This is a genomic window from Kitasatospora sp. NPDC088861 (assembly GCF_044750105.1).
Lineage (GTDB): Bacteria > Actinomycetota > Actinomycetes > Streptomycetales > Streptomycetaceae > Kitasatospora.
In genome coordinates this window covers 1-91,126 of record NZ_JBIVJF010000028.1, presented here as the reverse complement: position 1 = coordinate 91,126, position 91,126 = coordinate 1, and the positions used below count along the sequence as shown (strand labels likewise).

77 protein-coding genes and 1 pseudogene are annotated in these 91,126 nt (G+C 74.4%); 38 read left to right on the top strand and 40 right to left on the bottom strand.

The annotated features are described in order from the left end of the window. Positions 1 to 103: 103 nt before the first annotated feature. From ACIP37_RS31545 to ACIP37_RS31535, 3 genes are all read right to left on the bottom strand, one after another. Entirely contained in the window at positions 104 to 1,363 is a 1,260-nt protein-coding gene (locus tag ACIP37_RS31545) for a hypothetical protein (protein ID WP_363588763.1), read from the bottom strand. 205 nt (positions 1,364 to 1,568) lie between these two features. After that, entirely contained in the window at positions 1,569 to 2,339 is a 771-nt protein-coding gene (locus ACIP37_RS31540; RefSeq protein ID WP_350887852.1) for a lysophospholipid acyltransferase family protein, read from the bottom strand. A gap of 266 nt (positions 2,340 to 2,605) precedes the next feature. Then, positions 2,606 to 3,031 carry a DUF4395 domain-containing protein gene (locus ACIP37_RS31535; RefSeq protein ID WP_363633758.1) on the bottom strand — a complete coding sequence of 142 codons (426 nt, stop codon included), beginning with the start codon at positions 3,029 to 3,031 and terminating at the stop codon, positions 2,606 to 2,608. 214 nt (positions 3,032 to 3,245) lie between these two features. Here ACIP37_RS31535 and ACIP37_RS31530 point away from each other — a divergent pair, with 214 nt between their 5' ends. The 5 genes from ACIP37_RS31530 (at position 3,246) to ACIP37_RS31510 (ending at position 8,541) form a co-directional block, all read left to right on the top strand. Then, on the top strand, positions 3,246 to 3,647 hold the full coding sequence (locus tag ACIP37_RS31530) for a thioredoxin family protein (protein WP_363588758.1): 402 nt from the start codon (positions 3,246 to 3,248) through the stop codon (positions 3,645 to 3,647). A gap of 264 nt (positions 3,648 to 3,911) precedes the next feature. Beyond that, a complete protein-coding gene (locus tag ACIP37_RS31525; protein ID WP_363585624.1) occupies positions 3,912 to 4,697 on the top strand; it encodes an electron transfer flavoprotein subunit beta/FixA family protein in 786 nt (261 codons plus the stop codon). 44 nt (positions 4,698 to 4,741) lie between these two features. Next, positions 4,742 to 5,704 carry an electron transfer flavoprotein subunit alpha/FixB family protein gene (locus ACIP37_RS31520; protein ID WP_400811708.1) on the top strand — a complete coding sequence of 321 codons (963 nt, stop codon included), beginning with the start codon at positions 4,742 to 4,744 and terminating at the stop codon, positions 5,702 to 5,704. A gap of 180 nt (positions 5,705 to 5,884) precedes the next feature. Further along, positions 5,885 to 7,303: an acyl-CoA synthetase gene (locus ACIP37_RS31515; RefSeq protein ID WP_363631565.1), complete on the top strand. Its 1,419-nt coding sequence runs from the start codon at positions 5,885 to 5,887 to the stop codon at positions 7,301 to 7,303. Between the two features lie 311 nt (positions 7,304 to 7,614). Continuing rightward, positions 7,615 to 8,541, top strand: coding sequence for a C40 family peptidase (locus tag ACIP37_RS31510; protein ID WP_363631563.1), 927 nt, complete (start codon positions 7,615 to 7,617; stop codon positions 8,539 to 8,541). A gap of 105 nt (positions 8,542 to 8,646) precedes the next feature. On the opposite strand, the gene ACIP37_RS31505 is transcribed toward ACIP37_RS31510, so the two are convergent. Further along, positions 8,647 to 9,549, bottom strand: coding sequence for a PfkB family carbohydrate kinase (locus ACIP37_RS31505; RefSeq protein WP_363588748.1), 903 nt, complete (start codon positions 9,547 to 9,549; stop codon positions 8,647 to 8,649). 465 nt (positions 9,550 to 10,014) lie between these two features. Here ACIP37_RS31505 and ACIP37_RS31500 point away from each other — a divergent pair, with 465 nt between their 5' ends. Further along, the gene (locus tag ACIP37_RS31500) at positions 10,015 to 11,082 is read left to right on the top strand and encodes an NUDIX domain-containing protein (protein ID WP_363588746.1); all 1,068 of its coding nucleotides are present in this window, start codon (positions 10,015 to 10,017) and stop codon (positions 11,080 to 11,082) included. Between the two features lie 164 nt (positions 11,083 to 11,246). Beyond that, the gene (locus ACIP37_RS31495; protein ID WP_363624770.1) at positions 11,247 to 12,086 is read left to right on the top strand and encodes a DUF4184 family protein; all 840 of its coding nucleotides are present in this window, start codon (positions 11,247 to 11,249) and stop codon (positions 12,084 to 12,086) included. Here the strand turns inward: ACIP37_RS31495 and ACIP37_RS31490 are convergent. After that, positions 12,062 to 13,426 carry a dipeptidase gene (locus tag ACIP37_RS31490; RefSeq protein ID WP_363588742.1) on the bottom strand — a complete coding sequence of 455 codons (1,365 nt, stop codon included), beginning with the start codon at positions 13,424 to 13,426 and terminating at the stop codon, positions 12,062 to 12,064. The two genes, ACIP37_RS31495 and ACIP37_RS31490, sit on opposite strands and share 25 nt — an antisense overlap. 421 nt (positions 13,427 to 13,847) lie before the next feature. On the opposite strand from ACIP37_RS31490, the gene ACIP37_RS31485 reads away from it, so the two are divergent. Next, entirely contained in the window at positions 13,848 to 15,143 is a 1,296-nt protein-coding gene (locus ACIP37_RS31485) for a geranylgeranyl reductase family protein (RefSeq protein WP_400811701.1), read from the top strand. A 181-nt stretch (positions 15,144 to 15,324) separates the two neighbouring features. Here ACIP37_RS31485 and ACIP37_RS31480 read toward each other — a convergent pair whose 3' ends face one another. From ACIP37_RS31480 to ACIP37_RS31470, 3 genes and pseudogenes are all read right to left on the bottom strand, one after another. After that, positions 15,325 to 17,628: a glycosyl hydrolase family 18 protein gene (locus ACIP37_RS31480; protein ID WP_400811698.1), complete on the bottom strand. Its 2,304-nt coding sequence runs from the start codon at positions 17,626 to 17,628 to the stop codon at positions 15,325 to 15,327. Positions 17,629 to 17,924: 296 nt separating this feature from the next. Next, positions 17,925 to 18,098 (bottom strand): annotated as a pseudogene (locus tag ACIP37_RS31475) (winged helix-turn-helix domain-containing protein); the annotation flags it as partial. A gap of 838 nt (positions 18,099 to 18,936) precedes the next feature. Continuing rightward, positions 18,937 to 19,074, bottom strand: coding sequence for a hypothetical protein (locus tag ACIP37_RS31470; RefSeq protein ID WP_400844894.1), 138 nt, complete (start codon positions 19,072 to 19,074; stop codon positions 18,937 to 18,939). A gap of 100 nt (positions 19,075 to 19,174) precedes the next feature. Between ACIP37_RS31470 and ACIP37_RS31465 the strand changes: the two genes are divergently transcribed. Both ACIP37_RS31465 and ACIP37_RS31460 read left to right on the top strand, forming a co-directional pair. Continuing rightward, positions 19,175 to 20,422, top strand: a complete 1,248-nt coding sequence (locus ACIP37_RS31465) for an MFS transporter (protein WP_400811692.1) — start codon at positions 19,175 to 19,177, stop codon at positions 20,420 to 20,422. Between the two features lie 170 nt (positions 20,423 to 20,592). Further along, positions 20,593 to 21,366 carry an enoyl-CoA hydratase family protein gene (locus ACIP37_RS31460; protein WP_400811689.1) on the top strand — a complete coding sequence of 258 codons (774 nt, stop codon included), beginning with the start codon at positions 20,593 to 20,595 and terminating at the stop codon, positions 21,364 to 21,366. A gap of 82 nt (positions 21,367 to 21,448) precedes the next feature. Here ACIP37_RS31460 and ACIP37_RS31455 read toward each other — a convergent pair whose 3' ends face one another. Beyond that, a complete protein-coding gene (locus ACIP37_RS31455; RefSeq protein ID WP_400811687.1) occupies positions 21,449 to 22,210 on the bottom strand; it encodes a maleylpyruvate isomerase family mycothiol-dependent enzyme in 762 nt (253 codons plus the stop codon). A gap of 168 nt (positions 22,211 to 22,378) precedes the next feature. On the opposite strand from ACIP37_RS31455, the gene ACIP37_RS31450 reads away from it, so the two are divergent. Continuing rightward, a complete protein-coding gene (locus tag ACIP37_RS31450) occupies positions 22,379 to 23,134 on the top strand; it encodes a DapH/DapD/GlmU-related protein (RefSeq protein ID WP_363588732.1) in 756 nt (251 codons plus the stop codon). A gap of 51 nt (positions 23,135 to 23,185) precedes the next feature. Here the strand turns inward: ACIP37_RS31450 and ACIP37_RS31445 are convergent, their stop codons facing one another. Continuing rightward, positions 23,186 to 24,616, bottom strand: coding sequence for a PucR family transcriptional regulator (locus ACIP37_RS31445; protein WP_400811685.1), 1,431 nt, complete (start codon positions 24,614 to 24,616; stop codon positions 23,186 to 23,188). Positions 24,617 to 24,730: 114 nt separating this feature from the next. On the opposite strand from ACIP37_RS31445, the gene ACIP37_RS31440 reads away from it, so the two are divergent. Next, on the top strand, positions 24,731 to 25,717 hold the full coding sequence (locus ACIP37_RS31440; RefSeq protein WP_400811681.1) for an esterase/lipase family protein: 987 nt from the start codon (positions 24,731 to 24,733) through the stop codon (positions 25,715 to 25,717). A 94-nt stretch (positions 25,718 to 25,811) separates the two neighbouring features. Here ACIP37_RS31440 and ACIP37_RS31435 read toward each other — a convergent pair whose 3' ends face one another. Continuing rightward, on the bottom strand, positions 25,812 to 26,393 hold the full coding sequence (locus ACIP37_RS31435; RefSeq protein WP_400811678.1) for a HutD family protein: 582 nt from the start codon (positions 26,391 to 26,393) through the stop codon (positions 25,812 to 25,814). A 108-nt stretch (positions 26,394 to 26,501) separates the two neighbouring features. Beyond that, positions 26,502 to 27,773 (bottom strand): MFS transporter, encoded by a 1,272-nt coding sequence (locus ACIP37_RS31430; protein ID WP_400811675.1) that lies wholly within the window; start codon positions 27,771 to 27,773, stop codon positions 26,502 to 26,504. A gap of 116 nt (positions 27,774 to 27,889) precedes the next feature. On the opposite strand from ACIP37_RS31430, the gene ACIP37_RS31425 reads away from it, so the two are divergent. Continuing rightward, positions 27,890 to 29,068 carry an ROK family protein gene (locus ACIP37_RS31425; RefSeq protein ID WP_400844899.1) on the top strand — a complete coding sequence of 393 codons (1,179 nt, stop codon included), beginning with the start codon at positions 27,890 to 27,892 and terminating at the stop codon, positions 29,066 to 29,068. Between the two features lie 141 nt (positions 29,069 to 29,209). Next, on the top strand, positions 29,210 to 30,409 hold the full coding sequence (locus ACIP37_RS31420) for a PLP-dependent cysteine synthase family protein (RefSeq protein WP_400811672.1): 1,200 nt from the start codon (positions 29,210 to 29,212) through the stop codon (positions 30,407 to 30,409). A 74-nt stretch (positions 30,410 to 30,483) separates the two neighbouring features. Here ACIP37_RS31420 and ACIP37_RS31415 read toward each other — a convergent pair whose 3' ends face one another. The 5 genes from ACIP37_RS31415 to ACIP37_RS31395 form a co-directional block, all read right to left on the bottom strand. Further along, complete coding sequence (locus ACIP37_RS31415) at positions 30,484 to 32,937, bottom strand: right-handed parallel beta-helix repeat-containing protein (RefSeq protein WP_400811669.1); 2,454 nt, start codon at positions 32,935 to 32,937, stop codon at positions 30,484 to 30,486. Positions 32,938 to 33,180: 243 nt separating this feature from the next. Then, positions 33,181 to 34,059, bottom strand: coding sequence for an MOSC N-terminal beta barrel domain-containing protein (locus ACIP37_RS31410; RefSeq protein WP_363631550.1), 879 nt, complete (start codon positions 34,057 to 34,059; stop codon positions 33,181 to 33,183). Between the two features lie 199 nt (positions 34,060 to 34,258). Continuing rightward, positions 34,259 to 35,068 (bottom strand): DUF6643 family protein, encoded by an 810-nt coding sequence (locus tag ACIP37_RS31405; RefSeq protein WP_400811665.1) that lies wholly within the window; start codon positions 35,066 to 35,068, stop codon positions 34,259 to 34,261. A gap of 345 nt (positions 35,069 to 35,413) precedes the next feature. Further along, complete coding sequence (mscL, locus tag ACIP37_RS31400; protein ID WP_363586878.1) at positions 35,414 to 35,863, bottom strand: large conductance mechanosensitive channel protein MscL; 450 nt, start codon at positions 35,861 to 35,863, stop codon at positions 35,414 to 35,416. A gap of 206 nt (positions 35,864 to 36,069) precedes the next feature. Then, positions 36,070 to 37,200 carry a glycosyltransferase family 4 protein gene (locus tag ACIP37_RS31395; protein ID WP_400811661.1) on the bottom strand — a complete coding sequence of 377 codons (1,131 nt, stop codon included), beginning with the start codon at positions 37,198 to 37,200 and terminating at the stop codon, positions 36,070 to 36,072. Between the two features lie 323 nt (positions 37,201 to 37,523). Here ACIP37_RS31395 and ACIP37_RS31390 point away from each other — a divergent pair, with 323 nt between their 5' ends. Together ACIP37_RS31390 and ACIP37_RS31385 are read left to right on the top strand one after the other, a co-directional pair. Next, positions 37,524 to 38,774 carry a glycosyltransferase family 4 protein gene (locus ACIP37_RS31390; protein ID WP_363586876.1) on the top strand — a complete coding sequence of 417 codons (1,251 nt, stop codon included), beginning with the start codon at positions 37,524 to 37,526 and terminating at the stop codon, positions 38,772 to 38,774. Between the two features lie 139 nt (positions 38,775 to 38,913). Continuing rightward, complete coding sequence (locus ACIP37_RS31385) at positions 38,914 to 39,588, top strand: thiol:disulfide interchange protein DsbA/DsbL (protein WP_363586875.1); 675 nt, start codon at positions 38,914 to 38,916, stop codon at positions 39,586 to 39,588. A gap of 54 nt (positions 39,589 to 39,642) precedes the next feature. Here ACIP37_RS31385 and ACIP37_RS31380 read toward each other — a convergent pair whose 3' ends face one another. Then, entirely contained in the window at positions 39,643 to 40,389 is a 747-nt protein-coding gene (locus ACIP37_RS31380; RefSeq protein ID WP_400811656.1) for an SAM-dependent methyltransferase, read from the bottom strand. Between the two features lie 57 nt (positions 40,390 to 40,446). Then, entirely contained in the window at positions 40,447 to 41,595 is a 1,149-nt protein-coding gene (locus ACIP37_RS31375; RefSeq protein WP_400811653.1) for a glycosyltransferase, read from the bottom strand. 57 nt (positions 41,596 to 41,652) lie between these two features. Between ACIP37_RS31375 and ACIP37_RS31370 the strand changes: the two genes are divergently transcribed. Next, positions 41,653 to 42,438 carry a glutamate racemase gene (locus tag ACIP37_RS31370; RefSeq protein ID WP_400811650.1) on the top strand — a complete coding sequence of 262 codons (786 nt, stop codon included), beginning with the start codon at positions 41,653 to 41,655 and terminating at the stop codon, positions 42,436 to 42,438. 411 nt (positions 42,439 to 42,849) lie between these two features. On the opposite strand, the gene ACIP37_RS31365 is transcribed toward ACIP37_RS31370, so the two are convergent. Further along, positions 42,850 to 43,875: a polysaccharide deacetylase family protein gene (locus ACIP37_RS31365; RefSeq protein WP_363624803.1), complete on the bottom strand. Its 1,026-nt coding sequence runs from the start codon at positions 43,873 to 43,875 to the stop codon at positions 42,850 to 42,852. Between the two features lie 372 nt (positions 43,876 to 44,247). Here ACIP37_RS31365 and ACIP37_RS31360 point away from each other — a divergent pair, with 372 nt between their 5' ends. From ACIP37_RS31360 to ACIP37_RS31350, 3 genes are all read left to right on the top strand, one after another. Further along, positions 44,248 to 44,520: a hypothetical protein gene (locus tag ACIP37_RS31360; protein WP_350884215.1), complete on the top strand. Its 273-nt coding sequence runs from the start codon at positions 44,248 to 44,250 to the stop codon at positions 44,518 to 44,520. A 323-nt stretch (positions 44,521 to 44,843) separates the two neighbouring features. Then, complete coding sequence (locus tag ACIP37_RS31355; RefSeq protein ID WP_400811645.1) at positions 44,844 to 45,353, top strand: sugar transferase; 510 nt, start codon at positions 44,844 to 44,846, stop codon at positions 45,351 to 45,353. 73 nt (positions 45,354 to 45,426) lie between these two features. Next, positions 45,427 to 45,915: an NUDIX domain-containing protein gene (locus ACIP37_RS31350; RefSeq protein WP_363586869.1), complete on the top strand. Its 489-nt coding sequence runs from the start codon at positions 45,427 to 45,429 to the stop codon at positions 45,913 to 45,915. A 119-nt stretch (positions 45,916 to 46,034) separates the two neighbouring features. On the opposite strand, the gene ACIP37_RS31345 is transcribed toward ACIP37_RS31350, so the two are convergent. Further along, on the bottom strand, positions 46,035 to 46,442 hold the full coding sequence (locus ACIP37_RS31345; protein ID WP_363586889.1) for a PTS fructose transporter subunit IIA: 408 nt from the start codon (positions 46,440 to 46,442) through the stop codon (positions 46,035 to 46,037). 443 nt (positions 46,443 to 46,885) lie between these two features. Between ACIP37_RS31345 and ACIP37_RS31340 the strand changes: the two genes are divergently transcribed. The 3 genes from ACIP37_RS31340 (at position 46,886) to ACIP37_RS31330 (ending at position 49,965) form a co-directional block, all read left to right on the top strand. Continuing rightward, positions 46,886 to 47,149: a DUF397 domain-containing protein gene (locus tag ACIP37_RS31340; RefSeq protein WP_400811641.1), complete on the top strand. Its 264-nt coding sequence runs from the start codon at positions 46,886 to 46,888 to the stop codon at positions 47,147 to 47,149. 718 nt (positions 47,150 to 47,867) lie between these two features. Then, positions 47,868 to 48,362 carry a hypothetical protein gene (locus ACIP37_RS31335; protein WP_063350170.1) on the top strand — a complete coding sequence of 165 codons (495 nt, stop codon included), beginning with the start codon at positions 47,868 to 47,870 and terminating at the stop codon, positions 48,360 to 48,362. Between the two features lie 319 nt (positions 48,363 to 48,681). After that, positions 48,682 to 49,965: an acyl-CoA dehydrogenase family protein gene (locus ACIP37_RS31330; protein WP_363631544.1), complete on the top strand. Its 1,284-nt coding sequence runs from the start codon at positions 48,682 to 48,684 to the stop codon at positions 49,963 to 49,965. Positions 49,966 to 50,005: 40 nt separating this feature from the next. On the opposite strand, the gene ACIP37_RS31325 is transcribed toward ACIP37_RS31330, so the two are convergent. Beyond that, entirely contained in the window at positions 50,006 to 51,223 is a 1,218-nt protein-coding gene (locus ACIP37_RS31325) for a phosphotransferase (protein WP_363586867.1), read from the bottom strand. Positions 51,224 to 51,697: 474 nt separating this feature from the next. On the opposite strand from ACIP37_RS31325, the gene ACIP37_RS31320 reads away from it, so the two are divergent. Beyond that, positions 51,698 to 53,179: a hypothetical protein gene (locus tag ACIP37_RS31320; protein WP_363586866.1), complete on the top strand. Its 1,482-nt coding sequence runs from the start codon at positions 51,698 to 51,700 to the stop codon at positions 53,177 to 53,179. A gap of 89 nt (positions 53,180 to 53,268) precedes the next feature. Here ACIP37_RS31320 and ACIP37_RS31315 read toward each other — a convergent pair whose 3' ends face one another. Further along, on the bottom strand, positions 53,269 to 53,799 hold the full coding sequence (locus ACIP37_RS31315; protein ID WP_363586865.1) for a hypothetical protein: 531 nt from the start codon (positions 53,797 to 53,799) through the stop codon (positions 53,269 to 53,271). Positions 53,800 to 54,085: 286 nt separating this feature from the next. On the opposite strand from ACIP37_RS31315, the gene ACIP37_RS31310 reads away from it, so the two are divergent. Then, positions 54,086 to 55,597 (top strand): HEAT repeat domain-containing protein, encoded by a 1,512-nt coding sequence (locus ACIP37_RS31310; RefSeq protein WP_363631543.1) that lies wholly within the window; start codon positions 54,086 to 54,088, stop codon positions 55,595 to 55,597. Positions 55,598 to 55,722: 125 nt separating this feature from the next. Here the strand turns inward: ACIP37_RS31310 and ACIP37_RS31305 are convergent, their stop codons facing one another. The 3 genes from ACIP37_RS31305 to ACIP37_RS31295 form a co-directional block, all read right to left on the bottom strand. Next, positions 55,723 to 56,565, bottom strand: a complete 843-nt coding sequence (locus tag ACIP37_RS31305) for an undecaprenyl-diphosphate phosphatase (protein WP_400811720.1) — start codon at positions 56,563 to 56,565, stop codon at positions 55,723 to 55,725. Positions 56,566 to 56,827: 262 nt separating this feature from the next. Further along, positions 56,828 to 57,541, bottom strand: a complete 714-nt coding sequence (locus ACIP37_RS31300; protein ID WP_363631541.1) for a class I SAM-dependent methyltransferase — start codon at positions 57,539 to 57,541, stop codon at positions 56,828 to 56,830. 138 nt (positions 57,542 to 57,679) lie between these two features. Beyond that, positions 57,680 to 58,216 carry a PadR family transcriptional regulator gene (locus ACIP37_RS31295; protein ID WP_363586861.1) on the bottom strand — a complete coding sequence of 179 codons (537 nt, stop codon included), beginning with the start codon at positions 58,214 to 58,216 and terminating at the stop codon, positions 57,680 to 57,682. 145 nt (positions 58,217 to 58,361) lie between these two features. Between ACIP37_RS31295 and ACIP37_RS31290 the strand changes: the two genes are divergently transcribed. From ACIP37_RS31290 to rox, 3 genes are all read left to right on the top strand, one after another. Further along, the gene (locus ACIP37_RS31290) at positions 58,362 to 59,126 is read left to right on the top strand and encodes an alpha/beta fold hydrolase (protein WP_400811717.1); all 765 of its coding nucleotides are present in this window, start codon (positions 58,362 to 58,364) and stop codon (positions 59,124 to 59,126) included. A gap of 29 nt (positions 59,127 to 59,155) precedes the next feature. Continuing rightward, positions 59,156 to 60,097, top strand: coding sequence for an aminoglycoside phosphotransferase family protein (locus tag ACIP37_RS31285; protein WP_363631540.1), 942 nt, complete (start codon positions 59,156 to 59,158; stop codon positions 60,095 to 60,097). Positions 60,098 to 60,302: 205 nt separating this feature from the next. Beyond that, a complete protein-coding gene (rox, locus tag ACIP37_RS31280; RefSeq protein WP_400811633.1) occupies positions 60,303 to 61,730 on the top strand; it encodes a rifampin monooxygenase in 1,428 nt (475 codons plus the stop codon). 146 nt (positions 61,731 to 61,876) lie between these two features. Here the strand turns inward: rox and ACIP37_RS31275 are convergent, their stop codons facing one another. The 5 genes from ACIP37_RS31275 to ACIP37_RS31255 all read right to left on the bottom strand — a co-directional run bounded on the left by ACIP37_RS31275 (position 61,877) and on the right by ACIP37_RS31255 (position 66,169). After that, positions 61,877 to 62,740, bottom strand: coding sequence for a biotin-dependent carboxyltransferase family protein (locus ACIP37_RS31275; RefSeq protein ID WP_400811630.1), 864 nt, complete (start codon positions 62,738 to 62,740; stop codon positions 61,877 to 61,879). Positions 62,741 to 62,813: 73 nt separating this feature from the next. Beyond that, complete coding sequence (gene pxpB / locus ACIP37_RS31270) at positions 62,814 to 63,440, bottom strand: 5-oxoprolinase subunit PxpB (protein WP_363586857.1); 627 nt, start codon at positions 63,438 to 63,440, stop codon at positions 62,814 to 62,816. Next, complete coding sequence (locus tag ACIP37_RS31265; protein WP_363586856.1) at positions 63,437 to 64,213, bottom strand: 5-oxoprolinase subunit PxpA; 777 nt, start codon at positions 64,211 to 64,213, stop codon at positions 63,437 to 63,439. Before ACIP37_RS31265 ends, pxpB begins: the two co-directional genes overlap by 4 nt. A gap of 140 nt (positions 64,214 to 64,353) precedes the next feature. Further along, positions 64,354 to 64,890, bottom strand: a complete 537-nt coding sequence (locus ACIP37_RS31260; RefSeq protein WP_400811626.1) for a hypothetical protein — start codon at positions 64,888 to 64,890, stop codon at positions 64,354 to 64,356. 238 nt (positions 64,891 to 65,128) lie between these two features. Further along, a complete protein-coding gene (locus tag ACIP37_RS31255) occupies positions 65,129 to 66,169 on the bottom strand; it encodes an IPT/TIG domain-containing protein (RefSeq protein WP_400811623.1) in 1,041 nt (346 codons plus the stop codon). A gap of 194 nt (positions 66,170 to 66,363) precedes the next feature. On the opposite strand from ACIP37_RS31255, the gene ACIP37_RS31250 reads away from it, so the two are divergent. From ACIP37_RS31250 to ACIP37_RS31235, 4 genes are all read left to right on the top strand, one after another. Next, positions 66,364 to 67,908, top strand: coding sequence for a hypothetical protein (locus ACIP37_RS31250; protein ID WP_400811714.1), 1,545 nt, complete (start codon positions 66,364 to 66,366; stop codon positions 67,906 to 67,908). 66 nt (positions 67,909 to 67,974) lie between these two features. Further along, on the top strand, positions 67,975 to 68,850 hold the full coding sequence (locus tag ACIP37_RS31245) for a hypothetical protein (protein WP_363631532.1): 876 nt from the start codon (positions 67,975 to 67,977) through the stop codon (positions 68,848 to 68,850). Between the two features lie 43 nt (positions 68,851 to 68,893). Further along, positions 68,894 to 73,486 carry a hypothetical protein gene (locus ACIP37_RS31240; RefSeq protein ID WP_400844889.1) on the top strand — a complete coding sequence of 1,531 codons (4,593 nt, stop codon included), beginning with the start codon at positions 68,894 to 68,896 and terminating at the stop codon, positions 73,484 to 73,486. A gap of 10 nt (positions 73,487 to 73,496) precedes the next feature. Beyond that, entirely contained in the window at positions 73,497 to 74,261 is a 765-nt protein-coding gene (locus tag ACIP37_RS31235) for a metallophosphoesterase (RefSeq protein ID WP_363586851.1), read from the top strand. Between the two features lie 24 nt (positions 74,262 to 74,285). Here ACIP37_RS31235 and ACIP37_RS31230 read toward each other — a convergent pair whose 3' ends face one another. Together ACIP37_RS31230 and ACIP37_RS31225 are read right to left on the bottom strand one after the other, a co-directional pair. Beyond that, positions 74,286 to 74,636, bottom strand: a complete 351-nt coding sequence (locus ACIP37_RS31230) for a hypothetical protein (RefSeq protein WP_350884255.1) — start codon at positions 74,634 to 74,636, stop codon at positions 74,286 to 74,288. A 174-nt stretch (positions 74,637 to 74,810) separates the two neighbouring features. Next, positions 74,811 to 75,506, bottom strand: coding sequence for a FadR/GntR family transcriptional regulator (locus tag ACIP37_RS31225; protein ID WP_063350185.1), 696 nt, complete (start codon positions 75,504 to 75,506; stop codon positions 74,811 to 74,813). A 166-nt stretch (positions 75,507 to 75,672) separates the two neighbouring features. Between ACIP37_RS31225 and ACIP37_RS31220 the strand changes: the two genes are divergently transcribed. The 3 genes from ACIP37_RS31220 (at position 75,673) to ACIP37_RS31210 (ending at position 78,090) form a co-directional block, all read left to right on the top strand. After that, positions 75,673 to 76,227 (top strand): gluconokinase, encoded by a 555-nt coding sequence (locus tag ACIP37_RS31220; protein ID WP_400811613.1) that lies wholly within the window; start codon positions 75,673 to 75,675, stop codon positions 76,225 to 76,227. Between the two features lie 2 nt (positions 76,228 to 76,229). Next, positions 76,230 to 77,618, top strand: coding sequence for a gluconate:H+ symporter (locus ACIP37_RS31215; protein ID WP_363586884.1), 1,389 nt, complete (start codon positions 76,230 to 76,232; stop codon positions 77,616 to 77,618). An 85-nt stretch (positions 77,619 to 77,703) separates the two neighbouring features. Next, positions 77,704 to 78,090 carry a hypothetical protein gene (locus ACIP37_RS31210; RefSeq protein ID WP_363631528.1) on the top strand — a complete coding sequence of 129 codons (387 nt, stop codon included), beginning with the start codon at positions 77,704 to 77,706 and terminating at the stop codon, positions 78,088 to 78,090. 143 nt (positions 78,091 to 78,233) lie between these two features. On the opposite strand, the gene ACIP37_RS31205 is transcribed toward ACIP37_RS31210, so the two are convergent. The 5 genes from ACIP37_RS31205 to mmuM form a co-directional block, all read right to left on the bottom strand. Beyond that, on the bottom strand, positions 78,234 to 79,829 hold the full coding sequence (locus tag ACIP37_RS31205; RefSeq protein WP_363586849.1) for a glycerol-3-phosphate dehydrogenase/oxidase: 1,596 nt from the start codon (positions 79,827 to 79,829) through the stop codon (positions 78,234 to 78,236). A 173-nt stretch (positions 79,830 to 80,002) separates the two neighbouring features. Next, a complete protein-coding gene (gene glpK / locus ACIP37_RS31200) occupies positions 80,003 to 81,523 on the bottom strand; it encodes a glycerol kinase GlpK (protein ID WP_400811609.1) in 1,521 nt (506 codons plus the stop codon). Positions 81,524 to 81,617: 94 nt separating this feature from the next. After that, positions 81,618 to 82,355, bottom strand: coding sequence for an MIP/aquaporin family protein (locus tag ACIP37_RS31195; RefSeq protein ID WP_400335378.1), 738 nt, complete (start codon positions 82,353 to 82,355; stop codon positions 81,618 to 81,620). A 280-nt stretch (positions 82,356 to 82,635) separates the two neighbouring features. Beyond that, positions 82,636 to 83,400 carry an IclR family transcriptional regulator gene (locus ACIP37_RS31190; protein WP_363586846.1) on the bottom strand — a complete coding sequence of 255 codons (765 nt, stop codon included), beginning with the start codon at positions 83,398 to 83,400 and terminating at the stop codon, positions 82,636 to 82,638. A gap of 171 nt (positions 83,401 to 83,571) precedes the next feature. Continuing rightward, entirely contained in the window at positions 83,572 to 84,516 is a 945-nt protein-coding gene (gene mmuM / locus ACIP37_RS31185; RefSeq protein WP_363586845.1) for a homocysteine S-methyltransferase, read from the bottom strand. A gap of 161 nt (positions 84,517 to 84,677) precedes the next feature. On the opposite strand from mmuM, the gene ACIP37_RS31180 reads away from it, so the two are divergent. The 3 genes from ACIP37_RS31180 to ACIP37_RS31170 are packed head-to-tail and all read left to right on the top strand — an operon-like array spanning position 84,678 to position 88,341. Then, positions 84,678 to 85,580: an NUDIX hydrolase gene (locus tag ACIP37_RS31180; RefSeq protein WP_400811605.1), complete on the top strand. Its 903-nt coding sequence runs from the start codon at positions 84,678 to 84,680 to the stop codon at positions 85,578 to 85,580. 33 nt (positions 85,581 to 85,613) lie between these two features. Further along, on the top strand, positions 85,614 to 86,186 hold the full coding sequence (locus tag ACIP37_RS31175) for an NUDIX domain-containing protein (RefSeq protein ID WP_363586843.1): 573 nt from the start codon (positions 85,614 to 85,616) through the stop codon (positions 86,184 to 86,186). 46 nt (positions 86,187 to 86,232) lie between these two features. Further along, on the top strand, positions 86,233 to 88,341 hold the full coding sequence (locus ACIP37_RS31170) for an acetoacetate--CoA ligase (RefSeq protein WP_400811602.1): 2,109 nt from the start codon (positions 86,233 to 86,235) through the stop codon (positions 88,339 to 88,341). A gap of 66 nt (positions 88,342 to 88,407) precedes the next feature. Here the strand turns inward: ACIP37_RS31170 and ptsP are convergent, their stop codons facing one another. After that, a complete protein-coding gene (ptsP, locus tag ACIP37_RS31165) occupies positions 88,408 to 90,078 on the bottom strand; it encodes a phosphoenolpyruvate--protein phosphotransferase (RefSeq protein ID WP_363586841.1) in 1,671 nt (556 codons plus the stop codon). 99 nt (positions 90,079 to 90,177) lie between these two features. Further along, complete coding sequence (locus ACIP37_RS31160) at positions 90,178 to 90,627, bottom strand: PTS glucose transporter subunit IIA (protein ID WP_363586840.1); 450 nt, start codon at positions 90,625 to 90,627, stop codon at positions 90,178 to 90,180. Between the last annotated feature and the right edge of the window lie 499 nt (positions 90,628 to 91,126).

Genomic DNA, 91,126 nt, shown 5'->3' with positions numbered 1-91,126 from the left:
GGTACTGCAGGGGGGACCCTGTGGGAGAGTAGGACGCCGCCGAACAATCATTCACAGAGAACCCCCATCCGGGAAACCGGATGGGGGTTCTCTGCGTTGTGATTCACTCGTCCTGGAGTTCCTCGTCCTCTTCCCACGGCCGCGATTGTGCCTGGGCTGATGCCCGGCCATCGGGTTGAGGTGGTACCGCCGCCGTTCCCCACGCCGGCCGGGTCAGCCAGGCGTCCCTGTCGTTGGTGAGCCGGGCGATGCCCGTCCCGTCCGGCCGCATGGTGTAGAGGTCGGCCTCGGAGCCGGCGGGGGCCTCGGCGAACACGATGGACTTGCCGTCGGGCGCGTAGGACGCGGTGCCGTAGAAGACGTTGGATGGGGCGGGGGTCAGCGCGCCGATGGCGGTGCCGTCGGGGTGGACGGTGTAGATGCCGCCGCCGGGGGCGTCGGTGCGGCCGGCCGGGTAGGTGGTGAAGAGGATCTGGGTGCCGTCGGGGGACCAGTTGGCGCGGTCTCCGGCGCGCAGTTCCCAGGGGGTGAGCTGCCGCAACCCGGTGCCGTCCGCGGCGACGACGTAGATGGCGCGGCTGTTGGCGGGCTGACCGGTGGCACCGGTGCGGTACTCGAAGGTGAGCTGCTTGCCGTCGGGGGACCAACTGGGGTTGCTGACCTGCCCGGAGTACGGCTTGTCGTTGGTGAGGAAGGTGAGCCGCTGGACGTCGGTGCCGTCGGGGCTCATCAGGTAGAGGTCCGAGTACTGGATCTGGTTTCTGTCGGCCGGGTCGAGGGCGCCCCAGGAGCGGCTGAAGGCGAGTTGCTTGCCGTCGGGTGAGTAGGCGGGGGCGCGTTCGTCCTCGTTGGTGCAGTCGGCGGTGCCGGTCTCGCAGAGCTGGTCGATCTGGTGGGCGCCGTCGCCGTTGGTGGAGACCGTCCAGAGGCGGGCGGCGCCGCTTCGTGGGTCGGTCCGGTCGAAGGTGATCGTGCTGCCGTCCGGGGACCAGTCGGGGCGGTCGTCGCGGGTGCGGTCGGGCGGCTGGGTGACCTGGTGCCAACCGGTGCCGTCGGGTGCGAGGGTGACGATGGCGCTGGTGGTGCGGGCGGTGTTGAGGAAGACCCCGCCGACGATCAGACCGTTGTGTGCGGTGGCCGCAGGCGTTCCGGCGGCGGCGCCGACCACGCCGGGGCTCGCGGCGGCGGTCGTCGACTCGGCTGCGGTGGAGGGGGCGTCCGCCTGGATCTCGGACAGGGGGATCTCACCGGGTTCGGCGCCGCACCCGGTCAGCAGGGCGCTCAGCAGCAGAAGGCCCGCACCGGCGCTGGCGCGGGTGCGGGCCTCGGGTGTGGACCTGGGGGACTGCCGTGTGCGGGTCATCCGTGTCATATCCGCTCCGACCTTTCCGACCTCTCCGGCGTTCGCTCCGTCTCCGATGCAGGACGAAGGCCCCTCAAAGGGGCTGTCACTGTGTCAGACGGGGAGCGTCGGCGACCGGGCGACACGCGACGCCTGGCGTTCGGTCGGTCACACGGAGTAGAAGGTCTCGGGAGGGCGGCGCGGGGTGGAACCGGGGCGGGGCTGGTCAGCCCCGGGCGGCGCGGCGCTCGGCCTTGGCGAGGGCCTCCGCCTCGTCCTCGGCCTCGGCGACCTCCAGGGTGGGCGCGGTGCCGTCGAGGTGGGTGGGCAGCCACCAGGTGTCGTCCGGGCCGGAGGGCTTGCCGGGGTACTCGCGCTGGGCCTGGTCGAGCATCTCGCTCATGGCCGCGCGCAGCCGCCTGGTGACCATGACGGGCTTGTCGTTCGGGCCGAGGTGAATCGGTTCGCCGATCATGATGGTGACGGGGACGTGGCGCTTGGTCAGGGTCTTCGGACGGCCCTTGGTCCAGAGCTGCTGGGTGCCCCAGAGGATGACGGGCAGCAGCGGGGTGCCGGAGTCGGCGGCCATCCGGGCGGCGCCGGTCTTGAACTTCTTCAGCATGAACGAGCGGCTGATGGTCGCTTCGGGGAACACCCCGACGACCTCGCCGGCCTTGAGGGCGCGCACGGCGGCCTCGTACGCGGGCTGCCCGTCGGTGCGGTCGACCGGGATGTGCTTCATGCCGCGCATCAGCGGGCCGGAGACCCGGTGCTTGAAGACGTCGTCCTTGGCCATGAAGCGGGTCTTGCGCTTGCCGCCGCGGTAGGCGCCGAGGCCGGCGAAGAGGAAGTCCAGGTAGCTGATGTGATTGCTGACCAGTACGGCTCCGCCCCTGGCGGGGATGTTCTCGGCGCCTACGATCTTGATCCGCACGTCGAGCGCACGGAAGGCGGTGAGTGCGGCGCCGATCACCGGCGGGTACACGAACTCTGCCACGGTCAGTCCTGACTTCCACGGGCCGGAGCCCGGTACGGCGGGTACCCGCGTCGCTGAGCGGGGCCGACCGGAGCGCGGCACGCCGCGGCGGTCACGGGTGATTCACGGAGATGATCCCCCGAACGAGTGCCTGCTGTCACCTGAGCCGTGCGGTCAAGCGGATATTCGCGGTGTGATCTCCGTGATGAGTTCGGGTGGGAACTTTTCCCTCCCCGGCGACCTGGAGGCCCGGTCCGTCCCGGAGGCCCAGGGGGCCCAAGGGGTGGCTAGGCTCCGGCGCCGAGGCGCCCCTGGGCGCGGCGGACGAAGGGGTAGACCTCACGGCCGAGGCAGTAACCGAACGCGGCGTTGAGGAAGGCCGCCGCCAGGGCGAAGGCCGTGGCCAGTAGGCCGAGCCAGGCCACCCCGGTGAGGAAGCCGAGGGCGCCGACGGCGGCGAACACCAGGCCGACTCCCTGCGCGAAGCGGGGTGGCCGCTCGTCCTCGGTCTCGGAGGGCGGGGCCAGTCGGGGGAGGAGGAAGGTCTGGTAGAGCCAGCCGTAGGGGGAGAGCCGCAGGCCGCCGAACGCGCCGAGTGCGAAGACGAGGGCCTGGACGGCCAGCAGCACGTCGCTGCCGGTGATGAGGGCGGCGGCCAGCACGACCGAGGTGAGCGCGGCGGCGAAGCGGGGACCGCGGGGGTCGATCTGCACGAGGGCTCCGGGAGGGTCGCGACGGGCGGCGGCGGGGCGCGTCAGCGACAGCGGGTGGTGGTGGCCCGGCCCAGGTCGACGACGCGGCGGGAGGTCAGCAACGGCGGTGCGGTGCGGTCGGATTCCACCCGGCGATCGTACGCGGGCCCGGCCCGGTGGTCGACCTCCCTTTCGAGGTCCGGGGCCGCTGCCGCAGACTGGGGACGGCCGGTTGGTGGTGTGCGTCGTCGTGTCGGCGCCGGCGACCACCTTCGGGCTGCTACGGGCACGGCACGACGGGAGGCTGAGGGTGCGCACCAACGGCGGGGCGGTACGGCTGTCGGAGGCGGAGCTGGGCGGGGCGCTCGGCGAGCGGGCGACGCTGGTTCAGTTCTCGACGGCGTTCTGTCAGCCGTGCCGGGCCACCCGCCGGGTGCTCGCGGAGGTGGCCGGCATGGTCGACGGGGTGGCGCACGTCGAGGTGGACGCCGAGGAGCGGCTGGAGCTGGCTCGGCGGCTGGAGATCCTGCGGACGCCGACCGTCCTGGTGCTGGACGGGGGCGGCCGGGTGGTGCGCCGGGCGGCCGGACTGCCGCGCAAGGTGGATGTGATCGCGGCGCTCGGCGAGGCGGTGTGAGCCAGGGCCCCGGCGATCCTGCGGCGGATATGCAGTCCGATCAGGTGGTGTCGGGGCTGCCCTGGGGCAGGATGGGCGCAGACGGAAGTGCAGCCGCCCGGCCTAAGCTACTGGCCAGTAGTGACCACTGGACTACTGCCGAGTATGCTGCCAGGAAGTTCCGGACCGGCACGGGAACCCGCTGCCCGGAGCGGGCGCGCACCGTGTTCGCGCCCCGCTTGCACAGCCGCAGCCGCCGGACGAGACCAGTACAGGAGACAGGCCGTGAGCTTGAGGATCGTTGTCTGTGTGAAGTACGTGCCGGACGCGACGGGTGACCGTCGGTTCGCGGACGACCACACCACCGACCGGGAGGGTGTGGACGGCCTTCTGTCGGAGCTCGACGAGTACGGCGTGGAGCAGGCGCTGCGGATCGCGGCGGCGAACGAGGGTGCCGAGGTGACGGTGCTGACGGTCGGGCCGGACGACGCGAAGGACGCGCTGCGCAAGGCGTTGTCGATGGGTGCGGACAAGGCCGTGCACGTGAACGACGAGGACATCCACGGTTCGGATGTGATCGGGACGTCGGCGGTGCTGGCGAAGGCGCTGGAGAAGACCGGGTTCGACCTGGTGATCGGTGGGATGGCGTCGACGGACGGTTCGATGGGTGTGCTGCCGGCGCTGCTGGCGGAGCGCCTCGGTGTGGCGCAGGTGACGCTGCTGTCGGAGGTGTCGGTCGAGGGCGGTGTGGTGCGGGGTCGTCGTGACGGTGACGCGGCGACGGAGCTGGTGGAGGCGGCGCTGCCGGCGGTGGTGTCGGTGACGGACCAGTCGGGTGAGGCCCGGTACCCGTCGTTCAAGGGGATCATGGCGGCGAAGAAGAAGCCGGTCCAGTCGCTGGATCTGGACGATCTGGGCATCGAGGCGGACGAGGTCGGTCTGGCGGGTGCGTGGACGGCGGTGGAGTCGGTGGCGGCGCGTCCGGCGCGGACCGCGGGCACGGTCGTCAAGGACGAGGGCGAGGGCGGCAGGCAGCTCGCCGGCTTCCTCGCCGACCAGAAGTTCATCTAGTCCCCCCGTTCGCGCATCCAACGATCGATCAGGAGCAACGAATCATGGCTGAGATCCTGGTTCTGGTGGACCACGCCGACGGTGCGGTCCGCAAGCCGGCCCTCGAACTGCTGACCCTGGCCCGCCGGATCGGCGAGCCGTCCGCGGTCGTGCTGGGCGCCGGTGCCGCCGCCGCCGACCTCGCGGCCAAGGCCGCCGAGTACGGCGCGGCCAAGGTGTACGTCGCCGACGGCGCGGAGTTCACCGACCAGCTGGTCGTCCCGAAGGTGGACGCCCTCACCCAGATCGCCAAGGCCAACGACGCCGCCGCCGTCCTGGTCACCTCCTCCGGCGAGGGCAAGGAGATCGCCGCCCGCGTCGCACTGCGGCTGGGCTCCGGCATCATCACCGACGCCATCGACCTGGAGGCCGGTGAGGGTGGCCCGGTCGCCACCCAGTCGGTGTTCGCCGCGTCCTTCCAGGTGAAGTCGAAGGTGACGAAGGGCGTGCCGGTCATCACCGTCAAGCCGAACGCGGTGGCCCCCGAGGCCGTTGCGGGCGCGGGCGCGGTGGAGAACGTGGCGGTGGAGTTCACCGGCAACGCGGCCAAGGTCACCTCGCGCACCCCGCGGGTCTCGACCGGCCGTCCGGAGCTGACCGAGGCCGCGATCGTGGTCTCGGGCGGCCGTGGCGTCGGCGAGGCGGCCGGCTTCGGCGTCGTCGAGGAACTCGCTGACGCGCTGGGCGCGGCCGTCGGCGCCTCGCGTGCCGCCGTCGACGCGGGCTGGTACCCGCACAGCAACCAGGTCGGCCAGACCGGCAAGCAGGTCTCGCCGCAGCTGTACATCGCGGCTGGCATCTCCGGTGCCATCCAGCACCGGGCGGGCATGCAGACCTCGAAGACCATCGTGGCCGTCAACAAGGACCCGGAGGCCCCGATCTTCGAGCTGGTCGACTACGGCGTGGTCGGCGACCTGTTCGCCGTGCTGCCGCAGCTGACCGCCGAGGTGAAGGCCCGCAAGGGCTGATCCCCGCACACGGCAGTGGGAGGGCGTGGCACCGGGTACCCGGTGCCACGCCCTCCGGCGTTTCCGGCACAGGTCGGTACAAGCCAGGTGGGCGGCGGCTGGTGACCGCTGCCCACGGACGGTCCGGGTGCGGCCCGTAGAGTCGGCGCGACAGCGTGAGACGAGGGCGAGGACGGAAGCATGGCACTGCTGACCGCACTTCAGGGCGACTACGGGGACGCGGCGGACGCGCTGCGGATCGACGGGCGGGCGCTGTCCCGCGAGGAACTGCTGGGCGCGGCGACCGCCGTCGCCGACCGGGTGGCCGGTGCGCCCGCGCTCGCCGTGCTCGCCCGGCCCGCCGTCGAGACGGTCGTCGCCGTGGTCGGCGGCTTGCTGGCGGGCGTGCCCGTGGTGCCGCTGCCGCCCGACTCCGGGCCCAAGGAGCGCGAGCACATCCTGCGCGACTCGGGTGCGGTGCTGCTCGCGCACGCCGTGGGCGACGCGGTGCCGGGTGAGGTGGAGGGGGTGCCGGTCGACCCGGCGGACCGCGCCGCCACCACGTTCGCCGAGCCCGCGCCGGACGCCACCGGCTTCGTCCTCTACACCTCCGGCACCACCGGGGCGCCCAAGGGAGCCGTGATCCGGCGCCAGGCGATCGCCGCCGACCTGGACGCGCTCGCCGCGGCCTGGCAGTGGACCGCCGAGGACACCCTCGTCCACGGCCTGCCGCTGTTCCACGTCCACGGACTGATCCTCGGCGTCCTCGGCGCCCTGCGGACCGGCAGCCGGCTCGTGCACACCGGGCGGCCCACCCCGGAGGGGTACGCGGCCGCGAGCGGCAGCCTGTACTTCGGGGTGCCGACCGTCTGGTCCCGGGTGGCGGCCGACCCCGGGGCGGCGGGTCGGCTGGCCTCGGCCCGGCTGCTGGTCTCCGGCAGCGCGCCGCTGCCGGTACCGGTGTTCGAGAAGCTGGCCGCGCTCACCGGGCACGCCCCGATCGAGCGCTACGGGATGACCGAGTCGCTGATCACCGTCAGCACCCGGGCGGACGGCGAGCGCCGGCCCGGCAGCGTCGGCCTGCCGCTGGACGGGGTGCGCACCCGGCTGGTCGGCGAGGACGGCGCTCCGGTGCCCTCCGACGGGGAGAGCGTCGGAGAGTTGCAGGTCGCCGGGCCGACCCTGTTCAGCGGGTACCTCAACCGGCCCGACGCGGATGCCGAGGCCTGGACGGCTGACGGCTGGTTCCGCACCGGGGACGTCGCCGTGATCGGTGAGGACGGCTTCCACCGGATCGTCGGTCGCGCCTCCGTCGACCTGATCAAGAGCGGCGGCTACCGGATCGGCGCCGGTGAGGTGGAGGCCGCGCTGCGCGACCACCCCGCGGTCGCCGACGCGGCGGTGGTCGGTGCGCCGGATGAGGACCTCGGGCAGGCCGTCGTCGCGTACGTCATCCCGGACGGCGCCGTGACGGGGGAACAGCTGACGGCCTTCGTGGCGGAGCGGCTGTCCGCGCACAAGCGGCCGCGCCGGGTCGTGCTGGTGCCCGAACTGCCCAGGAACGCGCTGGGAAAGGTGCTGAAGAAGCAGCTGCTGGCGGAGTCGGACCAGCAGGGGTGAGGGGGCGTCGGGCAAGCAGCCCGATGACTGGCCTTCACCCTGATACCCCGTCGGTGCTCACCGGCCGTGAACCCTTCCATTGGCTCACTCCACTGCGCGCCGTGAGCGGACGCGTGCCTACCGTGACACGCAGGCAGAACTGAATCCCCGCCCGGCATGCCGCGGCTCCCGGTCGCACGACCGGAGGCCGTGGCATGCCGGGCGGGGTCTGCCGAGCCGTGCGTGCCGTCTCACCGGGACGTGCGTGTCCGTAGCCGATTCCGCAGCCGCCCCCGTGGCGGCAGTTCGCAGCAGTGAGGGAAGACAGCAGGATGACCACCGTCAACACCGGCGCGCCGGGTGCCGCCGACGAACCGACCGGGCAGCACGCTGCCACCACCGTCGACCAGCGGGCGGCCACCGTCAGCCCCGTCAGCCCCGTCCGTCCCTCGCGGGCCGCGCGGGTGCGTCGGGGGATAGGCATGGTGGCCGTGATCGTGGCCGGTGCGGGTGTGATCGGCGTCGGCCCCGGCGTCAGCCCCGCCGCCGCCGCCGAGTCGGCACCGGCGCACGCTGGGTGGGACGGCTCGCGGTACTGGTTCAAGAACAGTCAGGGGCAGTGGCGCTGGACCACGCACTACGACGTGTACGTGGCGCGGACGGGGGGCGGATCCTCCTCCGCAGCGAAGGCCCCGTCGACGGGCGCGAAGTCGAGCGGGGGGATCAAGCAGGGCTGGGACGGGTCGCGGTACTGGTTCAAGAACAGCAAGGGGGAGTGGCGCTGGACCACGCACTACGACGTGTACGTGGCGCGGACGGGGGACGGGTCCCCGTCGTCGTCCGGGTCGTCCGGATCGTCCTCGTCGGGCTCGGCCGCCGGCGCGGTGGCGGGGGACCAGGGCGTCGAGTCCGCCGTGCAGTTCGCGCTGAGCCAACTGGGCAAGCCGTTCCGGACCGCGGGCAACGGGCCGGACGGGTACGACTGCTCGGGCCTCGTGCAGCAGGCCTTCCGACGCGGCGGGGTGAACCTGCCGCGGGTGGCCAACGACCAGTACGCGGCGACCACGCCCATCAGCGCCGGCCAGCTGCGCCGGGGCGACCTGCTGTTCTGGTCCCCCAACGGCACCAAACGGGGCATCCAGCACGTGGCGATCTACCTGGGCAACAACCAGTACGTCGAGGCGGCGCGGCCGGGCACGCTGATCCGGATCTCGGGGATCAGCAGCGGCTACTACCCGTCGTACATGGGGCGGCCGTAGACCGAGTGCTGCTAGGCACGTGAGCCGGGGCGTTCGGGAGTTGTGGCCCGGGCGCCCCCACCGGGGGTGAGCCCGGCCCGCCCAGGCCCGTCGGGAAGCGGCTGGTCAGAGGTCGGTCGGGCGGGGGAGGGCGCCACGCGCGCCCAGGGCGGTGACGGCGAAGGCGCCGGCGGCCACGGCGGTGGCGGCCGCGGCGGGGAGGGAGGCGCCGCGGGCGAGTCCGGCGGCGAGGGCGCCGCAGAAGACGTCGCCGGCACCGGTGGTGTCGACGACCTGGACGGCGGGGGCGGGCAGTCGGGCCGACCGTCCCTCGGTGGCGACCAGCGCGCCCTCGCCGCCGAGGGTGAGTACGACGCCGTCGGCGCGGCGGGCGAGGGCCCGGGCGGCCTCCTCGACGGTGGGGGCACCGGTCAGCTGGCGGGCCTCGACGGCGTTGGCGACGACCAGGGGGTGGCGCCCGGTCGGACCGGTGTCGGGGAGCGAGCCGGCCGGGGCGGCGTTGTGCACCCAGTGGGTGCCGTCGGCCGGCAGGGCGGCGGCGGTCGCTCGGATGCACTCCTCGGGGACCTCGCCGCTGGTGAGGAGCACGTCGACGGGGAGCAGGTGCAGGCGGGCGAGTGCGGCGGTGACCTCGGCGGCGGTCAGGTGGGCGTTGGCACCGGGGACGACGACGATGCTGTTCTCGCCGGCGGGGTCGACCATGACGATCGCCTGCCCGGTCGGCGCGTCGGGGTGGGTGAGCACGGAGGCCGTCTCGACTTCCGCGCCGCGCAGGTCGGTGACCGCGGCTGCGCCGTCGGCGTCGTGCCCGACCTTCGCGACCAGGTGGACGGCGGCGCCCATGCGCGCCGCCGCCACCGCCTGGTTCGCGCCCTTGCCGCCGAACCCCTGGGTGGCGGCGGTGGCGAGGACGGTCTCGCCGGGGGCGGGGAGGACGGGGCAGCGGAGGATGCGGTCGGCGTTGATCGAGCCGATGACGATGACGCGGCCGGCTGGGAGCAGCTTCATCGTTCCTCTGTACGTGCTGGGGTGCGCGCGGCGCAAGCGGGCGCCGGGGGGCGCGCGAGGGGCGCGGGGAAGAATATGTCGACCGGTCTACTGAATTATGCAGACCGGTCTAGATATTGCCGGGAGAAATCTGTCGGTCGGTCTACATAGTCGGGTGGAGGGGGTGATGCGAGGTGATCTGGGGTGATGATGGCGCACAGGAAGTCGGACGGGCCGACTTCCTGTGCGCGCAGGGTGTGAGCAGGGTGCAACTTTGATGTAGACCGGTCTACATATTTCTCCCGGAAGGCGGCTGGCCTGGGCACATGCCCCTGTCAAGGGGCGGAGTGGGGCGCAACGGCGGGCGCGGTGGGGAGGTATGGGGAGCGGCGTGGCGCGGGTACCACCACGGGTGGCGCTGGTTCGGCCGACGGGGGCGCTGCCCGGTGCGAACGGCATCGGGGCAAGTCGAGGGCAGGGGACGTTGTGATCGTCTGGGTCAATGGCACATTCGGGGCGGGCAAGACGAGTGCCTGCCGCGAGCTGGTGGAACTGCTGCCCGGGAGCGTGCTCTTCGATCCCGAGCTGGTGGGCTTCGGCCTGCGCCGGATGCTCCCGGCCGACCGGCTGGCGACGGTGTCCGACTTCCAGGACCTGGCGGCCTGGCGCCGGCTCGTCCCCGAGACGGCGGCCGCGCTGCTCAGTGAGGTCGCGGGCCCGCTGGTGGTCCCGATGACCCTGCTCAGGGAGGACTACCGGGACGAGATCTTCGGCGACCTCGCCTCCCACGGCATAGCGGTGCACCACTTCGTCCTGGACCCAGAAGAAACGATCCTGCGTCACCGCATCGCCCACCGCGACGAGTGCCCGGGAGATCCGGAGGCCAGCGAGCGGGTCCGCACGTGGTGCTTCGAGCACGTGGCCCGCTACCGGGCCGCCCGGCGCTGGCTGGTCGAGGACGCCCGGATGCTCGACACCAGCGAGCTCACCCCCCGCGAGACCGCCCACCGGATCGCCGAACTGGTCCGCGTCGGCGCCGCCCGCTGCCCGATCGTCCAGACCCCCGACCCGACCGGGGACACCGTGGCCTCCGCCGTCCTGTTCTTCGACGAACAGGACCGCGTCCTGCTGGTCGACCCCGTCTACAAACCCGACTGGGACTTCCCCGGAGGCGTGGTCGAACGCGGCGAGGCCCCCACCGACGCGGCCCTGCGCGAGACCGCCGAGGAACTGGGCCTGCGGCTCGACCCGACCGGGCTGCGCCTGCTCGCCGTCGACTGGGAGCCGCGCACCGGCCCGCGCCGCGGCGGCCTGCGCCTGATGTACGACGGCGGCCAACTGGACGCCGCCTCCCGCCAGAACCTGCTGCTCCAGGCCGAGGAACTGCGCGACTGGCGCTTCGTCACCCTGGACGAGGCCGCCGACCTGCTGCCCCCGAGCCGCTACCGCCGCCTCGCCGCCGCCCTGGACGCCCGCCGCAGCGGCGAGTTGCGCTACCTGGAGGCGGGCCGCCGGGTCGCGCTCGGCCTGGCCAGCACGGCGGACGCGGCGTAGCCGCCTGGGGTGCCTGACGAGCCCGGGTGCCGGGCCGTCCAGAGGCGGTGGCCGCTGTCCAGAGGCGCTGGCCGTTGGCCCAGGTCGTTGGCTGTTGGCCCAGGTCGTTGGCCGTTGGCCCAGGCCGTTGGCCGATGGCTCGGCAGGGGCGGGAGGATGGGGGCATGCCGTTCACACTGAGCCACCCCGCCGCCGTCCTGCCCCTGCTGCGCGCCGCCGGGGAGCGCGGGCCGCTGGTCGCCTCGGCGCTGGTCGCCGGATCGATGGCGCCCGACGTCCCGTTCTTCGCCGAGTCGCTGCTGCCCGGGGTGTACGGCCACGGCGGTCTGACGCACCGCTGGTGGGCCGTGCCGACGCTGGACGTGGCGATCGCGGGCGCGCTGGTGGCCGGCTGGCACGGCCTGCTGCGCGCGCCGCTGGTGGCGCTGCTGCCCGACCGGTGGGCGGGCGCGGCCGAGGCACTGACGGTCCGGCGGCCCGCCGGAGCCGGGGCGGGTGCGGGGGCGGCGTGGTTCGCGGCGTCGGCGGCGATCGGTGCGGCCACCCACGTCGGCTGGGACGCGTTCACCCACGAAGGCCGGCTGGGTGTCCGGCTGCTGCCGGTGCTGGACCGGGAGGTGGCCGCGGTTCCGCTCTACTCGGCGCTGCAGTACGGCAGTTCGGCGCTGGCCCTGGCCGCGATGGCGGGCTGGGCGGTGCGGGCGGCGCGGGGCGTGGAGCCGGTCCGCCCGGCCGTGGCACTCGCTCCCCGGGCGCGCCGCGCCGCCGTCGCGGCCCTGGGCGCGGCGACGGCGGTCGGAGTGCTGCACCGGCTGGTCCCGCTGCGGCGGAACCTGATCCCGGAGTTCTGCTTCGGCGCCGGGGCCGGGCTCGCGGTGGGGGCGGTCGGTTACGCGGTGGTGGCGGGTGCCGCCCGCAGGTTCCGGGGCGGGCGGCCGGTGCCGGAGACCGCCGACGGCGGCCCCCGGACCAACGTGCGTCAGACCGAGCGCAGTTCGGCGTAGCGGCGGAGGAACAGGGCCTCGGAGAGGGCCATCCGCTCCAGCTCCTGCGGGTCGACGCTCTCGTTGACCGCGTGGATCTGGGTGGTCGGCTCCTCGACGCCGATCAGCACGATCTCGGCCTTCGGGTAGAGCGAGCGCAGCGTGTTGCAGAGCGGGATCGAGCCGCCCTCGCCGGAGGCGACCATCTCGGTGCCGAAGGCCTCGGCCATGGCCTCGCCCATCGCCTCGTACGCCGGGCCGGTGGTGTCGGCGTTGAACGGGGCACCGGTGCCCTGGCGTTCGACGGTCAGACGGGCGCCGAGCGGGACCTGCGCCTCCAGGTGGGCGACCAGCGCGTCCTGGGCGGCGGTCGGGTCGCTGCCCGGCGGGACGCGCAGGCTGACCAGGGCCTTGGCGGCGGCCTGGACGGAGGAGGTGGCGCCGATCACCGGCGGGGCGTCGATGCCGAGGACGGTGATCGCGGGGCGGGCCCACAGGCGGTCGGCGATGGTGCCGGTGCCGGTCAGGGCGACGCCGTCGAGCACCTTGGCGTCGGAGCGGAACTGCGCCTCCGAGTACTGGACACCGCTCCAGGTCTGGCCGCCGGTCAGTCCGGCCACCGCGACGTCGCCGTGCTCGTCGTGCAGCGAGGCGAGCATCCGGACCAGCGACTGCAGCGCGTCCGGGGCGGCGCCGCCGAAGGCGCCGGAGTGCAGGTTGCCGGCCAGGGTGGTGACCGCGACCTCGACGACCGTCATGCCGCGCAGCGAGGCGGTCACGGTGGGCAGGCCGGGGGCGAAGTTGCCGGTGTCGCCGATGATGATGGCGTCGGCGGCGAGCAGTTCGGGGTGGGCCTCGGCATAGCGTTCCAGGCCGCCGGTGCCCTGCTCCTCCGAGCCCTCGACGATGATCTTCAGGCCGACAGGGTAGCCGTCGCCGTACACCTGCCGCAGGGCTCGCAGGGCGGTCAGGTGCATCAGGATATTGCCCTTGCAGTCGGCGGCGCCGCGCCCGTACCAGCGGCCGTCACGCTCGGTCAGCTCGAAGGCGGGGCTGAGCCAGGCGCTCTCGTCGAGCGGGGGCTGGACGTCGTAGTGCGAGTAGAGCAGCACGGTCGGCGCGCCCTGGGGGCCGGGCAGTTCGGCGTAGACGGACTGGGTGCCGTCCGGGGTGTCCAGCAGCTGGACGTTGGTCAGGCCCTCGGCGGCGAAGGCGTCGGCGACCCAGCGGGCGGCCTTCTCGCACTCCTCGACCGGGAACTGGCGCGGGTCGGCGACCGAGGGGAAGGCGACCAGTTCGGCGAGGTCGGTGCGGGCACGGTCCATCAGGGACCGGACGGCGTCGGCCAGCGGCTGTGACATCGGGGCTCCGAGGGGAAGGCTTCGCCCGAGGGGTGGTGCGGGCGGAGGGGGCGGTTTGGGTACCGCCGATCATAGGCGGACTCGAACAGTCCGATCGGGTGGTTCTGCCCGGCGATCCCGCCCGGCGCACCGTCTGGTGGACCGGCCCGATGGATCGGCCCGGGTTCGATCTGAGTTCGGTCCGGGTTCGATCCGGGTTCGGTCTGGCGTTCGGGGCGGCGCGGCCAGCGGCGGGCTCGGCGGACGCATAGGATTGCTCGACGTGACTGACTCCGGAAGCTTCGATTCCCGCAGCCCACTCGACACCGAGGTCTCGCCGCCCGACGCCGAGGTACCCGGACGGCCGTCAGGCCGGTCGTCAGGTCAGCCGTCAGGCGAGGCGTCCGAGGGGGCGCCCGAGACGGTGTCCGAGACCGGGACGGTGTCCGAGACCGGGACCGAGACGGTGTTCGAAGCCGCGACCGAGGCTGGGACAGAGACCGAAGGCGCGACCGAAGCCGAGACCGAGACCGCGCCGAGGGTCGGTCGGTCGGCGCCCGAGCCGCTCGACGGCGTCTGGGACGTGGTGGTGGTCGGCGCCGGACCGGCCGGAGCCTCGGCCGCGCACGCCGCCGCCGTCCAGGGCCGGCGGGTGCTGCTCCTCGACAAGGCCGAGCACCCCCGTTACAAGACCTGTGGCGGCGGCATCATCGGCCCGTCCCGGGACAGCCTGCCGCCCGACTTCCGGCTGCCGTTGCAGGACCGCGTGCACGCCGTCACCTTCGCCTACGACGGGCGGTTCACCCGGACGCGTCGGTCCCGGCGGATGCTGTTCGGCCTGGTCAACCGGGACGAGTTCGACCTGCGCCTGGTGCAGGCGGCCAAGCAGGCCGGGGCGGTGCTGGTCACCGGAGTGACCGTCACCGGCGTCGAGCAGCGTGGCGGCGAGCACCGGACGGCGCTGGTGACGGCCGCCGACGGGCGCACCTTCGAGGCGCGCGCGGTGGTCGGCGCGGACGGCAGCGCGAGCCGGATCGCCCGGCACGTCGGCGTCACCTTCGACCAGATCGACCTCGGCCTGGAGGCGGAGATCCCCGTCCCGCCGCAGGTCGCCGCGGACTGGTCGGGCCGGATCCACCTCGACTGGGGCCCGCTGCGCGGCAGTTACGGCTGGGTGTTCCCGAAGACCGAGTCGAGCAGTCTGACCGTCGGCGTCATTTCGGCGCGCGGCGACGGCGAGCGGACCAAGCAGTATCTCGCCGACTACATCCGGCGGTTGGGGCTGTCCGGCTTCACCCCGAGCGTGGAGTCCGGGCACCTGACCCGCTGCCGGGCCGAGGACTCGCCGCTCTCCCGCGGCCGGGTGCTGGTTGCCGGGGACGCGGCCGGACTGCTGGAGCCGTGGACCCGCGAGGGCATCTCCTACGCGCTGCGCTCGGGCCGGCTGGCCGGCGAGTGGGCGGTGAAGGTCGCGGAGGCGGGCAAGGCGGCGGACGTGCGGCGCGAGGCGTTGAACTACGCGTTCGCCATCAAGGCCGGGCTGGGCGTGGAGATGCGCGCCGGCAAGCAGCTGCTGGGCGCCTTCGAGCGGCGCCCGTACCTGTTCCACGCGGCGGTCTGCCTGGTGGCGCCGGCCTGGCGGGCCTTCGCCCGGACCACCCAGGGGCACACCTCCTTCGCGCAGGTGCTCCGGCAGTACCGGGCGGCCAGGAAGCTGGCGGCGATGGCGTCCCGGTGACGGGAGGCGCATTCGGCCTTGGAGGCCCGTCAGGCCCGTCAGGCCCGTCAGGCCCGTCAGGCCCGTCAGGTACGTGAGGCGCTTGAGGCGCTTGAGGCACCTGAGGCGCGGGCCGGCGCTCCGTCGTTCTCGGAGCGCCGGCCCTTGCTGCCCTACCGGCCCAACGGGCCATGCCCTCCGGCTATTTGAGACCGGAGTCGAGTGCGTTGATGAGCGTGCCGGAGGGGGTGTCGCCGGACATCTCCCAGATCATGCCGCCGAGCAGGTTCTTCGACTTGAGGTAGGCCGTCTTCTGGGTGATCGACCAGGCGTCGTCGAAGGTCCACCACTGGCCGCCGGCTCCGGTGTAGCCGTACGTCGCAATGGACTTGGGGTCGTGGTACACGGTCAGGTTGGGGACGCCGGTGATGAGGTTGTTGTAGCCGCGGGTGCCGGCCTCCTCGCTGAACTGGCCCGGGGCCGCGCCGTTCGCGGACTGCCACAAGCCGGAGGCGCCGCCGTCCGCCACGCCCTGCCAGCCGCGCCCGTAGAACGGGAAGCCGATGGTGAGTTTGCGCGGGTTGACCCCGGCGCCGAGGTAGGTCTGGACCGCCGCGTCCACGCTGAAGTGGAAGTTGTACGGGTCGTTCGGGTCGGCGTAGAGGTTGGCCTGGGGGCCGGTGCGGTTGGGCTCCCAGGAGTTGTCGCTGCCGGAGCCGTGGAAGTCGTAGCCCTGGACGTTGGCGATGTCCAGCGAGCTGAAGATCTTCGTGAGGTCCCAGCCCGCGGCGACCTTCGCCGGGTCGGCCGGGGTGAAGGCGGTGAGCAGCTTGTGGGATCCGCCCAACGCGTCGAGCTGCTTGCGGAATTCGGCCAGCAGCAGGGTCAGGTTGCCCTTGTCGTTGGCGCTCCAGTGGTTGCCCGCGTGGCCGTCGGCGGAGCCGGGCCACTCCCAGTCGAGGTCGATGCCGTCGAAGATCCCGGCCGCCACGCCGTCGCCGCCGGCGCCGTTGTAGACCGGCAGGTTGCCCTTGATCCACACGTCGAGGCAGGACTTGACGAACTTCTGGCGGGACGCGTCGGTGGCGGCGACGTCCGAGAAGTACTTGGAGTACGTCCAGCCGCCGAGTGAGACGACCACCTTCAGGTTCGGGTACTTGGCCTTCAGCTTCTTCAACTGGTTGAGGTTGCCGCGGAGTTTGCCCCAGCCGTCGTCGGCCACGCCGTCCACCGACTGGTCGGCGCTCATCGGGCGGGCGTAGTCGGCGTCGGCGTCACCGGCGCCGGTGCCCTGGTCCGGGTCCTGCGGGTTGGCGGTGGTGCCCTTGGTGACGCCCGCCAGACAGGTCAGGTTGACCGGATCGATGTTCTCGAAGGCGTAGTTGACGACGTCGAGCTTGGCCGCGCTGCCGGAGGTGTCGAGGTTCTTGACGAAGTACTGGCGGCCGTAGATGCCCCACTGGACGAAGTAGCCGACCCGGGCGTACTTTCCGGCGCCGACCAGGTCCGAGGTGGTGGCGGTGAGCGGGGCGGAGGCGGGAGAGGCGTTGTCGGCGGGGTCGCGGGCCTTCACGGTGAACGTGTAGGTGGTGGACGGGGACAGGCTGCCGACCGTCGCGGTCAGGGTGCTGCCGCTGACCGTCGCCACCAGCGTGCCGCCCTGGTAGACGTCGTACGCGGCGACCCGGACGTTGTCGGTCGCGGCGTTCCACGCGAGCGTGACGTCCGACGAACTGATCGCCGTGGTCCGGAGGTTGGTCGGCGCGGTGGGCGGGACCGGGTCGGTCGACGGGTCGAAGGTGGCGGCGGTGACGGGCGCGCTGAGCGGTCCGGTGTTGCCGCGGCTGTCCTTGGCCCGGACGGACAGCGTGTAGGTGGTGGCCGGGGTGAGCCCGGTGAGCAGGGCGCTGGTGGTGGTGCTGGAGCCGACCACGACGGCGCCGTTGAGCACGTCGTAGGAGGCCACCGGGAAGTCCCCGCCGGTGGCGACCGGCCAGGTCAGGGCGAGCGTGTGCGCGGTGGACTCGGTGACCGCCGGGGTGCCCGGCGCGGACGGTGGGACGTCGGCGGTGCCGTCGCACTTGTCGCCGTTGATGCGGCAGTTGGTGGGGGTGGCGACCGGGCCGTTGCCGACGAACCAGAAGCTGTACGGCTCGGTGGTGCTGTGGGTGTTGACGGTGGCGTTGTAGAACGCGTTGGTCGCGGTGACGTGCCGGCCGTTGACGGTGGCGGTGCCGTTGTAGCTGTTGCCGATGGTGACGCCGGCCGGCAGGTCGAACTCCAGGGTCCAGCCGGTCACGGCGGTGGCGTTGTCGTTGTGGACGATGTAGGTGCCCTGCCACCAGGAGCCGTTGTCGGCGGTGGTGAAGGAGGCGGTGAGTTTTCCGGCGGCGTTCGCCGGGGCGGCCAGCGCGGTGAGCGCGGCGAGGGGCAGGACCAGGACGGAGAGCAGTGCCAGCAGTCTGCTGCGCACGCGCGGGCGCCTGGCCCGGGATCGAGCGGACATGGTTCTCCCTGTGGCTGTGGGGGTTGGACAGGGTGACGTAGAACCGCGGTGCTTGGTGCGTGTGCGATGGGTGCCCGCGCCGTGGGGAGACGGGGCATGGGCACTGTAGGAGGACTGGACCAATGCGTCAACAGGTCTGTACCACTGGGGAGTTGGGGGACCAGCCGCCGTGGTGCGGGCCGGTCGGGGGGAAGACGAGGGCGAACTCCGTCACTGTTCGCCCCCGTCAGCTCGTCCCCGAGCGGGCTGCGCAGGTACAGCACCGAGCGGCCGTGCCGGGCCCGGGTGACCAGGCCGGTGGCGGCGAGGACGGACAGGTGCTGGCTGACCGCGCCGGGGGTGACGCCCAGCCGGTAGGCGAGGTCGGTGGTGGAGGCGGGTTCGGCGAGCAGGGCCAGCAGCCGGGCCTTCGGCGCGCCGACCAGCGCCTCCAGGGCGCGCGGCGGCACCGGCGTCCCCGGGCCGGCCATGCCCGCCTGGCCGCGCGCCGGGTAACTGATCTGCGGCGCACGCTCGTTGCTGATCATCGTGATCGCGCCGCGGGCGAAGAAGGTCGGGATGAGGACGAGGCCGCGGCCGTCCACGGCGGTCTCCGCGTCCCAGTCCGTCCACCGGCGGTTGATCGACAGGACGCCGTCCTCCCAGTGCAGCCGGTGGTCCAGGTCGGCGAAGAGCGCCGCCGCGCCGTGCCGGGAGAGCAGCCGGGCCCGGTAGACCAGGTCGGCGTCCAGGACCGCACGGGCCTGCGGCCACCAGGACGGCGCGAGGCAGACCTCCCAGTACTCCTCCAGCGCATCGGCGATCCGCTGCAACAGCCGTGCCGGGTCGGCCAGTCCGGCGGCGAGCGCGGCGGGCAGGGGCCGCCCGTGCGGCAGGAAGACCTGCTCCAGTTCGGGGCGCAGCTGCTCCGGCGGCAGCGCGCGGACGGTGGCCAGCTCGGTGCGGAAGTCGGCGGCGGGCGAGGCCGGGCGGGGCGTCAGGAAGTCGGGGATCCAGCGGTTCCCGGCGATGAGTGACAGCAGCAGCGTGGAGTCCAGCCGTTCGAAGGCGGGCCGGAGCCGTTCGAAGGCCGGGGTCTGGAGCTGGTAGACGCCGGGGTGGGTCCACATGCGCAGGCTGAGCGAGGCCTCCTGGATCGGGGAGACGGCGAACCAGGTGGTGGCGAGGTCGGCCAGGCCGAGCGTGAAGCGGTGCACGGGGGCGGTCTCCTGCGACGCGGCGCGTGGGCGCCGGGGCTGGGGCGCGTGGGGCGCGTGGTTTTAGCCAGAGCCTAAAGGAGTACCGGACCCGGGCCGCCAGGCGGTGTGATCAGCACATGACCACCACCTCGCCGGCGGAGACGTCCGGACCCGACCCCGCCATGCCCGGAGGCGCCGCCATCACGGCAACCACCGCAACCACCGCAAGCACCGCAAGCACCGCAAGCACCGCAACGATCGCAGACACCGCAACGACCGGAAACGCCGCAACGACCGCAGACCCCGGAGACGTCGCGGACCCAGGAGGCCCCGCAGGCCCGCAGGCCGGCGGCGGGCTCGTCAGCGCCGTGCGACGGCGGCTGCACCCCGACCCGATGGTCCGGCGGCTGGCCGGGCTCACCCTGGTCAACACGATGGGCAGCGGCCTGTCCCTGTCCGTCGCGGTGCTGTTCTTCACCCGGGTGCTCGGTCTGAGCGCCGCCCAGCTGGGGCTCGGGCTGACCGCCGCCGGCCTGTGCGGGGTCGTCGCGAGCGTGCCGGCCGGGCGGGCCGCCGACCGTTGGGGCGCCCGGCCGGTGCTGGTCGTGCTGGTCGCGGCGCAGGCGGTCGGCACCGCCGGGTACACGCTCGCGCACAGCTATCCGGCCTTCGTGGTGCTGGCCTGCGGGGTCGCGGCCGTCGACCGCGGCTCCGCAGCCGTACGGAACGCGCTCTACGCCGAGGTGCTGCCGCCCGACCGCCGGGTGGCGGGCCGGGCCTACCTGCGGGTGGTGACCAACGTGGGCCTCTGCCTGGGTACGGTCGTCGGCGCGATCGCGCTCCAGGTGGACACCAGGCCGGCCTATCTGACGGCGATTCTGGCCGACGCCGCCTCCTTCGTGGTCGTCGCCGCGCTGTTCCACCGTCTCCCCGTCCTCGCGCATGCGGCCCCGGTCGCGCCGCCCGTGGGACCGGAGGCCGACGGGGCCGGTCGGGGCAAGCGGCGCAATCCGGCGCTGCGGGACGGCCCGTTCCTGGTCGTGACGGTGCTGAACGCGGTCCTCGCCCTGCAGTTCGCCGTCCTGGAGGTCGGCGTGCCGCTGTGGATCATCCATGACACCGAGGCGCCCCGGATCACCGTCGCGGGCACCCTGATCGTCAACACCCTGCTGGTGATCGCCCTCCAGGTGCGGGCCACCCGGGGGACGGAGGACCGGTCGACGGCCGCCCGGCTCTGCGGCCGCGGGGGGCTGCTGCTCGCCGCCTCGTGCCTGGTCATCGGCCTCGCGCACGGCCTGCCCGCGATCGTCGCCGCCGTGGTGGTGCTCGGCGGCATCGCGTTGCAGTCGCTGGGCGAGGTGTTCGGCCAGGCCGGCGGCTGGGCGCTCAGCTACGACCTCGCGGGGGAGCGTGACCACGGCGCCTATCAGGGCGTGTACAACGCGGGTTCGGCGGCGGCGATGATGGCCGGTCCTGCGTTGGTCAGCACCGCCGTGATCGGGTTCGGTCTGGCCGGTTGGGTCGTCCTGGGCGCGGTACTGGCGGCGGCAGGCCTGGCGATGGGCCCCGCCGTCCGGTGGGCCGGGCGACGGGGAGGGTACGCCGAGGGCCGGTGACGCGGCCGCTCCCGGACGGGCGCGAGGGCCTCGATCCCGATCGGCACCTCGGGCAGGACTGGCTCTGGCCGAGGGGCGGGTGGGCGTGCCAGAGTCGTCCGGGCGTCGCCCGGGCACCCGGGGCGGCACCGCAGTCCGACCCACCCTCAGCCGGAAGGCAGGCCCCGCCGATGACCAGCGCAGAGCCCCTCGTCCGCGTCACCACCGCCGACGCCGTCACCACGATCACCCTCGACTCGCCGCACAACCGCAACGCACTCTCCACCCGGCTGATGGCCGAACTGCACGCCGGTCTGGCGGTCGCCGCGGCCGACCCGGAGGTCCGGGCCGTGGTGCTCGGGCACACCGGCAAGGTGTTCTGCGCGGGTGCGGACCTGTCGGAGGCGACCGGCGCGGACCCGACGGTCGGCCCGCGCGGCCTGGTCGAGCTGCAGCGGGCGATCGTCGACTGCACCAAGCCGGTGATCGCCGTGATCGACGGGCACGCCCGGGCCGGCGGCCTCGGCCTGATCGGCGCGGCGGACCTCGCCCTCGCCGGGCCGGCCGCGACCTTCGCGTTCACCGAGGTCCGGCTCGGCCTCGCGCCCGCCGTGATCTCGCTGCCGCTGCGCCCCAAGCTGGACCCGCGCGCCGCCTCCCGCTACTACCTCACCGGCGAGGTCTTCGACGCCGCCGAGGCCGCCCGGATCGGCCTGATCACCCGCGCCACCGAGTCCGCCGAGGACACCGGGGTCGCGTTGAAGGGCCTGCTGGACGCGCTGCGCCAGGGCTCCCCGCAGGGGCTGGCGGAGTCCAAGCGGCTGGCCAACACCGAGGTGGTGCGGTCCTTCGAGCGGGACGCGGAGGGGCTGGTGGAGCTGTCGGCGCGGCTGTTCGGGTCGGCGGAGGCGCAGGAGGGGATGCGGGCGTTCCTGGAGAAGCGGCCCGCGCGCTGGGTGCGCTGACCCCGGGCCGCTCCACCCCGGGCCGCTCCACCCCTGGCCGCTCCCAGCGCGCGGCGCGCCGCGAGCTACGTGCGGCGCGGCCTCAGCCGATGACCGCGCTGGTCCGCCAGAGTTCGAGCAGCGCCTCGTCGCCGTCGAGTTCGACCTGCGCGGGCCCGACCGGGAGCCGGTTCCACAGCAGCAGGTACAGGTCGTGGGCGGGGCCGGTGAGGGTGAGGTCGGCCGGTTCGGCGGCGCCGCCCGTGCCGACGGCCGGCGGCTCCTGGGTGATGGTCAGCTGCCAGGAGCCGGGGCCGTCGGTGGTCCGGACCCCGATGGTGCGGGTCCGTTCGCTGCGCAGCCGGGAGCGGCTGCTGGCCACGAAGCCGCTCAGCAGTTCGTCGATGCCGTCGAGGGCGAGGGCGGTGTCCACCCGGGGGCCCTCGGTGCCGGCCGCCGCGTCGGCGTCGGCGCGGTGGACGGCGGTCTCGTGCGCCTGGCGGCGGGCCCAGAACCCGAGCGGGCTGGGCGACGGCAGGAAGGTCCAGCACTCGACGTCGGCCGGGGCCCGGGTGAGCGTGTCCACCAGGGCGGCGTGGCCTTCGCGGAACCAGTCCAGCAGTGCCGCGTCGGACGGCGCCGGCCCGATCACGGCCCGGCTGCCGTCCTCGTCGAGGGGCGCGCGCAGGCCCTGGGAGGGGTAGGCGGCGGCCCAGCGGTGGACGTTCCCGACGTGCCTCAGCAGGTCGTTCAGGTTCCAGTCCGGGCAGGTCGGTACGGGGGCGGCGAGGTCGGTCCGGGCGGCGGCCTCGGCGAGCAGGCTGCCCTCGCGGCGCAGGGCGTCAATGTGTTCGGTGATCTCCATGGGAGGGAGTGTGGCACCGGAGCCCGCCGTCGGTCGCGGTTTTCGGACCCGCCCGGGCGGAGGGCCAGGCCTGGCCGTGGGAGGCCGCAGGCCAGGGCGGGTGCGGGACCGGTGTGATGTTGACCGCCCGGCCGCCGGTCGGACCCTACGGGCCGGTAACGTGAGCTCATGCCGATAACCCGTTCGCTGCTCTCCGCGGTCCGAGCCGGTGGCCGCCGTGCCGCCGGCCGCCTCGTCCACCGGGGCTGGCGCTGGGTACAGCGGACCGGCGCGGTCACCCGGCAGAGCCCGGGCCCGTACCGGTTCGGCGAGTTGGGCGACGGTACGACACTGGCGTTCCCGCTCGGCGCGGTCTTCAACGAGCAGTGGATCACCATCGGGCCGTTCTCGATCATCGGCGAGCGGGTCACCATCAGCGCCGGTTTCCTGCCCGGCCTCGACCTCGGGCCCGAGCCGATTGTGCGGATCGGCGGCGGCTGCGTGATCGGCCGGGACAGCCACATCGTGGGCCACCAGTCGATCGTCCTCGGCGACGACGTGTGGACCGGGCCCGGCGTCTACATCTCCGACCAGGCACACGAGTACCGGTCCACCGACCTGCCGATCGGCAAGCAGTGGCCGCGCAACGAACCGGTGGAGATCGGCGCCGGGAGCTGGATCGGCACCGGCGCGGTGATCCTGCCGGGGGCCCGGATCGGCCGCAACGTGGTGGTCGCGGCGGGCGCGGTGGTGCGCGGCGAGGTGCCCGACCACAGCGTGGTGGCCGGAGCGCCGGCCAAGGTGGTCCGCCGGTGGACGGCCGAGGAGGGCTGGCAGCCGCCGCTGCGCCACGACGCGCCCCAGCCGGTGCCGGACGGCGTGACGGCGGAGCAACTGCGGGCCCTGGTGGGGTGGGACCTGCGGTTGCCGGGGGAGCGGGACTGATGCACCCGCGCCGCCGTCCCGGTGGCGCGGGTGTCGTCGGCCGGACACGCCCTAGCGGACTGCGGGGGCCTGTTCGGCGGCGCGGGCGGCGATGGCGGCGGTGATCCGCAGGACGTCGGCGGGGCGGGCGGGGTCGAGGCCGGTGAGGGCGGCGATCCGGCGCAGCCGGTAGTCGACGGTGTTCGGGTGCAGGTGCAGGGCGCCCGCGGTGTGTCGCCGGTTGAGCCCGCCGGCCAGGTGGGTGCGCAGGGTGGTGAGCAACTCGCCGCCGTCGGCCAGCGGTTCGAGCAGTGCGGCGAGCCGGGAGCGGGCCTGGCTGGGGCGGGTGAGCTGGTATTCGAGCAAGACGTCGTCGAGCCGGTACAGGCCGGGTGGACGGTCGAACGCGCGGGCCACGTCCAGGACTTCGTACGCGAGCGCGGCCGCGCTCGGCACTTCGCCAGGTGCGGCGGCCGCCGCTGCGGCCAGGACGGGGACGCCCCCGGCCCGGGCGGCCGCGGCGACGGTGGCGGCCAGGTGCTGCCACGGGAGCTCGGCGGGCGTGCCGGGTCGCCCGGGCGCTCGCTCCGGCCGGGCCTGCGGGGGCGAGCCGAGCGGGACGAGCGCGAGGCCGCCCGAGGGGGTGAGCGCGGTGATCGCCGACTGCCGCGTCCGGTGGTCGAGTTCGGCGACGAGCCGGCGGAGCTTGCGGCGGCCGGCGATGCCCGGGTCGACGCCGGGGGCGTGCTCGTCGGGGTGGTCGGCGACGGACAGGCACAGGACGGCGTACCGGGGCGGTAGTCGGAGTCCGGCCCGGGCGGCGGCCTCGTCCGCCGGGGCGCCGGCGAGCAGTGCGGTGAGCAGCGACTGCCGGGCGGCTGCGTGCCGGTCGCCGGCCGGGCGGCGTTCGTCGAGGTAGCCGGCGCCGGCGGCGGTGGTGGCCTGGCGGAGCTGGTCGAGCAGCAGCCGGTTGAGGACGAGCAGGTCGGCGGCGTCGCCGTCGCGGGCGTGCCGGGTGACGAACTCCCAGCAGACCTCCAGCCCGAGGTGGTGGGCGAGCAGGACGGCGTCCAGCGGCAGGCCCTCCTCGGCGCGGCGGGCGGCGGCCTCCCGGACGGCGGCGAACTCCTCGTCGGGGGCGGGGAGTCCGGTGCGGACGGCGTGGGCCAGGGCGCGGATCCGGCGCTCGGTGTCGCGGGTGAGTTCGCCGGTGAGCTGTTCGCGGGGCAGGCGGTGGTACACGGGCACGCGGTCCAGCAGTGCGGCGACCACGCTCTCGGCCAACTCGCCTACACCGCCCAGGAGTCGCTGGTCGGCGGGCCGGCCGCCGATCACCGGGACGCGCCAGCCGGGCGTCCGGTCGGCGGTGTGGTCGGGCGCGCGGACGGGTGTGCGGTCGGGCACGCGGCCGGGGGTGGTGGTGGGCGCGGAGTGCGGCTCGGAGCGGGGTGTGGCGTCGGGTGAGCGGCCGGGCGAGGCGGCGGGTGCGTTGTGACCGGTCACAGAGAACACCGTCCAGGTCTGGGGAACGCCCAAGGGCCGGGCCGGAGGGGCGACCGCATGATGGAGCCACTCGGGTTACCTGTTGGTAACAAACTTCCGCCGTGGAGGCAACAGTTGAGAACCCCACTTCTCCGCTTCTCCGCAACTCCCGTGCGCCGCAGGCTCGGCGGGGTCATCGGCGCGACCGTCCTGGCGGGCGCGCTGCTGGCCGGCGCGTCGGCCGCCCCGGCGAGCGCCGCGACGTCCCCCTCCGTCGCGCCCGCCGCCGCCCGCTCCATCACCTCCGCCGCCGCCTCCGCCGAACTGCCGCCCGACGGTGACTCGGTGGCCTCGCCGCCCGGCGCCAACGACTGGAACTGCCGCCCGAGCGCCGCGCACCCCGATCCGGTGGTCCTCGTGCACGGCACCTTCGCCAACCGCTACGAGAACTGGCTCGCCCTCTCCCCGCTGCTGAAGGGCCTCGGGTACTGCGTCTTCGCGCTCGACTACGGCACCATCCCGGGCGTCACCTCCAGCGGCAGCGGCCTGCTGCTGCCGATCGGCGGCCTGGGCCCGGTGCCCGAGTCGGCCGCCCAACTCGGGCGGTTCGTCGACCTGGTGCTGAAGGCGACCGGCGCGGCCAAGGTCGACATCGTCGGGCACTCGCAGGGCGGCATGCTGCCGAACTACTACCTGAAGTTCCTCGGCGGCGCCGCGAAGGTCGGCCGGCTGGTCGGCCTGGCGCCGTCCAACCACGGCACGACGCTCGACGGGATCACCAAGCTCGTGCCGTACTTCCCCGGCGTCGCGGACCTGATCTACACCGTCTGCCAGGCCTGCCGCGACCAGGCGGTGGGCTCCGACTTCAACCGCACGATGGCCTCCCGCCCGGACACCGTGCCGGGCGTGACCTACACGGTGATCTCGACCGTGTACGACGAGGTCGTCACCCCGTGGCGGACCCAGTTCCTGACCGGCCCGGCCGTCGACAACGAGGTGCTGCAGAACCACTGCCCGATCACGCTCGCCGAGCACGTGGCGATCGCGTTCTCGCCGACGGCGCTGCACCTGGTGACCAACGCCCTGGATCCGGCGCACGCCACACCGGTGTTCTGCGGCTGATCCGTACCCGTCGGAACGCCGCGGCCCGGGAGGGAGACCTCCCGGGCCGCGGCGTTCCGGTGTCCGGGCGCCCGTGCGTCCCGCTTCCCCGGCGTCAGCGCGACGGGCGGAGCGTGACCACGGCGGTGACCCCGCCGGTCCGGACCCGCACCTCGCGCGGGCCGGTCCCCTCCAGCAGGGCGGCGTCGTAGCGCTCCAGCACCGCGTCGCCGTCGACGGCGGCCGAACCGGTGAGGCAGACCAGCAGGACGGTCGCCCCCGGCGGGACGTCCACGGCGGCCGGTGCGGTCAGCACGCCCACGGCGCCGTCGATCCGGCCGCGACGGGTCATCACGTTGAAGTCGACCACCGGGCCGGCCGACAGCCGACAGTCCGTCACGGCGTCACCGGAGAAGGCGAAGGGGCGGAAGGGTTCGTCGACCAGGTGCTCGGCGCCGTCGACGGTGAGCGTCATGCCGGGGCCCTCGACCAGGGTGATCACCCGGTCGACGCCGGGGAACGGCGAGAACGGCCCGGCCGACGCGACGTCCGCGAGGCTGACCCGCCAGTCGAAGGCGTCCAGCCCGGCCCCGGCCGGGAAACCGGCGACCTCCCTGGTCACCCCGCCCCCGTTGAGCCACGCCATGGCCGGGCGCTCGTCCGCCCGCAGTACCTGGATCCGTCCGCTGCTCGTCATGGCCCGCATCCTGCCACCACGTCCGCGCGCGGCCGCGTCGGGAGCCGCCTGGGGCCGTCGGCGGTGGGGTCGGTCGGACCGGCCGTGCCGACGACCCGGGCGCTCCCGTCAGCGCCGACGGACGGCCAGCGGCAGGAGCGCCCCCGCCGTGGCCGCCACCGCGACGGTGGTCAGGGCCATCGGCAGCCCCGCCGCGTCGGCGAGGAAGCCGATCACCACCGGGCCGATCAGCATGCCGCCGTACCCGAGCGTCGAGGCGAACGCGACGCCCTGCGGGCCTCCGGCCGCACCGGCCCGGGCGATCGCGAGGGGGAAGAGGTTGGCGAGGCCGAGGCCGGCCAGGACGAACCCGCAGACGGCCAGCGGCACCACCGGGGCGAGGGCGGCGACCAGCATGCCGGCCGCCGCGGTCAGGCCGCCGAGCAGCATCAGCCGGGTCTGGCCGAGCCGGATGGACAGCCAGGTGCCGCCGACCCTTCCGCTGGTCATGGCGAAGGCGTACGCGGCGTACCCGGCGGCGGCCGTCCCGGGGCTGGCGTGGACGTCGTCGGTGAGGTGGAGGGTGGTCCAGTCGGCGATCGCGCCCTCGCCGTACGCGGTGCACAGCGCGGTGAGGCCGAGCAGCAGGACGAGCAGCCGCAGGTGCGGGGCGGGGCGGCCGGCCGTGGTGCGGGTGCCGTGGTCGCTCGTGGTGTCGCCGGTGGTGCCGCCGTCGCCCGTGCGGCCGGGCGCGACCAGCGGCGCGGCCGGGCTGCGCAGCAGGACGACGCCCGCGGCGGCGGTGACGGCGAGGCCGAGCAGACCGCCGAGCGCGAGCGCCCAGGCGGTGCTCAGCGCACCGGCGAGGAGCCCGCCGAGGCCCGCGCCGAGCAGACCGCCGAGGCTGTACCCGGCGTGGAAGCTCGGCATGACGGGCCGTCGCAGTTGCGCCACCAGGTCGACGGCGGCGCTGTTCATCGCGACGTTGGCGCCGCCGTACCCGGCGCCGAAGAGCAGCAGCACGCCGCCGAGCGCGGCGACCGAGTGGGCGTGTGCGGGGAGCGGGACGGCGAGGCTGAGCAGGGCGAGCGAGCCGACGGTCACCGGGCGCGAGCCGTACCGCAGGCACAGCCGTCCGACGAGCGGCATGGTGAGGACGGCGCCGATCGACAGGCAGAGCAGGGCCAGCCCGAGGGCGCTGTGCGAGGCGTTGACCTGGCTGCGGATGTCCGGGATGCGGACCACCCAGGCGGCGAAGAGGAAGCCGTCGACGGCGAAGAACGCGGTGAGCGCGAGCCGTGCCGAGCCCCAGGGGCTGTCCGTTCCGGGGGGTGTGCTGCGAGACTGGGGGGAGGTCTGGTCGGGTCGAGGACGCGGGCGGATTTTGTTTCGAAGCGGCACAAAGTCACAATAGGGGCGTGCAGCTCTCACCTTCAAGTCCGCGACCAGGTTCCGGAACCGACCTCGAAGCGCAGCGCGACGCCCACCGCCGCGCGGCCCCCGATCGCGGTCGGACGCTGCTCGGCCCCGCGCTCTCGCTCATCCACACCGGACAGACGCCCACCCGCTCGGCGCTCACCCGCGCGCTGGACGTCACCCGGGCCACCGCCGGGGCCGTCACGGCCGAACTGGAGGCGCTTGGGCTGATCACCGTCGACTCGCGCCCGGCCGGCGGCGGACGCGGACGCCCCTCGCACCGGCTGGCGATCGACCCGCAAGGCCCGGTCGTGGTCGCCGGGCAGATCCACGCCGACGGGCTGAGCGTCACCCTGGCCGGCCTCGGCGGGCTGCTCGACCCGCCCGTCCACCTGCCGCTGCCCGCCGCCACCGACCCGGTCCGGATGCTGCGCGCCGTCGCCGAGGCGGGCGCCGCACTCGCCCGCGCGACCAGCCGGCGCTGCCTCGCCGCCGCGCTCGCCCTGCCCAACCCGGTCACCGAACCCGACGGCGCCGCGCTCGCCGCCCTGCACTTCGCCTGGCCCAGCGGCACCCCGGTCGCCGACCTGTACGACGTCGAGGTGGGTCGTGCCGACCACGGCCCGGGCGCCCGCCGGCCGCTGCCCACCGCCCTCGCCAACGACGCCAACCTCGCCGCGCTCGCCGAGTACCGGCACGGTGCCGGGCGCGGCGCCCGGCACCTGCTCCTCGTCACCTCCGGCCATCGCGGCGTCGGCGGCGCGCTGGTGATCGACGGCCACCTGCACACCGGCAGCGCCGGGCTGGCCCTGGAGGTCGGCCACCTGACCGTCGACCCGCAGGGCCGGCTCTGCCCGTGCGGCAACCGGGGCTGCCTGAACTCCGAGACCGACCCCGACGCCCTGTTCGCCGCCGCCGGGCTCACCCCCGAACCGGGGCGCCCGCTGCTCGACCAGGCGCGCGAGCTGTGCCGGGCGGCCGCCACCGACGAACGCGCGCGGGCCGCCGTGGAACACGTCATCGACCGGCTCGGGCTCGGACTCGCGGGCGTCGCCAACATCCTCAACCCGGACCGGGTGGTCCTCAGCGGGCTCCACCTCGACCTGCTGGAGGCCGCGCCCGAGCGGCTGCGCGCGGTGGTCGCCGAGCGCAGCCTGTGGGGGCGCAGCGGACGGGTGCCGATCGTCGGCGCGGAGCTGGCGCACGGTGCACTCGCGGGTGCGGCGGAGCTGGGCTGGGGGCCGTACCTGGCGGACCCGCAGTCGGTGACGGCGGGCTGATTCCGGGGCCGGGCGTCGGGCTGGGGGCGACAGGTCGGACCAGGGCGATAAGCGGAAGCTGGGACTGCGAAAACGGTCACTTATCGTGACTCTCCTACACTCGTAGTGAGCAGTGGGGGGTCGTAACGAGGGAGAGTGGCCATGAGCACCCAACCCGGCGGGACCCAGTCCGGCGGAGCGGGCGGCATCGAGCCGACCGCGGGCGTCGAGCCGACCGTCGGCGTCGAGCCGATTGCGGGCGTCGAGTCGACCGTCGACGTCGACCGGACCGACCCGCAGTACCGCGCCTGGCTCAAGGAGGCGGTGCGCAAGGTCCAGGCCGACGCCAACCGCTCCGCCGACACCCACCTGCTGCGCTTCCCGCTGCCGGGTGAGTGGGGGATCGACCTCTACCTCAAGGACGAGTCCACCCACCCGACCGGCTCGCTCAAGCACCGCCTGGCCCGCTCGCTCTTCCTCCACGGGCTCTGCAACGGCTGGATCCGCCCCGGCAAGCCGGTGATCGAGGCCTCCAGCGGCTCCACCGCCGTCTCGGAGGCGTACTTCGCGCAGCTCGTCGGGGTGCCGTTCATCGCGGTCATGGCCAAGAGCACCAGCCAGGCCAAGATCGACCTGATCGAGTTCCACGGCGGCGAGTGCCACCTGGTCGACCGCTCGGACGAGGTGTACGAGGCCTCCGCCCGGCTCGCCGAGAGCACCGGCGGGCACTACATGGACCAGTTCACCTACGCCGAGCGGGCCACCGACTGGCGCGGCAACAACAACATCGCCGAGTCGGTCTTCGCCCAGCTGCGCCTGGAGCCGCACCCCGAGCCGGCCTGGATCGTCGCCACCGCCGGGACGGGCGGCACCTCGGCGACCATCGCCCGGTACGTGCACTACATGCAGTACGACACCCGGATCTGCGTCGCCGACCCGGAGAACTCCTGTTTCTTCGACGGCTGGGTGCACCACGACCCGGACGCCGTCTGCGAGCGGGGCTCGCGGATCGAGGGCATCGGACGGCCCCGGATGGAGCCGAGCTTCGTCCCGGGGGCGATCGACCGGATGATGAAGGTGCCGGACGCCGCCTCCGTCGCCGCCGTGCGGGTGCTGGAGCAGGTGCTCGGGAAGAAGGCGGGAGCGTCCACCGGGACGGGTCTGTGGAGCGCGCTGAAGATCGTCGCCGAGATGCGGGCGGCGGGGCGGCGGGGCAGCGTGGTCGGTCTGATCTGCGACCCGGGCGACCGCTACCTGGACAAGTACTACTCGGACGACTGGCTGGCCGGCGAGCGGATCGACATCGCGCCGTACCGGGCCGTGCTGGAGTCCTTCCTCGCCGGCGGCGCCTGGTCGGGCTGACGCCGAGGTCGTCGCCCGCCCGGCGCCGAGGTCGTCGCCCGCCCGCCCGACGCCACGGCGCCGAGTCCCCGGCGTCAGGGCAGCGGTGCGCCCGGCAGGTCGGCCGGGACGAGGAGTTGGAGCTCCTCCGTCGACGGGTCCGCGAGGTGGGCGACCCGCATCGCGTGCCGCTCGACCATGGTCTCGAAGACCTGCCGTGCGGTGCGCCCGTTGCCGAAGTTGGGGCCGCGCTCCAGCCGGGCGAAGTGGTCCAGCAGCACGCCCTCGGTCGCCTCCGCGAGCGCGTACTCGTGCTCGGCGCACTGGGCCCGGGCGATCTCCAGCAGCTCGTCCGCCGTGTAGTCGGGAAAGGTGATGGTGCGTGAGAAGCGGGACGAGACACCGGGGTTGGCGGAGAGGAAGCGCTTCATCTCCAGGGTGTAGCCGGCCACGATGACGACCACTTCGTCCCGGTGGTCCTCCATCAGCTTGACCAGGGTGTCGATGGCCTCCCGCCCGAAGTCGCGCGCGCCGTCCTCGGGGGCGAGCGCGTACGCCTCGTCGATGAAGAGCACCCCGCCGCGCGCGCTGTCGAAGGCCGCGGCGGTGCGGATCGCGGTGGAGCCGACGTGCTCGCCGACCAGGTCGACCCGGGCCACCTCGACCAGGTGTCCGCGCTGGAGCACCCCGAGCGAGGCGAGGATCTCGCCGTAGAGCCGGGCGACGGTGGTCTTGCCGGTGCCGGGGGCGCCGGTGAACACCAGGTGCCGGCGCAGCGAGGGCGCCTTGAGCCCGGCCTGGCGGCGGCGCTTGCCGACGGAGATCAGGTCGATGAGCGTGCGCACCTCCTGCTTGACGGTGGCCAGCCCGACCAGTGCGTCCAGTTCGGCGAGCGCCTCGTCGGCGGGCCGGCAGTCCGGGATCGGGGCGATCGCCGAGGTGGCGGCAGCCGCAGCGGACGTCGCGACGGCGGTGCCGGCCATCCCGCCCACACCGGCCCTCCCGGCCAACGGGGCGGTGGCGGAGGCCAGTTGGGCGGTCCGCGGGCCCGGTACCTCGGCCGCGCCGGCCGCCGGTCCGACGTCGTCCGAGGTGCAGCCCTCGGCGACCGGCCCGGGCTCGGAGAACTCGAAGCCGGCCCGCTCGTTCTGTTCGGCCCGGCAGCGGGTCAGCTGGGTGCGGCAGCCGTCGATGATGTGGAAGCCGAAGCCCTTGCCGTGCGAGACCCGGCAGTCCTCGAAGGTGCCCCGCCCCTGCGCCGAGACGTACACGCCGGCGTCGGTGCTGGCCCGGACGGTGCAGTCGCGCAGCACCGGGTCGGCGCCCTTGGTGACGATCACCCCGGTGGCCACGTCGGAGATCTCGCAGCCGGTGAGCAGGCCGCCGCTGCCGTGGTCGCGGAACCACAGGCCGGTGCCGGCCTCCTGGACCCGGCAGCCGGTGAGGGTCACCGCCGCGCCGCCGCTGACCGAGACCGCCGAGCTGCGGATCCGGCTGAAGGAGCAGTCCGCGGCGATCGCGGCGGAGTCCCGGTCGAGGACGAACAGCGCGTCCGGCAGGTCGTACAGCGAGCAGTCGGTGAGGGTGAGCCGGGCACCGTCGCTGACCCACAGCGCCGGGTACTCGCCGGTGGAGCCGTGGATCTGGCAGGACTCGGCGACGGCCTCGGTGCCCTGGTCCCAGACCGAGAGCGCCCCGCGCCCGAAGTCCCGGACGGTGCTGTGGTCGAGGCTGAGCCGGGAGCGGCCGCGCAGGTCGGCGCCGTTCTCCGGCAGGTCGTGCACCCGGCAGCCGGTGAGGACGAGTTCGGCCTCGCCGTCCAGGGTCAGCCCGTTGCCGGTGACCCGGTGGATCTCGCAGTCGACGAGCCGCCCGCGGGCCTGCGACTCGGCCTGGACGCCGCTGCCGCGGATCTCGTAGATCTCGCAGCCGGTCAGTTCGGCGGCGCTGCCAGGGTCGGAGAGCAGGACGCCGGCGCCGGCGGCGTGGTGGATCCGGCAGCGGTCGAGGGCGGCGGTGGCGCCGCCGAGGACGGCGAGTCCGGCCTGCCCGGCGGCGGCGACCTCGCAGTCCTCCAGGGCGGCGGCGGTGCCGGGGCCGCGCAGGCGCAGCCCGAGTCCGGCCGGGTTGGCCACGACGCAGCCGCGCAGGGTGGGCCGGGCGCCGTCGGTGATCTCGATGCCGGTGGCGGAGCGGGTCTCGATCCGGCAGCCGCTGAGCGCGGGCGCGGTCTGCGGCCCGGTGATCAGGACGGCCGGGGTGGAGCTGTCGCCGCCTTCGACGACGAGGTCGCGGACGGTGGCGTCGGCGGTGACGGTCAGCGCCACTCCGGACGGCGGGTCGATCCGGACGGTGCCCGGGCCCTGGGCCGGGACGATCGTCACGGGCTTGTCCAGCAGCACGTTCTCCCGGAACGTCCCCGGCCGGACGGTCACGGTGTCGCCCGGTTCGGCGGCCGCGAGGGCCTCCGCGAGGGTGTCGTACTCGCCTGCGCGGCGGCGCCAGCGGGATGCGCTGTCCTGGGTGACCCGGACCCTGTGCTCTGCCATGACGGTCTGTCGTCCCCACCTTCGTCGAGCCGGCGTTCAACGGGCCGTACGCGCGGGCCGCCCGCCCACCGTAGCGCGCCTCCACGGGTGGTCCGGTCGGCCGCGGTCGCGCGGGCACCGGGGGCTCGCGCCTTCGCCACAGGTTCCGACCACATGTTCAACGAGCGCGCACACCCGTGGTTCCGAGCCGGGGTCGCGCCGCGGGGGCGGCCGGGGGAGCCGGTGAACCGGCGCGCCGCCGGTTCACCCCCGCGCGTCGGCGGGCCACTGCGCCCCGTCCTCCAGCACCTCGACCCGGTCGCCGACGCGCAGCGTGCCGAGCACGTCGCCGGTGGTGCCGGCCGGCCGTTCCGGGATCAGGTTCTGCCCGAACGCGGCCTTCTTCAGCAGCCGGTGGTGCCGGGCCAGGGTGCGCAGCGGTTCGGGGCCGCGCCGCTCGCCGCTCTCCTGGTCGGTGGTGGTGATGACGCAGCGGCCGCAGGGCTTGACCACCTTGAAGGTGAGGTCGCCGATCCGGATCCGGCGCCAGCCGTCCTCGGCCCACGGCTCGGCGCCGCCCACCACGGCGTTGGGGCGGAAGCGCTCCATCGGCAGCGGCTCGTGGCCGTCGGGGTGCTCGGCGGCGATCAGCTCGTTGAGCCGCTCCAGCGAGGCGGTGGTGGTGAGCAGCAGGGGGAAGCCGTCGGCCATCGAGACGGTGGTGCCGGGCTCGGCGTAGTCGGGGTCGGCCGGCCGGGCGCGCGGGTCGTCCAGGTGGACCAGGCGGTAGTCGCCGAGGTGTTCGACGATCCACCGGTGCACCTCCTTGGCGGCCTCGGCGGCGCGGAAGCGGGTGCCCCAGACCTCGACCTCGGCGAGCGGGTCGCCGGCCGCGACGGCGGGCGCGGGGACCTCGATCCGGGAGCCGCCGGGGGCGGTGAGGGAGAGCGCGCCGTCGGGCAGCAGGTCGGGCCTGATCTGGCCGAGGGCGGCGTTCTCGCGCTGGCTGACGAAGCGTCCGGTGGCGTCGGCGAGCATCCAGCGGCGGTCTCCGGCCAGGCCCCAGGGTTCGACGGCGGCGGTGTCCGGGCTCAGGCGGTACATGGACTTGACGGGGTAGACGTGGAGTCCGGTGAGCTGCATCCCCCCATCCTGCCAGCCGGTTCCCGGCGGTCCGCAGGAGCCCCGTACGCGCACGGACCGCCCGGGACGCCGTGGGGGGCGTTCCGGGCGGTCCGTGGATGACCCGTTTCTCCGTACGCCCGGCGCGGGGAGCGCGCCGGGTGGTGCTCAGGTGGTGCGGGTGCGGGCCGGGTGGGGTCCGGCCCTGGAGGTCAGTGGCTCAGTAGCCCTGGCCCTGCTGCTGGTAGCCGCCCTGCTGGCCCCCCGCGTTGTAGGCGCTGTTGCCGGGCTCGCCGTACGGGCCCGGGCGCTGCGGCTGCATCGGGCGGACCGGCGCCATGGCCGGGCGCAGCTGGGCGCCGCCGAAGCCCTGGTCACCGCCCTGGCCCTGGAAGCCGGGGCCGGCCGGGCCGGGGCCGCCGAAGGACTGCTGGCCGCCGAAGCTCTGCGGACCGGCCTGCGGCTGGCCGCCCGGCTGCCCGGGGCCGAACGCGCCCGGACCGCCGATCGGCTGCGCGCCGAAGGACTGCTGACCGCCCTGGCCGCCGATGAAGGTGTTCTGGCCGCCGAAGCTCTGGCCGCCGGTCGGCTGGTAGCCGCCGCTGGCGGTCTGTGCGAAGGCCGGTGCGGCGGGCTGCGGCCGCTGGTACTGCTGGGGGGCGCCGTAGCCGGGGACGGGCGGCTGGGGCGCGGAGGCGTACGCCGGCGCTGGCTGCGCGGGGATGTACGCCGTGGCGGGACCGGCGGAGGGGCCGCTGCTCGGGCCGGGGCCCAGGGCGAGGCGGGCGGGCGGCAGCGCGGGGAGGTTGCTGCCGGCGCTCTCGTACCCGTTGCCGTACCGGTTCTCGTAGGACGGGCCGGCGCTGGCCCCGTAACCGGACGACATGGCCGGCGGCAGGGCCGCCGGCACGTTGATGGGTGCGATCTGGGGGACGCCGCGCTCAGCCACGAGGCTGTCGTAGATCGGCGTGCCGGAGGAGAAGGACGGAGAGGGGTAGCCGACTCCGTCGTAGGAGCGGGGCGAGGTCATGGGGCATACGGTAAGCCCACAACGCGCCTGCTGAGGAGAGCGGGAGGGGGAGCAGTTCGACTGTTTACACAGTCTTCGCTCGCACAAAGGTTTCGAAAGTAGGAAGAACGGACATACCGGCGTTCAGTTCCGGACAACCTTGGCGTGCCGTCAGTGATCGAACAGTACCCGGACGGCGGCGCGGCGAACCCTTGCGGTGACCGGGCGGTGGACGGTTCGGGGCCTGCCGGAGAAACTTTTGCGGACAGGGCGTGCGCCGGCGCATTCGAGCCCCCGCCGACGGTCCGACGAGGGCTCGTGAATGTTTCGGGAATAAAGTCCCCGTCAGCGGCCTCGGGCCCGTGGTCAGCTCGCCTGCAACGCCTGCGCCTGCGCCGGGAGACCCGGCCGGCCCGAGACCTCCGAGGTGCAGAAGGAGCAGCGGGTCGCCGCGGCCGGAATCGGGCTCAGGCACTCCGGGCAGTCGACCTTCACGACCGGCGCCGGCTTGGCCGACTCGAAGCGCGCCTGCAGCTTGCCGACCGGCAGCACCACGGCGAAGTAGATCACCGCGGCGACCAGCACGAACCCGATCAGCGCGTTGACGAAGACCCCGTACGGGAACCGGGCGCCGGCCACCTCGAAGGTCTTCTGGGTGAAGTCGCCGACGGCGCCGGTGGCGACCCCGATGAGCGGGGTGAGGAAGGCGGTGACGAACCCGGTGACCACGGCGGTGAAGGCCGCGCCGATCACGATGCCGACTGCGAGGTCCACCACGTTGCCGCGCAGCAGGAAGCTGCGGAATCCCTTGAACACCGGGTGACTCCAAATCCGTACGGGGAAGGGGGAGATGAGGCAGCGTGACGGGCGCCCCGGCCGGACATCCTGCCGACCGGGCCGGGCCGAGGTCCAACCGCGTTCACCCGATCCGCGTAACGGGCCGCAGGACTCGCCGGCCGGTTCCGGGCGGAGCCCGGGCGCTCCGCGTACGGGTCGATCCGGCCGTCGCCGGGCCGGAGGGGTCAGAGCGGCCGCACCCGCAGCGCGCGCTCGTAGAACTCGACCATGTGCGCGGACACCTGGGACAGCGTGAACGAGGCCAGGAACCGCGCCCGCGCGGCCTTCGCCCGCACCCGCGCCGCCGCCCGGTCGTCCAGCGTGTCGACGACCGCCGCCGCCAGTTCGGCCGGCCGCTCCGGTGCCACCAGCCGGGCGTAGTCCTCCGAGCCGACCGTCTCGCGCAACGCCGGCACGTCCGCGCAGACCAGCGGCACCCCGACGCCCATCGCCTCGATCGCCGTGCCGCCCTGGCCCGCCCAGCGGGACGGCACGGCGAGCACGTCGGCAGCGGCCATCAGATCGGCCACGTCCTCGCGCGGCCCGAGCAGGCGGACGCTCCCGGCGGACTCGGCGAGCGCCCGCAGCCGTGCGCTCTCCGGGCCCGCCGCGCCGGCGAGCAGCAGGACGGCCCCCGGCTGCGCGCGCCGGACCGTCGGCCAGGCCGCCAACAGCACGTCCAGGCCCTTCCGGTGGTGCTGGCCGGCGGCGGCCAGCACCACCGGCACGTCCTGCGCCAGCTCCAGGGCACCGCGCACGGCGGCCCGCCGCTCCGGGGTGGCCGTGCCCAGCAGCTCCGGGTCGAGCCCGCGCGGCACCACGTCGATCCGCCGCCGGGGGATGCGCAGCCGCCGCGCCATCGTGCCGGCCACGTGCCGGGTGAGCGCGTGGAAGCGGCGGGCGCCCTGGGCGGTGGCCGCGTCCAGGGCCTGCGCGGTGCGCATCCGCCAGGGGCTCGCCCCGTGCGCCGCCGACTGCTCCGGTCCGTACGCGGGGTCGAGCAGGCTGGAAACCACCGGGGTGCGGGCGGCCAGGGCGGCGGCCCGGCCGAGCACGTCCGAGGCGTGGCGGGCGGTGTGGACGAGATCGGGCCGGCGTTCGCGGATCAGCCGGCGCAGCGCGGCGGCGGTGGCGGCCCCGGTCGGTCGGCCGACGCCGAACACGGCGGCGCCCGCCGCGGTCAGCTCCGGCTGCCAGCCGCCGGGGGAGTCGTAGAGGTAGGCGACGTCCAACGTGACGCCGGCGCGCACCAGTTGGGGAGCCATCGAGACCAGGGCGCGCTCCGCCCCGCCGGCCCGGTTCACACTGTCGACCACCAGAAGCACCTGCACCGGCCACCCCCGCCCGCTGCGGGCGCGTCCGTTCTCCCGTGCCGGACGCCCCCTGACTGGTGATCAGCATCGCAGGTGGCCGTCAGGCCCGCCAGCCGTACGGCGGCCGGGGTCGGACGCCGGGGTGCGGCGAGGCGAGGCGGGGCGAGGCAGGGCGAGAGGGGGCGGAACAGGGCGCACGACGGGAGCAACCGGCGCACGGCCGCAGTCGAGCAGCGCACATCAGGTGTATTCACGCGGGCGCACGGGCCACCACCAGGTTGCGCGAAGGGGCTGTACGGCGCGGGGCGCTGTGCCAAGGTCGGTCCATGCCCGACCATACGTCGGCCGACCCGGCCGGAACCCGTCCCCGCGTCCTGCACCTGATCAGTGATCCACGCCGCGGCGGCGCCCAGAACTTCGCCCGTGACCTCCACCGGGAACTGCGCCGCCGGGGCCAGGCCTCCGCGCTGTGCGCCCTCGCCCCGCACCCGGCCGCCGGGCCCGCCCTCCCCGGGCCCCGCGCCGCGGACCGCACCGGAGTTCGCGCCGGCGCCGGTCCGGGCGCCCGCCCCGACGGGCTCGACCGGCAGCCCGACCCGCACCCCGGCGCCTGCGCCGACGAGGAGGACTTACGCGCCGCCGTCCTCGGCTCCGGCCGCCTGCGCCCCGGCACCCTGCGGGCGCTGCGCGCGGCCGCCCGCGGCGCCGACGTGGTCCTCGCCCACGGCTCCGACACCCTGGCGGCCTGCGCCCTCGCCCTGGCCGGCACCCGCACCCCCTTCGTCTACGTCTCCGTCGGCCACCCCCGCTACTGGACGGCGAACCGGCTGCGCCGGGTGCGCGGCGGCGCGCTGATGCACCGCGCGGCAGCCGTCACCACGCTCACCGACGAGGCCCGCGCCGTCCTGGAGGGGCAGTTCCGGCTGCCCGACGGCAAGGTCCACGTGATCTCCAACTCCCGGGCCGCCGAGAGCTATCCGCCCGCCGACGGCCGGGCCGACCGGCGCGCCGCCCGGCACGCGCTCGGCCTGCCCGCCGACGTCCTGCTGGTCGCCTGGATCGGCGCGATCTCCCCGGAGAAGCGGCTCGACCTCGCCCTCGACGTCCTGGACCGGCTGCCGGACGTCCGGCTGGCCATCGCCGGGGACGGCCCGCTGCGCGAGACGCTGGCCCGCCACCCGGCCGCCGCCCGCGCTCACTTCCTCGGCGCCCTGCCCGACCCGGCGCCGCTCTACCGGGCCGCCGACGCGCTGCTGCTCACCAGCGACAGCGAGGGCGTGCCCGGCGCGCTGATCGAGGCCGCGCTGGCCGGCGTGCCCGCCGTCGCCACCGACGTCGGGTGGGTGCGCGAGGTGGTCCGGGACGGTGCCACCGGCGCGCTCGTCGCCCCCGGGGACCCGCTCGCCCTCGCCGAGGCGCTGGCCAAGGTGCTGGCGTGCAACCGTGCGGGCCTCGGCGCGGCCGCCCGGGCGCACGCGTTGGAGCACTTCGAGCTCGGCGCCGTGGTGGACGCCTGGCAGGGGCTGGTCGCCGAGGTGTGGGCGGGGGGTGGCCCGGGGGTGCGCACCGGTCCGTGACAGACCCGCGGTGGCGGGCCGGGCCGGGCGTCGAGTCGCGCGCCGGGCCGGGCGCCGGGCTGGGCCGATCGGGCGAATCCGGGCCAGCGCGCCCGGCCGAACTCGACGGTAACGAACCGCCGCCAGCACACTGCCCGGTGTGAACTCGAAGTCGCTGCTGCGGTCCACCGTCCTGTTCGCCATCGCCGCCGGGATCGCCGTGTCCCCCCTCCAGGCAGGCGCGGTGAGTCACCAACCCCCCTCCGAGGGATCCCAGTTCGTCAAGCTCGACCATCCGCAGCCGGTGCGCGAGAGCGTCCGCACGGAGGCGGCCGAGTTCTTCTGGTACGACTGCGTCCACTCCCAGCAGCTCGAACAGCCCTTGCAGGCCTGGGCCGAGAAGCACCGCGCGGACGTCGCCCTGCGGCGCGTCCCGGCGATCTGGCCGGGCAGCCCGGACGAGGGCGCCCAGCGCGGCCACGCGCGCCTGTACTACACGCTGGAGCGCCTGGGCCTGGTCGAGCGTCTGCAGAGCAGCGTCTTCCGCTCGGTGCACACCGACCAGACCGACCTCACCACCGAGGCCACCGCCACCGACTGGGCGGTGCGCCACGGCGTGGACGCGCAGCTCTTCCGCCGGACGTACCGCTCCGACGAGGTGGCGCGGTCGGTCGACGAGGCCGCCGTCGAGTTCGTCCGCTACGGCGTCAACGAGCTGCCGACGGTGGTCGTCCAGGGCGAGTACCGGACTTCGCCGAGCAAGGCCGGCGGCGTCGAGGCGATGCCCGAGGTGCTGGACTACCTGGTCCAGCAGGAGCAGTTGCGCGGGCACTGAGCCCGCCGCGGGCCGGGACCGAACAGCCCTCCGGCGGCCCGCCCCGCCGGGCGGTCAGTCCCGGCGCAGCAGGTACGTCACGAAGCCGAGCGTCCCCCGGTAGCCGTGCAGCCACTCCCGCCGGTGCCGGTCCGCGGCCTCCCGGGCGGCCGCCGCGTCGGGGTCGTCCGGGTGCTCCAGCGCCCACTCGGCCAGCGTGCCCGTCCACGCGAACTCGTAGTCGTCCCACTCCTGCCGGCTGCTCACGTACCCGGACACCGGTGTCCAGCCGTCCGCCAGCACCCGGTCCGTGGTGGTCGCCAGGTCCGCGTAGTCGTCCCGGGCCGCGCCCAGCCCGTCCAGGGCCGCCCGGGACGGCTCCCGCTCCCAGAAGCCCTCGCCGACCAGCACCCGCCCGCCCGGGGCCAGGTGCTCGCGGGCCGCCGCCAGCGTCGGCAGCAGCCCGCCGAAGGCGTGGGTGGCACCCACGCACAGCACCAGGTCGAAGGGCTCGACCGAGCTGAACTGCCGTGCGTCCACGTGGTGCAGGCCGATCCGGCGCACCACGCCGAGCGCGGTCGCCGCCTCCCTGGCCCGGGTCAGCGCCGCCGCGTCCAGATCCACCCCCACCGCCCGCCAGCGCGGACGCGCCGCCAGCGCCCGGACCAGCCACGCCCCCTCGCCGCAGCCGAGGTCCAGCGCCCGGCCGTCCGCCGCCCCGGCGGTCGCGCGCTCCAGCAGCAGGGCCACCGACTCGTCCGTCAGCGGCGCCGCGATCGGGTGGTGGGCATGGGCGAGACGGGAGATCCTCTGACGGTCCATCCGAGCAGTATGGAGCCGACCGGACTGCCGCGCCCGCGAATTCGGGCCCCGGCACGCTCAGGCCCGTGAGTACGTCCGGCCCTTCCACGCCGCGCCCCGGCCCCGCCAGTGCTGCACCGCCGAGTCCACCGTCATCAGCAGGTACAGCCCCGCCGTGAAGGGCAGCAGCAGCACGGCCGGCGCCGGCTGCCGGTAGTACCGCACCATCGGCAGGTAGGTGCCCGCCATCAGCGCCCAGGCCGCCCCGCCCGCCACCGCCACCGCCGGCGCCCCCGCGACCAGCCCGGCCGCCACGGCCACCGGCGGCACCAGGTACACCAGCCCCAGCCCCAGCACCGTCCCGAGCAGCAGCAGCGGCGAATGCCGCAACTGGGCGTAGGCGCTGCGCGACACCATCCGCCACAACTGCTCCAGCCGCGGGTACGGCCGGACGCTGTCCACCGCCCCGGCCAGCCCCAGCCAGGTCCGCCCGCCCGAGGACTTCACCGCCCGCGCCAGCGACACGTCGTCGATCACCGCGCCCCGGATCGCGGCCACCCCGCCGGCCCGCTCCAGCGCCTCCCGCCGCACCAGCGAGCAGCCGCCCGCCGCGGCCGCCGTCCGTCCACCGGGCCGGTTGCTCCGGCGGAACGGGTACAGCTGCGCGAAGAAGTAGACGAAGGCCGGCACGATCAGCCGCTCCCAGCCGGTCTCCACCCGCAGCCGGGCCATCTGCGACACCAGGTCCAGCCCGTTGCTCTCCGCCGCGGCCACCAGCTCCGCCAGCGAGTCCGGCCCGTGCGCGATGTCCGCGTCCGTCAGCAGCAGGTACTCGACGTCCGGACCGGCCAGCTCCACCCCGTGCCGCAGGGCCCACAACTTGCCCGTCCACCCCGGGGGCAGCGGGGGAGGAGTCGTGACGGTCAGCTCCAGCCCGTCCATCGTCCGCAGCTCCGCCGCCACCGCGCCCGTGCCGTCCGAACTGTGGTCGTCCACCAGGATCACCCGCGCCCGCCCCGGGTACTTCTGCGCCAGCAGCGTCGGCAGGCTCACCGGCAGCACCTGCGCCTCGTCCCGGGCCGGCACCACCACCACCGCCCGCGGCCAGCGCACCGGCGGACGGCGCGGCGGAAGCCGCACGTCGGTGCGCCAGAACAGCCCGTGGCAGCACGCCAACCAGAGCCAGACCAGCAGGGAGAACGCGGCGATCCACAACAGGACGGTCACTCCCGCAGTTTGCCGCAGAACCGGCCGGATCGGGCGGATCGACTAAAGTCTTGCCCCGTGAAGATCGCACTGATGGACTCCGGAATCGGCCTGCTGGCCGCCGCCGCCGCCCTTCGGAAGCTGCGCCCGGACGTCGATCTGGTGCTCTCCTCCGACCCGGCCTCGATGCCCTGGGGGCCGCGCACGCCCGAGGAGGTCACCGACCTCGCCCGAGGCTGCTCGCTCGCCGCCGCGGAGCTCGAACCGGACGCGCTGGTCATCGCCTGCAACACCGCCTCCGTGCACGCGCTCGCCACCCTCCGGGCCGAACTCGAACCCGGGCTGCCCGTCGTCGGCACCGTCCCGGCGATCAAGCCCGCCGCCGCCCTCGGCGGCTCCGTCGCCATCTGGGCCACCCCGGCCACCACCGGCAGCGCCTACCAGCGCGGCCTGATCCGCGACTTCGGCGGCACCGCGGACGTGACCGAGGTCGCCTGCCCCGGCCTCGCCGACGCCATCGAACACGGCGACGACGCCGGCATCACCGACGCCATCGCCGACGCCGCCGCCCGCACCCCCGCCGGCACCGCGGCGATCGTCCTCGGCTGCACGCACTACGAACTGGTCGACGACCGCATCCGTGCCGCCGTCGCCCCCACCGCCTCCCCGGCGCTCACCCTGCACGGCTCCGCCGAAGCCGTCGCCGCCCAGGCCCTGCGCCGCGTCACCGACCCCACCCGTACCGGCGCCGGCACCATCACCGTGCTCCACGCCGGCGCCCCCGCCGCCCTCCCCCCGGCCGCACTCCTCTACCCCCAGGGGCGCACCCTCGCCGCCCTGATGCGCAGCACGCTGCCGGCGTGACCGCCACCCTCACCGCCGACGGGCCAAGTTTCGCCCGCCGGCAGTCCGCCCTTCAGCCCGAGCGGAAGGCCGCCGCAGCTGATCCCCATCCGGGGCAGCCGCGGGCAGGTTCTCTGTCATGAGTTGAGGGGCAAATCTTTGCCCTCCAACTTCCGGGGGTTGGTCGAGGAGCCCCGTGGTGGCCGGCTGCCCCTGGATCGCCGCCCCGGCTGCGGCGGCTGATGCGGGAGGTCGGCCTGACCGACGTTCTGTGCCCGTGGGGCAAGAGTTTGCCCCACGGGCGGGTGGTTGGCCGCTGAGGCGGGGCCAAATTTCGCCCCCCAGGCGTACCGTGCCGATCGCCGGCGGGGCTCATTTTTGCCCCCGAATGTCTTTGAGTGCCCCTGCGTCCCCCTTGCGTGCCCCGGCCGGTCAGGCGACGGCTTGGCGGCGCCAGCGGCGGTAGGCGGGTTCGAGGCCGGAGAGGATGGTGTCGAAGCGGCGGGTGCTGGTGGTGGAGTCGACCTGGAGGCGGCTGATCTGGAGCGGGTGGGAGGGGATGCGGGGGCCGAGCCGGTGGTCGGAGAGGAAGCCGAGGCGGTAGCCGAGTTCCTGGAGGACGGTTTCGGCACGCGGGTCGTGCCCGCCGTCCGGGTAGGCGAAGGCGGTGGGGGGTTCGCCGAGCCAGCGGGTGAGGGCTTCGTGGGCGCCGGTGATCTCGGCGCGGACGGTGGCGTCGTCGCAGCGGCCGAGGCAGGGGTGCCCCTGGGTGTGGTTGCCGATGGCGACGCCGCCGTCGCGCAGGGCGAGCAGGTCGGCGGGGGTGAGCTGCTCCTGGCGGGGTGGGCGGCGGTCGGCGCTGACCCGGAGCTCGTGCAGGCTGCGCCGCCGGTCGGGGTCGGGCATGGCCTTGAGCCGGGGGAGCAACTGGGAGGGGTGCCCGCAGTCGAGCGAGCGGGCACGGCCGCCGTGCCGGGCGAGGAAGTCGGCCTCGTGCCACCAGAAGGGGCGTTCGGTGCCGATGAGCTCGGAGATGACGAAGGCGGTGGCGGGGATGCCGCGGGCGTCGAGGGCGGGCAGGGCGTGGGTGAGGACGCTGCGGTCGGCGTCGTCGAAGGTGACCAGGACGCTGCGGGGCGGCAGTGGCCGCTGTTCGGTGACGGCTTGGAGGACGGCGGTGAGCGAGACCGGGGTGGCGAGTCTTCGGAGCCGGTCGAGCTGGGCGCCGAAGGACCGGTGGTCGGTGACGCCGTGGTAGGCGAGGACGGCGAGGCGTTGTGCGGCGCGGGCGCGGAACAGGGGTTGGACGGGGGCGAAGCGCAGCCATTCGCCCCGCGCGTCTGCCCGGCCCCGGTCGGCGGTCGGGTGGCGGCGGGTGGCCGTCGGCAGCGGGCGCACGAACGGGACGGGCCTGGTGGGGGCCATGGAGATCGACGTGGTGGACTGGGACTGCGGCACGGTTCCCCCTCGGTCGCCGAGCGGCGTGGCGGTACCGCCGGAGGACGGAGCCCGGCCTCCGACCCCAGGAGGAGGCGGCTCCGCCTCCTGGGTATTCCGGTCCGCGGTGGGGGCTCGCACCCTTCCCGCGAACGGCTCCTGGATCGCTCAATGCCATTGAGACCGCTGCACCGAGTGGATGGTTGTACCGGGGGGACGAGGATTTTTCGTGGACTGATGTGAACTGATGTGGACTGATTGTGGAGCCGGAATGCACGATCGGGGCCGGGCCGCGGGGGGCTCGGGCGAGGTCGGCGGGCCGGTCGCACCGGGTGGTCGAACGTTCACTCCCCGCGGGCTGCCTCCGGCGTTCGCCGGGGGTACCTTGGGCTCATGGCAGATGCGGACCGTGATCCCTTCCACCTGCACGGCGCGACCAGGATGGCCCGTGCGTGGAGTGGTGGTGCCCTGGTCACCCACCAGCTTCCGCTGGCGATGGTGGGTTTGGCCTGCCTCGCGCTGGGCATTGTGGTGGCGGTGATCGTTCCGGACAGTGACGGTCCGGCCTGGGCGATGGCGGTGGCGGGCTGTCTGGCCGCGGGAGTGCTGCTGCTCGGCCGGATCGCGTTCGGGCTGCTGCGGTACCGCCGCCGCGCCGCGCTCTGACCGCCTCGGCGGCCGGCCGGCCTTCGGTGAACGGCTGTACTTCGATTGCCCTCGGCATTCCAGGTGGCAGGTCGAGCAGCAGATCGAGCAATATTGGTCAGATCGACCGAATTTCGGCCTGTCGGACAATCCTCTGCCCACTTCTTTCACCATTCCCGGGCGACGGCTCCGAGGCGCCCCTACTGTGAATGCGTTCTTGCGGCTCGACGGTGCCGTGGAGGGGAAGAGATGGGCGGCAGCGCCACGTCCGATCCGGGCGGAGATCCGGGCGGAGGACCCGGCGGGAAGCCGGACGGCGCACCGCGCACCACCGTGCCCGCCGGATGAGGCGCGGCGGGGACCTCGCCCTCGCCGCCCTGGCGGGGATCGTCGCGCTCCCGTTGGCCCTGGTGATCGCCGCCCTGCTGCGCTGCACGGCGCGCGGCCCGGTGCTCCTGCGGCTGTCCCGGGCCGGACGGCACGGCCGGGAGTTCCAGGTCCTCCGCTTCCGGACCAGCCGGGGAGGGCGGTTCGGCGCCCTGCTCCGCCGGACCGGCCTGGACGAGTTGCCCCGGCTGTGGAACGTCGCCCGCGGCGAGATGGGGGTGATCGGCCCCCGGCCAGTCCGCCCCGACCAGGCGGTCCGCTACTCCCGCCGCGAGCGCGGCCGGCTCGACGTCCGGCCCGGACTGACCGGCTGGGCCCAACTCCAGGCCCGCCACCCGCTCGCCCGGCCGGACTGGGCCGAACTCGACCTCTGGTACGTGGAGCACCGCTCGCTCCGGCTCGACCTGCGGATCCTCGGGCTGACCGTGCTGGCCCTGCTGCGCCCGGAGGGCGGTCTCGCGCGATGAGCCTGCGCGCCGCGGGCCGCCCGTCGGTGGCGTCGGCCCGGGGCCCCGCCGGACAGGGCCTAGGCTGCGGCGCATGGCCATTCCCCCGTTCCTCGCCGATCTCCGAGCCCTGGTGGGCACCCGTCCGCTCTGGCTGACCGCCGTCGTCGCCGTCGTCCTGGACGACCGCGGCCGGGTGCTGCTGGCCCGACGGGCCGACGACGGGAGGTGGGCGCCGGTCGGAGGCATCCTCGACCCCGGTGAGCAGCCCGCCGACGGCGTGGTGCGCGAGTGCCTGGAGGAGAGCGGGGTGGTGGCGGTGCCCGAACTGCTCGCCTCGGTCACCGTCTCGCCGCAGGTCACCTACCCGAACGGCGACGTGACGCAGTACCTGGTGCTGACCTTCCGGTGCCGGGCGGTCGGCGGCGAGGCGAGGGTGAACGACGACGAGTCGCTGGAGGTCGGCTGGTACCCGCTGGACGGGCTGCCGCCGATGATCGAGGTCGAGCACGAGCGGCTGCGCCACGCGCTGGAGTGCGAGGGGTCGACGGTCTTCGTGTGGGAGGGCAAGGAGCGCCCCTGACCGGCGCACGGCGGACGGCCCGCATCCCCGCCTCCCCACCCCGGGTGGGCCGGGAGCCCGGACCCTTCGCCGATGGTGGCGGCCCGGTCACCCCAGGCGGCGGGAGTTCGCGAGGTCGCTCAGCCCTTGCGCTGCCGGTAGGCCTCCTCCGCGGCGTCCAGGACGGCGGCGAGGTCGCCGCCCGCGGTGGCGGTGGCGGTGGCCGCCACCGCGCCCTCGACGAACGGCGCGTTCGCGAAGCGGACCGGGAACGGGAGGCCGTGCTCGTCGGCGTCGGACAGCAGGGCGCGCACGGTGGTGACGGCGCTGCCCAGGTCGGCGAGCACCACGACCCCGTGGCCCTGGTCGACCCGGCGGGTGGCGGCGGCCACCAGGACCGCGCTGATGCCGGGACCGCCCTGGTCCCCGCCGGTCGCGGCGATCGGGGCGGGGGAGTCGGATCCGGTCAGTGAGAGCGCGAGGGTGCGCACCGCGATGGCCAGTTCCTGGCTGTGCGACACCAGGACGATCCCGACCCGGCCGTGCACGGGGGGCCGGCCGGAGGCGGGCCGGGGCAGCGTGGCGGGCGCGGGTGGCGTGCGGGGCGCAGGGGGGTGGGCCGAGGGGGCGTCGGAGATGGGGATGACATCGGCGCGGGTGCCGTCCCGGCGGCTCATCGGCTGCTCCCTCTGGGCGGTGGTGGGCGGTGCTGGGCGAGGTGGTGCGGGCCGCATCCGGTGCGCATCGGGTTCCGCGGGGCCGGGGCGGGGCCGGGACGGGCCGTCGAGGGCCCGCGTACGGCCGGCGGGGGGTGGTCCCCCGCGTTGCCAAGCACTCTGGCAGCTCCGGTGGCCCCCGTCGGGCGGGACACGCGTTGAGCGGGCCTCCGGCGGCGTCCGGGCCCGGCTGGTGGAGTCCTCGTCAACCCGCTGACCGGGGCGGGCGGGTGTGGTTAGGCTGGCCCGGAAAGCCGTCGGGAGGAGACCGGGTAGTGGCAGTCAACAGCGGGATCGACGTGGAGACGGGCGGCGCGGAGCCGCAGCTGGCGCCGAGCGGGAAGCCGAAGGTGGACTTCACCGGGGCGAAGTGGCTGTGCAGCAGCCAGGGCGTCGGGGATGTCCAGATCGCGTTCGTGGACGGGTACATCGGGATGCGGGACGGCCGTCAGGAGGACGGTCCGGTCCTGGTGTTCACGCCGGGGGAGTGGCGGGCCTTCGTGCTCGGTGCCCGGGACGGCGAGTTCGACCTCACCTGAGCCCGCGCGACCGTCGCACGACCGCGGAGCGGGCCCCGTCGGAACGGGGCCCGCTCCGCGGCCGATTTCGGCCCCGAACATCACAACTGATGATCTATTGAACGTGCCCCGTCAGAATTTCTGTTGACTGTTAGACAAACGCAGCTCAGAGTATGAGCACAGGCAGACGCCGTGCCCACCGCCCCCACGCGGCCAGACACGGCGCCTGCTGTGCGACCCGGCAGTGTTGCCAGGCCATCCTCCCAGTCATCCCCTGCGCACCGGGGTGCGCCGGCCGGTCCCGGCCCACGAGGGGCCGGCAGTCGCCGGGAGGCTGGCGTCGACGCCGAGAGCGACTCGGCGGCGACACCGTTTGCTCGGGACCCGCACGCCCCCACGCGGCGGCGTCCCGAGCAAGATCCGCGGGAGCGACGGGCCGGGGCCCCGCGGATCTGGCTTGTGGTGATGGAACTGTTGGCTTGTGTGCTGTGCTGTGTGCGACGACGAAGCTGGGTGCTCGGCAGTTCGGCACGACAATGTGCACAGTGAGGGAAACGCGTGTAGGGCCGCGTTGCGACATGCCGTCCCCCCGGAGGGTGAAACCCAGAACGGCTGTCGTGCTGAACCGAACGTAGCCCGGACGGTTGCTCAGAGTCAACATTGGTCTCTGAGCGTCGATCTCCCGACGGTGCCCCACCCACCTCGCGAGCGTGGTGTGCCGGGCACGTACGATGTTCCCATGTCTTTTCTCCGCCGTCGCTCCGGACAGCCCGCCGGCCCGGACTTCGACGTGCTCGCGATGGACCCGGGTGACTGGCCCGGCGACTTCGGTGCGGCCATGATGACCGGCCCGGACGGCTCCTGCCAGGGGATCTTCCTGCGCTACGACCTGTTCGGCGGCAGAGGCCCGGCGATGTTCATCGGCAACCTCCCCGAGGGCTCGCCCGCCCGGGAGACCGGCGACAGCGTGCCCTTCGAGGTGCGGCAGCTGCTCGCGGCGCTGGAGAACGACGAGCCGGTCGACTTCGTCTCGGCCGAGGACTTCCCGGTGATGCTCGGGGACGACCTGCTGATCGTGAAGAAGGTCAAGGTCAGCGAGGAGCGGGTGTTCTGCGCCCAGTTCGGGCGCAGCGACGGCGTCCAGGTCACCATCGCGTCCTGGGACCGACCGATTTCGGACGACCTGTATCAGCTGTTGAAGCCGCTCCCGGCCGACATGTTCCAGCAGGGCTGACCGGCCTCGACCAGGGCTCGGACGTAGCTTGACGGTTTCGATCACGGGTTCGTACAGTCGCGAACATGTCGTGCCGTCTCCCGCTGCTGACCCGTCGCAGCTATCTGGACCTGCGGCGCACCGCCAGCGCGGTGTGTCCGGGCCGCTGAGGGGGAATTCGTCCCCGAGGCGGCGGGCGGCCGGCCGTTCGTGGCCGGCGCCGAATCCGGGGGGCGGGCCGTGAACCGACCTCCGAGGCCGCCCGTCCGGTACCGCGCGCCCGTCCGGCGTGCCGCCCGCATCTGCCGCGCCCACGCTGCCGCCCGGAGGCCCCAGCACCATGACGACCACCGCCGCTGACCGCTCGCCTGCGGACCGCCCGTCCGACACCGCGGCCGCCGCCGTGCCCGGCGCCGCCGCGGGAGCGTCGGATTCCGGCCACCCCGCGCCCGATCCCGCGCCCGACCGCTCGGCCGTCGTCGCCGCCCTCGCCGGACTGCCCCGGGTGGTCGACCTGCTCTCCGCCCGCGCCGAGGAGCACGACCGCGACGCCACCTTCCCCTACCAGGGCATCGAGGCGGTGCACGAGGCCGGACTGCTCACCCTGACCGTCTCCCAGCGGTACGGCGGACCGGGCGGCACGCTCGCCGACACCGTCCGGGTGCTGGCCCAACTCGGGCGCGGGGACGCCTCGGTGGCCGTGGTCACCGCCTTCACGCTGCTCCAGCACGCCGAGCAGGCCCGCCGGGCGGCCTGGCCGACGGCGGGCTACCGGCGGCTGCTCACCGAGTCCCGGCGCGGGCCCGCCCTGGTCAACACGCTGCGCGCGGAGCCCGGCGGCCGGCCCGGAGCGCTGCCGGACACGGTGGCCCGGCGGGACGGCGAGGGCTGGTCGCTGACGGGCCGGAAGACGTACTGCACCGGCGCCGAGGCGCTGGCCTGGATGGCGGTGACCGCGCGGACCGACGAGGCGGAGCCGAGGGTCGGGACGTTCCTGGTCCGCGGCGAGAGCGAGGGCCTGGAGATCGACCCGACCTGGGACCAGGTCGGCCTGCGGGCCAGCGCCAGCCACGACGTGGTGCTGGAGCAGGTCCGGGTGCCGACCGAGCTCGCGCTCGGCCTCACCGCTCCCAAGGGCGGCGCGGCGGACGCGGCCGGGGCCGCCGAACTCTCCCTCGCCTGGCACGATCTGGCGCTCTCCGCGGTGGCGATCGGGGTGGCTCGCGCCGCCCAGTCCTGGCTGATCCGTTTCCTCAACCAGCGCACTCCGGCCAATCTGACCGAGCCGCTCGGCACCCTGCCCCGCTACCGCTGTGCCCTCGGCGAGATCGAGGCCCAGCTGATCGGCGCCGAGGAACTGGTCGAGGGGCTGGCCCCCCGGGTGGACCGGGGAGAGCCGGACGCGGTCGCGCGGACCGGCCCGGCCCACCTGCTGGCCACCCGGGCCGCGACGGCGGCGGTCCAGCAGGCGGTCTCGCTCACCGGCAACCCCGGCCTGAGCCGGCGTCACCCGCTGGAGCGCTACCTGCGGGACGTCCTGAGCAGCCGGGTGCACCTCGCCCCGGACGAGGCCGTCCTGGAGGCCGCCGGCCGGGCCGCCCTGGAGCGCGGCGGCCGGCCGTAGCGGATTCCGGGCCCCGGGGGGGGGCTCGGGGCCCGGAGCCTCAGCGGGTGCCGACCGCGGCCCGGACGGCCCGGCGGGCGAGCGCGGCGTCGTCGTAGAGCCGGCGGATCATGATCCGCTGCTCCTCGCCGGCGCCCGGCACGTCGTACAGCCGGATCTCCCGCATCAGCACCAGCACCAGGTTGACCAGGAACGCGTCCCGGGCCAGCGTGCCGCCGCTCTGGGCGAGTTGGCTGATCTGGCGGCGCGCCGCGGTGTCGCCGGACAGCACGCTCCACAGCACCGCCAGGTCGTAGCCGGGCAGGTACCAGCCGGCCTGCTCCCAGTCGACCAGCACCGGGCCGGACGGCGCCAGCAGCATGTTGCTGAGCAGGGCGTCGCCGTGGCAGAGCTGGAGCGGGGTGTGGCCGAGGCCGTGCAGCAGGCCGCGCAGGTCGCCGGCGTCCCGGTCGGTGAGCTGGCCCACCGAGTGGTAACGGGCGATCTCCATCGGGTAGTCCATGCGTGGCTGGAACACGTCGGTCGGCGGCCGCCACAGGTTGAGCGTCCGGACGGCGGTCAGCAGCGCCCGCACCTCGCCCGGGGTGGGCGCGTTGACCGGGTGGCGCTCCCGCGCCGCCGGGCGCCCGGGAACGCGCTCCATGACGAGCACGCAGCGGTCGTGGTCGGCGGCGACCAGCCGGGGCAGCCGCACCGGCGGGCGGTGCCGGACGAACGCCCGGTAGACCGCGACCTCGTGGTGGAAGTCGGCCACCAACTGCTCGAAGTACCCACTCCGCACCGCCTGCGGCGCCAGGCACTTGGCGACCACCGGGGCCCGCCCGATGGTGCCCGCCACCAGGATGTGGCGGCTGCCCTCGCGCAGCACCTGGCGCGGGGTGAACGCGGGACATATCCGCGCGACACTCGCCAGCGCGGCCCGCACCGCCGGGGTCTGCAGCGCCGACGGGTCGATCCGTTCGGGGCCGGCGCCGACCTGGCCGGGCCGGTGCGGCGGGCGCAGCACCCGGCCGTCGGCCTGGCGGGCGAGCGGGAGCCGGCCGCCGACGGGCGGGGCCGCTTCGGGGCCGCGGAGCCCCAGCGCCGTACGGCCGGACGGGACCCGGGCGTCCGTGGACCGGCCGTCGGTGCCGTGCGGAGCCACCGGGCGGCTCGACGGGGGCACCTGCTTCGGCCCGGGGCGCCCGGCGGCTGCGGTGGGGGGGCGCAGCGCGGTGCGGGTCGCGGTCGGCGAGGGGGTCGTCGCTGAGGAGTACATGGGGTGAGGGTGGTCCCTTTCTGTCCGTCGGCAGGTGCGCCCCGCGGTGCGGGGAGGGCCGGTGCCGCGTGCTTCCTGGCGTGACGGCGGCCCTGACTCGGTGCGGTGGGTGGTGCGCGGGCGCCGGGCACGGACGCGGGGTCGATGAGACCCGGACGACGGCGGTGCTCCGGCCGTCCGCACCCTGGGGAGTACGGTCGGCCGGACTGCCGTGGCCGTGCCCGGCGCCCCCGCGCCACCCGGCCGCGCCACCCCCTCGGGTGAGGACCGGGAGCGTCCCGTGCCACGGTCGGGGGACTGCCCCGACGCCGGTGGGACGCCGCCCGACCCGGGGGCGAGGTGGCGCACCCCTACAACACACCCGCGGCGCACTGGCTTAGTAGTCTGGCGGGCCCTGGCGAACGGTGGCGAATGCTCGCCTGGCACTTGCCGGAGCCTCTAGCCTCGAATCAGCCGAGGAACCTGGGGGCTTCGTTGAGCAGGGAACCCAACACCCGACTCGCTGACTTGTTCGTCCTGACCGGTTGGTCGAAGGGCGAACTCGCGCGGCTGGTCAACCGTCGGGGTGCCGCGATGGGACAGCAGCAGCTGTCCACCGACACGTCGAGGGTACGGCGCTGGATCGAGCAGGGGGAGATCCCCCGGGATCCGGTGCCGAGGGTGCTGGCGGCCGTGTTCACGGAGCGGCTCGGCCGTGTCGTCACCACTGAGGACCTCGGTCTGGAACGACACCGGCCCACCAGGTCCGGAGCGGCGCAGTCCGCAGCAGTGCCATGGTCGCCGGATCGAACGGCCGCGGTCCTCACCGAGTTCACGGGAATGGACCTCATGCTGAACCGACGTGGATTGGTGGGCGCGGGTGCCGCGCTCACGGCCGGAACGGTCATCGCCGATTCGTTGAAGGGCTGGCTCGGGGGGGACGCGGTCGCGTACGCGGCCTCGGTCCCCGGGCCGCGCCAGGTGATCACCCAGGGCGGGGTGCGCCCCGCGGTGGACGTGTACGACGCGGGCCCGGTCGGGCTCGACGAGGTGGAGTCGCTGGAGCGCTCGGTCCTGGTGTTCCGCGCCTGGGACGCGGCGCGCGGCGGCGGGCTCCAGCGCAAGGCGGTGGTCGGTCAACTGAACGAGGTGGGAGGTCTGCTGACGCACCGACATGCCCCGGCGGTGGAGCAGCGGCTGTGGCTGGTCGCGGCCAACCTGGCGGTGCTGGCGGGCTGGATGTCGCACGACGTGGGCCTGGAGCCCACCGCCCAGCGGTACTTCATGATCGCGGCGGAGTCGGCCAAGGAGGCCGGCGACCGGCCGCGGGCCGGCGAGGCGATCTCCCGGGCCGCACGGCAGATGGTCCACCTGGGCCGGGCCGACGACGCGATCGACCTGATGTCGGCGGCCAAGGCGGCCGGCGGCCGGGTGCTGCCGAGAACGCGCGCGATGCTGAACACCGTCGAGGCCTGGGCGCACGCCTCGATCGGGCACTCCCAGGACACCTGGCGGCTGCTCGGCGAGGCCGAGGACCTGTTCGCCGAGGGCGCGCCGGAGCCGCCGCCGTCCTGGATGCAGGTGTTCGACGAGGCCGAACTGCGCGGCATGCAGGCGCTGGTGCTGCGCACGCTGGCGGAGCACGACCCCTCGGCGGCGGCGCAGGCACAGCGGCACGCGGAGCGGGTGATCACCCTGAGGGAGGGCACCGGGCAGCTGCGCTCGGCGCTGTTCGACCGGATCACCCTGGCCTCGGTGCACTGGCTGAGCGGCGAGCCGGACGCGGCGGAGTTCCAGGCCAAGATGGTGATGAACCTGATCGGCCAGAACTCCTCGCACCGGACCTGGGACCGGTTGCGCGAGATGTACCGGCTGACCGCGCGCTACCGGGGCCTGCCGGTGGTGGACGAACTGCGGGCCGAGCTGGGGCGGGAGTTGCGGGCGGCGGACGCGAAGAAGCGGCCGAAGCGGTCCTGAGGCCCGGAGGCCCGGAGGCCTGAGCCTTGGGTGTCCTGAGCCTTGGGGGTCCCGAGGCCCGGAGGTTCTGAGGCCCCGGCGGGCCCCGGTCAGTTCGGGGGTGCCGGCCGCAGCAGCATGCGCAGGGCGGTGACGGTGCCGTCCGTGCCGAGGACGGGCTCGCCCGCGCACTCGACGCTGGCGTGCGGGGCGCCGTCGCGGCGGATCCGCAGGGTGCCGGCGGAGGTGCGGCCGTGGACCAGGGCGTCGGTCATCATCCGGCGCAGCACGGGCCGGTCGGCCTCGGGGAGGCGGTCGGGCAGCCGGTCGAGGCTGAGCGGGCCGTTGCCCGGGTCGCAGCCGAGGAGCTGGTAGGTGTCCGCGTTCCAGTGGACGCGGTCGGTGAGGAGGTCCCATTCGGCTGAGCCGATGAGGTGGTCGCGGACGCCGCCGGCGTCGGGTCCGTCGCCGAGGTCGGGGTTCTTGGACGGCTCCTGCGCCGTGCCGTCCACTCTGCCGTCCGTTCCGCTGTCGGCGTCGCCGCTCGGCTCGCCGCGCGCGCCGTCGTCCGTCGCGCTCGCCGGGGCGCCGTCCACCGTGGCGGTGTCCGGCGGGCGGGCGGCGCCTGTGGGCATCTTCATGGCGGGTCCATCGCTCGGGGGTGGCCCGCCGCGTGCGGGCCGTCGGTGGTGAGAAGACTGTGGCACAGCGCCCTCGCCCCTGCGGGCGATTTGGACATAACGCAGGCAAAATTCCCCTGGCATATGCCACTGTGGCAGCAGCCGTCGTCGCCCTGTGTGCGGAAGGTGGCGCGAGGCGGTAACCTTCGGTGATTCCGGCGCCCGGGCGCCCACCGCAGTACCGACCAGAGACCCCGGCGACGGAAATCCCGTTGCCACTACGACCGCCGCAACGGATGCTGACCTCATGTTCGAGCCAGTGATAGCACCCAGTGCCAGCCTCCTCGGCCTCCTGCAGCGAGGCCGCGGTGACGGGCAGCTCCACGCGCTGGCCGCCGACCGTACCGAGGCCATCGCCGCGCTGGAGGAGTGCGTCACCAGGGATCCGCGAGCCGACTGGCAGGTCGAGAGCCGCTCCCTCTACTACGCCCGTCTCTACATGGAGCTGGAAGCGCCCCTCGACGGCATCGAGGACCATCTCCACTCCGCCGAGGACCTCGTCAGCGACGACGAGAACCGCACCGGCCTCGCCCTCTCCGTCCTGGGCCACCTCGCCGCGTACGGCCGGCGCGACGCGCTGCTGATGCTGCGCGAGTACACCGCCACCGGTGCCAACTGGGCCTGGGCCCTCGACGAGCTCGCCCTGCGCGACGACGACCGCGGCCTGCTGCTGCTCGGCACCGCCGTCCTGGACCGCTTCGCCCCGGGCCCCGAGGGCGACGCCGAGCTGCGCGAGTTCATCCGCAACGCCTACGAGCCCCGGCCCTGGCGGCTGTGGGCGGCCTACCACCCGAGAGTGGCGGCGGCCAGCGAGCAGTCACCCTTCGACCTCTGGCAGCGCCAGCTCAACCGCGGCGGCGTCACCCCGGGCTGGTCCACCGCCGACGTCCTGGCCTGGGCCGACCAGGGGAGCCTGGGCGCCCTCGGGGCCGGCGCCTTCCTCGGCGGAGCCGACAGCCGGCCCGAGCCCGCGCCCGAACCCGCCGATCCGGCCGCGCCCGACGCCGTGGACCGCCGGGCCGCCGCCGCCGCCCGCTGCCTGACCGCCGTCGTCCGGCCCGAGGACCGCCCCGTTGTGCTGGAGGCCGCCCGCGGCGGCCTGCCCGGCGCCCGCCGGGCGGCACTGCGCTACCTGGTCGACCAGCGGGACCCGGCCGCCGTCGAGCTGATCGAGGCCGCCGCCGTCGACGTCGACGACCGGATCGTGCGCGCGGCCCTGGAACTGGTCGGCCGGATGCGCGGCCCCGAGGTCCTGGCGCAGGCCCGCCGCTGGGCCGACCCGGCCACCGGGGGCGCGGACAGCGCGCTCGGCGAGGCCGCCGTCAAACTGCTCGCCGACGCCGGGGAGCCGGCCGACGCGCCGTTCGTCGTCGACGGCCTGCGCCGCTGGGTGTCCGTCCGCGGGGTCAGCGGTACCGGGCTCGGTTCGCTGGTCGACGGTGCGGGGCGGCTGGTCGCCGCCGACGCCGTCCCCGTGCTGCGCCATATCTACGGGGAGGCCGCCTCCTCCGAACTGCGCGGCCGTGCCGCCCGGGCGCTCGCCGTGACCGATGTGCACTTCCCCGAGGGCCCCGCCGTCGAGTGCCTCTGGGACTGCGAGGAGGCCACGCGGGAGCTCGCCGCGCGCCATGTCGCCACCACGGGTGACGCGCGCGTGCTGGAGCGCCTGCGCCGGCTCGCCGCCGATCCGGCCGAGGAGGCCGAGGTCCACGCCGCCGTCCGCGGCCGGCTGACCGCCGCCCGGGAGTTCGGGCGGTAGGTCCCGGCAGTCCGGTGGCTGCCTCCCCGCTTCTGGCGAACGACGGGCCGGGACACCCCCTCGGGTGTCCCGGCCCACTGCTGTTCCGGGGGCGTGCTGGAACGCGGTCCTGGTGGAACGCGGTTCTACTTCACGACGCCCGCGTCCGGGGCCAGCACGCCGCCGGCCACCAGTCCGATGATCAGGACGCCGAGCAGCACCCGGTAGACCACGAACGGCAGAAAGCTGTGGTGCGAGATGTACTTGAGGAACCAGGCGATCGCCGCATAGCCGACCGCGAAGGCGATCGCGGTGGCCAGGATGGTCGGCCCCCAGGCCGGTGCCGGGCCCTCGCCGATCTTGAACAGCTCCAGCGCCCCCGAGGCGAGCACCGCCGGGATCGCCAGCAGGAAGGAGTAGCGGGCCGCAGCCTCCCGGCTGTAGCCGAGCAGCAGGCCCGCGCTGATCGTGCCGCCGGAGCGGGACACCCCCGGGATCAGTGCGAGCGCCTGGGCGAGGCCGTAGGCGCACGCGTGCGGCAGGGTGAGGTCGGTGATCGGCCGGGCGTGCCGGACCGCGCGGGTGCGGTCGGCGAAGGCCAGCAGCAGGCCGAAGACGATCAGCGTGGTGCCGATGATCCGCAGATCGCGCAGATGGGTCTCGATGGTGTCCTGGAACAGCTTGCCGAGGATGCCGATCGGCAGCGTGCCGATGATCACGAACCAGCCCATCCGGGCGTCCGGGTCCGAGCGCAGCGCCGGGCGGAACAGTGACAGCGTCCAGGTCCGCACGATCGAGACGATGTCCCGGCGGAAGTAGATCAGCACCGCGGTCTCGGTGCCGAGCTGGGTCACGGCGGTGAAGGCCGCGCCCGGGTCGTCCCAGCCCAGCAGGGCGGAGAAGACCCGCAGGTGGGCACTGGAGGAGACGGGCAGGAACTCGGTGAGTCCCTGGATCAGGCCGAGGACGGCCCCGTGGAACCAGTCGATCACCAGACACCCACCGGGGGTATCCGTGGGTCGTCGTACATGTGCGGTCCTCGCAGGTCGGAGCGGGCGTGCGGGCAGGCGGGCAGGCCGCGACCCGCACGGCCCTCGGGCCACGCACGGGCGGGCGCGCGGCCGATGGTACGGGGTGAAGATGACTATTCTTTGTTCACCTTTTGACCCGGCTTTGCCCGCCGGCGCTTCCGTGCCCCGCCGACTCGTCCGCCTGCCCGTCCGCCTGCCCTTCCGCCTGCCCTTTCGCCGCTCAGCCGGCGGGTCGGACGCGGACCCAGGTGCGGTCCTCCGTCAGGTAGCTCTCGACCGTCAGACCGGCGTCCGCCAGCGCCCGGTCGAACGCGGCGGTGGTGAGCGGCCGGGAGCGGAAGGTGTGCGTCCAGCGGCCGTCCGGGAACTCGTACTCGGCGTGGACGGAGTTCACGCCGTCCCCGACCGGCGTCGAGGAGACGATGCGCGACACGCCGTCGGTGCCGAGCCTGCCCTCGCGCGGCACGTTGAGGTGCCAGTCCTCGCCCTCCCGCTGCATCAGCACGCAGCCGTCCGCGGCGACGTGGCGGCGGCAGGTCTCCAGCAGGCCCTGGCGGACTGCCTCGTCGCCCGCGTGGATCAGGAAGGAGGCGAGCAGGACCACGTCGAAGCGCTCGCCGAGGTCCAGCCGCTCGATCGGGCTGCGCACGGTGCGGATGCCCGCGCGCACCCTGGCCAGCATCTCGGCGGACTCGTCCACCGCCGTCACGGTGAAGCCGCGGTCGGTCAGCGGGTGCGTCATCCGGCCGACGCCGCAGCCCAGTTCGAGGATGGTGGCGCCGGCCGGCACCGCGGCCTCGATCACGTCCGGGGCGTCGCCGACGGGGAGCCGGGCCCAGAGCTCGACGGCGCAGCCGTCCGGGGTGATCGCGCCCGGGCCCGTTCCGTCGTGTCCCTCGCGTCGTACGTTGCCGGTGTGCGTGTCGTTACCCATGGGCGTCATCGGAACACGGGCAGGGCGGGGAGGGAAGGCACCGCAGCGGGTTTTCGGTCAGTCCGTGAGTCCGTGAGTCCGTGAGTCCGTCAGCCCGTGAGTCCGTCAGCCCGTGGGTCTCGTTGGCCCGTGGGTCCGTCAGGCCGTCGGTACGTCCTCCAGTTCGGTCAGGGTCGAGTGCAGCCAGGCGAGTTCGGCCTCGCTGGTGGCGCGGGCGATCAGCAGCAGGCCGCGGCGGAACGGGTCGGCGAACTCCTCGGCGCCGACCGGGCGGTCGCCGTCGTAGAAGAAGCTCGCCGGCTCGGAGAGGAAGGCCAGTCGGCGGCGGAGCACGGCGGCCTGGGCGGCGGGGTCGGCGAGGTGGCGCAGGAAGGCGAGCAGGGTGAACCAGCGGTTCTCGTCGCTGATGTCCAGCGGCTCGGGCGCGCGCAGCTGGTCGAGCAGTGCGGCGCGGCCGGCCTCGGTGAGGTGGAGGGTGTGCCGGGGTGCGGCGGCGCTGCCGGGCTCGGTCTCGCGGACCAGCAGGCCGTCGGTCTCCAGGCGCTTGATCGCCGGGTAGAGCGTGCCGTCGCTGATCGGGCGGACGTGCCCGGTGAGTGCGGCGAGGTGGCGGCGCAGCTGGTAGCCGTGCAGCGGGCGGTCGTAGAGGAATCCGAGGATCGCGAGCTTCAGCATGGGGCCACTCTCGCAGATTCGTCCCTCGAAGCCTCGGTATATCGGTTCCGTGATACCTCGATGTCGAGGTATGGTCTGGGCGTTCCCAGCCCCTGATGTCTCAGCCCTTGATGTCCCAGCCCCCGCTGGAGGAGGAGTCCCCGTGCTGCGCCACGCCCCCGTCACCCCGAACGGCGACCGGATCCGATGGGTCGAGCTGCCCGGAGTCGAGCCCGCCCGGCTCTACCTGCACGGCCTCGGCGCCAGCTCGCCCGCCTACTTCGCGGCCGTTGCCGCCCACCCGGGGCTCGCCGGGCGCCGCTCGCTGCTGCTCGACCTGCTCGGCTTCGGCCTCAGCGACCGACCCGCCGACTTCGGATACACCCTGGAGGGGCACGCCGACGCCGTCGCCGCGGCCCTGGCGGAGGCCGGGCTCGCCGGAGTCGAGGTGATCGGCCACAGCATGGGCGGCGCGATCGCCGTCGTCCTCGCCCACCGGCATCCGGCGTTGGTCTCCCGGCTCGTCCTGGTCGACGCCAACCTGGACCCGGTCACCCCCGGCCGCGGCCCCGGCAGCAGCGGTATCGCGAGCTTCACCGAGGAGGAGTTCCTGGCCGGCGGCCGGGACGAGGTCGCCACGTGGGTCGGCCCGTCCTGGTGGTCCACGATGCGCCTCGCCGGGCCCGAGGCGCTGTACCGCAGCGCCGTGCACCTGGCCCGGGCGACGGTGCCGACGATGCGCGAACTGCTGCTCGGCCTCGACCTCCCGCGCACCTTCCTGTACCCGGAGGCGGGCGGCGAGCCGCGCGGCGCCGACCAACTCCGGGAGGCGGGCGTCCGGTTGGCGGCCGTCCCGGACTGCGGGCACAACATCATGCTCGACAACCTCGACGGCTTCGTTTCGGCGGCCGGCCTCGAACCTCGACCGTAGGCTGGGGGAGTCGGAGAGGAGCCCGCACAATGCCCTTTGAAGTCCCGCCTGTTGAGGTCCCGCCCGGGCTGGCCGCGTCGCTGGAGCAGTCCCTCGGCCCGGACGGTCGCGCCTGGGTGGCCCGACTCCCCGCTCTGGCAGACGAGTTGCTCGACCACTGGGAGCTGCGCCTGGACGGCCCGCCCGCGCACGGCATCCACGCGCTGGTGCTGCCCGTGCGGCGCGCCGACGGCACGCCCGCGGCGCTCAAACTCCAGCCGGTGGACGAGGAGACGGAGGGCGAGCCGGTCGCCCTCCGGGCCTGGGGTGGGCGAGGGGCCGTTCGACTCCTCGGCCACGAACCGGCCTCGGGCTCGATGCTGCTGGAGCGCCTCGACCCGGGGCGTTCACTGCTGGATGTCGCGGACGACCGGGAGGCGCTGCACGTCCTTGCAGGCCTGCTCGGGGAATTGACTGAACGTCAGGTCGAAGTCCCGGACCTGCGCCGGCTGGCGGACCTCGCCGACGATCTGCTCGCGCGGGCCCCGGCAGCGGCAGCGGCCCTCGCCGACCCGGCCGAGCGGCGCTTGCTCGCCGACTGCGCCGCGGCCCTGCGCGAGGCCCGCACCGAGCCCGGCGACCGGCTGCTGCACTGGGACCTGCACTACGGCAACGTCCTCGCCCCGCCCGAAAGCGGCGGCCGCGCCCCCTGGCTCGCCATCGACCCCAAACCGCTCGTCGGGCACCCCGGCTTCGAACTCCTCCCGGCGCTGCGCAACCGCTGGGCCGACGTCCTGGCCACCGGCGACGTCGCCCGGGCGCTGCGGTGGCGGTTCGACGTCCTGGTGGAGGCACTGGAACTGGACCGCGAGGCGGCGCTCGCCTGGACGCTCGCCCGGGTGCTGCAGAACGCCGTATGGGCGGCGGAGGACGGGGAGTCGGCGCTCGACCCGGGGCAGCGGGCGGTGGCGGAACTGCTGTCGGGGCGTTGAGCGGAGCGCACGCAGCGAGCGGAAAACAGCGAGCGGAAAACAGCGACCGGCAAACAATGACCGGAAACAACGAAGGCAAGGAGGTCGTCGACTCTCCTTGCCACTCTCAAGGTATAGCGCGCCGGGGGGCTTGCCGCAAGGCCCCGGTCGTGCCGCAGAATGACCGGCCGAAGCCGGGATCTGCGGGCATACCTGGGGGTTTGTGATGATTGACGTGATCGTGGTCGGTGCCGGGCCGACCGGGTTGATGCTGGCCGGCGAGTTGCGGTTGCACGGCGTGCAGGTGCTCGTGCTGGAGAAGGAGACGGTGCCGCCCCTGCCGGCCCGGGCGCGCGGACTGCACGCGCGCAGTCTTGAGGTGATGGACCAGCGCGGCCTGCTGGAGCGGTTCCTCCCGCTCGGCCGGAAGTTCGCGGTCGGCGGCTTCTTCGCCGGCATCGGCAAGGAGTGGCCGGAGCGGCTGGACACCACCCAGGCGTACGTACTGGCCATCCCGCAGGCGGTCACCGAGAGGCTGCTGACCGAGCACGCCACCGAACTCGGCGCCGAGCTCCGGCGCGGCTGCGAACTGGTCGGGCTGAGCCAGGACGAGGACGGGGTGAGCGCCGAACTGGCCGACGGCACACGGCTGCGCTCGCGCTACCTCGTCGGCTGCGACGGAGGCCGCAGTGCGGTGCGCAAGCTGCTCGGCGTCGGCTTCCCCGGCGAGCCCTCCAGGGTGGAGACGCTGCTGGGCGACATGCAGCTGGCTGAGGAGCCGGAGACGATCGCCGCCGTCATCGCGGAGGTCCGCAAGACCCAGCTGCGGTTCGGCGCCGTTCGCGAGGGGGATGGGGGGTACCGCGTCATCGTGCCCGCAGAGGGGGTGGCCGAGGACCGTACGGCCGCTCCGACCTTCGAGGAGTTCAAGCAGCAGCTGCGGGCCGTCGCGGGCACCGACTTCGGGGCGCACTCACCGCGCTGGCTGTCGCGCTTCGGCGACGCCACCCGGCTGGCCGAGCGCTACCGGGTCGGCCGGGTGCTGCTGGCCGGCGACGCGGCGCACATCCACCCGCCGACCGGCGGGCAGGGGCTCAACCTTGGTGTCCAGGACGCGTTCAACCTCGGCTGGAAGCTGGCCGCCGAGGTCGATGGCTGGGCGCCGGAGGGGCTGCTGGACAGTTATCACGCGGAACGGCACCCGGTGGCCGCCGACGTGCTGGACAACACCCGCGCGCAGATCCACCTGATGTCCCTGGAGCCCGGCGCCCGGGCGGTGCGCCGACTGCTGGCGGAACTGGCGGAATTCGAGGAGGTGAACCGGTACCTGATCGAGAAGATCATCGCGATCGGGGTCCGCTACGACCTCGGCGAAGGGCATGAACTGCTCGGCCGCCGGCTGCGCGACGTGGAGCTGAAGCGCGGCCGGCTCTACGGGCTGATGCACGGCGGCCGCGGGCTGCTGCTCGACCAGACCGGCGGGCTCTCGGTGGCGGGCTGGGCGGACCGGGTCGAGCATGTCGTCGACGTCAGCGACGAGTTGGACGTGCCCGCGGTGCTGCTGCGCCCGGACGGCCACGTGGCGTGGGTCGGCGAGGACCAGCAGGGCCTGCGCGGCCACCTGTCCAGGTGGTTCGGCGCCCCCGCCGCCTGAGTGCACCGCCGCGGCCTCGGCGGCGTGCGAACAGCCGTCGCGCCGGGAGCACCGGGCGGCGTGCGAACAGCCGTCGCGCCGGGAGCACCGGGCGGCGTGCGAACAGCCGTCGCGCCGGGAGCGCCGGAAGGCGTGCGGGCGGGCGCTCAGCGCTCCCGCAGCGGTACGAAGCGCACCGGCGTGCCCGGGCGTGCCTGGGCGGCCGCCGCGAGGTCGGCGGCGGGGACGACGCCGATCACCGGGTAGCCGCCGGTGGTCGGGTGGTCGGCCAGGAAGACCACCGGCCGCCCGTCCGGCGGGATCTGCACCGCGCCCAACACCATGCCCTCACTGGGTAGTTCACCCGCCCGGGCGCGGGTGACCGGCGGGCCCTCGGTGCGCAGCCCGATCCGGTTGCCGGCCGGGGAGACCAGGTACCCGTCGCGGGCCAGCCGGGTCAGCGCCGAAGGCTTGAACCAGTCCGCGTGCGGGCCCAGCCGCAGCCGCAGCACCAGTTCGGCCGGGGGAGCGGGCAGCGGCACCAGGTCGGGCCGGGGGCGGTCGGGCGGAGGCGGGCCGATCGGCAGCCGGTCGCCGGCGGCGAGCGGGGCCGGTCCGAGGCCGGAGAGCAGGTCCGTCGAGCGGCTGCCCAGGACCGGCGGGACGGCGATCGCACCCGCGACCGACAGGTAGCCGCGCACCCCGGCGGTCGCCGCCCCCACCTCCAGCACCGCCCCGGCCGGCACCGCGACCGGCGCACCCCACGCGGCCGCCCGTCCGTCCACCCGGACGGGCGAGGGTGCTCCGGTGACGGCCACGACCACCGGCCCGAGGGCGCGCAGGGCGACCCCGCCGAGCGTGGTCTCCAGCCCGGCGGCGCCCGGCTCGTTGCCGACGAGCCGGTTCGCGGCCCGCAGCGCGGGCTCGTCCAGCGCTCCGGCCCTGGGCACTCCGAGGTGGGCGACGCCGTGCCGTCCGAGGTCCTGGACGGTGGTCAACGGTCCGGGCCGCACCACCAGCAAACCGCTCAACGCCCCCATCCCGTCCGCCTCGTCCCCCGCCGTCCGGGGCCCGCGCGCCGCCCGTCGTGGGCCCGCACCCCCGCTACGCCCGTTCCGCCGTGAACCGCACCCGCACCCCGGGCGCCAGCAGCGCCGCCGGCTCGCGCCCGGTGTCCCAGAGCGCGAGCCCGGTGCGCCCGATCAGCTGCCAGCCGCCGGGGGAGGAGCCCGGGTAGACGCCGGTGTACGGGCCGGCCAGGGCGACCGAGCCGACCGGGACGCTGCTGCGCGGGGTGGCCCGGCGCGGGACCTCGTAGCGGGGCGGCAGCCCGGTCAGGTAACCGAAGCCGGGCGCGAACCCGCAGAAGGCGACCACGTACTCGGGCCCGGTGTGGATCCGTACGGCGGCCTCCTCGGACACCCCCCACAGCGCGGCGACCTCGGCGAGGTCGGCGCCGTCGTACACCGTCGGCACCTCCACCAGCGGCCCGGTCGCCGCCGCGGCCGCCGACGGACGGGCCGTGCGCAGCAGGGCCGCCAGCGCGTCGACGTCCGCGACGCCGTCCAGCAGCACCGTGCGCGCGGCCGGCACGATCTCCTCGACCGCGCCGAGCGCCCCGCTCTCCTGCCGCTCGCGCAGCCATCCGTACAGCGCGGCGACCTGCGCCGTGTCGTCGAGTTCGACCAGCAGTGCCCGCTCGCCGACCCGCCGGACGGCGGCGGGCGTCACGTGAACGCCTCCACCCGGACCCCGGCGGAGGCGAGGGCGCCGCGGATCCGCCAGGCGAGCTGGGCGGCGCCGGGGGTGTCGCCGTGGACGCACAGGGAGCGGGCCTCGACGGCGATCTGTTCGCCGCCGACGGCCTCCACCGAGGCGTCCCGGGCGATGCCGACGGCGCGGGTGATCACCGATTCGGGGTCGTGCACCACGGCGTCCGGGTCGCGGCGCGGGACGAGGGTGCCGGCCCAGGTGTACGCGCGGTCGGCGAAGGCCTCGGCGACGACCGCGAGGCCGACGCCCTCGGCGACGGCGAGCAGCCGGGAGCCGGGCAGTCCGAGCACCGGCAGCGGTCCGTCGCAGACCGCCCCGGCCCGCAGCACGCCGGCCACCACGGCCTCGGCCTGTTCGGAGTCGGTGACCACCCGGTTGTAGAGGGCGCCGTGCGGTTTGACGTAGGAGACCCGGGAGCCGGCCGCGCGGGCGAAGACCTGGAGGGCGCCGATCTGGTACGCGATCTCGTCGGCGAGCTCCTCCGGGGGGACGTCCATGGCCCGGCGGCCGAAGCCGGCCAGGTCGCGGTAGGAGACCTGGGCGCCGATCCGGACGCCGCGTTCGGCGGCCAGCGCGCAGACCCGGCGCATCGTCGACGGATCTCCCGCGTGGAAGCCGCAGGCGACGTTGGCACTGGTCACCACGGACAGCAGGGCCTCGTCGTCGGTCAGCGTCCAGCGTCCGAACCCCTCACCGAGGTCCGCATTGAGATCGATCACCGCATCGGCCACGCCCGTCCGCCTTCCAGCAGCTGTTGAGCCAGATGGTAGGGCCTGCGGATGAAGGCCGTTGCCCGTGACCCGGGCCCGGGGGGCCCACCGGCGTGCGACCCCTGGTCACACGCCCTGGGGCGGCGCCGGGCGGCTCCGGCTCAGGGCGCGGCCACCGGCCCCTGGAAGGAACGTTCCAGCGGGCGCAGCGCCCGCAGCACGATCAGCAGCGGGACGACACCGACGATTCCGAACGACATGTCGATGAATCGCCAGCTCAGGGGAATCCCCCGCAGCGGTCCGCAGACCAGGGCCAGGGGGATGACGGCGCCGCAGGCGAGCACCGCCCAGCGGATCACCCAGATGTTGCGGACCGGGTCCTTGATCGGGCCCCAGAAGGCGGCGGCGATCACCAGGTGGGCGAAGGCGAGCCAGTCGGTGCCGTAGGCCAGGAAGGGGTAGTGGTCATTGGTCTCCGCGACGCCGGTGCGGACGCGTTCGATCCAGTCCAGTGCGGCCGGGAAGCGGTCGGCCAGCGGCGCGGTCGGCCCGGTCGCGAGGTCGGCGAGCCAGCGGGTCTCGGTCTCCAGCGGGAAGGCCGTCAGGCCGCTCAGGACCAGGCAGACCACGAAGATCCAGAGCCAGCGCCGGACTCTGCGCAGTACCGCCGCGGGACCGGTGCCCGGATTGGTGTCCATGGTGCGAACCTCCATGCCGAAGAGCAGGCGGGGCCTTGTCCCGTCTGTACGGAACCGACTCTAGACCCTGCTTTTGAACGCGTTCAACTAGCCCCTGACGTGCGGGCACGCCCCCGGACGCCGGGCGGGCGCGCACCCCCGGACGCCGGGCCGGCACGCGCCCCCCGGACACGCCGATGCCCGGGTGCCGGAGCACCCGGGCATCGGAACCGCCGGGACCGCGCGGTGTACGTCGGGACTACGCGGTGTACGTGAAGGTCACCGGGGCACTGGTGCCGCCCGCCGTGGTCACCGTGACGTCCACCGGGCCGGGGCCCGCCGCCGCCGGGGAGGTGGCCGAGCAGAAGGACGGGCCGCAGGAGACGTGCGCGGCCGGCACCCCGCCGAACGCGACCGTCCCGTACGTCAGGTTGGTGCCCTGGAGGTACACCTGGGTGCCGCCGGCGGCCGGGCCGCCGGCGTTGGTCAGATTGCCGACCGTCGGCGCGGGCGGCGGCGGGGGCGGGGCGCCCGTGTAGTCGAAGGCGGCCGGCGCCGCGACCGTGCCGCCGGGGGTCACCACGGAGACGGGTGCGCTGCCCGAGCCGCCGGGCGTGGTCACCGTGCAGGCGGTGTCGGTGCAGGTGCCGGCCGCCGGGACGCCGCCGACCAGCACCATGCCGTGCGCCAGGTTGCCACCGCTGACGGTCACCGCAGTGCCGCCCGCGCCCGGGCCGGTGGTGGTGTCGAGGCCGTCGACCGTGGGCGGCGCCTGGACGACCGGCGCCGGGGTGGTCCCGTCGACCGACAGGGCCGTCACGTGGCCGGTCGGGTCGGTGTCGTTCGGATTGGACACGGTCACGACGATCTGGCCGGTCAGCTGCTGGGTGTAGTCGCGGCTCACGTTCAGCTTCATGAACTCGTAGCGCCCGGGCCTGCGGGTGCCGATGAGGACGGCGTCCAGGTGGCGCCCGTCGGGCGAGACGGACTCGGTGAAGGTGTAGTCGTACGGGGTGGAGAAGAACATGCCGAGCTCGGTGGTGAGCCCGGGCGGCAGGTCGACGGTGATGTGGGTCGGCCCGGTGAGGTCCTGGGTGCCGGCGGAGGTCCAGCCGACCGAGAGCTTGCCCGGTCCGGGAGGGGTGGTGCCCGGCAGGAAGCCGTTCAGGGCCGCGGTCACGTGCTGCCCCTGAACGGCGGGGGCGTCGGCGGGGGCGGCCGACGAGGCGGCGGCACCGGTGGCGAGGGTGGTCACGGACAGCGCGGCGGCGAAGCCTGCTTTGACCAGTCGAGTGATCATAGGCCGATCATCACGGTGGCGACGCGCCACCTTCACGGGTTTCCCGAATATCGGTTCGGGAATGGCGGAATCCCGTCGAAACCCCGTTCTGAATTCACCCCCGACACGCCCTCCGGCCTGCCGCGCAGCCCGCCCACAAGGCCCGTTTCGGTCGATGTCGGTGCGAACCTCTAATCTTGTCCACCGTGACCGCCATCGCTGACCCGCCCACCCTGCCCGGCCCCCGGCCGCCCGCCGGGTCCGTCGCGGCGAGGCCCGCGCCCGGCCCCGCCGCCGACGAGGGCCTGGCCCGCCGGCTCAAGGCGCTGGCCTGCACCGCCCCCCTGCACGACCTGGACAACCGCAAGGTCAACCTGGCGGGCGAGTACGGCGGCTACGCGATGGCCGAGGTCGGTCTCGCCGCGATCGACCTGGTCACCCTGCACATGGACTTCGACACCGGCGCCGACCGCGACATAGTGCTCGCCCGCCTGCTGCCCTGGGTCGCCGCCCAGGCCGCCGACCGCCCCGCCGCCGAGCACGAGCGGGTCGCCCGCTGGGTGCTGGAGTCGCTGATCAACGTCGGCAGCGTCGACCGGGGCTTCCGCGCCGTCTACGGCACCTTCGGCGCGGACGGCGCGTACGTCCGGCGCGACTACGACTTCAAGCTGATCGAGGAGGTCCCCGGCCCCGACGGCGGCGTCTACCTGCGCACCACCGACGAGGCGGTCAACGTCCTGGTCGGCGCGCTCGACACCGACGTCACCTCGGCCCAGATCGCCGCCGAGGTCAAGCTGGAGGTGCTGATCCGCCGCGGCCGCCTGGCCGACGCCCAGCTCGCCGCCGAGCAGGCCCGCTACCGCACCGTCCAGTACGCCGAGACGCTGCGCCGCGCCCTCGACGCGACCCGGCGCAACGTCCGCGCCGTCGACTGGATGCGCGCCATCCCCGACCTCATCGACGAGGCGCTGGACCACATCGCCGACCGCTACCGGCACGAGAACGCGATTCTCACCAACATCCGCAAGGCCCGCGACGAGGCCGAGCCCCACACCCCCGAAGGGGCCGAGCACAAGCGCCGCGCCGCCGAGCTGCTCGACATCGTCAAGGACTGCATCCGCCGGCACACGAAGCTGCAGACCCGCCTGCTGGAGGCCGGCCCGCTGTTCCGCGCCGAGCAGGACCGGCAGGCCTTCGCCACCCCCGGCGCCCGCAGCGGCATCGACCTCTACGGCCAGCTGCTCGCCCCCGTGCTGCGGCTGCCGGTCGAGCAGGCCGTCGGCCCCACCGGTGCCTTCTTCGCCCGCGGCACCGGCCTGCGCACCCCCGTCTCCGTCCGGGTCGTCGACCTGGTCGACCTGCTGCTCACCCCGCCGGTCGAGCGCGAGCACCTCGGCGCCGAACTGCCCGACCCGGACCTGGTCGCCACCCCGGACGACAGCCGCTTCTCCGAAGCCCAGCTGGAGGCCGCGCTGCTCCTGCTCGACCTGCCCGCCGACGCCCCCCGCCGGCTCTCCGGCCTGCTCGCCGAGGCCCGCGAGCAGGACCCGGAGCTGCCGTACCTCGTCGCCCTGCTGGCCGTCCACGCGGCCAGCCCGCCGGTCGGCACCGCCTACCGGCAGGGCGAGGAGCGGCTGCTGTTCGCCGTGGACGACGGCACCCCGCTGCGCGACCCGCAGTTCGGCGGCGCCGACCTGATCGTCGGCAGCGCCCTGCTCGACGCGGCCGGCATGGCCGCCGACCGCAAGGACGCCGGCTGACCAAGCCGCCGTCTTGACGCACCACCAGATCGCCCGTACCAGCAACAGCCCCGAGGAGCACCGCCCGTGACGACCCACCACGACGCGTCCTGGGCGGCCGAGACCGAACCCGCGGCCCCCGCCCCGATCACCCCCGGCGACGTCGCCGACGCAGCCCGGCTGGTCTCCTTCGGCCTCCAGGCCAAGCTGCTCCCCGCCCGCGACGCCGAGTACGCCGAACTCGTCCGCCGCCACCGCGAGGACCCGCCGTTCGCCCGGCTCGCCGACGCTGTCGCCACCGGCATGGGCCTGGTCGTCCTGGAGGTCTCGCCGCGCGCCGGCATGGCCGTCGCCGCCGCCGAGGACTCGGTGTTCGCCGTCCGGATGGGGGACTACTCGCGCCGCGCCGCCACCGAGTCCACCGACCGCTTCCTGCACGGCCTGGCCCACCTCGCCGTCGCCGCGATGGCCTTCCCCCGGCCCGAGGACCTCGCCGACGACGGCTACCTCGGCCGGATCACCGTCAACGGCGTCGACGCCTTCGTCCGCCAGGCCTGCCGCCGCCTGGAGGAGCAGGCCGCGACCGAGGGCGACAACACCGACCCGCAGTCCGACGCCCCCGGCCTGGAGGCCGCCTGGCGGGTGTGGGCCCGGCGCACCGCCACCGGCGCCACCAAGGACGCCCGCCGGCTCTCCGGCTCCACCATCGGCATCGTCGCCAAGGCCGTGCTGTTCCTGGTCGACTCCGGCTTCCTGCAGAAGGTCTCCGACGACGCCGGCGGCACCTACCGCACCACCGCCCGCTACCAGCTCCAGGTCCGCGACCTGGCCGGCAGCGCGGCCATGGCCGAACTGCTCGACCTCGGCATCGTCCCGGTCTCCGACGGCACCGCCAGCCTGCTGCCGCCGGACACCGGCGACGAACTGGTGGCCGACGCAGGCCTGCCGTTCCACTCGCTCTGAGCCCGAGTCCCGACCACCCCCCAGCCACGGAGAACCGCCGCACATGTACGAGCTCAACCGGGTCCGCCTCTACTCGATCGGCCCGGCCGGCGCCCGCTACGCCGACACGGTGCTCGACCTGCGCGGCGTCGGCGAGCCCGTCGCCGACCCGGCCCCGCAGCAGATCGGCCTGTTCGGCGAGGACGCCGAGGGCCCGGTCCGCCGCCCCGCCCCGGCCGGCGTGCTCTTCCTGGAGAACGGCGGCGGCAAGTCCGTCCTGCTCAAGCTGATCTTCTCGGTGATGCTCCCCGGCCACCGCAACACCCTCGGCGGCGCCAGCTCCGGCGTGCTGCGCAAGTTCCTGCTCGCCGACGACTGCGGCCACGTCGCGCTGGAGTGGCAGCACACCGTCACCGGCGAGCTGATCGTGGTCGGCAAGGTCAGCGAGTGGCGCGGCCGCCAGGTCTCCTCCGACCCGCGCAAGTTCGCCGAGACCTGGTACTCCTTCCGCCCCGGCCCCGGCCTCACCCTGGACTCGCTGCCGGTCGCCGAACGGATCAGCCTGGCCGGCGACCAGAAGGCCCGCGGCCGCCGCCGCACCATGAAGGGCTTCCGCGACGCCCTCACCGAGGCAGGCAAGGCCCACCCGCACCTCGACCTGGTCTTCGAGGACGGCCACGACCGCTGGACCGAGCACCTCGGCGAACTCGGCCTCGACCCCGAACTCTTCCGCTACCAGCGTGAGATGAACGCCGACGAGGGCGAGGCCGCCGGCCTCTTCGCGGTCAAGCACGACAGTGACTTCACCGACCTGCTGCTGCGCGCCGTCACCGACACCCGGGACACCGACGGCCTCGCCGACCTCGTCCACGGATTCGCCGCCAAGCTCGGCCGCCGCGCCGAACTCACCGCCGAACGCGACTTCACCGCCGGCTCCCTCGACCTGCTGGAACGCATCGTCGAGGCCACCGGCGCCCGCGAGAGCGTCCGCGAGGCCCACCGCACCGCCGAACGCCGCACCCGCCGCCTCGCCCACGCCCTCACCTCCCGCGCCGCCGCCGAACGCGACCGCGCCCAGGACCTCGCCATCGAGGTCGCCGCCGCCGCGGGCGCCGTCACCGCCGCCGAGGCCGACCGCACCCGGCACACCCTCATCACCGCCGAACTCACCCACCGGCACGCCACCCTGGGCCTCGCGGCGGCCACCGCCGAGGCCGCCGCGCTGCGCCGCGAACTCATCGACGCCCGCACCCTGCACGCTGCCTGGCAGGCCGCCGAGACCGTCCTGCGCCAGCGCGCCGCCGCCGACCGGGTCACCCGGGTCGCCGCCGCCATCCGCGAGGCCGAACTCGACGCCGCCCCCGCGCTCGCCGCCCGCGCCCGCGCCGCCACCGCCCTGGCCCGCGCCCTGGAGGGCGCCGCCGCGGCCGCCGAGGCCCGCGCCGACACCGAGGAGCAGCGCGCCGGCGACCTCCAGGACGACGGCGCCAAGGCCCAGTCCGACGCCACCGAGGCCGCCACCGCCGCCCAGAAGGCCCGCAGCGAGGTCGACCACCTGCGCCAGCGCCTCGCCGAGGTCGAGCAGGAGACCGCCGCCGCCGTCGAGGCCGGCTTCATCGACGCCGACGGCGACGTCGACCCGGCCCGCGCCGCCCTGCACGCCGCCGACGTCGAGAAGGCCGCCGGCGCCGCCCTCGCCCAGGCCCGTACGACCGCCGAGGCCTGCGCCGCCCGGCTGCGCGAGGCCGCCGCCGCCACCGGCCGCGCCGAACTCGCCGCCGAACGCGCCGGCGACGCCCGCACGGCCGCCGCCCGGGCCCTCGCCGCCGAGCAGCGCACCGCCGCCCTGCTCGCCACCGAGCAGCGCCTCTCCGACCTGCTCTCCCTGACCCCCGCACCCACCGACTGGAGCGACGACGGGTCAGGGGCCGAGGAGGACGCCGGCTTCCTCACCCCCTCCGTCCTCGACCGCAACGCCGAGTACCTGCGCGAACTCCTCGACGAGTCCATCGCCACCGCCGAACGCACCCTGTTCGACCTGCGCACCGCAGCCGCCGACGACTCCCGCATCCTCGCCGCCCTCGGCGACGGCGGACTGCTGCCGCCCGGCCCGGACGTCCTGGCCACCGTCGAGTACCTCGCCGAGCACGGCATCCCCGCCCTGCCGGGCTGGCGCTACCTCGCCCAGTCCGTCGACCCGGCCGACCACGAGGCGATCCTCGCCGCCCGCCCCGAACTCGTCGACGGCGTCGTCGTCACCGACCCCGCCTCGCTGGAGCGGGCCCGCGAGGCCTTGCAGGCCGCCGCCCTGCTGCCCCGCTCCACCGTCGCCGTCGGCGCCGCCGCCTCCCTGATCGCCCCGATCACCGACCAGCCCGCGTTCTTCCTGGTGCCGCCGAACCCGGCCATGCACGACGAGTCCGCCGCCGACGACGAGCGCCGCGAACTGCGCGCCCGGGCGGGCGCCCGCGAGGAGCACATCCGCGAACTCGCCGCCCGCCTCGGTGCCGACCGCGCCCTCGCCGCCCGCCTCGCCTCCTGGCACGCCAGCTGCCCGCCCGGCACCCTCGCCGAACTCGCCGCCGCCGCCGAGGCCGCCCGCGAGCACGCCGAGCAGGCCGCCGCCGCCCTGGCCACCCTGCGCGCCGACCACGACGAGGCCGAGACCGACCACGCCGCCGCGGCCGCCGCCCACGAGGAGCACCGCGAGGCCGCCCAGCGCGCCCGCCGCCGCGCCGACGCCCTCTCCGGCCTCGCCTTCCGGCTGCGCGAGCGCGCCAACTGGGCCCGCCGCCAGCGCGAACTCGCCGAGGACGCCGCCGAGTGCGACCGCCGCCAGGCCGTCTGCGCCGAACGCGCCCGCACCTGCGACGAGGACCGCCGCGCCGCCCAGCGCGCCGCCGACGACGCCCGCCGCACCGCCCGTACCGTGCGCGCCGAACGCGCCGAGATCCCCGCCGCCGAGCAGGCCGACGAGCCCTCCGAGACCGCCCCCGCCGCACTGCCCGCCCTGCGCGAGGCCTACCGCGCCGCCTCCCAGCTGTACGAGAAGGTCGGCGTCGGCGCCGACCTGCGCGCCGAGCAGGCCCGCGCCGAGGGTGACGAGGCCGCCGCCGCGACCGAACTCGACCGCCTCACCAACAAGGTCCGCACCCGCGCCGAGGAACTCCTCGGCAGTCCCGACGGCGCCGACGGCCCGGCCCGCCAGGCCGCGGCCGCCCGCGCCGAGGACCTGGTCGCCACCATCGAGGCCCGCTCCGCCGCCGCCAGCGAGCAGCTCGGACGCCTGCGCGGCGAGGCCGAGCGCTCCGCCCCCGCCGACGGCGAGGCGCACACCGAACTGCCCGAGGACCTCGTCCCCGCCGACCCCGAGCACGCCCAGGTCCTGCTGCGCACCGCCACCAGCCGGCTCGCCGAGCGCCGGGAGGCTTTGGACGCCGCCCGCACCGCGCACGCCGACCTGCAACGCACCTTCGACGCCGCCCAGTCGGCCGCCGCCGACTTCGACGAAATCGCCGGCCAGCTGCGCGACGGCCTGCGCGAGCAGCAGGAGGACGACGGCCAGTCCGTCGAGCCCTACCTCGGCTCGCTGCCGGAGGCACGCGGCACCGCCGCCGAGGCCCGCCGCGCCCTGCGCACCGCCGCCGGCGAGCTGTCCTCCGCCGAACTCGCCGTCCGCGACGCCTCCGACGCCCTCGTCCGGCACGCCAACGCCGCCCGCTACGAGGCCGTCCGCACTCCCGCCCGCCAGCAGATCCGCGAACTGCCCGCCGCCGCGCTGCCCGAGCACGCCGCTGCCTGGGCCGCCGCCTTCGCGCCCCGGCTGCGCGTGCTGACCGACGAACTCGCCCAGCTGGAGCGCAACCGCGGCTCGATCGTCGACCGGCTGCGCGGCCTGGTCGAGTCCTCGCTCACCACCCTGCGCGCCGCCCAGCGGCTCTCCCGGCTGCCCGAGGGCCTGGGGGAGTGGTCCGGCCAGGAGTTCCTGAGGATCCGCTTCGAGGACCCGGACCACGCCACCCTGGTCGAGCGCCTCGGCGAGGTCATCGACGAGGCCACCCGCGCCGCCGTCCGCAAGAACAGCGACCTGCGCCGCGACGGCATGTCCCTGCTGCTGCGCGGGGTCGCCGCCGCGATCGGCCCGAAGGGCGTCAGCGTCGAGATCCTCAAGCCGGACGCGGTGCTGCGCGCCGAGCGGGTCGGCGTCGGCCAGATGTCCGACGTCTTCTCCGGCGGCCAGCTGCTCACCGCCGCCATCGCGCTGTACTGCACGATGGCCGCGCTGCGCGCCAACGACCGCGGCCAGTCCCAGCTGCGGCACGCCGGCACGCTGTTCCTGGACAACCCGATCGGCCGCGCGAACGCCACCTACCTGCTGGAGCTCCAGCGGGCCGTGGCCGATGCGCTCGGCGTCCAACTGATCTACACCACCGGTCTGTTCGACACCACCGCGCTCGCCGAGTTCCCGCTGGTCATCCGGCTGCGCAACGATGCCGACCTGCGGGCGGGCCTCAAGTACATCTCGGTCGAGGAGCACCTGCGCCCCGGCCTGCCCGCCCCGCAGGACCCGGACGGCCCGGCCATCCACGGCGAGATCACCGCCACCCGGATGTTCAAGCGTCCGGCCGAGGTTCCGGTGCAGTCCGCAACTGACTAGCGTGGCGTCCATGCTGACGATCGCGCACTTCAGTGACATCCACCTCGGGCAGGAGCACCGTCGGGACGGCGGCAGGCGCGCCCTGCGGCGGGCCGGGCAGGTGATGGCGTACCTCGACGCCCTGCCCGGCCCGCTGGACGCCGTGCTCGTTACCGGGGACCTCGCCGACCACGGCCTGGCCGCCGAGTACGAGCAGGTGGCCAAGGTGCTGGACTCCCGGTACCCGGTGCTCACTTGCCCCGGCAACCACGACCGCCGGGCGCCCTACCGGGAGGTGCTGCTCGGCGAGGCCCCCGCGGACGGCCCGGTCAACCGGCTGCACCAACTGCCCGGCGCCGACGTGCTGATGCTGGACTCCTCGATCCCGGGCCGCGACGACGGCCTGCTGGACGAGGAGACGCTGGCCTGGCTGGACGCCGAACTGGCGGCCGGCCGCGCCGACCTGCCCGCGCTGGTGGCCTTCCACCACCCGCCGGCCGTCCTGCACCTGCCGAACGTCGACCCGATCCGCCAGTTCGGCGAGGAGGCGCTCGGCGCGGTGCTGGCCCGGCACCCGCGGGTGGCCGGCCTGCTCTGCGGCCACTCCCACACCGGCGCCGCCACCACCTTCGCCGGACTGCCCCTGCTGGTCGCCCCGGGTGTGGTCTCCACCGTCACGCTGCCCTGCGAGGGCGGGCCCGGCATCTCCTTCACCCAGCCGCCGATGCTCGCCTTCCACGTCCTGGACGACACGGGCCGGCTCACCACCCACTACCGGGCCGTCCCGGAGGACTGACCCGCGGCGCCGGCCGCGGGTGTCCTACGCGGCCGGCAGCCGCGGCTGACGCTGCGGCCCGCCGGGGCGGGGGAGCGGCCGGGCGGCCAGCGGGTCGGGCGCCCGGCTGCCCGCCATCGGGTGCGCGGAGCCGGGCGCGCGCTGCCGCTGGGCGGCGACCTGGCGCGAGATCAGGATCTCCAGCAGGCACCACATCGTGCCGAACACCCCGAGCCCCATCGCCATCAGCGCCGGAGTCATCAGCCAACTGTCCGCGTACGAGGCGAGCGTGGCGACGACCACGCCGACCAGCGTGAAGGACAGGCAGAGCACCGCCCGGACGGCGGCGGCGCGCACCTCGTCGGGCAGGCGGCGACGGCGGCGTGGCACGGACATCGATCGACCCCCAGGCGCGGACTCGGCGGCGGACACGGGACGGGCGCACGCGAAAAGCGCCCCCTCGCCTCACTCTGCCCCGTCGAACCAGGACTATGCGTCCGAATCCACCGAACTGCCGTCAAAGCGCGTGATCCGGGCAGCCGGCAGCGGGCGGCCCGCTGCCGGGGGAAGTCAGCCCAACTGCTGGTTGAGCTCCTCCAGGGCGCCCGCCACGATCGTCCGCATGGCCTGCTCGGCCTGGACGGCGTCCCCCGCGCAGATCGCGTCGGCGACTTCGCGGTGCAGCCGGATCGCGTACGGCTCCGGCTGATGGGGCATCAGATGGTACTCGGTCCGCCCGGTGAGCACCGCCCCCACGGTGTCGCCGAGGTGGGCGAACATCTCGTTGCCGGAGGCGCGCAGCACGGTGGCGTGGAAGTCGATGTCGTGCCGGAGGAAGGTGGTGAGGTCGGCGGCCCGCGCCGAGACGGTCAACTCCACGGCCAGTGAGCCGAGTTGGCGCCGGTCGTCGTCGCTCGCGTGCACCGCGGCGAGCGCGGCCGCGGCCGGCTCGACGGCCACCCGCAGCGAGCCGAGCGAGCGCAGCTGGGCCGAGCGGTCCGCGCCGGCCAGCCGCCAGCGGATCACCAGCGGGTCGAAGACGTCCCAGAGCGACCTGGGCTGCACGGTGATCCCGACCCGCCGCCGGGACGCCACCAGGCGCATCCCCTCCAGGATCCGCACCGCTTCCCGGACGACCGTCCGGGACACCCCGAACCGCTCCTCCAGCTCCTCGCCGCGCAGCACCGCGCCCTCGGGAATCTCCCCCGACGCGATCGCCGGCCCGAGCTCGTCAAGCAGCCGACCGGGCAGCCCCTGGATCTCCATCCGCCCAGCGTAGACGCCCACCCCGCCGCCACCACCGGCGCGTACCGGGTCCTGCGTCCTGCGATCTACCCCACAGCCCAAAAGTATGACGATTTGGTTTCCGCCACTTGAATACGTCATATCTTTGAGGCGATAGTGGCGGCCAGGCAACGAAGGAGCACCACCCATGGCTCTCAGCGTCGAGAACCACGACCTCCCGGACACCCCTCTCACCATCGTGGTGATGGGCGTCTCCGGTGTCGGCAAGACCACCCTGGCCCGCCTGCTGGCCGAACGCCTCGACCTCCCCTACGCGGAGGCGGACGACTTCCACCCGGCGGCCAACATCGCCAAGATGTCGGCCGGCATCCCGCTGGACGACGAGGACCGCGCCCCCTGGCTGCGCGCCCTCGGCGCCTGGCTCAAGGAGCGGGCCGAGGACGGCACCGGCGGCGTGGTCACCTGCTCGGCGCTGAAGCACCGCTACCGCGACACCCTGCGCGCGGCCTGCCCGGGCGCCTACTTCCTGCACCTCAGCGGCGGTCACGAGCTGGTCGAGGACCGGCTCGCCCACCGCACCGGCCACTTCATGCCGCCGTCGCTGCTCGACTCGCAGTACGCCGCCCTGGAATCCCTGGGCGCGCACGAGCGCGGCGCCGTCCTGGACGTCGGTCCGTCCCCCGAAGAACTCGTCGAGATGGCCGTGGCGCTGCTGCGGCCGGTCAATGGAGACCTCGCGTGAGTATTGCCCCCACTCTGCTCGCGGCCGCCCCACCGGCCCTGCCGCACACCAGCAGCGACTCCCAGCTGCTGATCGCGGTCCTGCTCAGCATCGGTGTGATCGTCCTACTGATCACCAAGCTGAAGCTGCACCCCTTCCTCGCCCTCACGCTCGGCTCCGGCCTGCTGGCCGCCGTCGCGGGCGCCCCGTTCGACAAGCTGCTCAACAGCTTCTCCACGGGCTTCGGTTCCACCGTGGCCGGCGTCGGCCTGCTGATCGGGCTGGGCGCGATGCTCGGCAAGCTGCTCGCCGACTCCGGCGGCGCCAACATCATCGCGGACACCGTGCTGGCCCGGTCGGGCAACAAGGCGCTGCCCTGGGCGATGGCGCTGATCGCCGCCGTCCTCGGCCTGCCGCTGTTCTTCGAGGTCGGCGTCGTCCTGCTGATCCCGATCGTGCTGCTGGTCGCCCGCCGCGGCAACGTGCCCCTGATGCGGATCGGCATCCCCGCGCTGGCCGGCCTGTCCGTGCTGCACGGCCTGGTGCCCCCGCACCCGGGCCCGCTGGTCGCCGTCGACGCCCTGAAGGCGGACCTCGGCATCACCCTGGCGCTCGGCCTGCTGATCGCGGTGCCCACCCTGATCGTGGCCGGCCCGCTGTTCTCCCGGCTGGCCGAGCGCTGGGTCGGCCCGCTGGAGATCCCGAAGGCCACCGCCCCCGAGGAGACCACCAGGCCCGAGCACACGCCGTCCTTCGGCGCGGTGCTGGCGACGATCCTGCTGCCGGTCGTGCTGATGCTCGGCAAGGCCCTGACCGACGTGGTGGTCGACAACCCGAAGGCGATGGCCCAGCGGGTCTTCGACTTCATCGGTTCGCCGCTGATCGCGCTGCTCGCCGCGACCCTGCTCGGCATGCTGACCCTCGGCAAGGCGGCCGGCTTCGACAAGGCCCGGATCTCCGACACCGTCGGCAAGTCGCTCGGCCCGATCGCCGGCATCGTGTTCATCGTCGGCGCCGGCGGCGGCTTCAAGCAGACCCTGATCGACGTGGGCGTCGGCAACGCGGTGAGCGAGTGGTCCGGCAAGTGGCACATCTCGGCGCTGCTGCTCGGCTGGCTGATCGCGGTGCTGATCCGCCTGGCCACCGGCTCGGCGACGGTCGCCACCATCACCGCCGCCGGGATCGTCGCCCCGCTCGCCGCCGACATGTCCTCCACCCACGCGGCCCTGCTGGTCCTGGCGATCGGCGCCGGCTCGCTCTTCCTGTCGCACGTCAACGACGCCGGCTTCTGGCTGGTGAAGGAGTACTTCGGGATGAGCGTCGGGCAGACGCTGAAGTCCTGGTCGGTGATGGAGACGGTGATCTCGGTCGTCGCCATCGCCCTGATCATGCCGCTCAGCCTGATCATCTAGGCCGGACGGCGCCCGGCGCCGCCGCCGACATTCGCCGAGGGGCGGCACCCGTACGGGTGCCGCCCCTCGGGCGTGTCCGACGACCGTGACTCAGCCCAGCAGCCCCGACAGCACGGCCGCCGTCGCGTCCAGCAGGTCCTCCGCAGCCGCGCCGCCCGCCGCCGTCCGGGCCAGCAGCCCCCGCGCGCGGCCAGGACCACCTCGGCGGTCTGCCGGGCGGTGGCGGGCGGCGGTACCAGCTCGGGCAGCGCCCGTTCCAGGACGGCGGCCGGGTCCAGCCCGCCGCCGACGTGCTCCGCTCGGCCACCACGACCGCCGCCCGCTCGGCCTGGAGGGCCGGATCGGCACCCTCGCCCCGGGTGCCCACGCCGACCTCCTCCTCGTCGACGGCGACCCGCTCGCCGACCTCACCGTCCTCACCCGCCCCGACCGCCGCCTCCGCCACGTCATCAAGGCGGGCACGCCGATCTGAGCGGCCGGCCGGGAGCCCCTTCGTACCCCGCCCGCGAGCCGGGCGCACGAAGGGCGGGCACCCGGAGAACCCGGGTGCCCGCCCTTCGCGAGGCTCTGCCTAGCTGGCTGTGCCTACTGGTTCCGCGCTTCGCGAGGCTGTGCTTACTTGGTTCCGCGCTTCGCGAGGAAGGCCTCGACCTCGTCCCGGATCTCCGGCGTGTCCAGCCCGCGCACGGTCATCGTGGTGCGGCGCCGCAGCACGTCGTCCGCCGTGTACGCCCACTCGCTGTCGGCCGCGTAGGCGACCTGCGCCCAGACGTCCGGGCCGTCCTCGTGGATCGGCCGGCCCAGCTCCGGGTTCTCGTCGATCATGCGGGCGATCTCGAAGGACAGTGTGCCGTAGTGGCTGGCCAGGTGCTTGGCCACCAGCGGCTCCATCCGGGAGCCCGGGTCGCGGTCGATCAGCAGCCGGTGCGCGACGGCGTTCGGCGCGCCGACGCCCGGCAGCGGCACGGTCGCCGCGATCGGGGACATGTCCTCGCCGAGGCTGGTGCCGGGCACGTGCGCCAGCTTCTCCAGCACGGTGCGGCCGATGTGGCGGTAGGTGGTCCACTTGCCGCCGGCGACCGACAGCATGCCGCCCTTGCCCTCGGTGACGACCGTCTCGCGCTTGGCGGCGGCGGTGTCGCCCGGGCCGCCGGGCAGCACCCGCAGGCCGGCGAAGGAGTAGGTGATCAGGTCGCGGTCGAGGTGCTCGTCACGGATGGCGTGCGCGGCCTCGCCCATGATCTGGTCGATGTCCGCCTCGGTGGCCCGGACGTCCTTCGGGTCGCCGGTGTACTCCTCGTCGGTGGTGCCGAGCAGGACGTGGTCCTCCCACGGGATGGCGAAGGAGACGCGGTACTTGTCGATCGGGATGGTCAGCGCGGCGCGCCACGGCGAGCGGCGCTTGACGACGACGTGCGCGCCCTTGGAGAGGCGGATCGACGGCGCGGCGCCGGCGTCCTCCATCTTGCGCAGGTGGTCCACCCACGGGCCGGTGGCGTTGAGCACCAGGCGGGCGTCGATGCCGAACTCGGTGCCGTCCAGGCGGTCGCGCAGCTCGGCGCCGGTGACCCGGCCGGCGGTGAAGCGCAGGCCGGTGACCTCGGCGTGGTTGAGCACCACGGCGCCGGCGTCGACGGCGGCGCGCACGGTCATCACGGCGACGCGCGAGTCGTTCATCTGGTGGTCGCCGTAGACGGCCACCGAGCGCAGTCCCTCGGTGCGCAGCGCGGGCACCTGCTGGGCGGCGTGCGCGGCGGTGGAGACCCGGCCCATGCCGTCACGGAAGGCGGACAGCGCGGAGTACAGGAAGACGCCGGCGCCGAGCTTGGGCGCGCTGTGCGGGCCGCCCTTGTAGACCGGCACGAAGAAGGTCAGCGGGTTGACCAGGTGCGGCGCGACGTCGGTGGCGAGCGCGCGGCGCTCCTTGTGGTTCTCGGCGACGAGCTTGACCGCGCCGGTCTGCAGGTAGCGCAGACCGCCGTGGACGAGCTTGGAGGAAGCGCTGGAGGTGGCGCCGGCGAAGTCGCCGCCGTCGACCATGGCGACCTTGAGTCCGGCCTGGGAGGCGGTCCAGGCGACGGCCGTGCCGAGGATGCCGCCCCCGATCACCAGCAGGTCGTAGGTGGCCTTGCCGAGCAGCTCACGGGTCTCGGCGCGGGAGGCGGTGTGGCCGGCGGTGCGCTCGGCGCCCAGGGTCGGGATGGTTGCCATGGTGGTTGTGTACGGCGCGCGGGTCAGGCGGCGCCGTTACTCCTCTCGTGTGCGGTGCGGCCTCTGCTGAGAGGCCGGTCGGCCCGGTGCGGCGGGCCGGTGAAACGCGGTGACACCCGCTGCCGGAACGGCGGGCGGCCGGTCGGGGCTCGGGGCCCCGACCGGCTTGTCGGTCAGTCGGTCTCTTCTTCCTCCACCCACCCCATGGTGCGCTCCACGGCCTTGAGCCACTTCTTGTACTCGCGCTCCCGGGTGGCCTCGTCCATGCGCGGGGTCCATTCGGCGGCGCGGTGCCAGTTGGCCCGCAGGGTGTCGAGGTCGTTCCAGAAGCCGACGGCGAGTCCGGCCGCGTAGGCGGCGCCGAGGGCGGTGGTCTCGGCCACGTACGGGCGCTCGACCGGGGCGTCCAGGACGTCGGCGATGTTCTGCATGAGCAGGTTGTTGCTGGTCATGCCGCCGTCGACCTTGAGGGCGGTGAGTTCGACGCCGGAGTCCTTCTGCATGGCGTCGACGACCTCGCGGGTCTGCCAGGCGGTGGCCTCCAGGACGGCCCGGGCCAGGTGGCCCTTGGTGACGTACCGGGTCAGGCCGGCGATCACGCCGCGGGCGTCGGAACGCCAGTACGGGGCGAACAGGCCGGAGAAGGCCGGGACGAAGTAGGCGCCGCCGTTGTCCTCGACGGTGTTGGCGAGGGTCTCGATCTCGGCGGCGGTGGAGATGATGCCGAGCTGGTCGCGCAGCCACTGGACGAGCGAGCCGGTGACGGCGATCGAGCCTTCCAGGGCGTAGACCGGGGCCTGGTCGCCGATCCGGTAGCCGACGGTGGTCAGCAGGCCGTGGTACGAGTTGACGATCTTCTCGCCGGTGTTGAGCAGCAGGAAGGTGCCGGTGCCGTAGGTGGACTTGGCCTCGCCCTCGTCGAAGCAGGTCTGGCCGAACAGCGCGGCCTGCTGGTCGCCGAGCGCGGAGGCGACCGGGACGCCGGCCAGGTCGCCGACGGCCTCGCCGTAGACCTCGGCGGAGGAGCGGATCTCCGGCAGGACGGCCATCGGCACGCCGATCGATTCGGCGATCTTCTCGTCCCACTGCAGGGTGTGCAGGTTCATCAGCATGGTGCGGCTGGCGTTGGTGACGTCGGTGACGTGCTTGCCGCCGCTGACACCGCCGGTGAGGTTCCAGATCACCCAGGTGTCCATGGTGCCGAACAGGATGTCGCCGGCCTCGGCGCGCTCGCGCAGGCCCTCGACGTTGTCCAGCAGCCAGCGGATCTTCGGGCCGGCGAAGTAGCTGGCGAGCGGGAGGCCGGTCTCGCGGCGGAAGCGGTCCTGGCCGACGTTGCGGCCGAGCTCGCGGCAGAGGCCCTCGGTGCGGGTGTCCTGCCACACCAGCGCGTTGTGGACCGGCTCGCCGGTGTTCTTGTCCCACAGGACGGTGGTCTCGCGCTGGTTGGTGATGCCGATCGCGCGGATGTCGTCCTTGGTCAGGCCGGCCTTCTCCAGCGCGCCGCGGACGACCGACTGCACCCGGGTCCAGATCTCGGCGGCGTCGTGCTCGACGTAGCCGGGCTGCGGGAAGATCTGCCGGTGCTCCTGCTGGTCGACGGCGACGATCCGGCCGTCGGCGCCGAAGATGATGCAACGGCTGGAGGTGGTGCCCTGGTCGATCGCGGCGATGTAGTTGCCAGTGGAGGTCATCAGAGGGTCCTCGGCTCAGGATTCGGGGGTTACGGGGTGGGTGGGCCCGACACAGTGGTCGGTCCCCGTGCTCGGCGGGTTCGAACCCGGCCCGTCAGAACATCGCGTTGTACAGACCGCCGGCCAGTGCGCCGCCGATCAGCGGGCCGACGACCGGCACCCAGGCGTACGACCAGTCGGAGCCGCCCTTGTTCGGGATGGGCAGCAGCGAGTGCACGATGCGCGGGCCGAGGTCGCGGACCGGGTTGATCGCGTAGCCGGTGGGGCCGCCCAGTGAGAGGCCGATGCCGACGACCGTGAGGGCCACGATCAGGGTGCTGAGGCCGCCGGCGGCCAGACCGTCGTTCTTGCCGAGGGTGAGGATCGCCATGCAGAGGATGAAGGTGCCGATGACCTCGGTGACGACGTTCTGGATCGGGTTCCGGATCTCGGGCCCGGTCGAGAAGATGCCGAGGGTGGGCTCCTCGTTGGCCTGGAACTGGCCGAGGTAGGTGAGCCAGACCAGCACGGCGCCGATCATCGCGCCGAGGAACTGGGAGCCGAGGTAGAGCGGCACCTGGCTCCAGTCACCGCTCTTGATGGCGAGCGCGACGGTGACGGCCGGGTTGAGGTGGGCGCCGGACTTCGGAGCCGAGATGTACGCGGCGATCAGGACCGCGAAGCCCCAGCCGAAGGTGATCGCCAGCCAGCCGGCGTTGAGGGCCTTCGACTTCTTGAGGGTTACGGCGGCGCAGACGCCGCCACCGAGAAGTATCAGGGCGGCGGTGCCGAGGGTTTCGCCGACGAAGACGTCGCCGTTGGAGAACGCGGACACAAAGACTCCCTTGTCCATATGGCCCGGAGGTGTGGGTGGGGGCGGCCGGCCGATCGTTGTGCGGGTGAGCGCATCGGGGGAGTGATCTTCCCGGCCATCGTTCGACAATGTCGACCGTTATGCGGAAGCTTCCTCCCCTGGTTGCCCTCACGTCAAGGCAGGGTTACGGAGCTGTGACCCTTCCCCCGAAGTTACCCAGCGGAGCGGGCCAAACCAGGGCAAAACGCCAAGGCGCGGACAGGCCGATGCCCGTCCGCGCCTCAGCGTGACGATGCGGCCGCCGGTGCGGCCTCGGGTTTCAGAAGCGCCCGGCGCCCAGATCGCGGGAGATCGCCCGTGCCGCGCTGCGCACCGAGGCCACCAGCGACGGCTTCACGAAGCCGTCCTCGCAGACCCGCTCCACCGGGCCGCTGATGCACACCGCGCCCACCGGGTTGCGCCGCCGGTCCTGGATCAGCGCGCCGATCGAGGCCACGCCCTCCCAGGTCTCCTCGATCGAGTCCGTCCAGCCGCGCTCGCGGATCAGCGCGCACTCGGCGTCCACGTCGGCCGCCTCGGTCAGCGTCCGCAGGGTGTACGACTCGTACGGCCCGTCGCCCAACTCGCCGCGCGCGACCGGGTCGTAGGCCACCAGCACCTTGCCCAGAGCGGTGCTGTGCAGCGGCTGCATCGAGCCGACCTCCAGCACCTGCCGGGTGTCGTCCGGCCGGAAGACGTGGTGCACGACCAGCACGCCCTGCTGGTGCAGCACCCCCAGGTAGACGGTCTCGCCGGCCGCCCGGGCCAGGTCGTCCGCCCAGACCAGCGCCCGTGCCCGCAGCTCGTGCACGTCCAGGTAGCTCTGCCCCAGCCGCAGCAGTTCGGCGCCCAGCTGGTACTTGCCGCTCTCCGGGTCCTGCTCGACGAACCCCTCCTGCTGGAGCGTGCGCAGGATGCCGTGCGCGGTGCCCTTGGCGAGGTCCAGCGACGTCGCGACCTCGGACAGGCCCAGGCGGCGCTCACCGCCGGCCAGCAGGCGCAAGATCGCGGCGGCCCGGGAGAGCGACTGGATCGGGCCGGGCATGGGGACCTCCGCGCTGACAGGCGGTCGACATTGTCGACCGCGGTGGTAACGGGACGAGTCTGCCAGGCCGTCGCCGGTCCGTGCACCTTCCCCCTCGGTAACCCGCGCTCGGCCGTTTGTTAACCTCCGCCCGCCCGCCGACCCGCCGCGCCGCTCACCCCCGGACGTCCCTCACTCCTCGACGCCGTTCGAGCGCCCCCGCCGCACCGCGACCTCCGCCGCCAGCGCGGCGATCCCGTCCGGCCCCACCCGGCAGCAGCCGCCCACCAGCCGTGCGCCGCCCGCCAGCCAGCCGCCCACCCGGGCCGAGCGGAACGTCGGCTCGCCGCGCCAGTCCCGGCGCGCGGCGTCCCACTCCTCCCCGCTGTTCGGGTACACCACCACCGGCTTGCCGGTCACCTCGGCCGCCAGCGCCACCGCCCGGTCCGCGTCCTGCGGGGTGCAGCAGTTCACGCCCACCGCCAGCACCTCGTCCACCTCGGCCGCCAGCGCGAACGCCTCCGCCAGCGGCTGGCCCGCCCCGGTCCGGTCGCCCGCCACGCTGAACGACAGCCAGGCCGGCACGCCCAGCTCGCGCACCAGCTCCAGCAGCGCCCGCGCCTCGTCCGCGTCCGGCACCGTCTCCAGCGCCAGCACGTCCGGCCCGGCCGCCGCCAGCGCCTCCAGTCGCGGCCGGTGGAAGGCCACCAGTTCCGCGGTGCTCAGCCCGTACCGGCCCCGGTACTCCGAACCGTCCGCCAGCACCGCCCCGTACGGCCCCACCGACGCCGCCACCCAGCGCCGCCGCCCGCCCGGCTCGGCCCGCGCCGCCTCCCGGGCCAGCTCCACGCTGCGCGCCAGCAGCCGCGCGGCCTGGGCCCGGCCCGTTCCGCGCCGGGCGAAGCCCTCGAAGCTCGCCTGGTAGCTCGCCGTGATGGCGACGTCCGCACCGGCCGCGAAGTACGCCCGGTGCGCCGCCACCACCGCCTCCGGCGCGTCCGCCAGCAGCCGCGCCGACCACAGCTCGTCGAGGAGGTCGTGCCCGGCCGCCGCCAGCTGGTTCGACATCCCGCCGTCCAGCACCAGCGGACCGGCCGCCAGCGCCGCGGCGAAGTCCGGCGGGGGAGCAGTGGGCATGGGGCCTCCTCGGGCGCGGTCGTTCCTGGTCACAGCCTAGAAGCCGGGCATCCCCGCGGACCCGGAAAACCATTTGCCGCCGGGGAACGGAATCGCTACGTTGTGCTCAGCCAGAGAACGACAGCACCCCGTACGGCGGCGAGCGCGGAGAGGAGCCGGTGATGGAAGCGGACGACCCGGCCACCCCGCCCCCGACCACGCCCGCGAGCGAGCAGGAGTGGCTCGCCGCCTACGACCCGCGCGCCTACGCCCCGATCGCCGTCACCGTCGACGTGGTCGCCCTGACCTTGCGCCACGGCGGCCTGCACGTCCTGCTCGTCCAGCGCGGCGCCCCGCCCCACCAGGGCTGCTGGGCCCTGCCCGGTGGCTTCCTGCGCGCCGGGGAGGAGAGCCTGGACGAGGCCGCCGCCCGCGAACTGGCCGAGGAGACCGGCCTGCTCGGCGGCTCCGAGGTCGAGGCCGCGCTCTGCCGCGTCCACCTCGAACAGCTCGGCACCTACGGCGCCCCCGAGCGAGACCCGCGCATGCACGTCGTCTCCGTCGCCTACCTCGCCTTCGCCCCCGACCTGCCCGACCCGCAGGCCGGCACGGACGCCGCAGCTGCCACCTGGCACCCCGTCGCCGACCTCGACCTGGGCATACGGCCCTGCGGCCGACCCCGAGCCGCCGGTGCGCCCGCCGACACCCACGGGGGTGGTGTCGGCGGGCCCACCGGCCAGTCCTCCCGCACGCTCGCCTTCGACCACGCGCGCATCCTCGCCGACGGCCTCGACCGCGTCCGGGCCAAACTCGAGTACAGCCCGCTCGCCACCGCCTTCCTGCCCTACGACTTCACCATCCCCGACCTGCGCGCCGTCTACGAGGCCGTCTGGGACGAGAAGCTCCACCCCGGCAACTTCCACCGCAAGGTCCTCTCCGTCCCCGGCTTCGTCGAGAGCACCGGCGCCACCACCGCCCGCGGCGGCGCCCGCGGCGGCCCCCGGGCCCGCACCTACCACGCCGGCGACGCCAGCCTCCTGCACCCCGCCCTGCTCCGCCCCACCCGCGACGGCGAGCTCCGCTGACGGCAGCCGCGCGCATCCGGCTACCATCCGGCCATGACCACTGACGACCCGACACGCGCGGTCAACCAGCCGTTCTCCCACTGCCACTTCTGCGGCACGCCCTACCCGGCCGGCACCGACCACTGGCCCCGCACCTGCCCCGGCTGCGCCGAGATCAGCTACCGCAACCCGCTGCCCGTCGTGGTCACCCTCCTCCCGGTCACCCGCCCCGACGCCGACCCCACCCTCGTCGTCATCCGCCGCACCATCGAGCCCGGCTACGGCCAACTCGCCTTCCCCGGCGGCTACGTGGACTACGGCGAGAGCTGGCAGCAGGCGTGCGTGCGCGAACTGCGCGAGGAGACCGGCATCCTGGCGGACGCCGCCGACATCACCCTGGTCGCCACCGACTCCGACGCCAGGGGCGGCTTCCTCTGCCTCTTCGGCCTGCTCCCGGCCCGTCCGCTCGCCGACCTCCCGCCCTCGCGCCCCACCGACGAGACCGACGGCTGGCAGCTCGCCGCCCCCGACACCCCGCTCGCCTTCCCCTTCCACACCCGGGTCTCCCGCTCCTGGTTCGGCGGCGAGTTCAGCGGTGAGTCCGGCGGCGGGATCTCCGGCCGCTGACCGGCCCGGCACCCACCGGGCGGACCCTGGCGCGGCGGCCGCTCGCATGGCATGGTCTGCACCGACAGCCCAACCGGACGGGCCTGCCACAAGCACTCCCGTCCCCACCACCGGCCGGGAGACCACCACCGTGAGCACCCCACCCCAGGACCAGCCGCTCTGGCGCCCCAACCCCGCTCGCGCCGCAGCCACCAGCCTGGTGGCCTTCCAGGCCTGGGCCGCCGAACACCACGGCGCCCCGGCCGCCCCGCTCGCCCCGGCCGCCGACGACCAGCAGGCCGCCCAGCGCTACGCCGACCTGCACGCCTGGTCCACCGCCGACCTCGACCGCTTCTGGACCGCGATCACCCAGTGGTTCGACGTCCGCTTCACCCAGGCCCCCGAGGCCGTCCTCGCCGACCCCGCCATGCCCGGCGCCCACTGGTTCCCCGGCGCCCGCCTCAACTACGCCGAACACGCCCTGCGCGCCGCCGAGGACCCGGCCAACGCCGACCGCCCGGCCGTCCTGCACCTCGACGAGACCACCGAGCAGCCGGCCATCCTCACCTGGTCCGAACTGCGTCGCCAGGTCGGCTCGTTGGCCGCCGCCCTGCGCGCCCGGGGCATCGGCCCCGGCGACCGCGTCAGCGCCTACCTGCCCAACATCCCGCAGGCCGCCGTCGCCCTCCTCGCCACCGCCGCCGTCGGCGCGATCTGGACCAGCTGCGCCCCCGACTTCGGCGCTCGCAGCGTCCTGGACCGCCTCCAGCAGATCGAACCCGCCGTCCTCTTCGCCGTCGACGGCTACCACTACGGCGGCAAGGACCACGACCGCACCGAGGTCGTCGCCGAACTGCGCCGCGAACTCCCCACCCTGCGCACCGTCGTCCACGTCCCGCTGCTCGGCGCCCCCGCCCCCGAGGGCGCCCTGCACTGGGACGACCTGGTCGCCGCCGACGTCGAGCCGGTCTACGAGGCTGTCCCCTTCGACCACCCGCTCTGGGTGCTCTACTCCTCCGGCACCACCGGCCTGCCCAAGGCCATCGTCCAGAGCCAGGGCGGCGTCCTGCTCGAACACCTCAAGCAGGCCGGCCTCCACCTCGACCTCGGCCCCCAGGACCGCTTCCTCTGGTACACCTCCACCGGCTGGATGATGTGGAACTTCCTGCTGGCCGGCCTCCTGGTCGGGGCCACGATCGTCACCTACGACGGCAGCCCCGGCCACCCCGACACCGACGCCCTCTGGTCGGTTGCCGCCCGCACCCGCGCCACCGTCCTCGGCACCTCCGCCGCCTACGTGATCGCCAGCCGCAAGGCCGAGCTGCACCCCGGCCGCGACCTCGACCTCTCCGCCGTCCGCTGCATCGGCACCACCGGCTCCCCGCTCCCGCCCGACGGCTTCCGCTGGATCTACGAGGAGGTCAAGGAGGACGTCTGGCTCGCCTCCGTCAGCGGCGGCACCGACGTCTGCTCCTGCTTCGTCGGCGGCGTTCCCACCCTGCCCGTCCACCTCGGCGAGATCCAGGCCCCCTGCCTCGGCGCCGCCGTCGAGTCCTGGGACGTCCAGGGCCACCCGCACACCGACACCGTCGGCGAACTCGTCGTCACCAAGCCCATCCCGTCCATGCCCACCGGCTTCTGGAACGACCCCGAGGGCACCCGGTACCACGACAGCTACTTCGACATGTATCCCGGCGTCTGGCGCCACGGTGACTGGATCACCGTCACCTCCCGCGGCACCGTCGTCATCCACGGCCGCTCCGACTCCACGCTCAACCGCCAGGGCGTCCGGATGGGCTCCTCGGACATCTACGAGGTCGTCGAGCGCCTCCCCGAGATCGCCGAATCCCTGGTCATCGGCCTGGAGGAGCCCGACGGCGGCTACTGGATGCCGCTGTTCGTCGTCCTCGCCCCCGGCGCCGAGCTCGACGAGGGGCTGATCGGCCGCATCCGCACCTCGCTGCGCACCGAACTCTCCCCGCGCCACGTCCCCGACGAGGTCATCGCGGTGCGCGGCCTCCCGCACACCCTCACCGGCAAGCGCATCGAGGTCCCGGTCAAGCGGATCCTCTCCGGCACCCCGCTGGAGCAGGCCGTCAACCCCGGCTCCGTCGACGACATCGACCACCTGCGCTTCTTCGAGCAGCTTCGCCGCGACCGGCAGAGCCCCGCCTGACCGGACACGCCGAAGGGGTGCTCCCACCGGCCCGGTGGGAGCACCCCTTCCTGCTGTTCGCCTGTCCTACTCGCCCGACAGCACCTGCTGCGCGGCGGCCCGCGCCTCCTCGGCGCTGTCCGTCGCCCGGGCCGCCTCGGCCGCCCGGCGGCACTGCGCCAGCGTGTACTTGGCCAGCGTCGACCGCACGTAGGGGATCGAGGCCGAGCCCATCGAGAGGCTGGTGACGCCCAGACCGGTCAGCACCACGGCCAGCAGCGGGTCGGCGGCCGCCTCACCGCAGACGCCGCAGCTCTTGCCGGTGGCCTGCGCTGCCTCGGCGGCCGCGGCGATCAGGTCCAGCAGCGCCGGCTGCCACGGGTCCTGCAGCCGGGCCAGCGCGCCCACCTGACGGTCGGCGGCGAAGGTGTACTGCGCGAGGTCGTTGGTCCCCAGCGAGAGGAACTCGACCTCCTGGAGGATCGACCGGGCCCGCAGCGCGGCCGACGGGATCTCCACCATCGCGCCGAACTTGGCCTCCAGCCCCGCCTCGCGACACGCCTGGGCGAAGTCCTTGGCGTCCTTGCGGTCGGCCACCATCGGGGCCATCACCTCAAGGTGCACCGGCAGGCCCTCGGCGGCCCTGGCCAGCGCCCGCAACTGCGTCCGCAGCACCTCCGGGTGCTCCAGCAGGGTGCGCAGACCGCGCACGCCCAGCGCCGGGTTCGGCTCGTCGGCCGGGGTGAGGAAGTCCAGCGGCTTGTCCGCGCCCGCGTCCAGCGCCCGGACCACGACCCGGCCCTCCGGGAACGCCTCCAGCACCTTGCGGTACGCCTCGACCTGCTTCTCCTCGGTGGGCGCCTTCGCGGAGTCGTCCAGGAAGAGGAACTCGGTCCGGAACAGGCCGACGCCCTCGGCGCCGTTCTCCAGCGCGGCCGGCACGTCCGCCGGGCCGCCCACGTTGGCCAGCAGCGGCACGCGGTGCCCGTCGGAGGTCTGCCCCGGGCCGGAGGACGCGGCCAGCGCGGCCTTGCGCTGGGCGGCGACCGCCCGCAGCTCGTCCTGCTTCTCCTGCGAGGGGTCCAGCAGCACGTCACCGGAGCTGCCGTCCACGGCGACGACGGTGCCCTCGGCGACGTCCGTCGCAGCGGGCAGCGCGACCACGGCCGGCACGCCCAACGCCCGCGCCAGGATGGCGCTGTGGCTGGTCGGCCCGCCCTCCTCGGTCACGAAGCCGAGCACCAGCGTCGGGTCGAGCAGCGCGGTGTCGGCCGGCGCCAGGTCCCGCGCGAACAGCACGTACGGCTCGTCGCTGTCCGGCACACCCGGCATCGGCACGCCCAGCAGCCGGGCCACGATGCGGTTGCGGACGTCGTCCAGGTCGGCGACCCGCCCGGCCAGGTAGTCGCCGGCGGAGGCGAGCAGGGCCCGGTAGGCGGCGAAGGCGTCGTACACACCGCGCTCAGCGCTGCTGCCGACGGCGATCCGGCGGGACACGTCGGCCATCAGCTCCGGATCCTGAGCCATCAGCGCCTGGGCCTCCAGGACGGCCTGCGCCTCGCCACCGGCCAGGTTGCCGCGGGCGATCAGATCCGCGGCGACCGCCTCGACGGCGGCCTGGGCACGGGCCTGCTCGCGGGGGGCGTCCTCGGTCGGGATCTGGGTGGCCGGGGGCTCCAGCACCGCCGTCCCCATGTGCCGCACCTGGCCGATCGCGACCCCGTGGCTGACACCCACGCCGCGCAGCGTCTTCTTCATGTCACCTGTCTCCGCTGAGAGGAGCGGCCCCGCCGGGAACCGCTGTGTGCCGGGCCGCCCCGACAACTCCTGCGGGGCGGGTGTGTGCAAAGTAAGAGGTCAGCTCCAGCTGAACAGGGCCTCGCCGGAGACGGCCTCGCCGTCCTCCCGCAGGTCGCCGAGCGAGTCGGCGTTCGCCTCCAGCGCCACGATCGGCGAGATGGGCGACTTGCCCGCGGCCTCGACGGCGGCCGGGTCCCACTTGATGACGGCCTGACCGCGGGTCACCGTGTCGCCCTTGTTGACCAGCAGCTCGAAGCCCTCGCCGTTCAGCTGCACGGTGTCGATCCCCAGGTGGGTCAGTACACCGTGGCCCTCGGCGTCCACCACGACGAACGCGTGCGGGTGCATGGAGACGACGACGCCGTCCACCGGAGCGACCGCCTCGGTCGGCCGGCGCTCCGGGTCGATCGCGGTGCCGGGGCCGACCATCGCGCCGGAGAACACCGGGTCGGGCACGCCGGCGAGCCCGACGACCTTGCCGGTCAGCGGCGACGTCACAGTGGTCATGGTTCTGCCTCCCAAGTGAGCGGTACAGCGAGCGGCCGCGAGCAGCGGCAGGACGATCGACTGAAGCCTAAATTATGTCAACTTCGGACATCTGCTGACATTCCCGGGCGAAGACCCACACCCAGTCCGGCTCGTCGTCCGGCGGCTCACCGACCGTTTAGTGGTCTAGTCCTCTTAGTCGATACGCCGCACTCTACAGGCATCTTGGCGAATCGGGACCATTGCTGTATATGCTCGCGAGAGCAACAAATCATGCCGCCGACCGGGTGACACCGGGAGCGCCCCGATTCGCACTCCGGCGGGTGACCCGCTATGGTTGGCCGAGTCGCCGCGACTTGGCGGTTAACACCAGATTTCAGATGCGAAAACCTCCGGTAAACGGGGCGGAAAACGTCTGGTAAGCTGGAACACGAAAGAACGAAGCGCCCGGAGGGCCCGCTGGAAGGCGGTCCGAAGGAAGTGTCCGTTCCTTGAGAACTCAACAGCGTGCCAAAAGTCA

Bases quoted from the DNA above. Each gene is read 5' to 3' on its own strand.
- ACIP37_RS31545 (WP_363588763.1), bottom strand. From the start codon at position 1,363: ATGACCCGCACACGGCAGTCCCCCAGGTCCACACCCGAGGCCCGCACC.
- ACIP37_RS31520 (WP_400811708.1), top strand. From the start codon at position 4,742: ATGGCTGAGATCCTGGTTCTGGTGGACCACGCCGACGGTGCGGTCCGC.
- ACIP37_RS31515 (WP_363631565.1), top strand. From the start codon at position 5,885: ATGGCACTGCTGACCGCACTTCAGGGCGACTACGGGGACGCGGCGGAC.
- ACIP37_RS31510 (WP_363631563.1), top strand. From the start codon at position 7,615: ATGACCACCGTCAACACCGGCGCGCCGGGTGCCGCCGACGAACCGACC.
- ACIP37_RS31505 (WP_363588748.1), bottom strand. From the start codon at position 9,549: ATGAAGCTGCTCCCAGCCGGCCGCGTCATCGTCATCGGCTCGATCAAC.
- ACIP37_RS31495 (WP_363624770.1), top strand. From the start codon at position 11,247: ATGCCGTTCACACTGAGCCACCCCGCCGCCGTCCTGCCCCTGCTGCGC.
- ACIP37_RS31490 (WP_363588742.1), bottom strand. From the start codon at position 13,426: ATGTCACAGCCGCTGGCCGACGCCGTCCGGTCCCTGATGGACCGTGCC.
- ACIP37_RS31480 (WP_400811698.1), bottom strand. From the start codon at position 17,628: ATGTCCGCTCGATCCCGGGCCAGGCGCCCGCGCGTGCGCAGCAGACTG.
- ACIP37_RS31460 (WP_400811689.1), top strand. From the start codon at position 20,593: ATGACCAGCGCAGAGCCCCTCGTCCGCGTCACCACCGCCGACGCCGTC.
- ACIP37_RS31455 (WP_400811687.1), bottom strand. From the start codon at position 22,210: ATGGAGATCACCGAACACATTGACGCCCTGCGCCGCGAGGGCAGCCTG.
- ACIP37_RS31450 (WP_363588732.1), top strand. From the start codon at position 22,379: ATGCCGATAACCCGTTCGCTGCTCTCCGCGGTCCGAGCCGGTGGCCGC.
- ACIP37_RS31435 (WP_400811678.1), bottom strand. From the start codon at position 26,393: ATGACGAGCAGCGGACGGATCCAGGTACTGCGGGCGGACGAGCGCCCG.
- ACIP37_RS31420 (WP_400811672.1), top strand. From the start codon at position 29,210: ATGAGCACCCAACCCGGCGGGACCCAGTCCGGCGGAGCGGGCGGCATC.
- ACIP37_RS31415 (WP_400811669.1), bottom strand. From the start codon at position 32,937: ATGGCAGAGCACAGGGTCCGGGTCACCCAGGACAGCGCATCCCGCTGG.
- ACIP37_RS31410 (WP_363631550.1), bottom strand. From the start codon at position 34,059: ATGCAGCTCACCGGACTCCACGTCTACCCCGTCAAGTCCATGTACCGC.
- ACIP37_RS31405 (WP_400811665.1), bottom strand. From the start codon at position 35,068: ATGACCTCGCCCCGCTCCTACGACGGAGTCGGCTACCCCTCTCCGTCC.
- ACIP37_RS31390 (WP_363586876.1), top strand. From the start codon at position 37,524: ATGCCCGACCATACGTCGGCCGACCCGGCCGGAACCCGTCCCCGCGTC.
- ACIP37_RS31380 (WP_400811656.1), bottom strand. From the start codon at position 40,389: ATGGACCGTCAGAGGATCTCCCGTCTCGCCCATGCCCACCACCCGATC.
- ACIP37_RS31360 (WP_350884215.1), top strand. From the start codon at position 44,248: ATGGCAGATGCGGACCGTGATCCCTTCCACCTGCACGGCGCGACCAGG.
- ACIP37_RS31355 (WP_400811645.1), top strand. From the start codon at position 44,844: ATGAGGCGCGGCGGGGACCTCGCCCTCGCCGCCCTGGCGGGGATCGTC.
- ACIP37_RS31350 (WP_363586869.1), top strand. From the start codon at position 45,427: ATGGCCATTCCCCCGTTCCTCGCCGATCTCCGAGCCCTGGTGGGCACC.
- ACIP37_RS31335 (WP_063350170.1), top strand. From the start codon at position 47,868: ATGTCTTTTCTCCGCCGTCGCTCCGGACAGCCCGCCGGCCCGGACTTC.
- ACIP37_RS31330 (WP_363631544.1), top strand. From the start codon at position 48,682: ATGACGACCACCGCCGCTGACCGCTCGCCTGCGGACCGCCCGTCCGAC.
- ACIP37_RS31325 (WP_363586867.1), bottom strand. From the start codon at position 51,223: ATGTACTCCTCAGCGACGACCCCCTCGCCGACCGCGACCCGCACCGCG.
- ACIP37_RS31315 (WP_363586865.1), bottom strand. From the start codon at position 53,799: ATGAAGATGCCCACAGGCGCCGCCCGCCCGCCGGACACCGCCACGGTG.
- ACIP37_RS31310 (WP_363631543.1), top strand. From the start codon at position 54,086: ATGTTCGAGCCAGTGATAGCACCCAGTGCCAGCCTCCTCGGCCTCCTG.
- ACIP37_RS31300 (WP_363631541.1), bottom strand. From the start codon at position 57,541: ATGGGTAACGACACGCACACCGGCAACGTACGACGCGAGGGACACGAC.
- ACIP37_RS31295 (WP_363586861.1), bottom strand. From the start codon at position 58,216: ATGCTGAAGCTCGCGATCCTCGGATTCCTCTACGACCGCCCGCTGCAC.
- ACIP37_RS31285 (WP_363631540.1), top strand. From the start codon at position 59,156: ATGCCCTTTGAAGTCCCGCCTGTTGAGGTCCCGCCCGGGCTGGCCGCG.
- rox (WP_400811633.1), top strand. From the start codon at position 60,303: ATGATTGACGTGATCGTGGTCGGTGCCGGGCCGACCGGGTTGATGCTG.
- ACIP37_RS31260 (WP_400811626.1), bottom strand. From the start codon at position 64,890: ATGGACACCAATCCGGGCACCGGTCCCGCGGCGGTACTGCGCAGAGTC.
- ACIP37_RS31255 (WP_400811623.1), bottom strand. From the start codon at position 66,169: ATGATCACTCGACTGGTCAAAGCAGGCTTCGCCGCCGCGCTGTCCGTG.
- ACIP37_RS31240 (WP_400844889.1), top strand. From the start codon at position 68,894: ATGTACGAGCTCAACCGGGTCCGCCTCTACTCGATCGGCCCGGCCGGC.
- ACIP37_RS31235 (WP_363586851.1), top strand. From the start codon at position 73,497: ATGCTGACGATCGCGCACTTCAGTGACATCCACCTCGGGCAGGAGCAC.
- ACIP37_RS31230 (WP_350884255.1), bottom strand. From the start codon at position 74,636: ATGTCCGTGCCACGCCGCCGTCGCCGCCTGCCCGACGAGGTGCGCGCC.
- ACIP37_RS31225 (WP_063350185.1), bottom strand. From the start codon at position 75,506: ATGGAGATCCAGGGGCTGCCCGGTCGGCTGCTTGACGAGCTCGGGCCG.
- ACIP37_RS31220 (WP_400811613.1), top strand. From the start codon at position 75,673: ATGGCTCTCAGCGTCGAGAACCACGACCTCCCGGACACCCCTCTCACC.
- ACIP37_RS31205 (WP_363586849.1), bottom strand. From the start codon at position 79,829: ATGGCAACCATCCCGACCCTGGGCGCCGAGCGCACCGCCGGCCACACC.
- glpK (WP_400811609.1), bottom strand. From the start codon at position 81,523: ATGACCTCCACTGGCAACTACATCGCCGCGATCGACCAGGGCACCACC.
- ACIP37_RS31195 (WP_400335378.1), bottom strand. From the start codon at position 82,355: ATGGACAAGGGAGTCTTTGTGTCCGCGTTCTCCAACGGCGACGTCTTC.
- ACIP37_RS31190 (WP_363586846.1), bottom strand. From the start codon at position 83,400: ATGCCCGGCCCGATCCAGTCGCTCTCCCGGGCCGCCGCGATCTTGCGC.
- mmuM (WP_363586845.1), bottom strand. From the start codon at position 84,516: ATGCCCACTGCTCCCCCGCCGGACTTCGCCGCGGCGCTGGCGGCCGGT.
- ACIP37_RS31180 (WP_400811605.1), top strand. From the start codon at position 84,678: ATGGAAGCGGACGACCCGGCCACCCCGCCCCCGACCACGCCCGCGAGC.
- ACIP37_RS31175 (WP_363586843.1), top strand. From the start codon at position 85,614: ATGACCACTGACGACCCGACACGCGCGGTCAACCAGCCGTTCTCCCAC.
- ACIP37_RS31170 (WP_400811602.1), top strand. From the start codon at position 86,233: ATGGCATGGTCTGCACCGACAGCCCAACCGGACGGGCCTGCCACAAGC.
- ptsP (WP_363586841.1), bottom strand. From the start codon at position 90,078: ATGAAGAAGACGCTGCGCGGCGTGGGTGTCAGCCACGGGGTCGCGATC.
- ACIP37_RS31160 (WP_363586840.1), bottom strand. From the start codon at position 90,627: ATGACCACTGTGACGTCGCCGCTGACCGGCAAGGTCGTCGGGCTCGCC.